We start from the raw sequence: 104,876 nt of genomic DNA, 5'->3' as shown, positions 1-104,876 counted from the left end.
GGCTGAAATTCTGCTCGGTTCTTTCTGGCTAATATCGTAACTTTAATCAACTATAATCCAATCATGCGTAACATCAGATAATAAGTTGTTGCTTTGAAGCCCCTACTGATTTTCTAATGCCCACCTCTTCTGCCCGCTTCATGGATAAAGCGCTAGTAAGATTAATAAAGTTGAAGCATGAAATGATAAGTACAAATATGGTTACCAGCGATATGATATATATATGTTGTATACTTCCGCTTACCGAACTGCCTGATCGTGACCCACGTGAGTGCGCATATAAATAAATGCTTTCCAATGGCTCTAAAATCATTTCAAATTTCCCCTGACTCTGATCTTTATGCTGCTGAATAAATTCTGTGAGCTGCATGTTTAAGTCGGATGTATTTACTTCCTCAGGTAAAAGCAGATAGGTATAGAAAAAGAAGCGCTTCCAGTTATTCATCCAACCATCTCCCAGGGTTTCCATAGAGACTAACATGTTTACGCTGAAATGAGAATTGACAGGCATATCTTTCATGACTCCCGTCACCATGGCGGGATTATTTGTATTACCATTAATAAACAGGGTTTTACCCACTGGATTTTCTTTTCCAAAGTATTTGAAAGCTAATGACTCAGTAAGTACTAATGTGTTTGGAGCATTTAATACAGATCTATAATCACCGCGGAGCAATGGAAAGCTGAAAACAGAAAAAAAGGATGAATCCACATAAGCAATTTTTTCCTCGCTAAAAATATCCTGATTCTTCTGCACAATCAGATAATCCAGAAAAATGCGTGTCATATTTTCTACCTCAGGAAAAGCATCTTGAACAGCAGGTCCCATAGCTCCTACACTACTTTCATAGCTTGTACCCGTAGTACTTTCCACATTGGTCACCAGACGATAAATACGGTCTGACTTTTCATGAAAGGAATCGTAGCTCAATTCAAAACGCACGTACAGCAAAGCAAAAAAACATACAGACAAGCCAATCCCGAGACTTATCAGGTTGATAACTGAAGCGGTTTTATGATTCCACAAATATCTACAGGAAGTCTTCCAGTAGTTGTTAAACATATTGATTCATGATTATTGATCAATGATGGATGATGAATTTTTATAATCTATCATTTTCATCACTCACTATTCATCAGTCATTTTTCATTATTTATTAATCACTCATTATTCATATCGTAAGCTGTCTACCGGATTCTGTCGGGCTGCTTTGAGCGTTTGACTGCCGATGGCCAGAAGCGCAATCAGTAGAATGGCCACAGCGGGCAAAGCATAGAGCCACCAGACTATCGGAATGCGATGGGCAAAACCCGACAGCCACTCATCCAGAAAATAATTGGCGACCGGAATAGCAATGAGCAATGCAAGCAAAATCAATTTCAGGTATTGTTGGGTAAGAATGATGAATATGCTTTGCACGGTAGCTCCCAACACTTTCCGCACGCCAATTTCTTTGGTTCTTTGCTGCAAGCTAAAGGTAGTCAGACCTACCAGACCCAGGCAGGCGATCAGCATGGCGAGCAGCGCAAAGGTGTTAAAACCTTTCAGTACCAGTTTTTCCATCTGATAATGGTTTTTTAATGCTTCATCCAGAAAATGGTACTGATAAATACCTTGTGGAAATTCGGCTTCCCAACTGTCTTTGAGTTGTGCCAGAGAAGCCTGCATATTGGGCTGTGCTCTCACTTTTACGGCGGCTTCAAAGATGCCATACTTCCAGTTGATCAGTACACAAGGACTGATGTCTTCCTGCAAAGAATTATTGTAGTAATCTTTGACCACTCCCACAATAGCGGCTTTTCCCTCATTGATTTGCAGTTCCTGTCCTAGTGCTTCTTCAGGGGTCATGCCCAGTGCTTTCACCAGCTTTTCATTGACAATAAATTCATCAAACTGCTCTGAAGTACGAGTAAAATTCCTTCCGGCAATGAGCTGGAGTTGGTAGAAATCCAGATAGTCAAGGTCTATGCTCTTCATTTCGGCTTCCTGACCTTCTGTTTCAGATTGATGAGGCAGACGGAAACTGGTGCCATTCCAAACACCCACAGAAGTTGGTGCTCCGGTGGCCATCGTCACCGCTTCTATGCCCGGCTGGCTTAGTAAATTTTGTCGCAGTGCTTCTGCTTTCTGTTCATTAGGAACGGGTGTAGTCACCACAGCTTCCTTAACAAAACCCAGGTCAAGATTTTGGAAAAAATGTAATTGCTGGTACACCACCAAAGCGCCTATGCCCAACATCAGTACGATAGCAAACTGCAGCACGATCAGTGACTTACGTAAGCCAAAACCCCGGCTGTGGGCAGTCTTAATTTTGTTTTTAAGTGCTTTTACCGGCTCAAAGGCGGAGAGCACCAAAGCGGGATAAATAGTAGCCAGTGCACTCACCAGTAATGCAATCAAAATTGCAAAACCTATCATATCTCTACTCAGCGAAAGTTGCAGGTGGAAGAAAGCGAACAAGTCATTGAGCTGACCCAGGCAAAGGTGCGTAAGGAAAAGTGACAGCAGGACGGCGATGAGAATAATGAGGCTGTTTTCACCCAGATATTGGACAAAGAGCTGGAATCGGCTGCCTCCCAGTACTTTCCTTACCCCTACCTCTTTGGCCTGCCCGGCAGCCTGAGCGGTAGCCAGATTGACGAAGTTGATGCAGGCGATCAGCAGGATGAATATACCAATCCAGATCGCAGCCTGTATGGTTTTGAGAGGCATGGTATAGCTTTGGATGCTGGTGCTGTACAGGGTCTCGGTATGTATTTCCGAAAGCGGCTGCAGCGCATAGCTGATGATCTGATTGTCATGCTCATTCAGATACTTACTTTTCCAGGTATTGATCTGCTGCTCCAGTGCCTGGATATTTTCATTGTGCTGAGGAATAATATAGGTGGTTCCCTGATAATTTCCCGACCAGTTTTCAGCAAAATAAGGGTTATGCATTTTGTAAAATGCATAAGGAACAAGTATACGATACAGAATAGAAGAATTGGCAGCCGGGTCCTCCACCACTCCGGTGATTTGCAAAGCATCTTTGCTGTTCAGTTGAATGATTTTTCCCATCACTTCAAGGCTTTCCCATTTTTCGCCAAACAGTTTGACAGCCAGGCTTCGGGTGAGCAAAGCTGAGTTGGGATTGGGAAAGGCGGCATCAGGATTTCCCTGCAGCCATTGGACATCAAAAACCTGCCAGAAATAAGGGTCAGTAAAGAGCACCTGATCTTCTTCAAATTTACTTAATTCACTATCCGTATCGCGGATGCTGAAGCTTCTGCTGACTGGTCCTGCCGTTTGAGTGACGAGTGTTAAATCGGAAAAATCATTTCGCAGGGCTTCTGCCAGCGGATAAGCAGTAGAACTCCAATGATATGTCTCCTCCGCAAACCTGGTATGCTGCACCACACGGTAAATCTGATCTGCTTTCTGATGAAAACTGTCAAAGCTGAGTTCATACTTCACAAAGACATACATCACCATACAACAGGTCATGCCAATGCTCAGTCCGAGAATTTTAATCAGCGCCAGCCGCTTGTCTCTGAGCAATTTGCGCAAGGCTGTTTTCCAATAGTTTCTAAACATATTGTTTAATGATTATTGATCAATGATGAATTTTTATTATAAGTCATTATTCATTACTCATCCTTCAGTGATTCTACCGGATTGGCAGAAGCAGCTCTCAGACTTTGTCCACTCACTGCTAGTAATGCGATTAACAGCACCAGCACACCAGGCACCACATACATCCACCAGATCATAGGAATATGATAGGCAAAGCCTTGCAGCCATTCTCTCAAAAAATAATTCGCGATCGGTGCAGCTACCGCAAAAGCTATCACAACTAACCTGATATAGTCTTTGGAAAGTAGCAAAAGTATGCTTGTCAGAGAAGCACCTAAAACTTTTCTTATACCGATCTCTTTGGAGCGCTGCGAGACTGTATATGCCGTAAGACCAAATAATCCCAGACAGGCGATGATGATAGCAAGTACAGAAAACATGAGCAGCATCTTTTTAATATTGTTTTCTGCCAGATACATTTCCTGCATCTCTTGATCTACAAAACTATACAGCATTTGCGTGCCGGGTAGCATAATATTGAGCTTATCTTCAATCTGGGCAACGGTTTGCTGAGGATCACTAACTTCCATTTTGATCAGCATCGTACCCACCCGTGTGGGGCGGTATTCAATAAACATAGGGTCAACGTCATAATGCAGTGAGGCATAATTGAAATTCTTCACCACTCCGATGATTTCCCCTTTGTCACCATTTGAGGAATTTTCAGCCATTTTTCCGACCGGATCTTTTATATTAAGCGCATCCGCTGCCTTTTCATTTATGATAAAAACTACCGAGGTATCTGCTTTGGGCTGGAAGTTTCTTCCCTGCAACAGTTGTAGTTCTAATGTGGGTATCAGGCCTTCATCTGCCCGTATGCAACGCATAGAGTACTCATGACCTTCATCCATTTCTTCTACCAATCGTATGCCTTCCACACTGAGTCCATTTCCCAAAAACCCTGAAGTATTGGCGATACTGACGACACCCGGAATCCTGCTCAGTTCATTTCTGAAAATTTCCCGCTGATTTACGGCTTCGTCCCAAAGTGGACCATACAATCGGACAGAGATGAGTTGCTCTTTGTCAAAGCCTAACTCTTTATTTTGTAGATATTCCATTTGCCCATTAATGACCAATGCGCTGATGACAATAAAAATGGAGATAGCAAACTGAAAGACCACCAGTTTTTTTCTGGATTTCATCAGCCAGGAGGAGGGTAGCTGATTTCCCTTGATCACCTTCATCACCAAGAATCCTGAAATGGCAAAAGAAGGCGCACCACTGGATATCAACACAATGACTATTACGATAGCAAAAAGTAAGATCAGATTATCCAGGCGCAATAGATCAAGTGGATGTATGGAAAGCTCGGCAAGATCATTATAAACGGGTACGAGCAGCATACAAAGTAGTAAGGAGAACAAAGCAGCAAGTAAAGTGAGAACCATTCCTTCGCCAAGAAACTGCCAGAAAATATGCGCTCTGCGTGCGCCTATTACCTTTCTAATTCCTATCTCTTTGCTACGTTTAAGCATCTGTGTGGAAAACAGGTTGACAAAGTTCACACTGGCGATTAGTATTATCAGTAGGGCCAGTGCACTGAAGATATAGATATACACCTTATCACTGTTTTTGCCCATTTCCTGCTCGCGGTTGCCATCCAGATGAATATTGGAGATTGGATGTAGTTCGTAGAATGATTGCCTCCGCTCAATTTCTTCCCTGGTAGCTCCCCATTCTTCAAAAAACTGATAAGAAAAGTCTTCCATTCTATTACTGGCTTCTTCCATAGCTTGCGCATCTCTGAAAAGCACATAGGTGTAGACTGACATCCAGCCCCGTGATTCTTCAGAATCTTCATCCAGCCAATTATACTGGGTAGGCATGGATATCAGATACTCAAAATTGAGATGAGTGTTGACAGGTAAATCATCAATGACACCGGTTACTTCCAGATCATCTATTCCGCCGAAATGCACAGTTTTACCAACCGGATTCACTTCACCAAAAAGTTTATTCGCAATACTTTTTGTAAATACTATGGTATAAGGTCGCCTGAGAGCATCTTCTTTTGATCCATTTAAAAAATTTAGGTCAAACAAAGTGATTACCTCCTGATCAGCCATATAACCTTTGCCTACCGGTGTATGCGTATCCTCATACATGGCTACATCAAAAGTTCTGTGCTGTCCGAGGCGGGCTGTCTGCTCAATAGTAGGAAAACTTTTCTCCAGTTCTGCTGCCAGCGGCAAGGAGGATTTGGCCCATTCATGCAAGGAAACACGGCTGATTCGCTCATGCTTAGGAAAGCTTTTTTCAAAAGAGAGTTTCTGCTGGATATACATCAGCATCAGCAGGCTTGCGGAAATACCTATTGCTAACCCAAGCAGGTTTATCAAGGTATAAATTCTGTTGCGCAGCAAATTCCGCAGCGCAATGTACAGATAGTTTTTAATCATTATTAATTTTGTTTAATGAGGGATGAAGAATCCTCATTTGTCATCAATCCATTTTAATTATTAATTCATCATCATTCATCCCTCAGACTGTCCACCGGGTTTTTCAGTGCTGCCTTCAGGCCCTGACTACTGATGGTAAACCCAATCAGTAAAAGCATGGCTACGGCAGGTAAGGCGAAGAGCCACCATTGTACTGGTATGCGGTAGGCAAAATGACTGAGCCATTCATGCAAAAAGTAGTTGGCCAAAGGTATGGCTATGACAATTGCCAATACGATAAGCCTGAGGTAAGTCCGGAAGAAAAGCAATAGGATGCTTACTACCGAAGCGCCCAGGACTTTGCGAATGCCTACTTCTTTACTTCTTTGTTCGGCTGAAAAGGTAACCATACCCAGCAAACCCATGCAGGATATGATGATGGCCAGTACAGTAAAGATCATGGATGCTTTTTCTACTTTAGCTTCAAAGGCATATTGCTGCGTGTAGCTTTCGTCCAAAAACTGATAGTTAAAGGGATAGCCAGTGCTGTATTGCGCATAAGCTTCCTGTATAGCCTTTAGTGCTTCCTGGGTTTGCCCAGCTTTGATTTTCACATATACCTGTTCGGTATTTTCTGGCCAAAGCATCAAGATCAGAGGGCCTATCGGCTGGTGTAGCGAGCGATAATGGAAATCTTCTACCACACCTACTATGTTTCCTTTTCCTTTCCAGAAAGCCAGTTCATGCCCGATAGGATCTTCAAGTCCCATCAGGGCTACGGCCTCTTCATTGACGATATAGTTGACAGAATCTGCACTTACTTCACGGGAGAAACTCCTGCCTGCTTTGATTTTTACTCCCAGGGTTTCGGGATATTCATAATCTACCATGGCCAGGTTAAATTCCCGGTTATCATCTGCTGCCTTGCCCGGCCACCAGGGATCATCACTGGAATTTTGTGTCTGCAAAGGATTTTCTGAAGTGCGGGTAAGGGAAACAATAGCAGGCTGATGCAGCAGGTTCAGTCGGAAAGCATCATAATGATGACTCAGTTCAGGTGTATTGGGTAAGCTCACCACATGTTCTTTATCCAGTCCGAGGTTTTTTTCCTGCAAATAGCGCAATTGCTGATTGACCGCCAGGGCTCCGATGATCAGCACCATGGAAATGACAAACTGTGTAGTCACCAGTCCTTTTTTGAGCCACCCATCCTGCTCTCCGCCGCTCATCTTGCCCTTCAGGCTGCTGAGGGTTTTCATGGCTGCCATGACAAAAGCTGGATAGCTGCCGGAAAGTAAAGTAGTGAGCAGTGCAAGACATAATAAAGCAGTAAACATATGCCATGTCTCCTCCTGAAGCGACAAGCTGATTCCAAAATTTTGGTTGAATACCGGCAACAGCAGGTATATCATGCCCATAGCCAAAACCGATGCCAGTATCGTACTGAGCAAAGCCTCTCCCATAAATTGGAAGAAAAGCAAACGTTTGCACGCGCCCATCACTTTACGTACGCCTATTTCACGCGCTCTTTTGCCCGCCTGCGCCACCGAAAGATTAACAAAGTTGAAACAGGCGAGTACCAATACAATCAGTGCAACCAGCGAAAAGAGATACACATAACGGATATCGTTGCGCAGCAACACGGTGGTGAAGGAAGCATGCAGATGCACATCCTGAAAAGGAAACAAGCGGATGACATAATTAAGATCAGGATAATTTTTCTGAGGAATGTCTCTGATTTTATCATTCAATGCTGCCACTGCTATATCAGTCTGCACTTCTACCAGGGTGGTTATGGACGTACTTCCCCATTTTTTGAGCCAGTCATTCCGGTTTTCAAGATCCTGGTAGGGGATGATAAAATCAAACGTAAGCGAGGAATGTACAGGAATATTTTTTAGCAACCCACTCACCTGGTAAGTTCTCGCACCTTGCAAGTCCTTGAGTACAACCATTTTACCTACCGCTTCCTGCTCAGGAAAAAGCTGCATTGCCAGTTGCTCCGTAAGTACGATGCTTTGTAAATCGTCCAAAGCAGTGGCAGAATTACCCTGAAGCAGAGGGAAGGAAAACATGTCCAGAAAAGTGGCATCCGCATATATTCCGACCGGCTGACTGCTTTTCTCTTCATATTCCAGATTTACCTGGTAGGCCTGGTCATACCATATCCGGCTTATGTTGACAATATCTGGATAGTCTTGTTTTAGAACAGGTGCAAGATTGGCCGGTGTATTGGATCGTTGTTCGGTAGAGCCATCGGAGTAGGTCCAATCAGACACCACGATAAACAGCTTCTCTTTCTTTTCATGAAACTGATCAAACTTCAGTTGATATTGAACCCAAAGGTAAATCATCAGACTGCCTGCCAGACCCAGGGCCAGGCCCAACACATTGATGGTGCTGAAACCACGATGTTTCCAGAAGTTACGAAAAGCAACGATTAGGTAGTTCTGAAGCATAATAATAAATTATGAGGAATGATAAAGGCTTCATACATTTTACTCCTCATTATTCACTAATCATCATTCATTATCAAACTTTTTGCAGTCAAAGGGTCATTTTGTGCAGGGAAATGAAATAACTGCCATCTCCATACACTTTTTATATTGCAGGGATAAACAGTATATTATGGCATTTATGTGAACGGACGTACACTTAAACAACAACCACTTATGAAAAATTGCAATTTATATTTTTGCAGTCTGTGCCTAATCGTCAGTATCGCGGCCTGCTCTTCTGCGACTTCCAATGAGCAGCAGGAAAGCGCACAGCTAGAAGAAAGTCCCAGCCAGGACCAGCCAAAAGTGTTGGTATTCACAAAAACCAATGGCTTTCGTCATAAATCAATAGAACCTGGTATTGAGGCGATTCAGATGTTGGGACAGGAAAACAATTTTGCGGTAGATGCCAGCGAAGATTCTACTGACTTCACCTCTGACAATCTGCAAAATTACGCGGCTATAATTTTCCTCAATACTACCGGGGATATTTTGAACGAAGATCAGCAGCGTGCGATGGAACAGTATATTCAGTCAGGAGGAGGCTATGTGGGCATACACTCAGCTACCGATACCGAGTATGAATGGCCGTGGTACGGTAATCTGGCTGGTGCTTATTTTGATGGTCACCCTGGCAACCCTAATGTGCGTGAAGCTACACTGCACGTGGTAGACTCCGACCATCCTTCTACTAAACCTCTGCCGGCTGACTGGACAAGATCAGATGAATGGTATAACTACAAATCCATCTATGAAGGTAATAATGATCTTATCATGCTAGATGAAACTACTTATGAAGGAGGAACCAACGGAGAATACCATCCTATTGCCTGGTACAAAGCATATGATGGAGGACGTGCTTTCTACACCGGCTCAGGTCACACCAATGAGTCTTTTTCTGACGCTTTGTTTCTTGAGCATCTTCTGGGCGGCATACGTTATGCAATGGAAGATAGTGAGCTATAGCATCTAAATATTATTTTTAAGAAGACTGTCTTATGGTAAAGGTGGCAGTCTTTTTTTATCATAAAGCATGATAAGAAAAGCTCATTTTGTATAAATTTTATCTTGTTTTATTCAACATATCTGAAGCAGATATAGTTGTACAAAAAATTAAAAGCAACTTACTATGAGCAATATTAATGAAGGAAGTAAAGTAAAGTGGAAGTGGGGCGATAACTGGGCAGAGGGTAAAGTAAAAAGTATTTTTACCGAAAAGACCACCCGCAAGATTAAAGGTAACGAAATCACCCGTAATGGTTCTCAGGATAATCCTGCACTCTACATAGAGCAAAGTGACGGTGACCATGTGTTGAAACTACAAAGTGAGGTACAAAAAGAGTAAGACCTATGAAGGATCAGGAAAAAGAAGAGATATACCAGGAGTTTAAGGATAGGGTAAATATGACACCTTCCGAACTGGAAGACTGGCTGGATAAGGATGAATCAAAATCTGTTGGGGCTGATAGCGGAGATGGCGAAGCTGTAGGCCATAAATCCGGTAAGAAGATCATTGACATCAAGAATACTAAAAAGGCGGAGCTTACAGATGATCAGTACAAACATATGCAGAAAGTAGTAGGCTACGTAAATCGTCACCTTGCCCAAAAACCCAAAAGTAAGGTTGAAGACAGTAAATGGCGTTACAGCCTGATGAACTGGGGGCATGATCCCCTGAAATAAAGATAAGTAATACCATTCTTTACCCCCTATTAATGGTGCTTAAGGAAAAGGTTCAGGTTGACTTCAATTCATTTATTTCAATACGCTCCAGGTACTTGTCCACGTTTTTGGTATGAGTAAAAGCAACAATATTATGTATGCTTTGCCGGGCTACGTTCACACTGATTTCTACAAAGTACCCGGTATCTAGCCAGTACAGATGATAACAAAAGATATCATTGATCACCCCTATGAGCCAGTATCCTGAGCGATTCACATATTCTAGCTGATATTCGGGAGACAACTGGACAAAATCTTTGATCAACATAAGCTTTTTAGGAAAGATCAAATTTTTGGACCAGCTATACCTGCCAAAATATGAGCGCTTATTACTGATGTAGTATTCTTTCAGAAAAATTAAGAGTCCAGGCTTTTGTCCTCAGCTATCCGTAAGTTAATATGATTGGCAAGGAAGTCCACTTTGCACTTGTTACAATTGTGCTCTCAGATGTAAGTAGGGTAGTCCCCTGAGATAAGCTATACTTTCGCTGGCCCACTTATATTCTTTAGCAATGGTCTGGGTTAACTCATTTTCAGGTGGAGTCCACAGCTCCAGGATGGCACTTTTACATCTTTGGTAACCGCTGAGTTTGTGTAGTATTTCCTCAATAGGCAGCATGCCCAGACCTGCCGGTTTACCTTCAATGGTAAAGCCCATCATATGATAAACTCGTTCTACAATAAAATCTTTGATATGCAGGTTGACGGTCAGTGGTCCCAGTACATCCACCACTGTCTCTATGCCTTCACCCGCTCCCATAGAATTTACTGAGTCCAGGCAAATGCCTACCCACTCACTGCCAACCCCATCTACAATTTCAGCAAACTCACGAGCCTTAAAGCGATCGTGATTTTCAATGGCGAGAATGATATTTCTTTTCTTTAGCTCAGGAATAAAATCTTTTATAGTAGCAATTATTTCACCCTTATCAGGCTGATAATCCGGAGCATCCACTACCGCTCTCAGTATAGGAGACTTTAGCTTTTCAGCAATGTCCAGATAAGTATTAATGTTTTCAACGCTTAGCCCTCTCATCCCTACCTCTATCGCTACACCCGTACGGGAAGCATGCAATGCCAATTCATCCAACTGGTCAGTGCTAAGTGTATGAAGCGTTAAGTTATCGGCAATCTGCACACAGGAGACATTCAGTGCTACTGCCTTATTGATCAATCCTACAGCATCCAGCTTTTGCTCAGGCTGATTCCCGGGCACACCTACTGCCCAGGTAAAGGTATATGAGCTGATTCCGAGTCGCATAGTATAATTGATTTTCTTTCATTGATACTTCGCTCAATATAAGCTTCCTTCTTTTCAATTCATTATCTCCAGCATTATTAATGCGGTCATCATTTACAGAGCTATGTAAATAGATGAGATGCCTTCCTCACGCTCCTCTTTTCAATAAAAGAAGAGACTAACCATCTTCAATGGTCTATATTATTTCCAGCTGTACTAAGAGAGCAGGTAGCTTTTTACTAAGCAAATATCCTCAAACTAATGGGCTTCATAAAAAAGTTTAAACCCAAATTAAATTATGCAGTTGTAGGATGAAACTATTTATTTTTTTGAAACAATGATTGTATCACGCAATTTAAAATGGAAGCATATTTTCCATTATACCTGGAAAAGTATGCTTTATTTTTTAATACTTTCAGTATCCATCTATTTGCTGCACAAAGTATTTGATGTCAGAAAACTTTCCATACCTTTCAATGCCGTAGCTACCATAAGTACAGCCCTTGCTATTTACCTGGGTTTTAAAAATAACAACGCTTATGATCGCTGGTGGGAAGCCCGTAAAATCTGGGGCTTACTGGTAAACTACAGTCGCGCCTGGGGACGTGAGGTCCTTACCCTGACTTTGTCTAAGGAATTGGTAGATGTGGAGCTGCACGAATGGCAGGAAAGAGTGATTTACCGACACATAGCCTTTGTACATGATCTGAGGGTTTTCCTGCGAAAAAAACATAATTACAATGAAAATGGTGTGGTGGAATTGATTGAGGAAAACAACCGATATGAAGACCTCAAAGACTTTCTCTCACAGGAAGAATATCAGCAAACACTAAGCAAAAAGAATCCTCCCAACTACCTCCTGCAGTTACAGGGAGAAGATATCAAAACGGCTTACAGAAAGGGCTGGCTTTCAGACTATCGTTATGTTCGTCTGGATGAAACACTGACCGAGTTTAATAACCATCAGGGGATGTGTGAACGCATTAAGAATACTCCTCTCCCCCGCCCTTACAGTTTTTACTCCCGACTATTTGTATATCTGCACGGCACACTGGTTCCTTTGGCTTTTGTAGAAGACTTAGGGTGGTTCAATATTCCACTTTCTCTGGTCATCAATTTCATCTTCCTGGCGCTTGATCAGATTGGAGAAAGAACTGAAGATCCCTTTGAAAACCGTATGGATGATACACCCATGACCTCCATCAGTGTAACGATAGAAGAAAACTTAAAGGAGATGTTTGGAGAACTGGAACTCCCGCAAAAACCTCCAACCATTGAAGGAGTAGTTTTCTGATACAGCGCTTGGGTGTTTAAATTTCAGCATTCAGGTCTAAAAAATTAAGAAGAGACTGAATCGTATGATCAAAATCCATATACCATCGGCTATAGGAAAGCGGAAAAGAGGTAATATTTATTCTTTGCAATATTTTGAGTTTACCGAGGGGTAAAGCCTGTTCCATATCTCCCGGATAACCGACTAGATCAATGCAATAAGTTTTCCCTTTGTTCACAATTACCAAATCAATTTCAACTCCGGCTATGGCATACTGTTGATGAATTTCATCAAGCTTATACTGATTCAAATGGTTTAATACTGTTTCCAGAAATTCATCTTTATAATGAGGTAATTCTGCTTTTAGGCTTGGTACTTGATATTGCTCAATATAGGTAAGATACCTTTCAAGTAATGATGCTGATACATACCCGGTAGGTTTGTTTAAAGATGTAACGACCCATTGCTGTACTCTAGCTCTCGTAATACTTACATTAAATACATCTTCCCTGGCAAGATGCTGAAATGTTGAGGGGTGAGAATCATTGTCTACTACCAGGGAAATAAACATGACATCTCTTTCTTCTCCTTGAAAAGTATAGGGAGTTCCTATTAATAATTGATGTCTCTGCAAAACACTTGTATCTACGGTTTTTAATATATCTTTTTGAATAGATAAAGTTTGCTGACGAAAAGGAGATACAATACCAATCGTCTGACACATAGTATCCGGCAAATGTGCCTCATCTTGAGCAATCTTATTAATTTCCTGAAGTATAAATTTTGCTTCAGACTGATTGTAACCACTTTCATTTTTGCTACCTGGCACCCTGACTACATGTATATGTTTCAGTCTTTCGTTAGCAGGCTGTGCAGTCATTATTCTAAGTTTATCTTCATAAAAGTGTTGATTACTAAACTTTATGATTGAAGGCTGACTACGAAAATGCTCATTGAGAAATACTAATGCTTTTTGTGAACTTAAATTGTTATTAATAATATCCAGCAAGCTGTAATTTCTATAATTGTACCTCTCTACAATTTCAGGAGGTAAGCCATAAGTTTCAGCAATTTGGTGTTGTCTATTTCCTGAAAGGAACGATACATGCTTTAGCTGTTTTGGGTCTCCAGCCACTACCACCTGTTTTGCTCGCTGTAAGACTGGCAATACTGATGCAATATCACACTGGGTGGCTTCATCAATAATTACAAGATCAAACAGTTCTCTTTCTAAAGGTAAAATATGACTTACTTCAGCAATTGATACCAACCAAACGGGTAAAGCATTACTGACAATGTCAAAATTAATACGATCAAAGGCATGCTCCTTTTTGCTGCTTGTTCGCGCCTTTAAAGCCGACAAAAAATGTTGAAGTTCTTTCCTATGCTGAGTTAATGTTTGATAAAGTTGATAATGAAAAGAATGATGCAATAATTTCTTAACTTTTGAATGCTTTCTGGATAGTAAATGCTGATAGGTGAAGACCACATTGTCAATAGATTTTTCATGTTGCATACGTAATTTAAAAAAGTATTTCCAAAACCGTTGCCACCAGCTATTACGATAATCTGCCAGAAATATACCTTCAAGTATTGCCCTCGCTTCTTTCTTTTGATACTTTCTTTCAAGAATAGCCAGTTTTTTGTTCAAAAGTTCTATTTCTGCTTTTAAGCTTTTAATCTTGTCTGCATCAGGTTTTTCTACACCAATTCCATTTAACCAATTTTCCAATCTTTCTTTTAGGGAAGACTTATAATCTCTACTTGCTCCTCCTCTTACTGTAACATGCTCCAACTGGAATTCAGAATTGATTTTTTGAGATATCACATCTACTGCCTGGTCATTAGAGGATACTATAAGTACGGATTTTCCTTTACTCATACAATCAATGGCTATTGCAGAAATCAAAAATGACTTTCCTGTACCGGGAGGACCTGTAATTTGTACAGTGGGTTCGCTGCAAACCGCTTCAAACGCACGTAATTGCGCTTTGCTTAGTATTGCTGGTACTATTGGTACCTTAAGAGTAGATTTGCCGGGCTGATCATGTTGTCCAAAAAACGAATTTAGGGCAGTTGAGTAATCATCAATTTCACTAAGGAATTCCAGTTCACTCAATACGCCTAATGTAGTGTTTGACTTACGAAGTACACCCATACCAGCGGCAGGTATTATATGGGTACCTGATTGTTTGGCTACTCTTTTAATACTTTTATCATCAAAAAGTGTAGGGTACATAAGCAATTCATCGGCCTCTAATGCTGGATAAGCCTGAATTAAAAGTTTTCTTAAGCTTCCTAGAGCGCTGAATAAATACGATCCGTTATTCACCCAATCGTTAAGCTCAGAATAAATATCAACCTCATTTTGGTTAAGACTGGATAATAAGTTCAAGGCTGACGGATTCACACTAGCCTGATCATGAGCTAACTTCACATAATAGTCTTCATCACGTTTTTCCAGTGAGGTAGGTATCAAAAATAATGGACAAACTACTTTTGATGTTTTATTTCCAACTCGTACCTCTCCTGTCAAAAAAAGGTAAGAAACCGTAAGTTCTTTTTCTTTTTTATAAACAGAAAGCGTTTTTTCAACCATCGCTCCCCAGGCTGGGTCCACCGGATAGATGGGATAATTACCAGTAAAAATTGAGGACTCTGTAATTAAAGATCTATGCTCAACTTTTTTACTATAAAAATCAAAAAGCCCCTGCTCTCTATTATCTGACTGATAACATTTTTTTAAGTATGCAATTATCTGTTGGTGCTCAGGCTTCATTCATTCAGATTGTATAACTACGCTTTGCCTGCAAATTATAGTGATTAAGCATCTGAAAAATATATTTATTTAACTTAAAGGCACATCATGTATTGAATAAGTGCATTACTAAAATAACCTTCCTCTCAACTATCATACTACATTAATACCATCCGCTTCACATATACCAAAGGTGCAGTCACCACCTTACTTCATTTACTTACCGTTTTACTTTTCACACTTCATTGCAGTAGAGACTTGTACATCCTCTGCTTTTTTTCTAGCTTTTAGCGCTAAACCTAAACTTCAATAGCCATCCTGTATTATGAGAAGATTTGCCTTCATCCTCAGCCTAGGTATGCTCTACTGTAGCTTCAGCACTCAGGCACAACGCAACAAAAAAGAAGATACAGCCGAAAAAACGCCCCTAGAGCAAGTTGATATCTCCGGCCTAAAATTCAGAAATGTAGGTCCTGCCATCACTTCCGGTCGTATTGCCGATTTTGCCGTTGACCCTGATAATCCCAAAGTATATTATGTGGCAACCGCCTCCGGCGGCGTATGGAAAACAGTCAACGGTGGCATTACCTATGAGCCAGTCTTTGACAGCCAGGGCAGTTACTCTATTGGCTGCATCAGCATGGATCCTAATAACCCCAATGTAATCTGGGTGGGCACTGGCGAGAATAACAACCAGCGGAGTGTCTCTTATGGGGATGGAGTATATAAATCGGTAGATGGCGGTAAAAGCTGGGAGCATATGGGCCTTAAATCATCTGAGCACAACGGCCAGATACTGATTGACCCTCGCAACAGTGATGTGGTCTATGTCGCGGCCATCGGTCCCCTATGGCAGGAAGGCGGAGAACGTGGGCTCTATAAAACCACCGACGGAGGCAAAAGCTGGGAAGCCATCCTCAGCATAGACGAGCATACGGGTATCAACCAACTGCTGATGGACCCTCGCAATCCTGACGTATTGTATGCGGCAGCCCATCAGCGTCGTCGCCATGTGTTTACCTACATAGGCGGTGGGCCCGGCTCAGGCATCTACAAAAGTACCGATGCGGGAGCTAACTGGGAGAAGATCAATAAAGGCTTACCGGAAACCGATCTCGGTAGAACTGGGCTTAGCATGTCACCTGCCAACCCTGAGATCATTTACGCTATCGTGGAAGCCGCACGTGGTAAAGGAGGATTCTACCGTACTACCAACCGGGGAGCTTCCTGGGAGAAAATGAGTGATTATGTTACCAGCGGCAACTACTACCAGGAGATAGTCGCCGATCCGCTTGACCCTGATAAAATTTATGCAATGGATACCTGGATGCACATCAGTACCGATGGGGGTAAAACATTCAAGGTACTGGGAGAAGATACCAAGCACGTAGATAACCACTGTATGTGGATTGACCCTGCTGATACTGATCATTTTCTGGTGGGCTGTGATGGCGGCATCTACGAAACATTTGACGCTGCCAAAACCTGGCTCTTTAAACCCAATCTTCCGGTTACCCAATTCTATAAAGTCGCTCTGGACAGCGCCAGACCTTTCTACAACATCTACGGAGGTACGCAGGACAATTTCAGCATGGGTGGCCCATCCCGAACTTTGAGCAATAATGGGATTGCCAATAGCGACTGGTTTATGACCCACGGTGGCGATGGCTTTGAGTCTCAGGTTGACCCCGATGATCCCAATATCATATATGCCCAGTCTCAGTACGGTTTTCTGGTGCGATACGATAAGCTCAATGGAGAGGAAGTGGGTATACAACCTAAGGAACGCAAAGGGGAAGACGCTTACCGCTGGAACTGGGATGCTCCCCTGTCAGTCAGCACCCACCAGCCTGGGCGCATCTACTTTGCCGCCAATAAACTCTTCCGCTCTGATGACCGGGGAAACAGTTGGGAGGTGATCAGTGATGACCTCACCCGGCAGGTGAACCGCAACAAACTGGAAGTAATGGACAGAGTATGGAGTATGGATGCGGTAGAGAAAAACGGCAGCACCTCTCCTTATGGCACCATCGTTTCCTTTGCCGAATCTCCCCTCAACGCAAACCTGCTGTATGTAGGTACGGACGACGGCCTGATACAGATTACTGAAAATGGGGGCACCAACTGGCGAAGTATAGGCAGCTTTCCTGATGTGCCAGAAAGAACTTATGTCAATGCCCTCTGGGCTTCACAGCATGATGAAAATGTAGTCTATGCTGCCTTCAACCACCATAAGTATGGCGACTTCAGTCCTTATCTGTACAAAAGTGATGACAAAGGCAGAAGCTGGAGCAAGATCACCGCTAACCTTCCCGAAAGAGGTTCTGTCTATGCCATCGCGGAAGACCATGTAGATGCAGACCTGCTCTTTGCAGGTACTGAGTTTGGTGCTTTTTTTAGCAATAATGGAGGACAGGAATGGAAGCAGCTTAATGCAGGATTACCTACCATCGCCATACGAGATATGGCTATTCACAAAGGGGAGAACGATCTGGTACTGGCAAGCTTTGGACGAGGCTTTTTTGTATTGGACGATTACTCAGTGCTCAGAAATGTAGATAATGAGCTGCTCGCCCAGGAGGCCGCCCTTTTTGAAGTCAGAGATGCCCTTTTATATGAATCCCGATATCCTTTGGGCTTACCGGGCAAAAGCTTTCAGGGTGATTCCTATTATCAGGGAGAAAACCTGCCCTCAGTCGCTATGTTCACTTATTATCTCAAAGAGGATATCAAGACACTGGCAGAGCAAAGAGAGGAAAAAGAAAAAGTACAGTTGGAGAATCAGGAAGACGCTGCTTACCCCAGCTATGAGCAGTTACAGCAGGAACAGGCTGAGGAGGCTCCTTATCTGCTTTTCACCATCAAAGATGATGAGGGTAAGCTGGTACGTAAACTGAATGCACCTGCCAAAAAAGGTCTACAAAGAATAAACTGGGATTTGCGTTTTGCTTCGGTGAATCCGATTACCCTAAGCACTCCTTCTTTTTATAATCCTTTTGCCGGAAAAGATGAAGGTACATTAGTGGCTCCCGGTGAATATACCGTTACTTTGTCCAAAAGTGTGAATGGAGAAATCACTCCATTGGCTGAAGCAGTTACCTTTACCGTTAAGCCGCTTGAAGATCGCTCAATACCTTTAGGTGATCCTCAAGTCAAAATAGCTTTCCAGCAGGATGTAAATGAGCTTTATCGTAAAGTACAGGCATCACAGCAGATATTAGGAGAAATAAATTCGCAACTCAAACACATGGAAGCGGCTGCTAAAAAAGCTTCACTTCCTCAGGAGCAGATCTCTGACAAAATGATGCGTATCAAAGAGAAAATGAGAGAAATAGAGGTGGCACTTAATACTGATCTGGCAGCTTCCAAACTGGATATGGACAAGCCTCCCACAGTGGGCAACAGAGTAGGCATGCTGGTGTATGAGCAGTTTTATTCTACCTCACCTCCTACCCAAACCCATCAGGATTCTTATAAGATTGCTAAAGAGGAATTTACGCCAGTCTTGGCTCAGATCAAAGAAGTGGCGCAGCAAGATGTACCTGAGCTACAACAAATGCTGGAAGAGGCAGGTGCACCTTACACGCCTTATGCTATTCCAGTGCTGGTTGAGGAGTAAAATTGTGAAAGGCCCTCTTAGGGGCCTTTTTTTTATTCTTTCTTCTGCTCAGTAGCTTTGTCTTTTTCATTCACTTTGAGTTTGAGCGGATTGATTTCATCACCCCAGTAGATAGTACGATGAGGGAAAGGAATCTCAATGCGTTCACGGTCAAATGCTTTCTTGAGTCGTCCTTTAAATTCTCTTCCTACCGGCCACTGCTTTCCCGGCTTGGTCTTGAAGCGGGCTTTGATCACCACCGCGCTATCACCCCAGGCATCTACTCCAAAGATCTCTAAGGGTTCATTGATAAATTCTTTAAATTCAATATCCTGCATCATTTCTTCCCCTACCTTTTTCATTACTTCCTTCACCCTGTCAGTATCTTCTTTGTAAGCTACTCCAACATCAAATACAGAAGCTGACCATTCTTTGGTCATATTGGCCAGGGTATTAATTTTACCATTCTGGAAGATATGCACTACTCCCGAAAAGTCTCTAAGTGTAATAGTTCTTAAGGCAATTTCTTCTACCAGACCACCTTGTCCATTGATCACCGCTACATCACCGGCTCGTACCTGATTTTCCAGTAATATGAAAAAGCCGGAGATGAAGTCCCTTACCAGTTCCTGTGCACCAAAACCCACTGCCAGACCTACAATACCGGCACTGGCCAGAATAGGTCCAATATCCAGATCAACTTCTCTAAGTAGTATCAGAATAAATATGATCCAGATCACTATACCTCCTGCCTGTCGCAGGATGTTGATCAGTGTGTTAACTCTTTTTTCTTTTTCTTCTTTACTCTCGTTGTGGCTTGCCTGAGTACGCTTTAGGATTACATTTTTAATTTTACTTACTAGAAAACGATACAATGCCAGTGAGATAAATAGCAAAACGAAAATTAGAAGAAGAGCAGGTACTGTTTCAATTACCCAGGTACTACTTCTTTCATAAACCTTTTGCCAGAACTCATCGGTAAAAAATTGCTCCATGATATAAAAAATTACATATTGTTTAAGATGGTCAAAAAAATTTGGGTAAAACCTCTAAGCCGCTAACATAAAAAGTTTGTAGCTTCTTATGCAAGTTCATTTTAATAAAAACAGTTGTAATACTGCTACAATAGGTATTTTGTTTTAAGAGAAGGCAGAAGAACTATATTGTGCTAATCCCCTTTTTTTGATGTGATGGTATTTAGCATATTTATTACCAACTTCCCCTCTTCAGCAGTACATGGGTTTTCTGCTTCTCCCCTGAAGTACTGATTGACCTTTACAATCATGGGTAGTTGTATATTCTCTGGATTCTTGAAGGTAAATGTTTTTTTATCTTCTTTGATCAGATGAACTTCTTCGCCATAAAAGGAGAAGGAAATACTGCCCTCAGCCCCTATAATTTCACAACCTTCCCTGCTAGCAGATTCAGGGGCCGTAAAGCACCATAGCCCTTTAAAAATGATATCTTCGGGAAAAAGCATTTCTGCCGATACAATATCATCTGCCGGATACATGCCCGCCTGATTGGTGGCATTACCGCTGATTTTCTCTGGCTTTCCAAAATAATAATACATAAGATCCATCTGGTGAGGAGCAATGTCATGAAACAGACCTCCACCGGATATCTCTGGCTGCACTCGCCAGTTGGTTTCTGTCTGAGCGATAATTTTATTTTTAGCCGGCTGAAAAATCTGTATCTGTGCAAAACGTACTTTACCGATCGCTCCTGCATCCAGTAGTTCTTTAACCTTTACAAAAGCTGGTAAGGCGCGTCTGTAATGAGCAATACTTAGCTTTTGTCCACTTTTCTTCGCCGCTACAATGATGCTGTCACAAGCCTCCAGGCTGGGAGCCATAGGTTTTTCCAGATAAACATCTTTACCGGCACGCAGTGCTTCTATGGCATACTCCTCATGTGATGAAGGTGGTGTAGCTACATAAATAGCATTGATCTCAGGATTGGCAATGAGTTCATCAGCATCCTCATACCAGTTCGGCACCCGATGGCGTTCGGCAAAGTCTTTGGCTTTTGCGCCATTTCTGCGCATTACTGCCAGTAAATTTGAACCTTCAGCCTTCTGAAATGCCGGTCCGCTCTTGACTTCCGCTACATCCCCCACCCCTATGATTCCCCAGTTGATTTGTTTCAAGGTGTATTGTTTTATGGTTCTAAGTGTTATGGTGTTATAGTTGATTATTACAAGTTAAAACGATAACACTTAGAACCATAACACTTTAACATTATCTGCTGGGAATTTCAGATTGATATTGTTCCCAATTGCTTGTTAGCTCATTGACTACTGTACTGCCAACTCTATAGGCTGCTTCCAAAGATGGAATGAAAGCCGTATAACCTTTGCCTTTCAACTTTTCACCACTCAGGCTTTCAGCAGCAGTAATCCCTTCATACTGCATAGTATAATTGCTGGCTGTTCTCAAAACCATTACACGATCAAGATCTACTTTATCAGCCTGTGAAAGAAAACTTAGTGCCTGCAATGTCCCAGTATCTTCCATAGCAGAGGTCACAAAATTACCCTCTCCTTCAGTCCAGTATGCTGTCCAATCGTTGGCCCAATCGTTCATGAGTTCACCATGCCAGTAAGTCATGGCAGCCAACTGATCACCTTTAAGTACAAAAGGTGGTTTTTGCGCATTGGGATAACCCTTATATAGCGCTCGCAGATTCGCCACATCTTCATTATCTACCAGTTTTGTATCTTTGGTCAGTTGATAAGCCCATTCTACCAATCCGGGATTGAGTTGATATACTGCTCCCTCATTATCTTCCGGTAATGGCTGCTCATAAGGCGTGGCGGAACGTAAGGGCACATAACCTGTCTCCCATTCACCGGGAATTTCACGGGCGTCAATTTCATGCGATAGATCGCCATCTACTACCCACTCCGCCCAGGCAGCTGAACCCGCAGAAGCATCTTTTGGATCTACTCCCGCGATACCAGCAACCAGCCAGTAGGCATTGCTAAGGTCAAAGCGATCATCTAACCCTAATGCCATAACGGAGGCTGCGGCTCTGGCAGTACCGATACCTGTTACCATACCCAACACACCTTTTTCAGCGTTGTAGCGAAGGTCACGAAAGCCTTGAGGAAAAGCAATCACACTATCCAATGGCAGGCGCTCAGCCCAGTACTGAAACTCTCCCGGACGATCTCCGGTAGCTTCGCCCAGTTCAAACATCGCCAGTACCACCACTTTAACAGGAATCTTTCCGGGCTCAGGTTTTTGTAGGGTTTCCGGAGTATTGCAGCTCCAGATCAAAGTCAGTAGAAATAATGCAATATATCTTTTCATCATAAATGTAATAATTGCTCTGCGTTACACAGAGCAGGTTTTTTCAAATATTAGTTGACATCTTACTGCAGAAAATCGTCTGCGTAGTTTATAAATTCATTCCATTGTTCCTCCCAATGCTCCAGCGACTTGTCTTTCTCTTCATCGGGAAGACTACTATAAATAAGCGAGTTCATGGCCAGCTTTTTGATCGCCTGCAAATCCAGTTGCCAGGCCAGCAGGATAGACCAGTAATCGTAGGATAATCCGTTGTAGCCAAAAATAGCCGGATCATCAGTGCTGATGGTGCATTGCACTCCACGGCGCAGCAGATAGTTAGCCGGATGCACTCTAAGGTCGCCTACATAGCCCAAGATCTGATTACTTAGGGGACAGACTTCCAGGCAAATATCTTTGCTTTTGATCTGTTCTTGCAGGATTGGAAAATGGTTGAGGTTAAACCCATGTCCGATCCTTTCACTGTTTAGCAACACTGCATCATAGAGATTTTTAATAGTATGCCAGTCACTTTCTCCATCGTGCAGGTAAAGCGGCATGTCTATGCCATACACTTTTTCAAGAGAATCCATTTTCAGCCAGTTATCCAGAAAAAAGAGCGTGCTGTGACCATCATCTTCATTGGCCACCAGATCAAACCCACGCACTATCTCGGGATAACGCTGTCGGTACTTGTAGGCATCTTCAAGATGTTGCATAACGACTTCTTCCGGGAAAAAGCGTAACGAGGTATAAATCAACTTCAGACTAAACGCAGGATGCTCCTCCTGCATTTCAGCTTCCACCTCTTTGAGGTATTGAATAGCGGTATCAGGAGGATAATAGCCTGAGTTCGGGGCATGCTCCAGATCATATATTCCACCGGGAAAATTTCTGAGTTCTACGTGCTGGATACCATCGGCAACTAAAGAATCAAACATTACCTTATGATATTGAGCATAGATGGGTTGGTAATTGAAAAAGCCTCCTATTCTTTGAAAAATCAGCTCAAACTCTTCCCAGATATCAAAAGAGTCCTGCAAAACTTCCTGATCAAGCAGCAGCAGCTCATGCATATCCTGTTCAAAATTATCTACTTCCTGCGTAGGGTAAAAACCATCAGGAGCATTGCTTTCTTTATAAAAATGAAGCTGTCCTTTGGTATACGTTTCATTGTCTTCTTCCCAATACACATAGCAGTTGGGCATTTCCGCGGCTTTATTGATCAGCCACCTAAAATCTATACCGGCGGAGCCATGCAGGTGCATCATCCCACCTTTGGGCATGCGCTGAATAAGCTGGTAAAGTTCCGTATTTTCTATGTGCGCTTTGGATTTGAGAAAATGATGCGCCGGAGGAAAAAAATTAGCTTCCTTATAGCCTCTGATCATCTGATCGCGTAAGGCAACCAGCTTTTGATTTACCCTCAACTCCTGAGGAGACAGTTTCAGATCGGCATCAAAAGCCATCATACTGTCCTGCGCAATGAGGGCTGCTCTGTCCTCCAGATATTTGTTTTGCTGAGTATAGCTTTGCTTCAGCGCAACATTCTGACTTTTACAGCCCCACAAAAAAACCAGGGCATATGCTCCTAAAAAAATGAACTTCAGTGCTTTCATAAATTGCTTCTCAATCAATTCTGAAATATCAGGTTAAGATAAACTTTAGCATAAACAGTAGTGAAATGATCACAATGACCGGGTTGAGACGCTTAAAATCTCCTTTTGCTACTTTGATGATGGTGTAGATCACCAGTCCGCCACCAATTCCATTGGCAATGCTGTAGGTAAAAGGCATCAGCACGATGACCAGGAAAGCAGGCACGGCATCTTCCAGATCGTTGAAGTTGATCTTCTTTACCGAGCCCAGCATAAGCACTCCTACCATGATCAGTGCCGGAGAAGTTGCTGATGCCGGAATCAGACCTGCCAGGGGAGAGAGAAAAATACAGAGTAAAAACAGCACAGCCACCACGACTGCCGTCAATCCGGTACGCCCTCCGGCCGCTATACCAGTGCCGCTTTCTATATACGTAGTAGTAGTAGAAGTGCCCAGCAGCGAACCGAAAGTTGTGGCAATGGCATCGGCCATCAGTGCTTTGTTCATGCGCGGTAGTTTACCCTCTTTATCCAGAAAGCCTCCTTTCTCGGCAGTTCCATAGAGTGTGCCTAAAGTATCAAAGAGGTCTACCATAGTAAAGGCAACCAGTATGATCAGTAAGTCCATAAGACGACTGAAAAGCGGAGTATCGCTGCTGCCAAAGAGTTCTCCGAAATTCAGCTTCAGAAAAGTTGGACTCAGGTCCAGATTCAGTGCCATAGGACTGTCCGGCCATTGGGAAACACCCATCATCAGGCTGATAAGGGTAATCAATGCGATACTAATCAATATTGCACCTTTCAATCCATTGATCATCAGTATTGACATAAGGATGAAGCCCACTACCGCTAAGATCACCGCCGGGCTGCGCAGGTCACCAAACTGTAAGATTTGCGGTGGAGCCTGATTAACCTGTTCTATAAGAGCATCTTTACTATCCAGACTACTTCCCAAAATAATATCTATGATGGGCCCCTGGTTAATATCAATGATCTGAGCATTATTTAAGCCGATGAGGGTAATGAACAGCCCTATACCCGCGGGAATGGCGTGCAAAATACAAGCTGGCAAAGCATGAGCAATGGTTGACCTTAATCCCGTGACCGTGAGAAGGATAAAAACTATTCCGGAGATAAATACGATACCTAACGCCCCCTGCCAGCTATAACCTGACTGAAAAACTACGGTATACACAAAAAAAGCATTAAGCCCCATGCCAGGAGCCTGCGCAAAAGGATAATTGGAAAGCAAACCGGTCAGCAGAGAGCCCATTGCGCCAGCCAGACAGGTGGCAATCATTACGCTTTGAAAATCCATCCCTGCCTCAGCAAGTATAGCCGGATTCACAAATATGATGTAAGCCATAGTAGAGAAGGTAGTCAGGCCGGCGACTATTTCCTGTCTGAAATTAGTTTGGTTTTCACGCAAACGGAAAAAGCTCATGCTAAATGCTCAAGGTTAGGTGCTGAACAGTATAGGATTTCAGCAATTGGTTGTGTTCTTATGACTTAAAGAGGTCGCAAGTTAATACAATTATCGGTTTTCATTAAGCTGAACCATCTAAAAAAAACCTGGGCTGAAACTGCCTGGAAAGTCATTCAACAACTAGCGCTTAATATTTTTCAAATTTGTATTTTAGCAATCAAAATTACCAGTGACAATGCTATATTTTTAAGGAATTATTCTGATAAATAAGACTATTGTAAAAAGATATTCTGAGCTTTGTTATCTGTGGATTTACCTTTTATTTAGCCATTTGTTACAGATAAATCTAACATTCTTAGGCATCCCGATTTGGACGGACTACCCTCAATAAAACGGTCATTATTTTGACTATTATTCACTACATAACTCATTTCCTTATGCGTAAAACTTTACTGTTTTTATGTCTTCTGGCTATATGCAGCTTTGGATTCTACTTCCAAGCGTATGCCCAGGGGACCACTACTTCGCGTATGACAGGACTGGTAACTTCTTCAGATGAACCTCTTCCCGGGGCTACTGTGGTTGCGGTTCATACGCCTACCGGAGCTGAATATGGTACAGTTACCAATACCGAAGGTCGCTTTACCCTTAACAATCTGAACGTAGGTGGCCCCTATACGGTCACTACCAATTATGTAGGTTATCAGTCTACGGTTACTGATAATATATATATGACGCTGGGGCAAACCCTTAACCTGGAAATAGAGCTGGAGGAATCCTCTACTGAATTGGAGGAAGTAGTAGTAAATGCCAACGGTGTCTTTGACGGTAACCGTACCGGTAGCGAAACTAATATTGACGAAGAGGCTATTTCCAACATGCCCACCGTAGAGCGCGGCTTGAATGACTATACGCGTTTGACTCCCCAGGCTTTGGTAGGTAATTCAGCTGCTACCAATAGCGGAGGGATTTCCTTTGCCGGAATTAATAACCGTTTCAATGCAATTTTCATAGATGGTGCAGTTAATAATGACGTATTTGGTTTGGCTAACTCAGGTACCAATGGTGGGCAGGCAGGTATCTCTCCCATCAGCCCGGATGCTTTGGAACAGATACAGGTAGTGCTGGCGCCTTATGATGTGACACTAGGTGGATTTGCCGGAGGCGGTATCAATGCCGTTACCCGCAGCGGAACCAATGAATTTGAAGGATCAGCTTATTACTTTCTGAGAAATGAAAATCTGACAGGAAAAACGCCAACTGACAATCCTGAAATTGAAAGAGTAAAACTAGCTCCCTTTAGCGTACAGACCTATGGTGCCCGACTAGGTGGACCTATCATTAAAAATAAACTTTTCTTCTTTGCCAATGTGGAAATAGAGAGAAGAGAGGAGCCTCGCCCTTTTATTCCTGAAGACTATTTGGGAAATGCAACCATAGCTGATCTTGAAGCAATACAGAACAGATTAATTAATACCTTTGGCTATGATCCGGGTGGATTTTTGAATAATGCGCAAACGACAGATGGAGAAAAAGTATTGGTGAAACTTGACTGGAATGTCAATCGTGACCATAAACTTTCGGTTCGCCACTCCTATGTAAAAGGGGTTACCAACATTTTTCCCCGCCCCAGCAATGTAAGAGTACCTTTCGCCAATCGTGGCTATATTTTCCCCTCTACTACTAACTCTTTTGCTGCCGAACTGAAAAGTAATTTTGGCCAGTCTGCTTCCAATAATTTGATCTTTGGATATACCCGAGTAAGAGATGACCGGGACATTGCGGGAGCTCCTTTCCCCAGCATCATCATGCAGGATGCTAACGCTCAGATTGAAGTAGGAACGGATAATTTTTCTTACTCCAACATAGTGTTCCAGGATGTATTCACCTTGACTGACAATTTCAATCTCTACAAAGGGAAGCATACTTTAACCTTCGGAACACACAATGAATTTTTCAAGGTTCAGAATCTATTCTCTATTTTCTCTACGCCACAGTATTCTTACTTTTTTAATGGTGTGAATAGGTTTCTGGCAGGAGAAAACCCTGACCTTGTACTTTTCGGCCATGAACAGCTTGCTGATGGTCAGTCGGAAATCCGCCTGGGTGATGAGGCTACAAACTTAGGCCCTACCTTTAACGCTTTACAAATGGCTTTTTATGTACAGGATGAATACCAGGCCAATCGCAATCTGAAGCTGACCGTAGGGATAAGAGCCGATATTCCAATCTTCCTGGAAGATCCTCCACTTGAAAACACCGACTTCAATGATAATACTGTGGATTTAATTGAAGCGGAAGGTTATGACCTTCAAGGTGCTCGGGCCAGCAATACACCTAATACACAATTGCTATGGAGTCCCAGGTTAGGTTTTAACTGGGATGTCAATGGTAATAAAAGTACTCAGTTAAGGGGTGGCATTGGCGTTTTTACCAGTAGAGTACCTTGGGTATGGCCGGGAGGTATGTATATCCGAAATGGATTGAACAGCAGCTTGTTTGTAGGGGGAGGACTCCCTATCTATGGCAACTCTAACGAATGGCGCACTGAATTATTTGAAGAAGAAAGCCCTTCCGGTGATGTGGATCTTTTTGTAGAAGATTTCAAATATCCGCAGGTATTCCGTACCAGTATGGCAGTTGATCAGCAATTGCCCTGGGGATTGACAGGTACGCTGGAGTTTTTATATACCAAAACGCTCAACAACTATAATGTCACCAGCCTAAATTTAAGACCTTCTACAGCAAATCTGGTGGGTGCAGATGACCGTCCTATTTTTAATAAGGGTAATCCTATTGACACCACCTATACTAATATTTCTCTGGTAGATAATACCGATCAGGGTTATAGCTGGAATATCACCGGACAATTGAATAAAAGGTTCAGCAATGGTTTTAGTGGAGGTATCGCATATTCCTATACCAAAGCGGAATCTATCCAGGATGGCTCTGGCTTCATTAACTACAACAACTGGGATAATATCATCAGTGTAGAAGGTAAGAACAACCCACCTTTATCTATTTCTTCTTACAGTGCCGGCTCAAGGATTACCACCTTCCTAAATTACCGCAAAGAGTACTTTGACCATTTTGCTACTTCAATTTCACTGTTTTACAGCGGTCAGTCAGGTCAGCCATTCACCTATGTGTACAACGATAATGATAACCTGACTTCACAGTCCACTAACAGTACCAGTAACATTCCTATCTATGTACCTGCTGATCAGAGTGAAATACTGCTGGCCAATCAGGTTGATGCAAACGGAAATATTGTGAAATCAGCTGCTGAGCAATGGGCAGAACTGGATGCATTTATTGAAAATGATGAATACCTGAGTTCCCGCCGTGGACAGTATGTAGAGAGAAATGCTTCCCGTACACCTTTTGAGAATATTCTTGATCTCAAAATAGCGCAGGAATTTTTCATCAATACTTCCAGCGGACAAAGACATACACTTCAGGTGTCACTGGATATTTTCAATTTTACAAATATGCTCAATAAAGACTGGGGCCGCCGCTACTTTGTAGGAGACGCTGCCTTCCCAATTATTGAACATGTAGGATTTCTGGTTGACAATGGTAATGTTACCAACCGTCCGGTCTTCATTTTTGATGATCCGGGAGAACCCTACAGTGTGGTGCAGTCAGGCATTTACAGTGCACGGTGGAGTGCACAACTCGGATTAAGGTACACTTTCTAAAACTACTCATGTACCAGAAGGCTATGCACCAGTAGATGCATAGCCTTTCTTCTTAGATAAGGTCAGATAAAACGAGATTTATATTTTCTAAAGGTTATCTCTCCAATCTTCTTAATTACTCTAGCAATCCTTAAACCCCAATCTTCAAAGTATAATCAACCGAATGTTTTCCTGAACCATATACCAGGAAGAATACGGATACCAATAAGGCTGCGGAAGCCTGTAGTAGGTTGATGACAACCATATCACCAACAAAATTGAGTAAAACCGCAGAAATCAATATTGGCAATTGAAAAATAATACTTGCTCTGGTTAAGAGGCCAATGATGATCAGTAGGCCCCCAAAGAGGTGAGTCATACTGATGTAGTGCACAATGATCATGGTCCAGCCAAAAGTATCTACCGGATTCAATACATCAATCAGCATCTCGGTATGCGTCATAAAGTGAATCCCTTTGTAGATCAGAAATGCGCCCAGAAGTACACGAAGTGTGTCAAAACCAATGTTGGTATGGGCATTGGCCCATTTGTTGAGTCTTACGATCGCTCCCATTGTTTTAGGTGGTTGTTGTTAGTAAAATTTAACACATTATGCTTTCATTGTCAAGCATTTAACCTTAAGCATAATGCACCATACCTGTCGCTTAGCCCACAAGCCTAAGTTTTAAACTCACTGCCAATTTGCATATCCTTACTTTTATGCCAGAATTTCTTTACTTTTCAAGCATCGATTACACAGCCCCTATATTATGAGAAACATCGCTTTACTTTGTTCCCTGTTAATATGCCTTTTCCTATCTTTTGAAGGCTTTGCACAAAAAAAGAAAAAACAGAATGATACCGAGAAACATCCCGACCCTGAACTTTATCAGGGACTCAAATTTCGCAATATTGGTCCCTTCAGAGGTGGGCGCTCAGTAGCTGTAAGTGGGGTCATTCAACAGCCACTGGTGTATTATATGGGAAGCACCGGAGGTGGAATATGGAAAACTGAAGACGCTGGACTTAATTGGAAAAATATATCCGATGGACAAATTAAAACCGGCTCTGTCGGCGCTATTGCGGTAGCAGAGTCCGATCCCAATGTAATTTATGCGGGCATGGGTGAACATGCTATTCGCGGCGTCATGACCACTCATGGTGATGGTGTTTACAAATCAACCGATGCGGGTAAAACATGGAAGCATATTGGCCTGGACAAAACTCGTCATATCTCCGATGTCATCATTCACCCTGAAAATCCGGATGTCGTGTATGTGTCTGCTCAGGGCGCCGCCCACGGACCTACAGAGGAAAGAGGCATCTACAAAACTACAAATGGTGGCGAAAGCTGGGAAAAAGTGCTGTATGTTGACGAAAAGAGTGGAGCTTCTGGCCTTACGATGGACATGACCAACCCTCGCATACTCTATGCTGCCTTCTGGGAACATCAGCGTTACCCTTGGAAAGTTAAATCAGGAGGTGAAGGCTCAGGCATTTACAAATCTACTGATGCGGGAGAAAGCTGGGAAGAACTGACCGAAGGGCTACCTGAACTTATGGGTAAAATAGGCATCTCAGTTTCTAGAGCTAACCCCAATCGCATCTGGGCAAATATTGAAGCTGAAGAAGGTGGCGTCTACCGTTCCCATGATGGTGGAGAAAACTGGACTTTGGTGAGCAGTGACCGTGTCACGCAGGCTCGCTCCTGGTATTATATGGAAGTATTTGCTGATCCTCAGGATGAAGAAACAGTTTACGTACTCAACGCACCCATGCTCAAATCCATTGATGGAGGAAAAACTTTTAAGCCGGTACCCACACCGCATGGTGATAACCACGACCTGTGGGTTCATCCTGAAAATAATCAGCAAATGATTAATGCCAATGATGGAGGAGCGAATGTATCTTTCAACGGAGGCAGTAGCTGGTCTACGCAGGAAAACCAGCCTACAGTACAATTTTACCGAGTCATTACCGATAATCGTTTTCCCTATTACGTGTACGGTGGTCAGCAGGACAATTCTACGGTAGCCATTGCCAGCCGCAATGCGGACGCAGGTATCAGCTGGAAAGACTGGTATGCCGTTTCCGGGGGAGAAAGCGCCTTCCTTGCGTTTGACGAAGACGATCCGCAAATGGTGTACGGAGGAAGCTATCAGGGGAACATTTCTGTCTATAATCATGCTACCGGCAGAACCAAAGACATTATGGCTTATCCCGTGGTTGGATTAGGTTCCATTCCCAAAGAGATGAAGTACCGCTTTAACTGGAACGCACCTATTATCATGTCTCAGCACGACAAAAAAACCATTTATCACGCTGCCAATGTAGTCCTTAAAAGTACAGATGGAGGAATGAGTTGGGAGGAAATCAGTCCCGATCTTACCCGAAATGACACGACCAAACAAGGTCTTGGCGGCGGACCTATCACCAATGAAGGTGCTGGTGGTGAAAACTACAATACATTAGCTTATCTGCTTGAATCTCCACATCAGTCAGGCGTTCTCTGGGCCGGTAGCGATTGCGGACTCGTACATGTTACTACAGACGGAGGACAGAACTGGCAAAATGTAACGCCTGCCGAAGCAGAAGAAGGTATCATCAATTCTATAGAAGTTTCGCCTCATGATCCATCTACAGCGTATATCACACTTCTCAGGTACAAGATGAACGATTTTGCACCCTATGTTTATAAAACAACTGACAATGGGCAAAGCTGGACAGAGATCAATGAAGGATTTGAGGAAGAGGATTTTGTAAGGGTAGTGAGAGAAGATCCAAAAAAGAAAGATCTGCTCTATGCAGGAACTGAGGGCGGCATGTACATTTCCTACAATGGAGGAGCAAACTGGTATCCATTCCAACTCAATCTGCCTGTCTGCCCGATCAATGACTTGACTTTCAGAGATAATGACCTGGTGGTGGCTACCTCCGGTCGTGGCTTCTGGATACTGGATGATGTTGGAGCTTTGCAGCAAAGTGATGGCATACTTGCTGATGTTAACATGCAAGTGTTTGAGCCTAAACCCACCGTAAAATTCAACGCTTCCGTTCCTGATGAGCCTCAGCCCGGACTGGGACAAAATCCTATGAATGGTGTGATCATTGACTATTATCTGCAGGAAGAAGTGCCTGATAGTGTCATGCTTAGCCTGGAAATATTGGATGAAAGCGGAAAAGTTATCCGTACCATGGACAACCAAAAGCAGGAAGATTTTCAGCCTTATCCCGGTGGACCAGGGCCTAAGAAACTGCTTCCTGCCAAAGCGGGGGTCAACCGTTTCGCCTGGGATTTTCGTACCGATGGTATTCCCAATGTGCCCCAAGTATTTGTGATGGGTGATTATCGTGGGCACTTGGTAGCTCCGGGCGAATACCAAATCAGACTTACGCTGGGAGAAGAACAACAGACCGTCAACTGTACTATTCTTCCTGATCCAAGACTGAATGCTACCGCAGCGGATTATGCGAAGCAACAGCAAATCTTAAATGACATAGAAGAAAGTGTGGTCAGCATTCACAAATCAGTAAACGCCATGCGCAAGGCTAAAGAACAGGTCAAAAGCCTAACTGAACTGCTAAAAGAGCAGGAAAATAGAGAAGCGCTGCTGGATAGTGGGAAAGCACTGATCACCAAGATTGAAAATTGGGAAGAAAACCTCATTCAACCTAAACAAAAGACATTTCAGGATGTCATCAACTTCCCCAATCAACTGAATGCCGAACTGCTTGACCTCAAAAGTCGGGTAGATGAGCATGACCCCAAAGTGACCGAAGGTGCAGCGCAAAGGCTCAACGACCTGAAAGCTGAATGGAGCCAGCATCAAGAAGCATTAGAGCAAATTATTCAGTTTGATCTGGCTAATTTTAATAAAATGTATCGCCAGCAAAATATTCCGGCAGTCATACTGGAGATGCCTCAAAGTAATCCAACAAGGGGGAATTAATCCCCCTTGCTTCTTTTCACCAGGAAATAATTATTTCTTTTTAGATTTCTTTTTCTTTGGTTTCTGTGCTTTTCTAACTACCCCTCCATCAAGCTTCTTCTCAAATTGCATCATTATTCTTGATGGCTTTTGTGCTGTAATTTGAAAAAACACCGGTTGAAGAAAATCACTCTTGAGTTTATCAGGGCTAAAGCCTTTATCCGTACATTCAACTACATTGCCCTGAGTAGGTAAAGATCGGCCTGCCTTCTTGTTGATGACAATTTCCCCTTTGCCTCCCAGAGAGCTCGTAAATGTATAATTACCACTGGCTATTGGATGCACAATAAAAGTATCACCCGCCTGTAACTGCCGACTATCAAATACTTTCGCTTCTTTTTCTCTTTCGTACTGATAGGCTACTACCACATATTTTTGTGTGCCACCCGAAGAATAAAAAACAACCGGCTTGTTCGGATTTCCTAAGTGTGCAATCTGATTGGCTTTGGAAAACTTTTCTTTAGACACAGCTTCCAAATTGATATTTAGTTGTTCATTAGGCGCATTTTCATCCATCTGCAGATCAATCACGCCTACCCTGTCCAGTTTTTCTCCTGCTAAGACCATCAGTTTGTATTGACCTGGCACACTAAATTTATGTACGACTGAAGCTAAAGGACTAATCGCAGCGCTGTCCCACTTTTGTTGTGTAAGTAACGAACGGTTTATTCTGAGATTCATAGCTTTATTCTTTTATGTCAAGGGTAAGAATCATTTCATCAGCATTTACCTCTGCTCCTAAATACTCAATAGGAATGGCTACCTGAGTCAATGAGGGAGGACCACTTTCGGCTGGCATGATCACCAAAGGATCGGGAAGTTTTAATAGTGGCGTCTTGTTAGAAAGATTACTTCCAATTAAGTCACTAATGCCCGCACTGATACCAAATGTGTTGAAGATCAGGTCAGAAATCCATTCTCCCACATCGTCTCCAACATCCAGCAGGGTACGGATAACATCCGCAAATACACCGAGTACATCTTCTACGATATCGGGTAGATTAAGTGCATCCACCACAGCTTCTATGGCATTATCCAGTAGATCTCCTACTGTATCCGATACGTCTATGATATCCACATCTATAGGTCCAGTATCCAGGTATACCAGCCATTGGGTAACCGGAGCAGTGCCGTAGTAGACTTTCGGACTTGCTGTGATGCTCACTTCAGAAGTAAAGATGGTAGGAATATTCAGCGGAATCTCAAAGTCCGAGTCGCTTTCAAAAATACACCATTGAGGGGTACAGATATCCGTAAAGGGGATACAAACTTTGGGAGTACATATCTCACGAATGTCAAACTTAAACTTTACACTCAGCTTATCCCATTTGATATCCAGTTCGTCAATATTGATGGTGTTGTTGCTGGCAAAATCCACTGAGCCATTATTCAGATGGAACCTGACATCAAACTCAGCGACTACTTTTCCTAAGCCTCCGTCTGCGATGGTACGCTCACCCGTAATCTGAAAAGTAGTATTGTCCTGAATCGTTCTGAAAATTCGGCTAAACAAATCTTCGGAAAGCGCCGCGGTGATGTGAGCAGGTCCGGTCCTAACCCTGTTTCTGGTAGTCCTTGTGATGTCAGGTGCCTCGCTGTCATCATCAGTCACCACTATCGGAGGGATATCCAAATTGATGGTATCCACATCCATAAATAGATTGAGCTGATTTTCTTCTATGGCCGGATTGTTGGCTACCGCAGGTGCAGAAAAAGAGAGAGAACCCAGCTCACCTAATTCAAAAACACCAAACAGCATGGAAGATACCGCTTCGTTGACCTGAGGAAAGATGACATTATTGGCTACCAGAAGGAAATAACATTCCAGGCTGTTTTCTAAACCTTCCGGTTCCAGGTCTACTATTTCCAGTCCATCCAGCGTCAGGCTAAACTGCTCGCTAGCAGCATTGATAGTGCTTTGTCCTTTGGCAAATAATTCCAGGCAAAAACAAGAAATTTTCTGTGTGGGGAATACGGTTACCGGACGTTCAGGGGGAGCCAGTACCCCTCCAATATCGGGTCGTACTGTGTCTGTGAAACGTGGGCTTGCAGCTGTAAAGTTTGCTATGTTCCTATTCTCATTTGCCAAAGCGGAATTCGCTGCTAAAATTCTAGTTTCAACATCTCGTGAAAAATTAGGTCTAAAGCTTAGTTTATTCTCAAATTTAGTTTGCCTGATAAGAAAGTCTATGAGAGGTCGGTTTTCACGAGAAGGGCATCCTATGCCACCACATAGCTTGGCCCGGAAAGCAAATCTTTGCCCCGGCAATGGCGGATTCAATTGAGGTGGAAGGTTAATGACATTGCCAGGATGAAATTCAATTTCAAAGGCAGTAAACTGGAAGCAATAGTTTAAAGCTAGCTGTTCTGCACCAAACAGTGGTAAAGGCGGTTGAACAGTAATCAATGTACTTACACCCGGAGCACTTTCAATGCGTTCGCATAGAAGTTCTGGATTAGCCTGAATCAATGCAGTTCCGTAATTAAACAAGGAAGGGCGCTGTCGTCTGATGTGCTTCACTACTCGGTTTATCCCTTCTTCATGAAGCGCACCGTAAAGGTCTGAATTATCGGTGAAAGCCATAACATTATAGGTTGTTTGTTAGTACGATGCTATCCAATAAATTCGTAGTGCAGAACGGAAAAATTCAAAAAACAGAGTTTTGGGAATATATGTGACTGCTAATGTTTATATGAATCTAAGAAAAAAAAATATGGATTAGGTATGGTAAAGACAGAATTATTTTTGGGTGATGTAGGGTTTACTCACCCTTAAAAAGAACCGAATTTGATGGCTTTTAAGTTGCTGGAGAATGAATATGGGGTAGCTTTAAACCTTCTCTTTGATCAAACCACTGGCGTAGGCCTGAAGTAAATCCTGCAAATCGTTAATTTTCTCCTGTATCTTTTCCCCATCTTCTGTGTCTTTTACCTTCTGCTTGTGAGGAGACTGGTTGAGAATGGTTTCGCTGTAGGCGATATCCAGTTCTTCCACTATGGCTTTCTTTTTAGACTCAAAAGGTTGCTGGGCGATCAACTGCCTTCCGTAAGCATTGTGCACCAGCGTATAACCCGCAATACCCGTCTGCTGCTGATACGCTTTGGCAAATCCACCATCAATGACCACTAATCTGCCTTCTGCTTTTACCGGACTCTCCCCTTTTCTTACAGAAACTGGGACATGACCATTCAAAATCACTGCTTCTTTTCTACTCAATCCAAATTCCTGAAGAATCATTTCGCAGCTTTGCGGACTATCCCGGTAAGTATAATAATGGTCTTTCACCTCCTTTTGAACAGCAGTATCATCCAGAAAGTAGCGTTCAAAGGTGGCCATTTTGTCTTTTCCAAACAGAGGAGACAAAGGTCCAGCCCACAAATACCAGGTTAGGTCTACCGCATAATTTTTAGCCTCTGTATGGCGCTTACCACTGCGGGCAACCGTCATTTCCTGATCAAAAAAATCCATAAGTGCTTTACCACTTTTTTTACCTTTGCCCAAATCTACTTCTTTAAACTGCCCATGCTCCGTAAGTGGAATACAGCCATGGTAGAGCAAATTCTGATTGGTTACTTTGTACATGCTCCCTTTTTCAAACAAAAGCTGAGCATGCTGCTGAAGTCGCTTACTTTTCAGAAATGAACTCATCAGTCGCTTCACCAATTCCTTTTCTTCCCTGCTCAGCTCATAAGGGTCAGTTGGGTCAATAGTAGGTAGGAATCTATCCTTCAGCGGATGTTCGTTCTCACCTAAATGGATGCTACCTTTTTCAAAATCAATTTTATCCAGTAGCAGCCTGTCGTTCATTCCAAATTCCGGGCGCCTTTGGATAAGTTGGCCTTCCAGTTTAAACTGAATGATAGAGATCGCTTTGTGCATCAGGCGATTGAGCCACTGCTCCGACTCATTGAGCATATCATCGGGAGAAACTTTGGGATCAAACACTATGCTTCGGTCCGTTTTGTAATGCTCAATCGCAAAAGAAGCCAGCGGCATCAGATGAATACCGTAACCTTTCTCCAGAGTATCGGTATTTCCGTACCGTAAAGAAAGCCTCAACACATTGGCCATACAGGCTTCGGAACCGCAGGCAGCACCCATCCAGACGATATCGTGATTGCCCCACTGAAAATCTACCGAATGCAGCCGTTGCAATTCATCCATGATAATTTCAGCACCGGGACCACGATCATACACATCACCGATAATATGCACTTTATGGACTGACAGAATCTGGATAAAACGGGAAAACTCTTCTATCAGTTTATCTGCCTGATCCAGTCTGATAATACTGTCCAGCAGATGGTTATAGTAATTATTCTTCTCTCCTACTTCTCTTTCGGCTACCAGTTCCAGAATGATATCGCTAAAACCGGCCGGTAGTAATTTTCTAAGCTTTCGGTTAGAGTAGATGGAAGCAAAATCTCTGGTGATCTGGATCAGATAATTCAGTGTCCACTTATAAAATGAAGCAATATCTGCATGTTGCTGCTTGATCAGTTCAATTTTCTCACTGGAATAGTAGATGACAGAAGACAGCAGATTGACGTCCTGTTCTGACAAGGCATCAGCATAAAGCTCTTTGATTTTCTGCTTGATAATCCCCGAACCATTGCGCATCAGGTGTTGAAATGCCTCAAACTCCCCGTGTACATCGCTCAGAAAAATCTCAGCGCCTTTGGTAAGGTTCAGTATTGAACTCAACATGACAATCTCCTTGGCAGTCTCTACCCTGTTTGGATAATGCTTGGCTAATAGTTTCAGGTATTTGAGTTGGTAGTTATTCATTTTATTGATGCTAATTCTTCGCAGACAGAGCATGGATCAAAAAAGTGATCCATTCCTCTAATTTTTTTAATCAGATTCAACTCCAATTTAAATGCTTCCTGATCACTTTCAAACAGGAATAATATACATTCTTACTATTTGCTACTTCTACTTCATACAAATAATCTTTTGTTCCCCATCCTTTATTCCTTAAGTATTTACCTTCATTTTTTCAGTATACGCTTCAGTGGAACCCATTTAAGGACATCAAAGCTTTATAGTCAGCTTTGTTGACGACCCGAGGCATTCATATATAAGATGAAGTAAAAAAGTAAAATTTATTATTAAAATATTTATTGTACTTTATTTTTACATTTTTTATTACTTTTATTGTACTAATAACCTAAATATTTAATTTTATGCCTAATTATAGGAGTATAAATCTATATCAACCTGTAAAAGTTAAAAACATAACATGTACTTTTTATTGCTAAATTTTAAATAATGACAAAAAATTTACTGAATTGTTTTGCCGGGCTATCTATTCTTTTAATTAGCTTATCCCTCCCTTCTTATGCTCAAAAGATCCAAATCAATCCTAAAAAACTTCATATTAAATTAGACGATTCTCTTGCGATTCAATTAAGTGTTTTTTCTCAAAGTATCTTAAGTACAAGTTATCCTAGCCTGGCTCAACTCAACCAATCTTTTGAGGTAAAAGAAATGAAAAGAGTTTTCCCTTACGCCGGAAAATATGAATATGCCCATCGCAGTTATGAGCTTCATCAATGGTATGAAATAGAGTTTCAGGACACACTCCGTCAGGAGGTAAAGGAAGTGATACAGCATTATATGCAGAATAGCGCAGTTCAATGGGCTGAACCGGTTTATGAGATGAGCCTGGATGTTACGGACTCATCTTTGATAAGTATGAATGACCCACGCCTTAAGGATCAATGGCACTACCAAAATACCGGACAAAGCGGAGGCACTGTAGGAGCTGACATACAACTACCTGATGCCTGGAACATAGAAACGGGTGATAGTAGCGTTATCGTAGCCATCATTGATGGAGGTATGGATATCAATCATGAAGATCTAAAAGAAGCAATGTGGGTAAATCAGGCAGAACTGAACGGCACAAAAGGCTTAGATGATGACAATAACGGCTATGTAGATGATGTCAACGGGTATGGTTTTGGTGACCGAAGAGGAGAGTTCCTACCCCATCGCCATGGAATACATGTAGGGGGTACGGTAGGCGCAATCAATAATAATGACAAGGGAGTTGCCGGAATTGCTGGCGGTTCCGGTACAGCTGATGGTGTACGACTTATGTCCTGTGCCGTATTTGGAAGCTACAGTCAGGGCGGATTTCCTGAATCATTTGTATATGCTGCCGATAATGGTGCAGTAATCGCTCAGAACAGCTGGGGCGGAGGGGCTCAAAGCCAGGTTCTGGAAGATGCTATTGATTATTTTATTGCAAGAGCCGGATATGATAACTCAGAAGAAAACTATGATAAGAACCTGCAAACTGGGCCTATGGCCGGGGGAATTGTTTTCTTTGCTGCAGGCAATAATAATTCTTCTTATCCAGGCGCCGGTTATCCCGGCTCTTATGAATCCTGCTTTTCCGTAGCTTCTACCGACCACAATGACCACAAATCTAGCTTTTCTAATTATGGTGACTGGGTGGAAATTTCTGCACCGGGAACAGATGTGTTGAGTACGTATACTGGAAATGGGTATGGTTATCTTTCTGGTACTTCTATGGCATGTCCGCATGTTTCCGGCGTGGCTGCATTGATTGTTTCCAAGTACGGTAAAGAAGGTTTTAAACCAGATCAGGTAAAGCATTTGTTGCTTAGCTCAGCAGAAAATATAGATCCGCTCAACCCCTACTACAAAGGAAAACTAGGAGCAGGGCGACTCAACGCCTACCAGGCTTTGTTTTCAGATGATGATCAGGTTGCACCTGCTCCTATTGCCGATCTTAAAATTGATTCGGTATCTTTTGGAAGTATGGTGTTGAGCTGGACAGCCAGCGGTGCCGACAGTCTAAGGGGTATTGCATCAAAATATGATATCAGGTATGCTCAGCAACCTATTACCGCAGCCAATTTTGATCAGGCTACAGTCGTAAATCAATCCATAGCGCCCAAAGCTCCGGGACAGAAGGAAAATACAATAGTTGATGGACTACCTGCAGAAACCAAGCTTTATCTTGTCATAAAAGCAATTGACTTGAATGGGCTAGGCTCAGAAATCTCCAATGTAGTAGATACAACTACTACTGGTGCTCCATTTATAGAAGTAAATCCTGACTCATTATCTGCCGAGCTTTCTAATGGGGATAGCTTAAGCCTGGAGCTGCGTATTGATAACAGCCAGGGTAAAAGTACACTCACCTATCAGCTCAGCTCAATTGAATCAGCACAAAATGCCATAAATACAAGTGAGAATGAATCTTCTCGTGTACTGGTAGTGCAAAGTTATGCTGATTGGGGTTTCTACATGCAAGATTTTCTGAAAAAAGAATTTGATATAAGTCCGGATGTAATCATCCACAATCAGATGGATGAAAAAGATTTTTCAGAGTATCAGCTGATTATTGTTACCGGGGGACAAAACTACAGCCATACCAGACTTATCAATGCCCAAGTAGACAAATTTGAAGCATATGTCAGACAAGGAGGTGTAGTGCTGTACCTGATCGCAGGATATAATGATGTAAATGCGCCTGCCGGAGCATTTATCAACAATGGCTATAACAACACTCAGAATCAAAAAAGCATACCTCATCTGATTAACCGCAATATTCCCGAAAGCATCAATAGCAGTTTTGCCAGTAGCGGAAGAATTCAAAACCTGCCGGAAAAAAGTCTGATACTTACAACCTACGAAAATGGTCAATATCCTACCACTGCTCTTTTTCCGCTGGATAAAGGAGAAGTTATTTTGAGCTGTATGTATTGGGAAAAGTTCTATAAAGATCAGGAAAAGGGTATTCAAAATTTTCTAAAAAATGCTACTGAGTATGCGCTTTATTCCTCCAAGTCTCATCAATGGCTGGAATATCCGGAAAGTGGACAAGTAGCTGCCGGTCTATCACAAGATTTATCGGTAAGTTTTTTAGCCAGAGGACTTGCTTCGGGTACCTATCAACAACAGTTAGTGGTTTCTTCTAACGATCCTCTGAGGAAAGAAGTAAAGATTCCGGTCACTTTAAAAGTTAATTCAGCACCGGTTCTTGTTACCTCCACCGACTCCTTACATTTTGACAATCTGTTTGTAGGGCAAAGTATGACTGATACGCTCACTATCTCTAACCTCGGGCCAGATACGCTTAGCATTTCTTCCATAGAAATTACCTCCTCTGCCTATAATGCTGATGTCTCTGAGCTCATCCTTTCTCCCTACGCAGATCAGCAAATTGAACTAACTTTTGCACCTGAGCGGGCAGGAGAACAGCACGCCATACTGACGTTCAAAAGCAAGCTGCCTGATTACCAGGTCAAACTATCGGGACGTGCTTTAGAACCACCAATTATTGCAACGAACACCGATACTATAAAAGTCAATCTTTACAAAGGGCACGAAACCAATAAAACCATTTCCATTCAAAATCAGGGGGGCAGTGCCCTGAACTGGAACTTGAACATAGCCTATACCCACTACGAGCCGGAAAATACAACCGTAGATGACAACTATTCATTAGGGAAAGAAGAAAACTTTAAAACCAAGGCTTTTCCTTTTGGCTTTAACTACAGTGCCTCAACTTTGACTGCCGCAGTTGGCTACCCTTTTATTTTCACAAAACAATATTACAGCAGTAGTTTTTACAAGTATGATGTAAAAAATGGAAGATGGGAGCAGGTAGCTAACATGCCTAACGCTAATTTTGTAGATCATACCAATGGAGCCTCTCTCAAGGACAAGATTTATTATATCACCAGTGAAAAAACAAACTTTCTGTTCAGTTATGATATTAATGAAGATAAGTGGACTCGCTTAAGTGCACCTGAAATGGCTTCAAATCCCGTTTTCATTACTTCTGATGATACCCATCTGTATATATTATTTGCAAACGGAGCGCTTAAGCAATATGATCCCGAGCATGCCAAATGGAAAAGTCTTGCTACCCAAAAGCAAAATACTTACAGAGGTATGGCTCACTATGGTGGTCGTTTGTATGTGCATACTTCTCATGAGCTATATAGCTACGATATAAAAAGTAATATTTGGGAGAAGCTGAAGGATACTCCCAATATTTTGAATAATGGAAGTGCTGTTGAACCTTATGAGCAATTTTTATATACTGCATCAGGTTCAACCTGGAATATTTATGATATCAGGAAAAATAAATGGTATATAGCGTACAATCCTTTAGGAGGAAGTAACACCCGTACTCAGTTTACTTATTTAGGTTTGGATGACTATAGTGGCGTTTATTTCTTTAGGGGAAGTACATTTGGTCAATATGTCACCAGACCATATGTGCAATGGATACAACCTGAACAAATAAAGGGAAGTATCGCAAAATCAGATAGTATTGACATCGTTTTTAATATCAAGACTGATGAATTGACCAATGGGGAATATGCTGCCCTGCTGAATTTCAATTCAAATGATCCGCACAAACCCAATACCAAGATTACTGTTATCTTGAGTGTGTATGGGGATACGATGGAGTACAATGCCGCACCGGTAGTCACTGACTCTCTGCACCGTCAGGCACTGAGGTGGGGTGAAGAAGTTTACCGCTTTAATCTTGCAAAACATTTTGCTGATCCCGAAGGGTATCCGCTGAAGTTTTCTGCACGTAGCCGCAATCCGAATATCGTTTTAGGTAATGTTGAAGGCAGTTTATTGGAGGTAAAGCCCCTAGATACAGGTAGTACAGTATTAGACCTTATCATAGAAGATATCAAGGGAAAAGGAATTAACTTTAGTTTTGGAGTCAGCATCACACATGCTGACACTGTAGCAGGAAATGATAATGAGCAGGAAAGTCCTGAGCCAGAACAGGAAAATCAAGCGCCACATGCCAATCAGTCTGAGCTGCATTATATACTAGAGTTAAACCAACCTATAAGTGTCAGGCTGGATTCACTTTTTACTGACCCCGATAATGATAGTCTTTGGTATGTTAGCATAGGTGCAGTTGAAGAAGCCACTCAATTTTTCCTGAGCACTGATTCACTTTACATCAAACCTTTTAAGCCGGGAAGCTCTAGCATTACCCTGGCAGCTTATGATCCGGATGGCGCGAGCGTCTTACTTACACTGAATACCAGCGTCAATACATCACTACAGAAAAATGAAGCGTTAGCTGACATTGCATTAGAGAAAGGTAAGCAGCATATCATTTCGCTCAGAGATGTGGTAGAAAATTTGCTAGACCAGAAGGTGTTTTTCAATAGCACAGTGGAAGACACTTCCATTGTCAGCACTTTAATTATAGAAGATGAACTACACATTGAAGCACTGGAAATTGGGCAAACTTCCGTGCAGGTAGAAGTTAGTGACGAATACGGAATATCTTTGCCCTTCAGTTTTGATGTTTCTGTAAATGCTCTATTGAGTGTAGATGGCCCACTTTTTCAGCAAACTAAACTTAAATGTTATCCTAACCCTAGCTCAGAAGGTACATATATTCAATTCTGGTTAAAAAATAGTGAGCAGGTATGGCTGGGGGTTTATTCTGCAGAGGGAAAACTTGTTAGCATTCTCGTTGATGAAAAGCTGTCTGCAGGTAATCAATCCATCTACTGGGATACTCAGGGGATCGTTCATGGAAGTTACGTGATTCGCCTGATCAGTAATAACAAGGTAGAAAATAATAAACTGCTTGTACTACCTATAAATTAGTAAGCTTTCCTTAGGCGAAAGTTTCTTTAGAAATCATTAACAGCTGACATGATCTTCATAACCCTCTATATAAGAGGGTTATATCACTGCACGTGCATTTTGTTGTTTAGCAAATGCGTAAATATCATCTAAAGACATTCGGTCGCTAAGCCCTTGAGAATAATGTAGCTTTCTTATTATCAGATTTTCGTCCAGCAAAAATTCAGCAGGCATCGTACGGATGGATTCTCCATCGGCCATCATATGCATAGGTAATCCCTTCATTTTGGCCTGTATTGCAGATTTTACAAAAGATCTGATATGTCCAATCGCCGCTTTTTGTGCAGAATTTTCAAGGCCGTAGGCATTATAATAAGTCTTCTCCGGATCAGAAATTAAGGGTATGGGTGAAACTTCTTGGTGAAAGGTACTCCTGAGCAATACAGATTTACTTGATTCAAAAAAGAAAATCATTTCAAGGCCCAGAGCCTTAAGTTCTTCATGGGCTTTAGTTAAGGTATGTACTCTTAAATTGCAAAAAGGACAACCTGCATGCCTAAAAAAACCTATAAACACTTTTTTTCCTTTATAAGTGTTTAGATCTATTTTCCTTCCAAAGATATCTTCAGATTGAATTAAAGGTGCACTAACGTTAACATCTAGATTCATAAAATTATATTTAATATATAATAGTTTACATACGAATCTTATATGAATGCAGATTTATAACATTATTTTTCTGTTGAATTTAAAGAGAAACTTATCAAAGACTTTATCATCTGAGAATATTGGCTTTATTGCCTCGCATGACCCGAATTACATCATCCAAATAGACCGGACAAATATCTCCTTCCAGCGTATGTTTCAAGGCACAGGTGGCTGCACCAAATCGTAATGCTTCTAAATGATCATCGTAATGGAGCAGCCCATAAATGAGGCCAGCAGCAAAAGCATCTCCTGAACCGATTCTTTCAACCACCTGGGGAATATCAATGACTTCGGTACTGATCATATTATTTCCATCCCACATTACACCTTCAATAGTATAATGAGAGGCATGTTTAGTCTCCCTAATTTTATCAGCAACTAATTCAATATTGGGATATTTATCTTTTACAATTTTTGCCGCCTCTTCAAAATTCATTTCAGCAAGCTCATCCATGGCCAGGGCTTTGGCAAAATCAAAAGAACTTCCCATTAGCACCTGCACATGACTTAGCAAATCAGGCAACACCTCATGAGGCTGACGCCCATCTTTCCAAAGTTGAGCCCTGTAGGTCAGATCGCATGATACTTTGGTTTTTAGTTTACTGGCTTGAATCAAGGCTTGTTTAAGTGATTCTGCAGGTCCTTTGGCTATTGCGGGCGTAATCGCTGTCCAGTGTAGCCAGTCTGTTTGTGTAAGAATTTCCTGCCACTCAAATGTATCTGCGTTAATATGCGTAAAAGCTGTAGCTTCTCTGTCGTAAACCACTCTACTGGGGCGGTGAACTGCTCCTTTTTCTACAAAATAGAGGGCCATTCTGCCGTTTACATACGCAATACCATCAGTTTTTAGCCAGTGATGGCGAAGAAACTGGGTAGCCGACTTGCCAAGATAGTTATCTGGAAAGGCAGTAAGATGCGTAGCTTCATCTCCCAGATAGGCCAGAGTGATGCCTACATTAGCTTCTCCCCCACCAAACTCCATGCTCAGCGATTTCGTCTGTGCAAAAGTAGCATAGTTATCAGGTGTCAGTCTCATCAATACTTCTCCAAAGGTGACAATTTTCTTTTTCATTGAATTCTGTGTTCTAATGTGCCCTACTATCCCATTTTTGGATAAAAAAATTATTTATGATCAATCTTCTGTAGCAAGTATCTGCTGAAAAAGCACAATGTAGTATTTTCCTGGCTTATCATATGCTCGTAATACAGGCAGTTATTAATTTCATTGAACCTAATTGATTCACTGATGCCAGATTGCACAATTATCAAGTACAAAACTATCAATATCGTTTATACCGATGTTTCTTCCTGCTCAGGAGATATGGCTATTCCTTGTTTTGAGAAAGTACAACAAATTGCCAGTACACTTCCTGACAAAAGTATGTTTTCCTTAGTCAATGCCAGAGATACCAGGTTCAATTCAAAACTATTATCGGTAATCAAAGAAACCGTAAAAAAGAACAATCCTAAAGTGAGGGCTACTGCTGTGTGTGGCTTAAGTCAGCTCAGTGCCCTGATGGTAAACTCTATTATTTCAATTACAGGCAGAAAAATGAAACTACTGGATACCCTTGAGGAGGCCAAAGAGTGGCTCTACCAGGAAAACCTGAAGGAGGCTCAGCATTTAGAATAGTTTCTCTGTTGATGATAATAAGTAAGATTTTTTATTCGATAAAAAAATTGTATGCCTGAAATATACAAGCTTCTAAAAACTGCAAATGTCAGAAACCTAAGAATAATTTAAAGCACCTGGCTGAAATCTTTGGCAAGCGCGTTTAGTTGAGTTTCAGTCAGGCTCTCGCCAGAAGAAACAACCATGCGGTAGCGGAAGGTTATTTCCTCATTAGGATTCAAACTCAAGTTAAGTGATTCTTTTCCATCAGAAAATACTGCTTGTCCCAGAGGATTAGCAGCGAACAATCCATAAGTTCTCGCATGCCAGTAAGTAGGATATCCGGGATTCTGCGGATGATCAATAATAGCTATTGCTACCTGCTCGCCATCAACCTCCCCGTAAAGCTTCATCCATTCAGCTCTTTTTCCCCATACCTCTTCTCCACTGACGCCTTCACTGCTCAGATAGTTGCCATTTACGCCTTCATTGTCGAGAACAGCTTCTTCCATTGGCTTTCCCTGTCCATCAGTAAGTTTCAATGGTTTTTCAGAAGGAAACTCCAGTGCACGGGTAACACGTATGGCGATCATCCCTTCTTTATTGTCATTGAAGTTTACTTTTTCACCCTGAGCTTTCAATACGACTACCCGGTCAATGATACGCTGGTCATCTTCCTCTCTGAAATAGAAAGTGGTCTGTTCATCCAGTAATTGATTACCCTGGGGTGTCATCCAATCGGCACTTACCTGAAGTATTCCTTCTTCACCACTCTTTGTACTAATAACGTTCTGATGACGAATACTACCATAATCCTCTTTTTTATCCTCAGGTATATTGTAGGAATTGTTCCAGAAATCCAAACCATTGACATCTCCATAATTCATCCAGATACCTACATGATGAGGGTGATCTACTCTCTCACCTGCTTTGGCCTCCAAAGGAAATCCCCTGGTGAGTGTGATGTTTCCGGGCGCTACGACAGGATATAGCACTGGCTTTTCAAGGTCATCAGGATAGATATAGGAAGTAAATAGTTCTCCATCCATCATGATCGTTACCTTTTTCTCATCCTCGTGATGTACAACACTTACTTTTTCCTTCACTTCAACGGGAATATTTTGAGGAGTTGATTCATTAGGCAGTTTTATCCCATGTTTAAAAAAGGCATAGGCCATAACCACTAAAAAAAATGTTAATGAGATTTTCATGGTATTCTGCATAGGTTTGTTTGCGTGTTAAAACGTGCTTTAGCTTCAATTGGTATATTTCCGTAATTTCATAACTGATAGAATCTCTGATCAACTTTGCACGATCAGCTGACTTTTGTTATCAAAAGTAACCCGCTTACCGGTATGCAGGGCTGTAGTGGTCATAATATTCGCTACTGCGTGATTATAGCCCACCTGAACAGGAGCGTTGGTCTTTACATTGCTATCGCGCACACATTCCATCCAGTTGCGCATATGAGCAGAGGTCATATTATCTACCCCGGTGTTGGCTGAAGTTTCAACTTTCACTGCATCAGCCAATGACATTTCAGGAAGCAAATTAGCCTGCATACCCATATCTCTGGCATGTCTTTCACTCAGGCCTCCTTCAGGCGAGATGGTGTTGTTTTCAAGATTCAAAGTTCCTGCATTAGAGAAGTAAATTTCCTTAACGCCTCCTGCGGAATTGTGCATGCGGGAAGAATATACTACCTGGAATCCTTTGGAAAGATCATCTTCAGGCCCATATTCAAAAACGGCTGTCATGGTATCAGCGTTTTTGCGACCATCCTGCCATACGTAAACACCACCATTGGCAGAAACACTGCGAGGATGCTCTAAGCCACTGAACCAGTGTACCGTATCAATCTGATGTGACATCCACTGTCCGGGAATCCCGGAAGAATAAGGCCAGAATAGGCGATACTCCAGATATTTGCGAGGGTCCCAGGCTTCTTTGGGACGGTTCATCAGGAATCGGTCCCAATCAGTATCTTCTTTGCGAATGCTGGCGACCAGGTCAGGACGACGCCACCTACCCGGCTGGTTGACATTCCATGTCATTTCTACCATTGTAATATCCCCAAACTTACCGTCTTTGATAAACTTTTCAGCTGCATGATAATTAGGTCCACTGCGACGCTGTGAGCCAATCTGCACCACTTTACCAGAGCGTTCACAGGCTTCCAATCCTGCCTTAATATCCTCCATAGACTCGCCAAATGGTTTCTCACAGTACACATCACAACCGGCCTCTACGGCTTCCTTGGCATGTAAAGCGTGTTGAAAGTCAGCGGTACTGATGATGACTGCATCTACCGTTTTGCTATCATAAAGTTCTTCATTATTGCGATAAGCTTTTACACTATCCCAGCCTTTTTCTTTGAAAAACGCCTGGCATTCGTCGCGACGGCGATTCCATATGTCAGATACACCAACGAACTTAAAATTAAGCTCATCAGCATGATTCATAAAAGCAGGAATGAGAGAACCTTTGGCGCGGTTAGAAAAGCCCACAATACCCACATTTACCCTGTCGTTAGCGCCTAAAATATTGGCATAAGAACGGGCTGAAAAAGAAGTGGCAAGGCCAGCGCCTACGGAAGCTAATGCGCTATTTTTAATAAACTGTCTGCGAGAAGCGTTAGACTTATTCATGCTAAAATCAGGTTGCTGTAGTAAATAAATAAGCTTGAATATACACAGAAATTGAAGTTAATCACCAGAAAAGATGACAAAAAAAACACAGATAAGTAAACTAGTCTCTGCAAGTGTGGTGTCAACTTCATTGATAAGTCAATACCCCTAATTCTATTGTTTTAGTAGAATATTTTGTAATTTTAGTTAGTGCTGTACTTTTTTCTACAGAGTTTGATAGGATATCCTCATTTTCAAACAATTACATACAACCAACCAAACTTTCAATTATGGCAAAAAACAAGTTTTTATTCGGAAACAATTTAGGCAATGCACCCGGTACTGATATCGGTCTGCTTATTCTAAGGGTATTTGCCGGACTAGCTCTGGCGTTCGGTCATGGATTAGGGAAAGTCCCTCCCTCGGAAGGTTTTATGGGCATGGTGAGTAACCTGGGCTTACCTCCTTTCTTCGCCTGGGGTTCAACCCTGGCTGAGTTTGGAGGCGGTATACTACTGGCTATTGGTTTACTTACCCGTCCTGCTGCTTTACTTATTGTCCTCAACATGGCAACGGCAGTATTTTTGGCCCATGCCGACCAAGGTTTTGGAGAGAGAGAAAAAGCCTTGTTATTTGCTTTTATCGCTATTCAGTTTCTCTTTTCCGGAGCAGGAAAATATTCCATAGACGCCCGCATAGGCAAAAGCTCTACTGTCTGAATAGACAACTTTTCAAAAATAAAATAAGCTTTCAGTCAAAAAGGTAAAACGATGCAAATCACCCTGAGACTGAAAGCTTTTTACTTTATATCACTGTATTTCTGCGCCACCCAGTTACATCAACCTGCTTATTGATCCAGCAATGAGGCTGCCTTTACCAACTGGACAAACTCGCGTTTCTCTTCATCTTTTGAATGCATTGTACCTTCTACCATTTGTATCACTTCATCATAAGTGAGGCTCCCCTTGTACTGAGAATCACGGAGCAGCATGCCGAAACCAGCTACTGCATTAGCAAAACGAAAATTATAGCTAGGCACTCCAGGATACTGTTCCTGTATCACCAACTGAGTGATCAATTGACTTTTGTCACTATCAATAGGCTTGTAGCGCAGTTTGAAAGACAATAACTCTTTAGAATTGGCTAAGGTGGTGGTCTGGCTTTGCTGATATCTCAGGGAGGCATCTACTGTAGCTTTTTCATCCAGGCTGGCTGGTACAATTTCATAAAGTGCGGTGACAGTATGCCCTGCTCCCAATTCTCCAGCATCTTTCAAATCATTATCAAAATCCTCCCTCGCCAGACTCCGGTTTTCATAACCGATCAGACGATAAGCTTTTACCTGAGTGGGATTAAACTCCAGCTGAATTTTTACGTCTTTGGCAATGGTAAAGAGATTAGCCCTCATTTCACGAACAAAAACTTTCTGGGCTTCCTTTATATTATCAATGTAGAAGTAATTGCCATTTCCAGCATTACTGATTTGCTCCATGCGTCCATCCTTATAATTACCCATCCCAAATCCACAGATGGTAAGGTAGATACCCGATTTACGTTTTTTCTCTATCATCCTTACCAGTTCGGAGGTGGATGATGTCCCTACATTAAAATCACCATCGGTTGCGAGAATTACCCGGTTATTTCCTTTCGGAATCAGATTTTTCTCGGCAATGTGATAAGCCAAAGCAATGCCCTCACCCCCAGCAGTTGAGCCTCCGGCTTCAAGATGATCAATGGCCTTCAGGATTTTATCTTTTTGATAGGCTGGGGTAGCGGGAAGTACCAGGCCAGAGGCTCCGGCATACACTACAATGGATATCTTATCCTGCACTCCTAATGCATCAAGCAGAAGGTGAAGGGAGCGCTTGACCAAGGGCAGTTTATTGGGTTCATCCATAGAGCCAGATACATCCAGGAGCAAGACCAGATTGCTGGGCTTAAGGTTTTCATAATCCAGCGTCTTTCCCTGAATCCCAATATGTAGCAACTGGTTTTCAACATTCCATGGACAAGAACCCAGCTCAGTATAAATTGAAAAAGGATGCTCTCCCTCAGGCTGAGGATAATCATACTGAAAATAGTTAATCATTTCTTCAATGCGCACCACATCTTTAGGCGGCAGCTGATGGAATTGGGTAATGAAACGACGGGTATTGCTGTAAGAAGCCTGATCTACATCAATGGAAAAAGTAGAGATAGGCTGCTGCCATACCTGCTGAAATTCGTTTTCATAAATACGATCGTATTCTTCGGTATTAAACTCCTGTATTTTAGTTTCAGGTTCAACATGAAGGAAAATATGCTCTTCCTGAGGCGCTCCCTCAAAGACCATTTCTTCAATTTGTGTTTCCTCTTCAATCTCAATGTCCATTTCAAAATCAAGATCTGCCGGAGGCTCATTAGGGTCAGTATAATCTTCCTGCTGAGTAGAAGGTGCAGGTACAACCTCAAAATCTTCATCATTTTCAATAGGTCCTTTCTGTGCATGCTGCTGGGTAGGCTGGCAGGCCACGATTAGCAGTAAAAGCAGTATAAATATGACAACACTGCTGCTCATCCAAACTAAAAATCGTATTATCACTTTCAGGGAATTTTCTTTGACTTTAGACATAGCTTTAGGAATTTGGTAATGTACTGAACTTAAAAATTGCTATGCTCTGTAAGAAAAAAGGAAGCGGTAAAGTCTTTGTAAATTATTTTACAAGCAGAATAAGCATTTTACAAAGGCCTAAATCGCCCATTATGGTTATTATTTACAGCGTATATGTCTGAAACCGAACTCACATATTTCCAACTGCTGAAGCGAGAGATCGCTGAGCAACTGCGGACTGCCTTTCCGGAGGTGGATAAGGAAATTGAGGAATGGAAAGGGAAGGAAATCCGCTATCTGCAGGAAGACCTGATCCGCAGTGTCAATGGGCGAGTCAGTGAAAAGTGGTTTTATACCCATATCAAATCCGAACATGAGCACTTACCCAGAATTGATATGCTGGATCTGCTGTGTCAGTACGTAGGCTTCAGGAACTGGGAGCATTTTAAAACTGAAAAGAAATCCTTTTCCCTGCCAGGCAGTATCCCGAAAAAGTTGAGCATTCGTCCGCTCTGGATTGGGATCACCCTGGCAATTGTTTTGATGGGAGTATTTTATCTCAATGCCAGACAGCCCGAACATTATCAATTTTGCTTTGTCAATGCCTACAATCAGCAGCCAATACTGGATGCCAGCCTGAATATCATCATTCTGCATAACAACGAATCGCCCTACAGAATGCTGGCTGGAGATGAGGGCTGTATTCAATTCAGCAGTGATCAGGAAGAAGTGCAGTTTATCGTCAAAGGACCTTACTACCACACCGACACTATTGTACGAAAACTCAATAAACAGCAGGCGCATGAATTGATTCCGCTCAAGACCAACGATTATGCCTGGATGATCAGGGTGTTTTCAAATGCAAATGTGGAGGACTGGAAACTACGCAGGGCTCAGCTGGACAGCATGATTAGTGAAGAGGCACGTATCTACCAGATTTTTGATCATGAACAGCTGGGCATGGAGATGTATAATAAGTGGGACTTTATCAACAAGCTTACGATGCCGGTACAAAGCCTGAGCAATATTGAGATACTGGATATGCAGTATGTAGGAGATAAGATCAAAACCCTGAGGTTTAAGCAAATTCAAGCCAAGAATCATGAATAAATCAAAATATAAAAGACGGAATGTAAGGGCATGTTTCCCCTTGCTGTTGATGGCTTTGCTGTTTTTCTTTGCTGCTTGTGCCAGCACCCATCGTGAAAAAATGCTGGAAGAAAGCCTGGAAGCTGAAGAAAATGGATTGCTCTATGAAGAACTGCAAGCCCGATTTATGGCTGAACAGCCTACCGCTGAAGAACTGAAGGCCTTTGAGGTGAGAGCTATACAGAAACTTAAGGACTTTTACGACTACCTCAATCTGTTGCATCAGCCATCGCTGGACAGCGTCTTTCAGCAACATGCAGAGCGTCAACTAAAAAGTCTGTTCGTAGACAGCACAGTTAGCATCACTGTTGGTGAGCAGGACAGTCAGAGACTACAGGACTTATTAAATGAACTTAAGGAAGGCGTTCCCACTACTGAAATATACAGCCTTCAAAATGTTGAAGTAGCAGAAGCTCTTCATGCGTTTGAAGCAAATCAGTATATTGGCACCTTATCCTTTGAGCAGATTATTGATCATGAGAATACTACCTCCCAGGCTAGGCAGGCTCACTTTGTAGTCAAAAAAGTACCCAAACAGTTTGGGCAAGAGCAGGAATGGATTTGGGAAGTACTCCTGAGTGGAATAGAATAGTAAAGTTTGAAATACCTTATGAAAGGTTGAAGTAATACTGCATATTGATTTTTCTAAATTGAAGGCATTATTATCAACATTGACTTTCTATTCACAATCTAAGTCTTTTCAAACATGGATATTCAAAAGTTAAAAGCTATTCAGCAACCATTAAAGGAGAAGTACAAAGCTTCGCCCGAAGCAGCGCTGATTACCCTGAAAGCTAAAGCCAGACTAGGGGAAGGAATTAGCTGCAAAGTTGAAACCGGTAAAGCAATGGTGGAAGCAGGCTTGCACCCTGCCACCGGAGGGGATGGCTTGTCAGCCTGTTCCGGTGATATGCTGCTGGAAGCTCTGGCTGCCTGTGCGGGAGTTACACTCAAAGCGGTGGCTACTGCCATTAACTTTGACCTGCAAGATGCTAGCGTGTTTGCCGAAGGTACGCTGGACTTTAGAGGAACTCTCTCGGTGGATAAAGAAGCTCCGGTTGGATTTAAAAATATAACGCTGAGGTTTGAGCTTATTACCGATGAAACTGACGAAAAAATTCAAACTTTACTCAAGCTTACTGAGCGTTACTGTGTGATCTATCAAACCCTAGCCCAGGGTACAGATCTAAAAGTAGAGCTTGTTCAGTAATTTTATTGGTTGTTCTACTACTACTTTAGTAAAAGAGGATAAACAACTGAAAAACAGCATTTTGAATGTCAGTAGCTAAGTAATACTTGAAGTAAAGTTTTGGAACATATAATTAAGTAGTCATTCAAGACAAATTACAATTTCTGTTGCGCATTCGTAACACTTTGCAAACGCGTTCCTGATTTATTGATTATTGTAATTTAATTTGGTCGGGTATTTAAGTTCAATCCAGCAAAAATTGTCATACATAAAGCACCTATGTTAAGTACTGGTTCTTCAATCTAAATTCCGCTAAATTGCTATCCATAAGCTTTGATTGAATAATATGCCTGAACCTTTTCTAGACTGGCTTGGAGTGATTAACCTTTTGGGTGTAGTACAGGGACTGTTCCTTTCTGTCATTTTCTTTACGCTTAAAAAAGGCAATCAGCGGGCAAATCGTCAGCTGGGTATCAACCTCTTTATTCTGGCATTCATTGTCTTAGAAATTTTCCTGAGCTACAGTGGATACATTCAGTATTTTCCTTTTCTGATCAATCTGGAAGAGCCTGCCGTCTTCCTCCTGGGACCGCTCACCTACTTCTACACCCTCAGCCTGCTCAGACCTGACTTCAGGTTCAGCATAAAAAAACATAGCATTCACTTACTTCCTGCCCTGGCTCAGTTTATTGGGCGTATCCCATTTTACCTTCAGTCAAATGCTTACAAAATTCAGGACACTGCCGGGGCTTATCACAAACCCATAGCAGAATGGATACCTGCGGAGAAGATCTGGTATTTTCCCGAGTACGAATTTCTGGTAAGTTTCTGGCTGGATGTAGTTACCCTCAGCTTCATGTTCCCTTATTTACTGTATAGCATATGGCTGATTTATCGTTATGCCAGAAAGCAGGATGAATCCTTGTGGAATTTATCTGATCAATCGTTACGCTGGCTAACCCGTATACTGGCTTCATTTACTCTATTAATGCTGCTCGTAGCTGTGTTCTCATTCACTTCTGAAGATGATCTGGGTGATATCTATATTTCCCTGAGTTGCTCCTGTATTTTTTACGGGCTTAGCTTTTACCTCATTAGTCATTTGCAGGAGTTCGGGACGGAAAAGCAGTCCGGGAAAAAGTATGAGAGATCTGTGCTGGATAGGGAGATGACAGAAGATATTGTCCATAAACTGGAAAAAGCCATAAAGCATGATAAAGTGTATCTTAACAGTGAGCTTACTTTGCCAGTACTGGCAGATCAGTTGAAAGTTTCTCATCACCACCTCTCACAGGTAATTAATGAACAGTTTGACCTTAACTTTTCAGATTTCGTCAATAAGCACCGGGTAGAGGAGATGAAAAACCGCCTGACTGAGCCTGCTTACCAGCACTACAAAATAGAGCAGATTGCCTTTGATACCGGCTTCAATTCCAAATCCACATTTCAATCTGCGTTTAAAAAGTTTACCGGCCTCACCCCTTCTCAGTACCGCAAAAATATGCTCAATCAGGCCTGACAGGTTCAAAATTATAATTTTGGACGTCCATATTATAGGAAAGGACCATCTATGGTTTGGTAACCTTTACTTTAGCCTGCACAACCCAAATACATTGAAACATGAAAAAAGGACTATTACTATGGATTTGCTTCGTCGCAGTTCTATTGCCTAAGCTACAGGCTCAGCAAAATAAGCAGGGATATCATGATTGGCCTGCTTATGGAAATGACCCGGGCGGCATGCGCCATGCTGCGTCTACGCAAATTACACCTGAAAATGTACAGCAACTCAAGGTGGCCTGGTCTTACCGCACCGGAGAGCTTGAGCAATACAAAAATAATCATGCCGCTGAAAAAGCCGCCTTTGAAGCCACGCCTATTATGATTGATGGCACCCTTTATCTGAGTACACCCAGCAATATAGTGATCGCCATTGATGCCGTAACAGGAACTGAGAAATGGGTGTATGACCCTAAAGTAAATCTGAAAGATGACTTTTCAGAAATCACTTCCCGTGGCGTTTCTACCTGGCCCGGTCCAGGCGTTAATTCTGATGGTTTAGAAAGAAAAATATATGTCGCCACTATTGATGGCCGACTGATTGCTCTTTCTGCCGATATCGGAAAACCTGTCAAGGACTTTGGTAACAAAGGTACAGTTGACCTGAGAGCAGGCATTGGTGAAATCAGTGTCACTTCTCCCCCCGCCATCATCGGAAATACCCTAGTCATCGGCTCTTCTATGGGCGATAATCAGCGCCTGGACTATGAAAGAGGCGTAGTCCGTGCCTATGATGTACTGACTGGCAATCTGCTCTGGAGCTGGGACCCTATTCCACGAAAAGAAAGTGATCCGGGCTATGAGACCTGGGAGGGAGAAAAATCGGCTCAGGCCGGTGCCGCTAATGCTTGGTCTATCCTTTCTGCAGATCCTGAGAGAAATCTGGTCTTCATTCCTACCACCAGCCCCAGTCCTGACTATTACGGTGGTGAGCGCAAAGGGCAGAATTTACACGCCAATTCTATCGTTGCCCTCAATGCTTCCAGTGGAGAAATCGTTTGGAGCTTTCAAACCGTACACCACGATGTGTGGGACTATGATAATGCCGCCCAGCCTGCCCTGATTACAGTTGAACGAGATGGCCAAGAGGTTCCGGCAGTAGCGGTAGGCACCAAAATGGGACACATTTTTCTACTCCACAGAGAAACTGGCGAACCTCTCTTTCCGGTAGAAGAACGTGCAGTACCTCAATCGGATATACCGGGAGAAGAAACTTATCCTACGCAGCCTTTTCCGGTGCTGCCCTTACCCATCGGCCCGCAAAAAGCAAGTGTAGAAGATGCCTGGGGACTTACAGCAGAAGATAAAGAAATAGCCAGACAGCGCATAGCTTCCTTGCGCAATGAAGGCACCTTTACCCCGCCCAGCTTTCAGGGTACTATGGTGGCTCCTTCTAATGCCGGAGGTGTGCATTGGGGAGGCGTTTCTTACGATCCACAGCGGCACCTACTCATCACCAATATAAACCGACTCATCGCCATCATTAGGCTGATTCCGAGAGAGAGGCTGGCTGAACTGGAAAGCCAGAATGAAGCCTTACTAAGAGCCGAAACCGGCCGCCAGGAAGGTACTCCATACGTTTTGAAAAGAGAATACCTTTTTAGTAGGGATGAAACAGGGATTAAGATGCAAAGCAAGCCTCCCTGGGGAACGCTGCTGGCAATTGATATGCAAAGCGGAGAACTCAAATGGGAAGTACCTCTGGGCGTAATGTACGATCCGCAAAAGTATCCTGATGCGGTAAATTGGGGGGCGATCAATTTCGGAGGAGCTTTGACAACTGCCAGCGGCTTAACTTTTGTGGCCGCTACCGTAGATGGTTTTTTTAGAGCCTTTGATACGGAAAACGGCAAATTGCTGTGGCAAGACCAACTTCCTGCCGGAGGACAGGCCACACCGATGTCGTATGAAATCAATGGCAAGCAATATGTTGTGATTTCTGCGGGAGGGCATGGCAAACTGGGCACTACCCTTGGTGATTATGTAATTGCCTATAGTCTGGAGTAGATTTCAGCGTTTATTTTAATTTTCTTTTAAGGAAACAAGAAGAACATATAGCCCATTATTAATTGTCATTTCGGAGTGCATCCCTCGTGGAACGACCATCGTGGAGCGACCATCGTGGAGCGACGGAGAAATCCTTACTATTCCCCAACTCTATGACTTTCGTAATGGTTAAGATCCTTCCGTTGCTCCACGATGGTTGCACTCCGGGATGACTCATTCAATTTCTGTTACTTCTTCTTCAAAAATTTCTTTTCTACCGGTTTGGAAACTTTAAGCGGTGCTTTGGTGCCAAACAGAGGGTCAGGGTTATACAATGCCTGAAACCAGCTCAGTGAACTGGCAAAGCCCGTCCAGAGGGTCAGTGGGATATAAGAAATAGCAAGGTCTTTATCTGTACTCTTAGCTGCCAGTTGCAGGCTGCGAGCAGCAATAATTGCATCTCCTTTAGTCCAAAGCAAAGCCAGAATAGGACTTTTCAATCGGAAATACACGATGCCAAAAGTCAGATAATCTATCCAATGCATGGCCTGCAAATTCAGAAGCTCCTGCCGATAAGGGAAGTGTTTACGGGTATTGAGCAGGCGTCGTCCTGCCCAGACCAAACAAATGCTATTGATGAGCCAGGCAGGTCCAAAAACCCAGGCGGGAGGAGACCATTGGGGCTTAACTTCATCTTTATAAAATTCTTCGGTATCATCATCAGAAGGTTTACTGGAAAGCCTGCCCAAAACGGAGACAGCAATCAGAAACAAGCCAGCCTGCCACCATTTGATTCTGGAAGGACCATGACTGGTTTTTTGCTTGATAAAATTGAGGATGAGCTTACTCTTTTTCATGTTGAATGTGCTTAGTTTAAAAAATCTAAGTGTGGATATGTACAAGGGTAAACTACCCAAACCTATGGTTTTGTTTTGGGAAAATGCAGGATAAAGCATATTATGAAAATGACTGCTTATTTTCTACCATTGAGTGTTGCTTCATACAACGCAAAAGAAAAAAATCATCTTTATAGCAGATCATACATTGCCACCATTTTGAGGGGTAGAATGTACAGGCCACTAATAATACTGTTATTATGGCTTTACAAAGGTTTTTGAAAAGTGAGCACAATGGAAAAATCTTCCGCGAAAGTTGCAAGACACTGGGAGGCAAGGGGAAATGTCTTGTAAAAATGATAACTTATATGGAAAGGCTTACCCAGTTCTTTGGCAAAGTTACAAGATACTGAGCAGCGCTTCTCAATCTTTTGGAAAAGTTACGGAACACTGAGAAAGACTTCTCAGCCTCTTGTAAAAGTTACAAGACACTGAGCAGTGCTTCTCAATGTCTTGGAAAAGCTACAAGCCATTGCGCTCAGTTTCTCAGCCTTCTGGAAAATTTTCCATTCATTTTCTTATCCATTCCGGCTTAATCTGTGCGAACTTCTTTGTAAATTATATCTATCATAAGCTTCCCCAAGCTTCATAAAGACTTTCCCTAAGTGAAGCAGATAAGCAAAAAAGTCCATGACTAAACCATAACCTAAGTGATGAAAAGAAGAGCTTTTACCAAACTGGCCACATTAAGTGCGGTAGCGGTCAGCACCAGTGGTTTCCTCCGTTTTAATGGAAAAACCTTTGAGGGCGATTGTGAAACCACTACTGACATACTTGGTCCATTTTACCGTCCCGACAGTCCGGTGCGTAACAATCTGGTCATAGAAAGTGAGCCGGGAGACTTGGTTGAGTTATCAGGGGTGGTGAGACATAAGGATTGCAGCACCCTTTATCAGGGAGCCAAAGTAGAGTTATGGCATTGCTCATCTGATGAAGTGTACGATAATGATTCGGACGAATTCCGCTACCGGGGGACTACTTTCTGCGATGCAGAGGGTCGCTATAGCTTTACTACCCAAATGCCGGTGCCCTATGATGCCGGAGGGGGAAGGTACAGACCCGCGCATTTTCATTTGCTCATTTCTGCACCCAACTACCAGAGCCTGATCACCCAGATCTACTTTACAGGTGATCCCTATCTGGAAAAGGACAGTTCTTCAGCTTCTCCCAAGGCTAGCGGTAGAATACTCAAAGTACAAGAGAGTGAGGGCATGAAAAAAGTAGTATTTGACATCAATATGAATGATAAGTTAATGGCTTCAACTGCCGCCATTGCCAAAATTGTGGGTAGGTATGTACAAAAGCCGGGTGGAGGTCAGACCTTCGTCTTTTTTGAGAAAAACAGAGCGTTGTGGATGGAAAATGAAGTATACGGTTTAAAGTTTGACTATATCGGAAACAACACCTTTAGCGTACCGGGCTTACCTACCGGCTCATCTGTTTTGTTTCACTTTGATTTGAAAAAAGAGGGGGAAATACAATTAACCTTAAATCAGACCATGGAGGATGGCGTAAAACATAAAAGTGTGTTTATCAAAATTGCTTAGTAAAATTCTGCCTAAGCAGTATTTACTTGATCACTCCTCTTAAGTGTAACATTTTCTTCCACAGTTGTACTTAATAGCAAATTTAAACTTTCTAAATTTGGTTTATCACTTATCTATATATCATGTTATAATTAAGACGCGATTACTTAACAATATTCACGATTTTTGCTTTTTGTCATCAAGTTCTTCTTAATAATTTTTTAACCTCCAACAGTGCCTGTCCTTACTTCTCCAGCTCGTTCATAATGGGCAAGAATTACTCCGGTAGATGTAAGCGTACTTTCTATTAAAGTAAATGCTGCTGGCATTGTCTTATCGTCAAACATTTTTTTTCCTTTACCCAGCGTCAAGGGGTGAATTTTGAGCCTGAGTTCGTCTACAAGCTCATGCTTAAATAGCAATTGAATGAGTTCACTACTACCCCACACCTGAATGTCTGAACCTTTTGTATCTTTGAGCTTTCTGATATCCGCTACGCTGTTGATTAATACAGTATTTTTCCAATCCGACTCTTTCCTGGTATTAGACAGCACGTATTTTGTTCCCTCATTGATTCCCGGCCAAAAGTTTGCATGATGGGGCCAGTAGTTTTCCCATATCTCAAATGTTTTTCTGCCCAAAAGATAATCTGCGGGTTGCAGTTCGTTTTGCACTGCCCTATCGTAAATTTCGTCACCATAAGGTGCTGTCCAACCACCATATCTGAAACCGCCTGATGTATCTTCTTTCGGCCCACCCGGTGCCTGCATTACTCCATCCAGGCTAATCATAGATAGAACAATTATCTTTCTCATACGATTGTCGTTTTGCTTACAAGACAAATTTCACCAACAATTTCAATGTCATAGCAGTGTGAATGCGACAATATCAGTGGCTGATCACGACAAGTATAGGTCATCCTATCTTGACAGTTGAAGTTATCAATCTTAATGTGTTCAGCATACCTTTTATCATCCACTATTAAGCACCTCCTTGCTGGGCACTTCCGTGCTGGGCATCTCCCCCAACGGAATTTGCGTGCTGGGCAATCTCTTCCATTGTTCTGCCGCTGCTGGCACTACGGGTTTCGGTTTTGACGGGATCGTAATCTGGATTGGCGTACTCGTCTTTCATTTTGGTGAGCAGCCAGTTGCCGGCCATTCGCCCGTTTTTCATTTTGATCATCGCAAAGCCTCCATGTAGCTTTGTGCCTTCCAGAAAGACTTCTACCGTTCCCTGCGCATAACTTTCTTCCAGCGATAGCGGATTGCCTTCTTTATCGGTTTTGAGATTGTTGAAACTTCCATTGTCCCAGATCATGACTGTGCCTCCACCATAATGTCCCTTAGGAATGGTGCCCTCAAACCAGGCATAATCCATGGGATGATCTTCGGTAGGAATGGCCATCCGCTTGACAGATGGGTCATTGCTGGGACCTTTGGGCACCGCCCAGGATTTGAGTGTTCCTCCTATCTCTAATCTGAAATCATAATGCAAAGTAGAAGCAGCATGTTTCTGAATGACAAAGATAGGCAGCTCCCCTTCTTTTTTCAGCGTGTTTCCCTGGGGTTCTTTAGTATGTTCAAAATCCCGCTTGGCAAGGTATTCATTGTGGTCCATAACAGATAAATAATATTAGGAATACTTTGTTTTCTGCAGCGCTTCTGCTAGTCGTATCCCTTTCGTTGCGCAACGAATATACCTACTACAAGGTAGATGATTACTCTCTTATCGGTATTTATCCCTGGCAGCAGACCAAATACTTTTGTAAAGAAATTTTATTTACGCTTTGCCCACAGATGATGTATTTCAGTCTGATGATGCAAAGGATAAAACCTCAGCTTAGAGGCTTATGCGTTCCAAATTGTTTTTATTTCATTAACCCAACCTAGACATCATGAACCAGCAAGTGTGCAAGGGCGAATCTGCTTTATCGCCATCAACATTTTTTTTGAAAAAGGAAGACCAAACCAATTTCATCTCTCTGATCCATTGGATAAGAGATGGCAAATACCTGCATAAGCTTTATCTGCTTGTTTTTATGGCTTTGTCAGTTATTTTAGGTAGCTGCGAAGAAGATGAGGAAGTTGCCCCTCAGCAGCCCGAACCACAGCCGACAGAACCAGTAGAAGCAAAGTTCAGCGGTACAATAAAAGCTGCTCCCGGTCAGACTGTGGCAGGCACCTATGTGTTAGCTTGTTTCAATAACGATTGTGAGGACGATAAAAGTAAGTTTGTACAGATAGAAGAGGGACAGGGCAACGCTACTTTTGAGATTAAAGATTTGGCCAGTGGCAAATACAGTTTACTCGCCTGGAAAGATAACAATGCCAATATGGACCTGGATGCTGGCGATGCTGTAGGCATACTGTCTAGCGACGGTGAGGAAGCAGACTTAGTCGCTCCTCCTAAAGCAGATATTATCCTTGAGATTGATGTGCTCACTGATTCCGACGGAAATCCAGTAGATGAAGGTAGCATTAGCGGCACCATCACTGCTCCTTTGCAATATGATGTATCGGGCGCGGTAGTGATTGCCTGTCAATGGGATGGTGAAGCGTGCATGGAATCGACTTCTCAGGTGGTGGAAGTAAGCGCTCAGGGCACTTATCAGTTTTCTGATTTGGCCCCGGAACAGTACTTTATCATTGCCTGGAAGGATGAGAATGGCAACGGGCAAGTAGATGAAGGAGATCTTTATGGCATGCATAGCAGTAATGGAAGTACTGCTTCAGTATTACCTCCTTCAGACAATATTAATGTTGCCATGGCTGTGGTAGGATCGCAAAATGGACCTGTAGGAAGTGTTCCTGGCGAACTCAGTGGCGAATGGATCAATGGATCGGCCAGTGCAGTAGACTACTACAACCCCAGTACAGGAGGTTGGGCGCCGCCTAGTGGAAGCGGTATGTATCTCAAGTTATACGAAGACGGAAGCTTTGACCTCAGCACAATGTTGCAGGTCACGAACTATAATTGCACCAGCCAGGTCACCACTTTTTATAAGGGTACGGCGGTGTTTGATGAAAATGATGTTACCTTGGAACCTTCCTATACCCGACAGAGATACAACAGCAATTGCTATTCACATCTCAACTACGATAAAGAAGTTCCCAATTCACCTTTTCCTTTTAAGTGGAGATTAGAAGATAATGAAGGTCAACCTGCATTAGTTTTGGTATGGCCTGATGGGTCAGAAAGTTACTTTTCTCGCCCTTGAAGTTTCAAAGAAAAGCCCGGTTGACTACTCATCGGGCTTTTTAATGAAGAACAGTAGAGTTTCTTCTGTAAGTCTATTCTCCCTTCTTTACCCAATCAGCATCCACGCTCACGTATTTGATGGTTTTAGCTTCTTCTTCCTGATCACGATGGTGGAAGCTGTAGATGATGTGGATGCGTCCGTCTTTGCCCTGTATGATGGCTGGATAATGGCTTTGGGTAGCCTGATCTCCTCGTGTATCATTTTCCAGATGCCGTACATACGGCCAACTTTTTCCTTCATCTTCCGAGAGCGCCAGTGCCAGGCTGTGCCGACCATCTTCAGTGTCATTGTACACCATCAGCCAGTCTCCGTTCTGTAAAGTTACTCCATCAAAACCTGCTCCCGGATTAGGCAATTTTGCATCTCGGGGAATAGACCAGCTTTCGGCACTGTCGGTAGAAACTGTGTATTGCATGCGATAAGGCTCCGGCCCATTGTCGCGCAGATAAGCAACCAGCGTACCATCTTTTTTCTTCAAAATGGTGGGCTGAATCCCAATACCTCCTACTACCGGATTACTGGAATGCCAGTGCTCACCCTGATCGTCACTGTAGGCAAAAATGGAACATTCCAGTCCATCAGAATACAAAGGAACGATGATTCTTTCTCCCATCAGCAAAGGCTTGTTCTTGGTCTGCCAGCCAAGACGGCGGGAGAGCGGATATCCCAGATCCGCAGATGTATATTCCTCCCCTTCATAAATTCTTCCCCCTCTCACCATATTTCTACCTCTTGCCAGACTATCCCGCATCACTTTAAGCGCTTCCCAGGCAAGAAGCTGTTCTTCTGCTTTTTCCTGTGGCAATTGCGTTAAGATAGAATCCTTGAAGTACTGCTCATACTCTTCTGTCTGCGCATGCACCGCAGCCACAAAGCGATCGTTAGGCTGTATACCTCTCTCGGTTTTATCCCCAGGTTTCATCAGGAGATCGTCCTGCCAGTTCCACTCAGGCGCAGCATCGCCTTCCGGATTTTCACTGATCCGGTATTTGAGCAAGGATGTTTCCCACTGGTTGGCCAACACAGTATACCACATGAGCCAGAGGCGGTTCTGCTGATCTATAAATATCATGGGATTGATGTCCGGAAATTCGGGTACATCGGCCATCACAAAAGTCTCTGACCACTCCTCCGCTCCTACTTTCAGACGGGCACCCATGATGCGCACATCATCGGCCCAACGCTCGCCTGAACCCTGAAACCAGGCAGCCAGCAGATCGCCATTAGGAAGTTCTACGATTGTAGGCCCGTGTACATGCTGGGGTTGATTAGGGAAAATGATAGATTCGGTTTTAGCTGTGTTTTCTACCTTAGAAGAAGTTTGCGGGTTTTCATGTTCACAACCTAAACAAAAGAATGTCAGCAGAATGATGGAAAAATTTAGTTTTGTCTTCATGAAAAAAGATTTTTTCCTCAGAGTTCTCTGTGAGTAACTCTGAGTAGGATGAACGCCCCTCGCTGGGCGTTTCCGTTGCACTCAATCGTGCGCAAGTCAGAGTACTAGAAAAATGCACGTACTCCAAACAAGGCATTCACTTTGTACTCTGACGCGTGCAAGTCGATTAATTTGAAATTTTCAATCTTAAATCACCTTATAGTAACGTGCCATCCAGTAAGGCAGAAGGTACTCCGCACCGGTCAATTCACGCTTTCCATCACTCCCTCCATCCATTTTGAAAGGATTGGCATTATAGCGCATAATAGGTCTTTCCGCAGCAGGCAACAGCTCTTTAGTAGCCTGCTCTCTGAAATTAGGCTCCAGAAAAGTAAGGTCCTTACGATGCGAATTTTTTACAGTATACCGAATCAGATCCATAGGGAAATCTTTCAAAGCCCAAAGGGTAGATGCTTCATCAAATGAGCCTTCGGTACCCAATGTCACCAGATTCCAGACAGGATTACGTTCGGGTTTCTCAATCGCCCAGTGATTGCGTATGGCTTCTTCATAATCCTGCTGTAGCGAATCATTGAAAGCATGCCGATGAATCACCCAGTAGGTCAGAAAAGCCATTTCGTCATCAGAATGATTCCAGCCACCTTCCCCCATATTATTACCCTCATAGACATATCCGGGAGTAGATTTGATCTCCTCCATAGGAATCATAATATTCTCCAGGTATCCATGCTCCTGCATCATCTTATAAGCCTCATCTTTGTAAATTTCTTTTCCCGTGAGGTCATAGCCTAATTGCAGACCGGCAATGAGATGCAGACTTCCCAGGCGGCGATCGCCTATCGTTCTGGGGTACCAGTTGATGTATTCGGGATTCCAGCGGCCCCACAAAGTAGGTTTGCCATCTATGTCCACGAAGTAGTAGTCGTTTTCAATCATATGGGTAAGAATGGCATCCATAAAATCAGCAACTCTCTTTTTTTCTCCTTCGGTTTCCGCCAGGAATTCATCCATAACGGAAGCGACATAGATATAAGCCACAAATTCATCGCTGCTGGTATGGCCTTTCCACTCCCACTCAGGATCGGGAGAATCTCGCCAGCGGTCGGCATCAGAAACCTTATAGCCTTTGCGTTCAAATGTTCTGGAGGGAAAGCCTTCCAGTTGGTTGATGGACAGCAACCTTTCAAAGGCCTCAAAACACTCCCAGGCATTGTGTTTTGCTTTTGCCTCTCCTGTCACCGCATAGCGAAATGCCTGACTGCCCAGGTAAAAAGATGACCACAAACCATCGTTATCGGTATCAATCATTTCTGCTGTGGTAATGTCGGCAGGTTCAGCCATATTCATCTCAGCGATAAAGCCATAGCGGATGTGTCTCTTTCTGATTTTCTCTTCAAAATACGCAGCTTTTTCCGCTAAAGTTTGCGACTTGAATTTCACTTCATTCAAACCAGTGGGGGTAAGCAGGTACATATTTCCCTTGCTGTCAGTGGCCATATCTATAACATTATCCTGATCCAACCAGCGCCGGGATGCGTAATACCTGAAGCTTCCATCTGCTTGGCGCATGTAAGCGCCCTGAGCGGTAGCTGCCCAAAGCCCTTTATCAGTGCTGGCAATTTTACTTATCTCAGGTACCGGGACTTTGTTAATGATGCCGAAGGTTCTGCTCCCGTTCAGACAGGAAATTCCGTAGTAGCCATTGGATGTCCCCAGAATAATTTCATCTTCTCTGAACGTCATACTATTTACATCCTCCACCTGATGCAAAGCATTTAGCTTTTCTGCTTCCAGACGATACAGTTGCTCATCGGTCAGCACATAAAATTCCCCGCGATGTATCTGCATTTCCTGAATATCTTCACCCGGATGCTTTAGCTTTTTCAGTTTACCCTGCTCATATAAAGCCAGTGACTTAGGGCCAGCCAAGAGCACTGCACCATTACGGTTGACTGTCAAACGGTCGTAGGTAGATGCAGGAATATTACCATAGGGCATACCTGCGTGGGCATTGGTTAGCCACTTATCGGCATACAGGTAATAGAGATAGCCGCTTTCTTCCTGAATAGCAATATCAATGGGCTGCTTATCGGCCAGCGGCATGTAGCTTAAGTCTTTTACCAGCATATCGTCCACCACTCTCAATAAACCCTGATCGGAAAGCACGTAGACTATATCATCATAGTTCACCACTACCTTTTGCAAGTTTGCGCCTTCAGCTTCTTCACCCAGGGTGTATTTTACGGATACAGCTTGCTCAAAGGGTAAGTCAGGCTCGGTAGCATAAGTAGCTGTTGCAATAAAAAATAGTGATATGCTAAAGAACAAATATTTTCTGAATTTCGGTTTGTGAGACACAAACCCAGGTATTAGGGTATTGATTTTCGGTTTGTGCGAACCGTTCCACATCGGCACAAACCGAGGCCATAAAAAAAGGCAAAGATTTTTCATTGGACTAGCTTTGTTTGGGGTTGATCAATTTGGTTTTACTTATCAAGGCGGTCTCGTCTTGCTTTAAGTTCCCGCCAGGTGGTCATTTGAATATTATTGTCTTTGAGGTATTGCTTTAGACGTGGGTCCATCATGGCCAGCAGATCTCCTTTGCGGGACAAGCCTGAACCTGATATTTTTGGGAAAACTTCAGTAGGGTCGGTACAATGCACAATCACCATAGTCACTCCTGGCTGCATGTTTTCAAACAGCTCTTTGAACTTCTGTACTTTCAGTTCATGAATATTTTGCTCGTTTCTTTCAACGCCTTCTGCTAAGGACCAGTCTCCGCTAATGGTATGCAGATCATCCAGCACCGGCAGGCCTGCTTTCCAGACCATTTCTCCTACCTCTCCTGCTTTGCTTACCGCTTCGGGTAGAGGAACTTCCATCCCTTCTTCGTATTTGCCAGCTTCCTTGAGCCTGCGAATTCCTTGCTCGCGGTAGCCCTGCATAAGTAAGGTATTATGTCCGCCGGGAAGCATAACCGGAATATCATATTCTACTCCTACTTTGATGTATCTTTGAATGAACTCATCCGTGGCGAAAAGCGTACCCATGTGCGAATCCAGATGGGTGGGTTGATATCCCAGTCGCAAAGTCCGCTCTACCTGTTGGCGAATTTCCTGCTCCACTTCATCAGGACTGGCATGTGTAGCTACCTGCTCCACCGTATGCCACATGGCTCCTTCTTCATCTACCAGACCGGGGACTGTAGGAATACCGCTCAGGGGGTGCCAGCGATAGTCTTTCCACTCCGAGGTCAGTGTAAGGTGCAAGCCAGCATCAGTTTCAGGATTTTCTTTTACATATTTCACAAAGCTGGCTGCCCAGGGACAGGGCATCATGATGCTTACCGAATTGGCAATCCCATTTTCCATAGCCTGTATTGCTCCCTGATTAGAATCATACGACATGCCCGCATCATCCACATGCATGATGAGCAGCTTCTGCCCTGCTTTCCAACCCAGTTTTTCAGCGTAGGTCTGCGCTTCTGCTTTCATAGAAGAGGCCAAAAGAATGAAAGTAATGAATATTGAAAACTTCATATTGAACGAGATTAAAGACTAAGAAGAACTTACAGATTCCTCCTTAGGATCAAGGAGTAGCTTTTCTAAAGCAGAAATTTGTGCATAGTCAGGAATAATGATATGTGCTCCGGCGCGGATTAGTCTTTCCCGCTTGTGCTGGTTGAGACCATAGCGCCTCAGTTCATCGGAAGCGATACCTACACATAAGGCCCCAACTTTTCTACCTTCCCGGATCTCAGATGGACCATCTCCCATGACAATGATTTCCTCACCTTCGGCCTTTAACTCTTCTCTGAGGTATTTAAGTACCTTACGTTTGGCACTTTCTCCATCGGGCTTGGCACCGTATATACCTCCATCAAAATCAGCAGCATAGCCCAGGGCAGTCGCCTCTTTGATCACATATTCTTCATCGGTACCGCTGGCCAGGTAAAGCTTTATCCCTTTTTCTTTCAAGAGCTGAATAAAATGAATTACACCCTTGATGGTGAAATTCTGAATATGCAATTCTCCTTTCTGAAAACGTAAAATTCTTTCTTCCACGTGCTGGTTCAGATGATCAACATACCGGGCTTTGTACTGCTCGGCACTTAGAATTTCCTGAGCAGGCATATGTCCTTCGCGATTTACCAAATCCACCAGACCTTCCATCTGTACAATAGTAGGAGCACCAGTAGTCTGGCTGATAAGCTGATTTACTTTTGCAGAAAGCGCAGTCTTTTCTTCATGACTCATGGAAGAAAGTTTGTTACCGGCTATGCAATCCAGCATCATATCGTGCATCAAAATTTCCCAGCCTTCTCTCAGTACTGAGATGGTTCCATCATGATCCATGACTACATAGCGAGGCTTTTTATTCCGCCCAAATTCTTCTACAATTTCTATATCCGAATCATCATAAAAACGAGCTTTGGCAGGATGAGCAGCCAGGAAATTATGGTACACGTAAGTACATTTTTTTTCTAGTTCCACAATTTCTTCAGGTGAAGCACTACCTGTCTGTTGTAGCTTTCCCACTGTGATGGCTGAGGCCAGGTTTGCAATTTTAAGGCTTTCGTCAACATTCACTTTGGCGGCTAGGCAGGCACCAAAAGTGCTGATGGCAGTATCGCCAGCACCCACCGGATCGGTTTCTCCATCATGCCACACCCCAGGAATGCTGTGGTTCGTTTTTCCATCGTTATACATCATCCCATTTTCACCTCTGGTAAGCAGTACCGGAGCCTTAAGTTGATGGCTCAATGCAGCAGCCTTTTCTTTACAAGTTTCATCATCACGCTCGTCAAAAGGCAGGATGTCCAGCAGACGTGCGGTTTCTTTAGTATTGGCCTTAAGCAATATTCCGCGTAGACCCGAAGCTACATTGCGCATGTCGGCTACAAATAGACAATTGGAAAATCGCTTCGCCAGATTATTGAGTTTTTGCACCATTTTTTCATCCAGCAGGGGTTTAACGAACTGCTGATTGATAATCAGTAAATCCAGATGGGGCAGTTGAGCTTCTAAATGCTTCAGTACTTTCTCCTGCATCTCGGGATCTGGCTCGTTGTATGAACCAAAATCTAAACGGTTATCTTCTTCTTTACCCATCAAGGGCTTCACATAGGCAAAGCTGCTCCAGTTTTCAGACTGAATCAGCATACCGCTGGTGTCTACTTTGCGGGAGTGGAGCAGATACAGAAGCTCACGTCCCCAGAGATCAGCAGCCAGCAAGCCAAAAGTTTTGATATCAGCTACTCCCAGCTCACTCAGGTTTTTGACAATATTGCCAGCAGCTCCCAGATAGGTTCTGCACTCACCGGCACGATATACTTCCTTGGTAGTTTCCAAAGAAATTTCTCCCGTTTCTTTATCAATTGGATAGTAAACATCTACCGCAAAGTCCCCAATGACACCTACTTTGAGTTTACGTATGGATTTGAAGACAGAGTCGTAAGTTTGATCTTTCATAGGTTTAAGTTTTGTAAAGTTGGAAGTCAGTAGAGCGAAGTCAGAAGTTGTATTAGCTTCGGTCTTCCGACTCCGGTCTTCAGTCTCTTTCCTTCATCTGTTGTATTGTCTTAGTAGTAGAGTAGCCGTCAACAAAATCAATCAGGACTACTTCCTGCGCAAATTCTCGGCCTATCACATCTTCCAGCTTGTAGTCTCCTCCCTTGACCAGAATATCCGGTTTGATCTGTGAGAGCAGTTTATGCGGGGTATCTTCTCCGAATTTGACCACATAATTGACACATTCCAGGCTTTCCAGAATATATGCACGGTCATCTTCATCATTGATCGGCCGGCTTTCACCCTTCAGCCTTTTTACCGAAGCATCAGAGTTCAAACCAATGATCAACAAATCTCCCAGCGAACGGGCTTTCCGCAGATAGGTCGCATGCCCACGGTGTAGAATGTCAAAGCAGCCGTTGGTGAATACGATTTTTTTACCTGCCGCACGATCTTTATCCAGCTTTTTCAGCAGATCAGGCAGGGCATATAATTTACTTTCTTCCATGGTAATAATTTATAATGCTACTTCAAATTTTTTCAAAAACTGCCGCATTGCTTCTTTTTCAAGATGATCCAAAGGTGCCAGCGGCAAGGCCACATGTTCCTGGCAGATGCCCATCTCAGACAAGGCAAACTTAATTCCCTGAATGACTGTCTTTCCTCCCTGATAAAGCGTATGGCTGATGCGCATTACCTGCGCCTGTAAAGCTTTTACTTTCCGGATATCTCCGGCTGCTGCTGCTTCGTACAAGCTGACGTACAAACTTGGAAAAGCATTGGCACCACCATTGACTCCGCCATCAGCTCCCATCAGCACCGATTCACCCAGCAACTCTTCCGGCCCAAGCAGATAAGTTTTATCAAAATCCTCACCCAGCTTATGCTTCATCTGATGAAAAGCCATCATGCTGCAGGTGCTATCTTTGTATCCTGCAATCTGCGGCAGCTTTAATAACCTCCCCACAGTTTCCTGTGAAAAAGCATGCGGGCTATGACTGGGTATATTGTAAATGTAGGTGGGAATTTTGATCGCATCAGACAATCGCACCACATAATCGTAAAGTGCTTCCTGGGAACAGGGAAAATAATAGGGAGGAGCCACTACTACCCCGTTTGCACCTGCTTTTTCTGCCTTTTGAGAAAACTGAATTGCTTCTTCCAAACTGGTATCACTTACCCCTACCAGCACTGGCAGTTGACCACTTACTTCCTGTATGCTTTGTTTCAACATTTCATAGCGCAAGCGATAACTCAAACTTACAGCCTCTCCGGTAGTGCCCAGAATAAAAAGTCCGTGTACTCCTCCATCTACAATATGTTTGAGCAATTTAACTACCCCCATCTTATCCAATGTGTGTTGATCCAGAAGTGGAGTGGCTACCGGAGGAATAATTCCTTTTAATTTATGTGTGTTATTTTTCTGCATTTGATCTAACTTACTTTGATATCTTTTGCTTTCAGCGTGGTCCAAACCGTTAAGCCGTCTATTTCTTTCTTATTTTTGATAAAGAAACTAAAAATATAGGCCAGCGCAATAAAAAGCAGGTTGACGATCACTCCTACCCAATAAGCCTGAATATTTACACTGACCACTTCGGGAAGTATACCGGTGAGGCTTATACCCAGATAAAGGTTAACCGTTACCGATATCACCAAAGCCAAAAGTACGGCCCGATAGCCTACTCTGGTTGTGAAAAAACCAATCATAAATAAGCCTACCAGACAGCCTCCAAAAACGGAGGAGACTATCCAACTGATATCATTGATACTTTCTTTTTCTATGACACTAAAGAAAAACGCACCTCCCATCATAAAGATAGAAACGCCTATGGCAATATATCTTGCTATGCGTAAGTAGGTAGTATCGCTTTGTCCTTTGAGCCAGTAGGGTTTGAGAATATCCACTACACTTACGGTAGCAATAGCATTAATGCTTGAATCCAGGGTAGACATTCCGGCGGCCAGCACTGCGGCAATGATCAGCCCGGCGACGCCAGCGGGGAGCTCATTCAGAATGAAATAGGGAAACACCTGATCGGCTTCCAACCTGTTAATAGTGATTTCAGGAAAGACAGTATAAAAAACGAAAAGCGTGGTACCGATAAAGAAGAACAAGGACCAGGTAGGTAGGGCTACTACCGAATAAATCAAAGTAGCTTTACGAGCTTCTCTTGTACTTTTGGATGCAACATACCTCTGAATCACGTTCTGATCACTGGAGTACATCGCTAGAAAATGGAAGATTCCCAGTAAGGCTACCGTCCAGAATGTTCGTTCGTTCAGGTTCCATTCCATACTCCCCGTACCAAACTTTCGGTGAGTTTCAGCGACTTCAAATACCTGAGTCAACCCACCAGGCAGCTTATCAATCATCAATACCAGGCAGACGATTCCTCCAATCCAGAGCACAATAGCCTGTATGACATCCGTCCAGATTACTGCTTCAATTCCACCAATCACAGTATAAAAGGCTATAAAAACACCTACCAGCATGATAGTGGTTACAATAGGAATGCCCGTAAAAAGATTGATGGGAATAGCTACCAGAAAGAGTATCTGCCCGATACGGATAATTTGAAGAATCAAGAAGCTAACGGTTCCATAAAGGCGTGCTACTGGCCCAAAACGATCTCCCAGGTACTCAAAAGCGGAGGTTAGTTTTCCTCTGCGGAAGAATGGAATAAATACCACTATCGCCAATACTGCTGCCAGGGGAAGCATCAGATTGGAAACCAATTGGCGCCAGTCCAACGTAAAAGCCGCTGCCGGAAATGCCAGAAAGGTAATGGAACTGATAGATGTACTGAGCATTGACAATCCAATCACCCAACCTTTAAAAGAACGGTTACCTACAAAATATTCTTCAGTACTATTATTCGTTCTTGAAAAATAATATCCTAAGCCAGCCATGGCTACCAGATAGATCAGCAATGTGACGATATCCAGTGTTCTAAACTCTATTCCCATATCACAAATCTGGTTTGTGCCCCTGGTAGGTCAGTATGTATATTGACCAGTATGAGACTCAGTACAAAAATCAACACGAAAACGCCACTCAGTAAGCGGAACCACAATGTAAAAGAAGGTTGATAAAGGGATTGGTCGGCTTCCATTTTGAAACTAAAGCTGATACCCAAGCCAATCAGAAGCAGATTCACCCAATACAAATATTCCTTCAGTTCTCCCCCATTAAGCCAGTTAGCGCCCATGACATTACTAAGTATGATGTACCAGCCAAGATATAGCAAGCACAGCAGTAAACCCTCCTGATTGCTCCAGGTTTTAATATTCGCAACCTGCTTTCGGTAATACCAAAAGATAAAGATGCCTAATACAATCAGGCTTCCCCATATCAGGCCGTACTGCAAATTGATCAAGGCAGCAGGATAACTAACTCCTAAATTCTCAGCTCTCCCTAATAGTTTTTCGTAACTAAACGCCTGAATAATGTTGGTGAGAGGTAAAAGAAAAATAAGGAATATCCATCCTATACGGTTAGCTATTTTATCGGGTAAAGGACTCTCCGGCCATTCTTCAGAAAATATACCATAGGCCATACCCAGTCCGCCAAAGAAACCAAGGGTATATTCCATCACATTCCACCAGTTGAACGCAATGTCAGTAGTAGAACCCAGTACCTGGAGAAAGTTTCCGAAAGCAAAACCAAATCCGGCACCTAAACCTGAAAACAGTGCTACTTTTAAACTACTATTATATTGCTTACGATAAGCATACCAGCCCAGCGCTAAGGCTGCGCCTAGACAGGCCGCCCAGAGTTCGGAGCGGGGTGGTGTCATTAGCCACTCAAACTGGTAAATGAGTATGCCCCAGATCAAATAGCCTCCAGCTACCATCTGGGTGATCAGTGAAGCCCATGATACTTTTTTTTCTTCGGTTGAAGCTAGTGATAGTCCGGTAAGTCCACCGCCAATGAAGCCGTAAAGCCCTCCAATAATAAATAAACCCAAAAGGCCATAACTTACATTCAGCATATCTACTCCCCTTCCATAACCTACGACCATACCGTAGCTCATCATACCTCCTACGCCCCAGCCTATTGCTCCTAATGCTACGATTGCTGGTAATCTCTTGTACCAATCCTGTCGTTTAGCCAACACCAGAATTGTCAGCACTCCTATACCTCCTGCCCAGGCAGCGCCATGCTCATGACCAAACTGACCACGGACTGCCCAGGCTGTACCCAATGCCATGGCAGCCAGCAGCAACTTGAATGTTAATCCAGATGCTTTCATGGTTTAGCGGGATTCTAATGCCAGTGGGCTGGAAGGTATTTCATCCAGGGTACCCATCCAGAAAGCAATTTTTTCTCTCTGCCAGGTATAAGTCACCGCTACCGTATCGCCAAAACTGATGATGGCCGGGTAGGAAAACTCATCCGCGCGGCGGTCCGCATCTTCTCCGCCCTCTTCAATATCCAGCATGCGTGGCCATGATTGTCCATTGTCAAATGAAAGTGCTATGGATAAGGGCGCTCTGGCTCCCCAGTTTTTATCATCACGATTGTAAGCCAAGGCCAGTGTACCATCATCCAGCCTGGTTAGATCTATCCCACTGTTGGGGTTAGGCAGCTCGGTTTCGTAGATAGGAGACCATGTTCTGCCATAATCCTCAGAATCACTTCTGCAAATCATTCCGGCGGAACTGCGAAGCAGCATATGTACTTTGCCAGGCTCTGATTCCCAGAGGGTTGGCTGAATCACTCCTTCCTCCACTATCTTTTCTCTATCCAATTCCAGAAACTCAGAAGCCTCCCAGGTTTTACCCTGATCGGTACTTATGTCTACAAAAGCATTCCAGACCTTATTTTTTTCATCTGATGCTCCGGCCAGCCAGTCGCCATTGGATAAAATGATAGGCTTGTTTCTCACCGGACCTCTTCCGCCTTTATCTCCGGGCACTAATTCCTCCGCTTCAGACCAGCTTTCTCCTCCATCGGTGGAAGTTTTCAGCCAGGTTTCCCAGTAATCTATTTCTTTACCTACTTTAAAAAATAATAACACCTCTCCATCCTCAGCCTGAAACAGAACTGGATTCCAATGCGGATCTTCACGGATTTTAGCCACTTCCTGAGGCTCACCCCAGTTGCCAGGACGTCCTTTGGAAAGCCAGATACCTACGTCGTCATTTTTCTCATGCTTACCTCCAAACCAGGCTACCAGAAACTGGCCATTATCTAGTCTTACTAAAGTAGAAGCATGACACTGAGGAAAAGGTTGGTCATCACCAAAGATGAAATCACTTATGGGTAAATTTTCTTGTGCGCTGGCTGTTGTCGTTTCTACATCCTCAGCACTTTGTTCTCCATCCTGCGAAGTAGGAGCACTACAGGCACTCAAAAAAAGACTGAATATTGTTAGTAATGTGAGCGTTGATTTCCATTGCATAGGTTTCAGGTAGTTTAATCGGTTATAGGTTGTCGGTTAATTCACTAAAAATAAGAAGGACAAGGATGCTTCCTGTCCTTCTCTGTCATGCTTTGTCATATGCCAATTTATTCAATTTTTTCAGGAGTGTCTGGAATTTTGTTGACCAGTTTATTGGGCTTTCCTTCTTGTTTCACTAATTGAAAAGCATCATACAACTTACCAGTAGCCGTAAAAGCCTGATACTGAAGTTCATTATCTTCTATCGTGATGATCTGAAACAATTGTGTATTGGCGGCTTTTCTTTCCATCCAGGGATCATTGGAGACATCATACATTTTGGGACCGGATACTGAAACCACATACATGGTTCCCGATGACTCTGACACTACCTGACTACCGGAAGGAACATTTTCTACCATTCCTCTGCCATAGGCATGGTCATGTCCCTGAAGCACAATATCCACATGATGTTTGTCAATGATAGGCTTGAAATGTTCTCTCAATTCTTCATTATCGCGGTTGGGCTTAGTGGAATAAAATGGATAGTGCAGGGTGATCGCTGTCCATTTTTTGGGATCATTGGTAAGCACAGAGTCCAGCCATAGCATTTGCGCTTTTCTAAAACTTTCTGACTCATCAATCTGCTCGGCGTCCAGGGAAATGACTTTGAGGTTAGGATAATTGATTTGATAGCAGGTTTCTTCCAGACCTTTGGGACCGTTGGAAGGAAGGTTAAACTGAGGCTTCCACTGTGGGGCCAGCACCACATCTTCATACTCATGGTTACCCGGCGTCATTACACTGGGTACAGTGGAATGAATGTAGGAACCCGCATGAAACCAGCCTCCCCATTCAATATCACGATTGTGCTCATTGATAAGGTCACCGGCATGCAGCATAAAATCTATCTCCGGCATGGTTCTGTAAGCTTCTCTTATCACCCGTGACCACATGGATTTGACATTGTTTTGTGCATCTCCAAAATAGAGCAGCGATAAGGGTTCATTATCCGGATCAGGCATGTCAAACTGAAACCATTCGCTCCAGTGATCTGAAGACCCTACGCGGTACACATACTTTTTACCCGCTTCCAAGCCATCAATTGTGGCTGAATGATAATGAGCTATTACTTCCGGTTCATTGGCAGGCTGTACACTCAACAACTCAGTTTCCGCATTAATCTGACGAGTATTTTGAGTGAACTGTGGACCATGAGTTGCTTCTGCGATCTCAACAAGAGCGGCTGCAATAGTAGTATCGGTACGAAAATTTACGCCCACTGAGGATAGCGGATTTTCAGTAAGATTGAGGATGATTCTGTCAGGTTCGGCAGATGGGAAAAGTATTTTGACATCCATGGCCAACCTGAGGGCCAGATCATGATTGTAGGTGGGTGAGTTTTTATCTATAAAAGGAGAACCGGGCTGCGCTTGCAGCTTATAAAAACAAGCAAAAATAAAAATGAAAAGTAATAGTGTGTAGGTCTTTTTGATAGTCATTACAGGGGATTAGTTTTTCCTCAATTTAATAAATGCAAAGCTCATTCAAAGCATGAGAAGCGAAACCTGATAGTTCCGCTTCTCAAATTGTATATTTAACTCCAAACTTATTTTACCAGGGCGCATTGGTTCCCTGAAGCAGCCACATTTTGGACCAGGGGCTATCTGCTCCTACTGAACCTGAATAGGGGGTAACTTCCAACCTTTCAATTGCAGAGTTGACATTAGTGGTATTATTATTCAGCTCATCATTGCCATAAGGATAGCGAAGCGCAACCACCGGCTGGTCAGAAGCAGGGCCTACCTGAAGTGCGGGATAGCCTGTTCTGCGGTAGTCAATCCAGGCTTCAGTAGCAGCAGTCCAGCTTGCTACCCATTTTTGGGTGATGAGTTGCTCCAACGTTCCGTCAAAAGCAACACCAGGCTGTGCAATGAAATCATCATACTCATCCCCTTTGCCCCATGTATCCAGCGAAAGCTGAATGGCGTTGTTATAATGTTCTTCGGCATTGCCCACATTCCATCCTTTCAGAGCAGCTTCAGCCAGAATAAAACTTACTTCTGCTGCTGAAATAATTCTTGCTTTCAGTATATCACCTGGAGAACCCGCTGTTGCATAGATGGGCGCCAACTGAGACACATGCTGATTACGAATGCCCTGACCGGGATCAGGGTTTCCATTGTAAGACTCTGGCAAGACTAATCCGGGAGGTAAGCCCACATATAGGCCGGTATCATAAGTAACTTCATTAGGGTTGAAGTGACGGGTAAATTTGGTATCCCTTCTGTCCATAAACTCCAGGTAAGTGTAAGTCACTGAACCGTCGGCAACAAAATCACCATCAGCTCTGATTACACTGTCTACTGCAATTGCGAGATCAGGGTCAGCCACCCATTGTACGGCTACCGGATCAAACCAAACAGAGATGCGGGGGTCATCCGTGCTTACCATCTGATCTACTAATGTCTGGCAGGCCTGCCATCTGGTAAAGGCATCCACATCGGTATATTGAGAAGGCCACACATCATCCGAACCTCCTGTATAGTCCAGCGTCACATCCTGATCAGCTGATTGTAAATACATACCGGTATTGTAGACCTCTTCTATTCCCTGTCGGGCCATTTCGGGCATCTTTGCGGAAACGCGCATGTAATACCTCAGTAGCAAAGAATTGGTGAAGCGCTGCCACATCTCGGCATCGCCACCAAAGTAAAGATCCTGCGAACCATTGACCACATCGGTCTCAGCAGTTTCAAAGATTTGAGCAGCAGTTTTCAGATCTGATATGATACCATTATAAATTGTTTCCTGACTGTCAAAAACTGGATACTCATTTTCTCCGCCTCCTTCATCTCCTTTTACCGCATTGGTGTAAGGCGCATCTCCCCAGATGTCGGTGATATTACCGTATATAAAAGATTTCATGGTGAGCGCTACCCCTTCAAAAAAAGGATACTCTAATTCAACAGCACGTTCTTCCATGAGGTCATTGGTTCTCAACATACCATACCACCCATTCCAGTCAGAGGCACTCCAGTCGTAGTGATTATGTGCCGAGTACCAACCATCTTTCTGCGTATGCTGTACCGCCCCTGCCATATTCTCAAAACCTAACTGCAGATAATCCTGAGCTGCGGGAGCCAATACAGCAGGCATTAATAAGTTAGGATTGGCTGATGAGGGATCAATCCCATTGGGGTTAACATTTATTTCGGTCAGCGTATCATCGCATGCTGAGATGACGAAGATTGCCAGCAGTGCGATTATTGTCTTTTTGATATCTAATATATTCTTCATCACTAAAGATTTAAAGTTCATGTTAGAAGTTGAAGTTTAACTTAAAACCAATCGGCATGCTCCAGGGCATCACATTTTGTCTTTCCATACCCTGCCTGAACTGGCTCTGAGTATCCCCTTGTGTTCCATTATGAGCCTGAAACGCTCTTTCAGGATCAATGCCAATATCAGCGGCTGTCCAGAGCATGATATTTCTGCTATAGATCGCGATGGATGCATTGCTGATTCTACCTAAATCCGGTAGCTGATAGGCTAAGGATAACTCTCTCAGCTTGATGAAAGAAGCGTCAAAGGTCACCTGCTCATTGTAATCCCAGGGATAGGTATTGGTAATAGGGTATACATTGGTACCGGGACCGCCCAGGTGTTCAGTATATTCGTCATCGCTAAAGTCGTCAGGGGTATCCGCACCGGAAGTTTGAATCACACCGGGAGCGAAGGCACCATCTGTACCGTCAGCGTCAATAGGGAAACCACCGGTTTCAGCAGTATGCCCCCCTACTCTCGGATAGTTTCCTGCTTCCGGAATAATGTATTTTTCAGGATTAGACTTCAGTAGGGCAATCAGCTCATCAGCAGTATATAAACCACCAGGTATCAGGTTGTCTAACTGACGCTGCGACTTCCAGTCAGATTCTCCGTAGCGGTAAGTGAAGGACATAAATTCGCCTCCCTTACGCCAATCCAGACTGGCACTAAGTGTGAACCTTTTGAAGCTCACGGAAGTCTGCATACCCATTAGAAAATCGGGGTTGAAGTTACCTACGTGGCGCATATTTTCTCTTCCGGAAAGCTCTATCCACTCACCATTCTCACTCAGTATGGGCCAGCGGTAGTAAGGTGAGTTTTCATCCTTCACATAAGCATAGCCTGCACTGAACATATCTCCTATTTCCTGTCCTACTCCGGTTATGGCGCCTCCACCGTTTTCACCCCATAAGGTGATGAATTCCAGGTTTTCACTAAGCTCCTCTACAGTGGTGGTATTTTTACTCCAATTTAAATCTATGTTCCATACCCATCCATCCCTTTCAATAGGCGTTGATCCTAATGTGAATTCCCAACCTTTACTACGGATCAGTCCGGCATTAATAAACTTACTACTATAGCCAGAAGACTGAGGCAGGTTGATCGCAAAGATCTGGTTCTCATTATCAATGGTATAATAAGTACCACTGAACCTGACCTTATTGTTAAGTAGGTTCAGGTCAATACCTGCTTCCATAGAAGTTGCCTGTTCAGGCTTCAAGTCTGGATTTAGCAGACCTGATGGGACACTCACCGTTGTCACCGTATTATAGTTGCCGGTGCTCAAAGAAGGTTCAAGACGATACGGATCTGTATCATTACCAACCTGCGCCCAACCTGCTCTCACTTTCAGCATGGAGACAGCTTCCGGCATGTCAAAAGTATAATTCGCCAACCAGCTTACTGAAGCAGAGGGGTAAAAGTAAGAACGGTTACTTTCCGGCAAAGTACTTGACCAGTCGTTTCTCCCTGTTAAATCCAGATAAAGTTGATCCTGAAAGCCAATAGAGGCTAAAGCATACAAGCTATATATAGATTTTTCTCCTATGTTGCTGCCAACGCTTATATTATCCAGAGGAATATTTCCTACGTTGTAAACACCAGGAATGACAAGCCCATTATTTCTGTTCCCTCCAGACCCCACATTTGAGCTGAAGTAATAACGGTTCATGATGTTCCCTCCAAATGAGAAGTTGACGTCAAACGGCCCAGCATCAGTATTATAGGTTGCCAGAAAATCCGTATTGGATTCCTGCGAGGTAATATCGGTTAAGAAATATCCTCCTCTGGCTCCGCGGCTGTAGCTGAAAGGTATTTTGGTTTCTCTGTTTTCGTTTACACGATCCAAAGAATAACGTGCCTGCAATGATAGTTTATCAGTAAACTGGTAATTCAGTGATAGATTTCCATAAATCCTATCTCTTACAAAGGCATTTTCAATGCCATACGCAATGAAGTAGGGATTATCTCCGGCATCGGTTCTGATCTGCTGTATCTCTTCCTGACCATCTACCCATATGTCTTTCATCTCATCATAGTTTACATAAGATGAAGCGTAAACTGCTTCCAGTGGATTCGCTCTGCGGTCACCAGTACTGGGACGGTCATTAGAATGGGTACGACCAATATTTACATTAGACCGGAAAGTTAGCTTATCCGTAATGCTGTAATCCACATCAGTGGAAAGGTTGTTCCTGTACAGGTCAGAATTGGGAATCATACCTTTGTGCAACATATTGGAATAAGATACCCTGAAACTTCCTTTTTCATTACCTCCGCTGAGCGCGACGTTGTTATTTGAAGTTATACCAGTTTGCATAAAATCTTTCATGGCATTTGGATAGGACCTCAGCTCGGTAGGGATAGGCACGCCGTTTTCATCTACCGGACTGTTCCATTGCACTGCAGTAATACCTTCGTCAAGATTTGGTCCTCCCCAGTAAGCTGAGCCTTCATTGAAAACTCCATTGCGCTGTCCGTTAGCGTATTTGTAGTGAAAATCCAATAAACGGGTTGGTCGTTCAAAGACATTAGAAGTAGAAAATGAAACACCCAGTTTTTGGTTTTTAGCGCCGGATTTGGTAGTGATAATGATAACGCCATTACCTGCCCTTGTACCATACAAAGCTGCTGCACTTGGACCTTTCAGTACGTTGATGCTTTCTATGTCATCCGGGTTAATATCAGAGATTGCGTTACCATAATCTACCTGATTTCCATCTCCATTTTGTGAGATGTTATTCAGGCTGTTGGACATTGGCACACCGTCTACCACAAAGAGAGGTTGGTTGTCAGTAGTAAGAGAGGTAGCTCCACGAATGATCACACTCATGGAGGAACCTGGTCCGCTTGTTTGGTTGATAGTGACCCCGGGTACGCGCCCAGCCAGTGAGCTGAGTACATTTTCCTGCGACACCTGTCTAAGTTCTTCTCCTTCTACATTGGCTACGTCATAGCCCAGTGAACGCTCTTCACGCTCAATACCCAAGGCTGTAACGACCACCTCAGATAATTCTCTTGTATCTGCTTGTAAACTAATGTCAAACGTCTGCCGATCTCCAACCACCACTTCCTGTGTTTGATAACCAATAGAACTAAATACTAATACAGAAGCTGCACCTTCAACACTAAGAGAAAAGTTTCCTTCTATGTCAGTAATGGTACCATTGCTGGTTCCTTTTTCCAATACGTTGATACCTGGTAGGCCTTCTCCTTCATCACCAGTCACTTTACCCTGCACGTTAATACGTATTGCCCGGTTGATAGTAGGTAAAAGTGTTTGGCCACCCAGATCAACTAAAAAGTCTCTGGGTTTTACGGCCTCTTCTTTTACTGGTGTACTGATAGGCCGGATAACGTAGTCTATCTTGCCAATTTTTTTGTACTCCAGCCCTGAACCGGATAGCACATTTTTCAAGGCATCCTCGGGGTTCTTAAAGTCCTCCAGGCTCAACTCAGAGGAAACTTTGTGCTGCGTAATTTCCTGTTCGCTGTAATTAAGACTTACCTGGTATTGATTGGCAATTTTGTTAAGCGCCTTTTTGAGTGTCACTTTTTTGGATACTCCATCCTGTGGCAGGCTTGCATCGGCAGTCAGACCCAGGCTGTTAAGGTTCTGCGCATACAGATGCATCGGCAGGCTAAGAGCGGCTAGCAATAGGAGCCTTCTGATGTAAATAGATAGATAGAATAGTTTCATACTCACATTTGTTTAGGGTTGATATCAGGTTTGGTGGATAGTGTGTTAAGGCTGCTCATGTTGTTGTATTATAATTTGTTGATGGTTAAGATTCGCTTCAAATTCAAAGCTCTCAGAGAGGGCCATCATAAGAATTGAAATATCATCTGCCGGACACGATCCCGTAAATTTTAGATCAAGCCATTCCTCATTCGTTACTTTTACCTCGTAGCCATAGGTATCTCTCAGACGCTGCATGATATTCCTGATACTTTCGTTTTCAAAGACGAGGCGATTTTCCTTCCAGGAAGAGTATATTTTTGGGTCAACGTGTTTTTTAACCAGCTTATCCTGACTCAGGGTAGCCATCTCTCCTGGTTCAAGGAACATTGCTTCTGCATTGGTCAGCAGCTTAGGTTGGTTTAGTTTTACCTTTCCGGTACTTAATACTACCTGTGTTTCACCATGACGGGCTTGTACATTGAATGTGGTACCTAATACTTCTACATCCAACTTCTCAGTATGCACAATAAAACGGCCATCAGCAGCCACTGGCATTTTGACTACATCAAAGAAAGCTTCACCGACTAACCATACTTCTCTCAACTGATTATCATTCCAATCCTTATTAACCCTAAGGCTGGAATTCGCATTTAATTTTACAACTGTGCTGTCCGGTAAAACAATCTGCTGCTGTTCACCAAATTCTGTAGCATACTCATGATAAGGAGTAGTGAATGCAAAGCGCCACAATAAATATCCGGCAAGTAGTAAAAAAGTCAAGGCGGCAGCTACAGAGAAATAATGATTTAAATAGCTTCTACTTCCCCCGCTTTGCCTTTCAGAATTGATCAGCTTCATCACCTTCTTTTTTACCTCCTGTTGCTCCTCTTCAGTAGGTGATTCGGCATAAAAATTAAGAAATGCTACGATACTTTTAGCCTGGGCTATGGTTTCTGACTTTTCTGGATGTTTTGCCACAAAATGCTCCCAGAAAAGAGTGGACTCTTCATCAGCTTGTTTTACCCAGCGAATGAAAAAAGGATCAGCAGCAAAGTCGTCCACATCATATTGTAAGTAGTCCATAAGGCTAAGTGTATAGTAGTGCTTCTACTATAAGGAGACATAGACAAATCAGATGCCCTCAAAAAAAATCAACTATTTTTCAGAAAGTTATTTGAGGCTTTCAGGATAGCGGAAAAGAAGTAGTAAAGGAAATGCAGAATACAGGGTGAGGCTGCCATCAAGGTCTTTTATACAATCTTTAAGCACAGCGATTGCGCGGTATACCAGGGTGCGCGCAGACTTTACCTTTTTCATTTTCATGATCTCAGCTATTTCGTCGTAGCTCATGTTTTCGTAAAAGCGCAGAAAAATAGCTTCTTTCTGTCGGCTGCTTAATTTGTTGAATGCGTTTAAAAGTCGTCGCTGCCGGATGTCATCCAGTTGCTCGTTAATCAAGGCATGCTCATGAGAAAAGGTAACTTCAAAGTGATAATTGTTGCTTATTGGTTCAAGTAATAGTTGTTTACCACATGCTTTTCGGATGATACGATGACGAAATGAGACGTACAGATAATTTTTTACCTGTTGTACTTCACTGAGATTAGCACGTCGTACATATAAGTCTACAAAAAAATCCTGAAGACAATCTTTAACTATCGCTCGTTCAGGACAAAATTGTAAACCATAACGGAAAAGTAAAGGAAAGTATTTATCATATAATTGCTCATAAGCCTGATCAGACCCAGTTTTCATCTGACTCCAAATCTGTGCATCAGATAAACCGTTGTTTGAGACTTTAAGCATAATATGAAAGGTATTCTAATTTTACTTAATTCAATGACCTTTTAAAATTACATAAGTACAATGGAAAATAAGGACTTAAAGTGTTACTAAAATATTAAGCTTTAGTGTACTACTTTCCACTAGAATCTAGTTATATTTTTTCTTTTTACAAAGTAATAAGCCACAAAGGAGTAATTTAAACCCTGTTTTAATACAAAGGGGCAAGAGAATAGTCCTGAAGCTCTTAGCTCTTTGCTTAACAAAAAAACCCGGCCTGAACCGGGTTTACGCATTTTCAGCAAAAATTTAATCTATTTACGTCTGGTTTGTATGTTAAAACGAAGCTTAACCGGGCTCTCTTTGGGAATGGGCTGGCGGTTACGGGTATAAGTCAGGTTATAGACATTGGCAATACCGCTGGAAAAGTTTTCAAAAACTCTCTCCAGTTCATTCACAGAATTGGGAAAAGTAGCAACGCCACCATTAAGTGTTAGCGCATTAAGAACTTCTCTGTCCACCCCACCTTTGCCTTCCAAACCAATAGTAAAGCTGATAATTTTTGAATTGCCTTCGCTCTCCTTGATCTTGTTACTCAAAAATTGCGGACTGTATTCAGGATTGGAATTGTTGTCAGTACCATCGGTAAAAATGATAACTGCTTTAGCTTCAGCATCCACTTCACTAAGGGATTTGACACCCATATTCACCGCTTCATAAAGTGTAGTAAACCTTCCCTGTTCCAAATTGGTGATATAATCATTGACAACAGAGGCATTGGATGTAAGAGGAAGCATATTTACATCATCAGCAAAATCCACAACTCCGACCTGCAACTGATCTGTTTCAGCAAATATCTGAGTCACAAAATTAGAAGCATATTGTTTCACATTCTCAAAGTCTTCACCCAATGACTCACTTCTATCCAGCACAAGTACTACTGACAGGTCCTCAATGGTCTCATACTCCATCCTGAACTCTACGTCTTCCTTCCAGTCATTAAGTTCGTCTCGGTGTTCATAAGCCCTGATATCTGTAATCTCGTAATTGTAATTGCTGTTATCAATAATCCTGAAATTATCAATAACTACTTCAGTAAAGGTATTTCCTACTGCTGAGCCACCAAAATTTTTATCAAAATCAATCCTTATGGCATTTGAAGTGTTTTTTTCATCAAAACTTATCTCAGGATGACTTCCATCAGGATTCCAAAAATCAATGTAAAGTTGGAAATCACTACTGAGATCGCTGGGATCATCACTCTTATCGCATGATGCAAGTAAGAGCATCACCAGCATGACTAGCAAGTTTGGATACTTTTTCATAGAAAGTTCAGTTTTTATTTTACACCTGTTTTTTTGTAGCGCAATCGCTAACGTATTTCCCCAAAGAACGAATCACTTTTATGAATTAGTATAAGGTTGTATTTTCCACTTCTGAACTTCTATTGATACTCAACCTGCAGGCTTATTTAGAAAAGTATTGGATTGCTTATGTGAGGTCCAGGAAGACTTGTAAGGGTTATTTTTTTATTGATGTATAACATAATCTAGCTTTTTACTTAAGTAATTTTAAATAAATATTTTTATGAATAAAGATTAAATATTACAGCGTCAGATAGATAATGCAATAAAAATTAGCTAAGTATATATCGCATATATTACCTAATATTTATAAATATAAGGGGATCAAACTTCATTATACTATTAAGTAAAGTTTTCCTGTGAATCTCCTTATTCCTGAAAGAAACATTTTATTACATCCACTTACCATAACATCTCCCTTCAAAATAACCAACGATGAATCAAGCTTGCTTCTTTTATGTATTTTTGATTATCAGACAGGATAGTATGGATGGGGATATTGTACAAATATTAAAATAAGCATACAATAGATAGCGCTTGTTTGCTAACATTATTCAAGCTTACCCAAATGCAATGTAAATTCTTATACCGTATTTGCTTCAGGCTTAGTATCTCACTCGTATTGATATTTTGCTTATATGAAGAGCTGAAAGCTCAATCTACACCAATTGATATACTAAGGCAAAAGATCTCTGCTACGGAAAGTGATACTGCCAAAATTTATCTATGGTATGATCTGGCTAATAAGCTTATTTACACCCAGCCTGATTCTTCTGTATTTTATGCATCAAAAATTGAAAGCCTCTCACAACAAATTAATTTTAACAAAGGGCATGTGCTTGCACTGAATAGTTTGGGAAATGCTTATTGGGCGAAAGGCAACCTTAAAGATGGGCTATCATATTATATTCAATCTAAAGAGGCTGCGCTTGAAATAAAAGATGATAACTTAATTGCAAAGAATATTGGTAGCATGGGACTTATTTACCGAGCAGCGGGTAATCACAAAGCGGCACTCTCCTACTATCGCCAGGCTTTACCCATTTTCATCGCTTTACACAATGGAGAAAGATTAGCCGTCACTTATAACAACATGGGTAAATGTTTTCTGGAAATGGCTGAGTATGATTCAGCCACGCATTACTTTAATCTGGCTTACCCTTTAGCCCGGGAACACAGGCCCAGTATGCTCTCTATTTTAACATTCAATCATTCTGATGTTTTCTTTAGAAAAAAAGACTTTACACAGGCTGAAAAATACCTTAAAACCAGCCTTCAAACTTCCCATTCCTTCAAAGATGAGCGAATGATTATCAGAAGCAACCAGATGCTTGCAGAAATCAAGCTTTTTCAGGACAGTATAAAATATGCTAAATCATTGGCACTGGATGCGGTGAAAAAAGCAGAAACTACTACTGTAAAAGAACTCATGTACCTCTGCTATGAAACACTTTCTCATGTCTATGCTGAAAATCACAACTATGATAGTGCTTATCATTTTCTGAATTTATTTAACCTATACAAAGACAGTATTCATAATGAAGATATACAGGAGAAAATAAATTTCCTTGACTTTGAGCAACAGCAAAAGGAAATCATGATGCTTACCAAAGAAAAAGAAATTGAGCAGGAAATGCGCAAAAAACAAAGAGCTTCTATCTATACACTATCAATACTATTGATAATAATTGCAGTGCTAGCCATCATTCTTTATCGGAGTAAACATCAGAAAACTACAGATAACAAATTATTACAATTCAAGAATGATGAGATTAATCGGCAGAAAGAAGAGATGGCTGCTCAGGCTGACAAACTTCAAAATCTCAATCAGCTAAAAAATAAGCTTTTCTCCATCATTTCTCATGACCTAAAGAGCCCCCTTAATTCTCTTTCCGGTAGTCTGGAGTTGGTACAAAGAGGCCTGATTGACAGTGAAGAATTTAAAGCTTTTCTGCCTGAACTTATCAAGAACGTTAGCTATACCAATACTTTATTGGATAATCTATTGCATTGGGCAAAAAATCAACTTGAAGGACCGGAGATCAATCCAGAAAATATTAACCTGAAGAAAATTGCCAGCTTAAAAATTGAATTGCTTAAACATCAGGCAGATCATAAGAAAGTAAAACTGAATAACGAAATAAAGGAAGATGCAATTGTCTTTGCGGATGAAATCATGATTCAGATCGTCCTTCAAAATTTGCTTTCCAATGCCATCAAGTTTTGTCGTCCGGGTGATGAAATTTTCATCCGTCTCAATTATCAAGGTGAATATGTCGTTACCTGTATTCAGGATACCGGAACGGGAATTGATGAACAAAATCTGCACAAAATCTTCGGTGAAACTTCTTTCAGTACTCGGGGAACAGCCAATGAAAAAGGAACAGGCTTAGGGTTGATGCTTTGTAAAGATTTTGTAGAAAAGAATGGAGGAAAAATCTGGGTAGAAAGTAAAGTTGGGTACGGAAGCACCTTCTACTTTACTCTTAAGTTACATACTCATAAATTTAATGAGCAATTTAGCATTGAGGCTTTGAAAAAATAGAGTACTTCTACAGAAAGAGAGGGTCTATTCATTAGTAAGCATCTCTTTTATAAGTTTTTTACATAGTATTATTACTATTAGCACAAGGACCCCTAAAATTAGTACATTAATTTTCCAATCTGTCTGTGCATAGACTTTAACTTTTGTATAGTCCGTACTCAATACAGCTATCAGTTGAATGATCATAAAAGTATAGGTAATGATCAGAAGAAATAGTTTTGTCATATCTAACCAGAATCATTGATTAATCAGGCTAGATAAATGTAAAATCTTGTATAAACTGCTCTGCTTCTTTAGCTTACTTACTTCGGTAATATTTGGGATCAATATTAGCAATTCACATTTATTCCTCACCTTGTACAAGATATTTCTCCAATCCTATTTTTCAACCATCAGTACTTTCAACTAAAAAAAAGCATCTAGTGTAATCGTATAATACTTGGTGGCGGATTGTAGTAGATTTATCAACCGCACTCAGCTGACAGTCGCTTTATTAGCAGGAAAGAACTTAGAGAATTAACTTTCTCTTTCTCAAACCAAGGTCGTTGCAGAACCACGGAAAGCGTATATAGAATTTCTGTTGAAAATTGCTTCGGAAGTGGAAAGCCTTATATTGTTATGAAGCAAGCTCAATAGACAAGCACCCAAAATCTTACAATTTTATGAATGAATAAAGCATCCAAAGCATTAACAGAAGTCATCAGGGTGAAAAAAAACAAAGCGCGTTGAGTAGCGCGCTTTGTAAATGTATTTATGCGATGTTAGTATACACTGCCTGTACATCATCATCATCTTCCAGCTTATCAATAAGCTTTTCTATCTCTAACATATCTTCTTCACTGAATTCCACCTCTGTATTCGGAAATCTCTTGAGAGAAGCATTGTTTACCTGAATATCCTTTTCTTCAAATGCATGAGACAATGCACCGAAATTGGTATAGTCAGCATATGCATAATATGTACCCTCCTCGCCCTCTTCTATTTCTTCCAGCCCGGCATCAATCAGTTCTAGCTCAAGTTCTTCCACATCCACACCTTCAGGTTTTTCAAATTCAAAAACTGCTTTACGATTGAACATAAACTCCAGTGAGCCGGTAGGCACCAAGGATCCACCAGACTTATTGAAGTAAGACTTTACATTAGCCACTGTACGCGTGGTATTGTCGGTGGCGCACTCTACAAAGACCAAAACTCCATGGGGTCCTTTGCCTTCATAGTTTACCTCTGCATAGTCTTCAGCATCTTTGCCCAAAGCTCTTTTGATTGCCGCTTCAATATTGTCTTTGGGCATGTTTTGTCCTTTTGCATTCTGAATTGCCGTACGAAGCTTGGCATTCATATCAGGATCAGGACCACCTTCTTTTGCAGCTACTGTAATGGCTTTGGCCAGCTTAGGAAACACTTTTGACATTTTGTCCCACCGTTTCTCTTTAGCTGCTCTGCGATATTCAAATGCTCTTCCCATGATTCTTAAATTTTATGGCTTCTTTATAGTCTCAAGCCAGTTTTTGAACGTGCAAAAATACCAAACTCGTATCAAACTGATGCTGAATTAAGTGAATTTTTCTTACGCTTTTTTTCATCATTGTGCTACTCGTGCTTGTACACCTTACCATCTTTCATCACGAAAGTGATATTCTCCAGAACGCTAATATCTTCCAAAGGATCTCCATCCACAGCTACAATATCTGCTAACTTATTTGCCTCAATAGCCCCCAGTTGATCCTTCATTCCTAATACTTCAGCAGCAGTAACTGTGGCAGATTGTATGGCTTCTATGGCAGGCATTCCTGCTTCTACCATGTAGCCAAACTCTTTGGCATTTTTACCATGGTCAAATACTCCTGCATCTGTTCCAAATGCAATTTTAACTCCCCTCTGATAAGCTTTAGAAAAAGTATCCTGAATTTTAGGTCCTATCTCCAAGGCTTTAGGAACAATGATTGAAGGGTAATACCCTCTGATTTTGGCTGAGTCGGCCACTGAACGGCCGGCTGTAATGGTAGGGACATAGTAAGTACCTTTTTCAATCATCAGGTCCATAATTTCTTCGTTCATCATGGTACCGTGTTCTATGGTGGTAATACCCGCCTGTACGGCTCTTTTCATTCCTTCCACGCCATGTGCATGCGCAGCGGTATGCATGCCATAATCATTGGCTGTCTCTACGATAGCAATGAGTTCTTCATCATTAAACTGCGGGCCAGAGCCATCTTTGGCATAACTTAAAACCCCTCCCGTAGCGGTTATTTTGATCATATCTGAGCCTTCTTTGTAGCGCTGTCTTACCGCTTTACGTGCTTCATCAGGCCCGTTGATCACACCTTCTTTGGGTCCAGGATCGCCCATAAGATCTTTTCTAAGACCATTAGTGGGATCAGCATGTCCTCCAGTAGTTGCAATTGACTTACCGGCGGTAATTATGCGTGGGCCTGTAATGTATCCTCGGTTAATGGCATTTCTCAGAGAGATATTGATTCCATCTCCCCCCAAATCTCTAACAGTAGTAAAGCCTGACATCAAGGTAATACTAGCATATTGTGTAGCTTCCAGCGCTACATCTGCGTCGTTCAGGCGGAAGCCTTTGGAGTAATTATCACGACTACTTTGGTTTTGAATGTGCACGTGAAGGTCAATAAAGCCAGGCAACACCGTTTTATTTTTTAAATCAATGAGTTTTGTACTTGCTTCTGGCTCCAGGTAACCTTCTTCCACAGCAGTAATGATATTATTTTCAACGATTAAAGTTACTTCGGTCCGTGGAGTTTGTGCAATTCCATCAATCAGATTACCACAATGAATATAGGTCTGCTGAGCAGCCACTACTAAAGGAAATGCACACAGTAAGAGTATGCACAGTAAGCATTTTCTCATAATCACATGTAGGTTTTAGCCAGCAATATATATTTATATTTCAATCTCTCCAATGTAATACTAGCCCCAATATATGTGTAAGTCCTGGTTGATGTGGCTCAATGCAAGCTTTTAATAACTGCAGTCCAATTGGTTAAGTCCTATTCACCTAATAAGCTCTCACTGCTTCGTAAGATTTATATAACTTTTTTTATTATTATTTTCATTATTTAATAATATATGTAATATTTGTGTAAATATTAAGTTTTTAATTTATAAAAATGAAGACAATACTTAATTTGCTACTAATCGTTTTTTTACTATTTCCATTGTTGGTATCGGGTCAAGATCAGGATATTAAATTTGGAAAAGTCAGTGAAGAGGAACTCAAAATGGATGTATACCCCCAGGATAGCAGCGCATCAGCAGTAGTATTAAGTGATATTGGTTACACCAGGTTTATCTATAATCAGGCTGGTGGGATAAAACTTGAGTTTACCCGGCATACGCGTATCAAAATCCTTACATCTGATGGTTATGATTACGCAAATATAGAAATACCTCTTTATCGTGATGGAAGTGAGAAAGAAGGCATTACTGGAATAAAAGGCTATACCTACAACTTGATTGATGGTAACCAGAGAAAAGAAAAACTTAAAAACAGCAGTGAATTTACTGAAAAGTATAGTGAAAATTACGACATCGTTAAATTCACCATGCCTGCTGTTCAAGTAGGTTCTGTGCTGGAATATGAGTATACCATTACTTCTGATTTCTTATTTAACCTACAGGACTGGGAGTTTCAACAGGAGATTCCAGTAGTTTGGAGCGAGTATAAGGTAGCTATTCCCGAATACTTCCACTACAAACAGTTTCAGAGAGGGTATTATGCTTTAGCCATACACGAAACTGGTAATGAATCAGGTACGTTTAACTTTTCTTCCAAAAGCAGAAGTGGAGGAAATGGGTTTCGCAGTGGGCAGGTACATACTCAATATAGTAATCACGCATTAAATTTTACTGTACATACCCAAAGGTGGGTGGCTATCGATGTCCCGGCTTTATACGAAGAACCATACATTACTACCATGAATGACTATGTGATGAAGGTTTCGTTTGAACTTTCCAGCATCCAGTTTCCGGGTGAAACCATGAAAGTATATACCCGAAGCTGGGAAGATATTGATGGGGAATTGTTAGATGCAGAGCAATTTGGTGGTATTCTAGATAAAAAAGGTACGCTCAAAAAAACAGCTGAAGACCTCACTACTGGAGAAACTGAGAATCTAAAAAAACTGGCTTTGCTTTATTCTTATATGCGCGACCAGGTGCGCTGGAATGGTGAACAAAGTCTGTTTGCAAATCAGAGTAGCAAAAAAACCCTTGAAGAACAATCTGGCAATTCTGCTGACATCAACCTCACTTTGATAGCCATGTTGAGAACTGTAGGCATAGCCGCCAATCCGGTAGCTCTGAGTACCCGTACCCATGGTATGATGATCACCTCATACCCCATGCTCAAACAGTATAATTATGTGGTTGCCCAGGTAAATATTGAAGGACAATCCCTATTATTAGATGCTACTGAGCAAAACTGTCCATACAACTTACTCCCTATCCGCTGCCTGAATGGAATGGGTAGAATCATTACTGAAGAACATGGAGAAAAATGGGTAAAGCTTGATGAATCTCAAAGCGCAGATTCCAAGATGATGATGGTAGCCAATGTATCTTTTAATCAAGAGAAGCAGCTGGAGGCCAAAATCAAGTTCTCAGCAAGTGACTATCAGGCGCTCAAACTTAGACAGAAGTATTACCAGAAAGAAGATGAAAGAAAAGAAGATCTTGAGGAAGAAAACTCTGGTTGGGACATTAGTCATTATGAGTCCAAAAAATGGGATGAGGTGTATGAACCCCTTGAAGAAGATATAGAAGTTACTTCCACCGATGGGGTACTTCAGGCCGGAAACCTCCTTTACCTCAATCCAGTACTCATTGACCAGGTTAAGGAAAATCCTTTCAAACTAAAAAACAGACTTTATCCGGTTGATTATGCACATACCAATAAACGGATGTATATGATGAACCTAACGCTTCCAGAAAACTATGAGGTAGAAGAAGTACCGGAAGATCTGATCATTGCCTTACCTGATAACAGTGCTCGCTTTATTTACCAGACCAAGCAAATTGGCAATATCATACAAGTAGTCAATAAACTGGAAATTAATAAGAGCAGGTTTTATGCACAGGAATATCCTAACCTGAGAGAGTTTTATAATTTGATTGTCGCCAAACAAGCAGAACAAGTTGTTTTACGTAAACTACAAAAAACTGAATAATGAGAACTTATATTCTGTCAATAGCAATACTATTTGTGAATACTTTTGTTCACGCTAATAGTATCCCAAAATACAGCCTTGACGCACTAGACGAAAAGCTGAAAGTCAATGCAGATGCTGTAACTCGTCTGGAAGAAGAAATATTTACAGTCAAAGCGATTGATGAAGCAACATTAGAAGTACATAAAGTAATTACAATACTAAATCAGCACGGTGACAATTTTGCGCCTTTGTACATATCTTATGACCCTCAACGTAAAGTAAAAAATATCTCCTGCACTATTTACGATGCCAATGGAGAAGAGATAAAAAAAGTCAAAAAAAGCGAGATGGAAGATTTTAGTGCAAACTCTTCTTATTCTCTTTATGATGACAACCGCATGGTTTATTACATGTACAACAGTCATCAGTATCCTTTTACTGTTGAGTATAGCTACGAGATGGAATTTGATGGATTATTTTATTATCCTGGCTGGGAGCCGGTGAGCGCAGATAAGCATGCAGTAGAAAGCTCTAGCTTTAGCATTATCACACCTAATGACCTAGACTTCCGTTTCAAAGCTATCAATATAGATGAGGCTCCAGTCAGCAGCCAGTCCATAGGGTCAAAAACTACGACATGGAAGCTTCAAAACTTTGCTGCAATTGAAAAAGAACCTTTGAGTCCAAACTTTTCTCAACTCGTACCCTCCTTGTACCTTGCACCTAATGATTTTGAGTTTGAAGATTATGCTGGTAACATGGAAAGCTGGCAAAACTTTGGGCTGTGGGTCAAAAAACTAAATGACGGAAGGGATGTACTTCCTCCAACTACCGAAACAATAGTGCGCGAGCTTATCAGGAATGTAGATGACAAGCGTGAACAGATTAAGTTGATCTATGAATACATGCAGTCTAAGACGCGCTACGTGAGTATACAGTTGGGGATTGGTGGCTATCAGCCATTTGATGCTGCTACGGTAGATAAAGTAGGTTATGGTGACTGCAAAGCATTAACAAATTATACCAAAGCGCTACTTAAAACTGCCGGAATTGAAAGTTACTATACCCTGATCAGAGCGGGGGTGGATGCTTCCCCTATCTTCAAAGATTTTCCCAGCACACAGTTCAATCATGCCATTCTCTGTGTACCTATTGAAAACGATACCATCTGGCTGGAATGTACCGATCAGAATAACCCATTTGGTTACCTGGGCTATTTTACCAGTGACAGAGATGTACTAATAATTGATGAAGAAGGAGGCAAAATCGGTAGAACAAAAAATTACCATAGAGATGAAAATCTTCAAATCAGAAAAGCAGTAGTTGCTCTAGCAGAAGAAGGAAACGGTAAAGCAGAAGTACTGACCACTTATCAGGGATTGCAGTACGACCATATCAGTTCTATTCTTGAAATACCAGCTAATGAGCAGGAAATGATCATTTATCAGAAAACTGCTATCCCTAACTTTACGCTCAATGAATACAGATATACTAAAAGTGATGAAGGAAAGGCTAGCATCAGGGAGAAACTAGAAATCAGCATGGATAAGTATGCACAAAGTAGTAGCTCACGACTATTTTTTACACCAAATCTGCTTAATCAGTTGGATGGAACACCCCCTGAACTGGAAGATAGAATCTATGATGTGGTAATGACTAAATCTTTTGTGGATACAGACACCATTACTTATTTGATTCCAGAAAATATGCATCCCGAGTATATTCCTGAGTCATCTAGTATCATCTCAGACTTTGGGGAATATTCTATTACTTTTCAGCAGGAACAGGGAAAAATTGTGTATATACGAACTTTTAAAACAAATAAAGGCAACTTTCCCTCTTCTGACTATTCTAAACTTGTAGAATTTTATGAGGAAGTTGCTCAAAAAGACGCTCAAAAAATAGTGCTTAAAAAATCAACTTAGCGCTAACGTAAATAAAAAATTAGCCCTTGACAAAAACTATGTCAAGGGCTTTTTATTTAGCGTCAGTGTTTTCTTACAAATCCCATTATCAGTGAGATTACAAATAATACTAAGAAGATAAAGAATAAAATCTTAGCAATTGAAGCTGCACCTGCTGCGATGCCTCCAAATCCAAATACGGCTGCAATCAAAGCAATGATCAAAAATATTACTGTCCATTTAAGCATAACAAAAGCTTTTTGGTTAAAAAATGTAATATATAGAAGCCAAATATAAGCCCATTTTATATAACTACCTGATATTCAAATAAAAGCAATTATTACTTAATTTTTTTTTGGGGAGTGCAATTAACAATTCTCATCCCATTCTGTAGAATATTCTCCTCAATTTCTTATAAATACTTTATCATATATGATAAAGAACTCCTTATTCATGCTTCCAAAGACCAGTAATGGAAAATTTTGATATTTTTGGCAGAATCAAACTAATAATCAATTTGTCTGCATGGATATTTTTACAATTATTACGCTATTGGTTGTTATTTCATCAATATTTGGCTACATCAATATCCGATTTTTAAAACTGCCCACCACTATCGGCCTTATGATGATGGCTATTGTACTTACCCTACTCATCCTGATCAGTGGTCTTTTTAATGATAGCATTATCAGTATTGCAGAGAACACAATCAATCAGATTGATTTCAGTGATTTGATTCTGGATGTTCTATTAAGCTTTTTATTATTTGCCGGCGCACTGCACACTGACTGGGAGAGATTAAAAGAACAGGGGGTTCCTATTCTAATACTCGCAACAGTGGGTGTCTTAACTTCTACCTTCCTGGTAGGCACAGTATTTTTCTATCTGGTGAATAACTTACTGGGAATTGGTGTAAGCTATATTCACTGCTTGCTTTTCGGAGCGCTTATCTCTCCTACTGATCCCATTGCAGTTTTAGGTATTTTAAAACAAATAGGCGTACCTAAACAATTGGAAATCAAGTTTGTAGGTGAATCACTTTTCAATGATGGTGTTGGTGTGGTAATTTTTCTTACGTTATTCAATATCGCCAGCAAAGGAATAGAAAATGTAACTGCTTCTGAAGTAGCCATTTTATTTGCAGAAGAAGTATTAGGAGGAATTGGACTTGGCCTGGCATTAGGATATTTGACTTTTCAACTTACCCGAACCATTGATCATTACGAAACTGAAGTGATGATCACACTTGCAATTGTGATGGGGGGTTACTTATTAGCCAGTAAGCTACATTTTTCTGGCCCTTTAGCGGTAGTAGCAGCTGGATTATTTGTAGGAAACAGCGCCCGTGAAACTGCAATGTCTGAAACAACTCGCCTATATCTTGACCGGTTTTGGGAATTGGTAGATGTCTTTCTTAATGCAGTATTGTTTGTCCTGATTGGCCTAGAATTACTCATCATCTCTTATGAGGGTTCATATTTGATTGCAGGCATCATGGCAATAGCAATTGTATTGATCTCCCGCTACCTCGTACTCAAAGTACCCATTGCGATGTTCCGCAAGAAGCTGAACTTTGTCCCTCATACAGATCTCATCATGACTTGGGGTGGTTTAAGAGGCGGTATTTCCATCGCACTTGCACTCTCTCTTTCCGAAGATATGAACAGAGAGTTTTTTCTGACAGTCACCTATGTGGTTGTAGTATTCTCCATCATCGTGCAGGGCCTAACCCTTGAGACCTTGATAAAAAAACTTGGCATCACTTTAGAAGCAAAAAAAGGAGGGCATTAGTAACAGCCCTCCTTATTGAAAAATTTCCTGGATTTACTGCTTAATCAGACGGTAATATGTTGTACGATCACCTTTCTGTACACTTAGAAGATAGACTCCGGGCGCATGGGTTGTCAAATCAATTTCTGTGGGTGAAGCTTCTTCCTCTGAATGATAAATCAATCTACCCTCAGAAGTATGCACTTTCAGAATTCTTTGCTTTTTTGAAGATCCATAATCCAATTTAAATAGCCCTAGGCTCGGATTAGGGAAAATGCTGACCTCTACTTCCTCAATCTCATCAATAGAAGTTACCTTATCAGCACTTATAATCAGGCTTACTGGCTCGGCAGCAAGATAATTTTCATTACCTGCCTGGCTGGCTATCACTTCTAAATCCTGATCTCCAGTGATGAATAATGTATCAGCAATTATTTCCCCTTCTCCTTTTATTATTTCGTAAGAAATGGGTAAGCCTGCATCAGATTGTGCTTTCAAGAAATACTTGGCTGGACCAGTCGCTTCTATTTCAAATTCAATGTTCTGGGAAGCTTTCTTAATACTGAAGTTTAAGAAAATAGTGTCACTAGGCGCATATGTGTCATTTCCTGACTGATAAACTTTAATACTTACTTCCCCAGCACCTTCAATGCTCACTTCCTGTCCATCCACAGAGACCGGTCCACTGACTTCAATCACAATCGGCAAATCGGAAGTTGAAGTGATGTTCAGTGGAAATGATGCTTCTCCAAATGTTTTATCAGAAATATCATCATATGAAAGTGTTTGCGTTTGTCTTTCCTCGGCATATACGTTAAATGAAAAGCGTATAGCTTCGGCAGCTTGGTACAATTCATTTCCATCCTGATAAGCTTCAATAACAACTTCTCCACTTTCTTCAAGTGTTAGTACATTGCCGTTCAAACTAACCTTTCCGGATATGATGCTAAACCCCACCGGCAAACCGCTATTACTAGAAGCTACCAAGCTAAGCTGTCCACTGTTCAGTGCAATATCACCAGGATTACTAACGCTAATACTTTGATTTGCTTTAGTTACCACAAATGTATGTTCCACCGGTAATGCAGCATTAAACTCTTCATTCCCATTTTGCTCAAACTTAATTTTTACGACTCCTACAGAGGAAAAAGAAATTTCATCATTGAGCAGGGTGGCAGGACCGTCAACAGAGATTTTAGCTTCTAATCCACTACTAACTGTCCAATTCATAGTTACTCTATCAATTACGCTTACAGTGTCGGGTAATGCCTTCAGCGCTATCGTTTGGGTATCTTTGGCAGATGAATGTACAAAAAAGCTTTGCTGTTTGGGCTCAGCTTCATTGTAATTAGTATTACCTGGCTGAAAAGCTTCTACAATGATGTTTCCTGTATTTTTGACTGTCAAGATATTATTCTCAGAAATTTCAGCATCGCCTTCAATGAGTCTAAAACTAACCTCCAGACCTTCAACGCTGCTATATGCCTCAAGTTCTAATGGAGGGTCCGCCAGATCTCTATCATATATTTCATCAAAAAATATTTCCTGATCAGCCTTGGCCACTTCAAAGCTACGTTCAAGTGGGGAAGCCGAAAGGTAATTTTCATTACCGACCTGAGAGGCACGCAAAGTCACTCTTCCTGCACTTAGAAGTACTAACTGCCCCCCACTCCATTGCACATTTCCTTCCAGAACATTAATGTTCACTGGAAGCTCAGAACTAGCAGTGGGATTTAATGACAGAGGGCCATCTCCATATACTTTGTCATCTATTTCAGGAAAACTAATGCTCTGTGGAGCCTTAGCAATACTGAAGCGAATTGTCTTTTGGGCGGCAGCCTGATAATTTTCACTACCACTTTGGCTGGCAATGATGATAACATCACCTGTCCCATTGATACTTATTTCAGTGTTATTCAATGCTACATTTCCACTTTCAACCCTCAGTGCTACCGGCAAACCGCTACTTGCACTTACTGCAAGGTTGAAATTATCATCACCGTATGTTTTTTGTGGGATGCTTACCTCATTGATGGTTTGGCTGGCTTTAGCAATATTAAAGGTGACTATCTGCTCCGTTTCATGATAAGTATTGTTTCCATCCTGTCTCACCAGAATTTTGGCCTCGCCTGCTCCTTTGATACTTACTTTGCTTCCGTTTATTTCTATTGGTCCACTAATTCTGCTGTAAGTTAGTCCTAAACCTGCACTGGAAGATGCGTTAATGTCAAATTCATCGTCTCCAAAGGTTTTTGGTGAAATTGGGCTAACCGAAATGACCTGTACTTCTTTTTGTTTTAGTTTCAAATCAATGCCGCCAATGACCAATGTCAAACCACTCAGTTGCGTATTAGTAACTTTACAAATGTACTTACCAGCCTTTTCACTATTGAAACTTGTGATTTCCAGGCTCTTTCCATTGGCGTTACTGATACTTTCTCCGTTCAAAAACCATTGGTAGCGATTTGAAGACTGCCCTTCATCTTCGGCAAATGAAATATTCCTGGAAGCCCCTTGATTCAAAGTTTCATTAATACCTACCTGGATAGTATCCTGAGGGCTGTAACGCTGAGAAGCATTATTCCCCGACAAGTAAGCTATGTTGGGAATCAAATCTTCAAAGGTAAGAGAATTGGACTGGCACCATAAAATCAAATTAGACTGATTCTGTCCAATATCCTGGAGCTTTTCTAATGCAGTAAAATTATTAGATGCAATGCTTATATACGTATCAACTTTAAGTGCAGGGAGTTTGCCCTCAAGTTGGTTCACTGCAAGATCAAACCTGGAAAAATTTATTTTACTGAGGTTTTCACTTACTATACCTTTAATCTGATTTTCGCTTAGATCAACACTAATCAGGCTGGTAGAAGTACGGTTAACTGACTTGGGCAATTCTCCACTGATTAAATTGTTACTTAGATTGACTGATGTAAGTGAGTTAGAACTAAATAAATTTGCGGGTAGAGCACTTAAGCCATTTTCTTCTAGAGATAAAGTTTGCAAAACTGGAAGAGCAACCAACTCAGCAGGCAGTGTTCCGGTAAATTGATTTTTATCGGCACTAAAAAACTGCAACTCTCTTAAGCCCACTACACTGCTTGGTAAAGTACCAGAAAGTTTATTTCCGGTAAGAATTAAATTTTTCAACCTGGCAAGATTTCCAATGGTAGAAGGCAAACTACCGCTGAGCGATGCATTCTGAATTTCAAGATGCTCCAGTATACTTAACTGATCTATATTTTGCGGTAAGGAGCCATTCAGGGTGATTTCCTGAAGTTTCAGACTTTTCAACTGCTTCAAAGAAGAAAGTACTGATAGAAAAGAGCCACTTAGATTTCTCTCTCTTACCAACACCTCTTCTAATTTGGTAAATTGCCCAAATCTGCTATCTAATGTACCGCTAACCGCATTGTCTGCAAAGGTGAGGAAACGTAACTCTCTCAAGTTATAAAATGCATCGGGCAGATTTCCTCTGAGTCCGGCATTATAAAAATCCAGTCTGGTTACTCTTCCATTGGTCACAGTTACTCCTTCCCAACTGCTAACGGGAGCGCTCAGCCATCTGCCTTTTTTACTCCAGCTGTTTCCACCCATCTGATTGTACATGGCTACTAGCGCAAGCGAGTCCTGAACATTTACTCTTCCTTCTATCGCAATAGAGAAACTAAAAGGCTGATTGTTACCAGATACATTGTTCCAACGAATAAGAATTTTTTCTCCTTTGGCCAAATACTTAATATTCATGGGTACGTGCTCAGTACCATTATTGGGGGAGGATGCTGCTACCAGAGGCGTATTGGCATTGCAACTGGCAAAAACTTCGGCTGAGGTAGGACGACCTGCCTGCTCAGTAGAGATACGGAGGCTGCCCGCCTGTGGCATACTAAATTCAAACCAGGAGTTGGTTTTACTCACTTCATTTTCTCCAAGAAAAGCTACTAATGGATTTTGACAATTTGCACCGCTGTTTGAAAATAGTCGGGTATGCAAAAAGCTAATTGTTCCATTTTCAGCTTCTTCAATTTCTTCTATGCTAATGCCTGTTTCAGTACTGTTGTTTGATCTGGCATAAGTTTCAGAAGTAGGGTTAGTAAATACATTAAAAGCTTTTTGCTCAGAACTTCCCGGAAACAAATCCCCTGCATCGGAACGATTTACAGAGCCATCCAGATCAGCATTTCCATCTGCCTCCTCAAGGTCTACTCCCTTGAGGTTTTCATCACCATTCACTGAATTACTGGAGGGATATAAACTGGTTTTGTCGGTATTAATATGCCAAATGGCCATCCCACTCCCTCTCTGGTATTGATCAAAGCCTGTCTGCTGCCGGTTTTCAAGCAGAAAATATTCATTGCTATGTTCTGTGTCAATACGATAGACCTTAGCTGACTGGCTAGCAGCATTAAGCGAATACCTTCCTAAGTCCTCGGTAATGTTTTCCACCTCTACCCATCCCAAACTTTCTTTACTCCAGGCAGTCATCGCTGAGGGATAATCTTCATTACCCAACCACTGCCCCAGTCCCATCAAGCCCCAGTTACCAATTCCATTGCTTTGACCATTATTTAAATCAACATCATATAGATCTGGTAATCCCAGCAAATGCCCAAACTCATGACAAAAGATTCCTATGCCTACCGAATAATCGTATACAGCTCCACTTCTCGTTTCGGGCTGTATCATGTAGTCAAAGATGAACTTGTTATCGTAATACTCAAATGGAATAGACCAACGATGTGACCAAATATATTCTCTTCTGGAACCTTCCTCTGCTCCAGGCCCTGAATGAATGATAATGACTCCATCCACATCTCCATCGTTGTCATTGTCATATTGTGAATAATCCACTCCTTGTAACTCACCAGCTTTTATTGCTTCTTTAACTAATTCTCTGGAGCGTGCTTTTCCCTGGTCATCACCATAGTAGCTATAGTTATTCGCTGCCTGAACCCACCCTACTACATCTACAGAAAGATCCAGTTTACCGTAGCTGTTTTCTAAAAAATAGTCTCTCAAAGATGGATTACCATCAACACCTTCATTAAGTAAATTATAAAAGTAATCTACATTCTCACTATGAGGCAGGTCTGGATACTCAATACAAATTGCCAGCAGATTGACTTTACCTTCATGAGGAACTGCCCCCTCTATTTCAGCCGAACTACTTAACGGGATGATTTCCTGCTTTCTTCTGAGCAACACATCCGTATTGGCCTGATTCAAATGCTTGGCAATGGTAAGAATTTGTCTTGCTTCCAGCATTGTTCTGTCTTGAGGGTCTGAAGCAATAATACCGCTGGCAATTAATTTCCCATTTTGCTGTCTTGCGTACTCATAATAGCCCTGCTCACTTTTAACTACAGTATAGCCATCAGTAGTTTCTGCCCAGTGTACGTCATCATTTCCTCTTCCTATGATATGAAGCGTTTGTCCGTTGGGCATGGTAACTTCAATAGGATACGGAGAAGGTGGTGAAAAATGCGGAGCAGTTTGTGATTGTACCCTGTATGATAACATCAGCAATACTACTACTAACCCCTCCCTAATAAAATATCTCATACAAATGCATTAAGCACATGGTAATATTTTTTAAATCTATAACAATTCTGGACAAAAATATGATAATAATAACAGAATAATGTAGCTTCATTCTACATGCATCCAAAAGGTAAAGGCCGAAAAAATTTGAATTATACTAATATCAATGACCTCAGAAAAACAACTTTTACATTTTCAATATCGTAGGTCTGTCATTAACATAGATTGAATAATTAATTGAACTTTATTAATATTTCATATCTGTCACGCCAAGAAATTAGTAGGATTACACTGATTTATGAACATATATCATGAACGAAATTTGTGTAAAATCCCTTCTAAAATGTTCCAAAATTAAATAAAACTTACATAAATATTAGTTCATGAATCAAAAATAAATTTGATAGCGCAGCCTCTTTTGAGCAGATATACTTACTGATAGATTAGTACTTTATTACTGCATTCCTTACATGCTTTTCTTATTTTTCTATTGTGTGCAAGTAACACAAAATGGTAATATTCACTTCCACGAATGTCAGACTGCTAACTATTTTAAGCTTTTGCTTATATAGTTTTGAGCACAACTTTTTATGAATACTTATGTTTGTTAATAAAGAAACTAAGACAATTAAATATTATGAAATATCTATCAATACTATTTACAGCTATATTAATGGTGGCCTGTGTGAGCAATCAAAAGGCTCAAGGCGAGCTGCAATCTTCAAGTTATACCGTTGAGCCTGCTTCCTTTTCTGAGCAACAAAAGGATGACTTAAGTATAGCAACGTTTGCGGGCGGATGCTTCTGGTGTACTGAAGCAGTATTTGAACAGGTGAAAGGTGTTAAAAGTGTTGTATCAGGATATGCAGGTGGTGAAAAGCCTGATCCCACATATCAGGAAGTAGCTGCTGGTCAGACCAATTATGCCGAAAGCATTCAAATATATTATGATCCGGAGGTGGTAACCTATGAAGAATTGCTGGAAGTATTTTTTGGAACCCATGATCCTACACAGCTCAACCGTCAAGGTCCTGACATCGGGAAGCAGTACCGCTCAGAAGTTTTTTACCATGATGAACAACAGCAAGAGGCAGCAAGAGCCTATATGGAAAAACTATCACAATCTGGTAAATATGATGAACCTATTGTTACTAAACTTAGTGCATTAGAAAAGTTTTATGAAGCGGAGGATTATCATCAGAACTATTATGAACACAATCCGGATAATCCGTACATCATCAATGTAGCTCGTCCGAAGATTGAAAAATTTAAAAAGAACTATTCAAGCATGTTAAAAGAAGGCATAAGTTAATATAGATTGCACCTGTCTTAAATTAAACAGGCAGGTGCTTTTTCTATCTACTCTATATCAAGGTTCTTATTACTTCTTCTTACTGCTTCTCTAATTTTCGCTTCACTATCCAGCTTACGGGGAGCAGTATGCATAAGGTCTTTTCTGATGAAAACGCTTAGTTCGCTTAGTTCTTCTAGAAGTTCATCAATATCATCATCATCAATTCCATCCTTGAGTGCCAGCCTCGCAAAGCATCGGGAAAAACTATTAAAAGCGATCAATACTTCTTCACTACCGATAAAAGTAAGCTTCTGATTGAGCAAACGTATTTCAATCATATCTTCTTCCAGTACATTCTTTTTGGAGATAATATCCTGAAGCTGTTCAATGAGTTCGGTATAGGTTTTCATTTTTAAGTCAAGAAACATCACGTTCTCTTCCTTTCTCAACTCCGCTCCAGTCTGCCTCTTGAGTAAAATACTTGTGAGTAGTACAGTAATGGAAACGCCGATAAGGGCAGCAAAAAGCTCAAATGTAACTGGATGATCGCTTTGTTCCAGTACGGTTCGGAAAAGTAAATAAGCAAAGCATGAAGCAAATCCGATAGCAATGATAAGGGGAATAGTACTCTTTCGCATATATGCAGGCTGTCATGAGTATATGCTTCTAGATAGCATATTCATGAATTAAGTTTAAAAATATAATGCCAAAAAAATTAATAGTATTTGTTAACATTGACCTAACTACCTTTAGGAGTCTAATGTTAATATTAAATATTTCTTTGATTTAGGCGAAAATTAAGTTTAAGCCAACGCTTTTGCAAGTATATCCACATCCTCTTCAGTGTTATAAAAATGCAAGCCTGCTCTTATGCCTTTTCCACGGATGGTAGTAGCAATGTTTTGGTGTGTAAGTTTTTCATATAAAGCCTGGTCACCTTTTAGCACTATTATACTTGACCTATTTTCCTGAGGATAAAAAGTGATAATTTTATCTTCCAAAGTTTGATACACATAAGTCATCAGTTTCTGATTTCGGGCATAAATTTGCTCAAGCCCGATAGCCATTATCTCTTTCAGAGCATTGCCCATGTTCAGAAAACTAGCAAAGGCAAAATGACCTACTTCAAAACTCCTCATGTTAAAAGAAAGCTCGCTGCTATTTTTAAAATCAGGAAAACCATCCAGACTATTGTTACCCACCACAGGTTGTTGAAAACGATCAAGGAGCTCTTTTCTGAGGTAAAGCACTGCATTTCCAAAACCGGAAGTCATCCATTTATACCCGCTGGCAATCAGTATATCTACCTGCATCGCTCGTACATCTATTTGTATTCTGACTAACGTCAAATTTGGTGCTTATTATCAAGTAGTTGCAAAGCCCACATCTTCAGGCTTTAGCTCCAATT

General features: G+C 42.0%; 67 protein-coding genes. 22 read left to right on the top strand and 45 right to left on the bottom strand.

Going from position 1 to position 104,876, the window contains the following annotated elements:
- Positions 1-73: 73 nt before the first annotated feature.
- From WJR50_RS22730 to WJR50_RS22715, 4 genes are all read right to left on the bottom strand, one after another.
- On the bottom strand, positions 74-1,063 hold the full coding sequence (locus tag WJR50_RS22730; RefSeq protein WP_341295629.1) for an ABC transporter permease: 990 nt from the start codon (positions 1,061-1,063) through the stop codon (positions 74-76).
- A 105-nt stretch (positions 1,064-1,168) separates the two neighbouring features.
- Positions 1,169-3,574 carry an ABC transporter permease gene (locus WJR50_RS22725; protein ID WP_341295628.1) on the bottom strand — a complete coding sequence of 802 codons (2,406 nt, stop codon included), beginning with the start codon at positions 3,572-3,574 and terminating at the stop codon, positions 1,169-1,171.
- 53 nt (positions 3,575-3,627) lie between these two features.
- The gene (locus WJR50_RS22720; RefSeq protein ID WP_341295627.1) at positions 3,628-6,015 is read right to left on the bottom strand and encodes an ABC transporter permease; all 2,388 of its coding nucleotides are present in this window, start codon (positions 6,013-6,015) and stop codon (positions 3,628-3,630) included.
- Between the two features lie 71 nt (positions 6,016-6,086).
- The gene (locus tag WJR50_RS22715; protein WP_341295626.1) at positions 6,087-8,453 is read right to left on the bottom strand and encodes an ABC transporter permease; all 2,367 of its coding nucleotides are present in this window, start codon (positions 8,451-8,453) and stop codon (positions 6,087-6,089) included.
- Positions 8,454-8,666: 213 nt separating this feature from the next.
- Here WJR50_RS22715 and WJR50_RS22710 point away from each other — a divergent pair, with 213 nt between their 5' ends.
- From WJR50_RS22710 to WJR50_RS22700, 3 genes are all read left to right on the top strand, one after another.
- Positions 8,667-9,458 carry a ThuA domain-containing protein gene (locus WJR50_RS22710; protein WP_341295625.1) on the top strand — a complete coding sequence of 264 codons (792 nt, stop codon included), beginning with the start codon at positions 8,667-8,669 and terminating at the stop codon, positions 9,456-9,458.
- A 163-nt stretch (positions 9,459-9,621) separates the two neighbouring features.
- A complete protein-coding gene (locus tag WJR50_RS22705) occupies positions 9,622-9,837 on the top strand; it encodes a hypervirulence associated TUDOR domain-containing protein (protein ID WP_341295624.1) in 216 nt (71 codons plus the stop codon).
- A gap of 5 nt (positions 9,838-9,842) precedes the next feature.
- Positions 9,843-10,175: a DUF3140 domain-containing protein gene (locus WJR50_RS22700; protein WP_341295623.1), complete on the top strand. Its 333-nt coding sequence runs from the start codon at positions 9,843-9,845 to the stop codon at positions 10,173-10,175.
- Between the two features lie 52 nt (positions 10,176-10,227).
- Here the strand turns inward: WJR50_RS22700 and WJR50_RS22695 are convergent, their stop codons facing one another.
- Complete coding sequence (locus WJR50_RS22695) at positions 10,228-10,482, bottom strand: hypothetical protein (protein WP_341295622.1); 255 nt, start codon at positions 10,480-10,482, stop codon at positions 10,228-10,230.
- Between the two features lie 162 nt (positions 10,483-10,644).
- Positions 10,645-11,475 carry a sugar phosphate isomerase/epimerase family protein gene (locus WJR50_RS22690; RefSeq protein WP_341295621.1) on the bottom strand — a complete coding sequence of 277 codons (831 nt, stop codon included), beginning with the start codon at positions 11,473-11,475 and terminating at the stop codon, positions 10,645-10,647.
- A 316-nt stretch (positions 11,476-11,791) separates the two neighbouring features.
- On the opposite strand from WJR50_RS22690, the gene WJR50_RS22685 reads away from it, so the two are divergent.
- On the top strand, positions 11,792-12,748 hold the full coding sequence (locus WJR50_RS22685; protein WP_341295620.1) for a bestrophin family protein: 957 nt from the start codon (positions 11,792-11,794) through the stop codon (positions 12,746-12,748).
- A gap of 16 nt (positions 12,749-12,764) precedes the next feature.
- Here the strand turns inward: WJR50_RS22685 and WJR50_RS22680 are convergent, their stop codons facing one another.
- Complete coding sequence (locus WJR50_RS22680) at positions 12,765-15,506, bottom strand: DEAD/DEAH box helicase (protein WP_341295619.1); 2,742 nt, start codon at positions 15,504-15,506, stop codon at positions 12,765-12,767.
- Between the two features lie 304 nt (positions 15,507-15,810).
- Between WJR50_RS22680 and WJR50_RS22675 the strand changes: the two genes are divergently transcribed.
- Positions 15,811-19,104, top strand: a complete 3,294-nt coding sequence (locus WJR50_RS22675) for a VPS10 domain-containing protein (RefSeq protein ID WP_341295618.1) — start codon at positions 15,811-15,813, stop codon at positions 19,102-19,104.
- A 32-nt stretch (positions 19,105-19,136) separates the two neighbouring features.
- Here the strand turns inward: WJR50_RS22675 and WJR50_RS22670 are convergent, their stop codons facing one another.
- The 5 genes from WJR50_RS22670 to WJR50_RS22650 all read right to left on the bottom strand — a co-directional run bounded on the left by WJR50_RS22670 (position 19,137) and on the right by WJR50_RS22650 (position 25,415).
- Positions 19,137-20,078, bottom strand: coding sequence for a mechanosensitive ion channel family protein (locus WJR50_RS22670; protein ID WP_341295617.1), 942 nt, complete (start codon positions 20,076-20,078; stop codon positions 19,137-19,139).
- Between the two features lie 173 nt (positions 20,079-20,251).
- The gene (locus WJR50_RS22665; protein WP_341295616.1) at positions 20,252-21,232 is read right to left on the bottom strand and encodes a Gfo/Idh/MocA family protein; all 981 of its coding nucleotides are present in this window, start codon (positions 21,230-21,232) and stop codon (positions 20,252-20,254) included.
- A gap of 91 nt (positions 21,233-21,323) precedes the next feature.
- The gene (locus WJR50_RS22660; RefSeq protein ID WP_341295615.1) at positions 21,324-22,400 is read right to left on the bottom strand and encodes a purine nucleoside permease; all 1,077 of its coding nucleotides are present in this window, start codon (positions 22,398-22,400) and stop codon (positions 21,324-21,326) included.
- Between the two features lie 59 nt (positions 22,401-22,459).
- A complete protein-coding gene (locus WJR50_RS22655; RefSeq protein WP_341295614.1) occupies positions 22,460-23,992 on the bottom strand; it encodes an adenosine deaminase-related protein in 1,533 nt (510 codons plus the stop codon).
- Positions 23,993-24,020: 28 nt separating this feature from the next.
- Positions 24,021-25,415: an NCS2 family permease gene (locus tag WJR50_RS22650; RefSeq protein ID WP_341295613.1), complete on the bottom strand. Its 1,395-nt coding sequence runs from the start codon at positions 25,413-25,415 to the stop codon at positions 24,021-24,023.
- Positions 25,416-25,834: 419 nt separating this feature from the next.
- On the opposite strand from WJR50_RS22650, the gene WJR50_RS22645 reads away from it, so the two are divergent.
- On the top strand, positions 25,835-29,098 hold the full coding sequence (locus WJR50_RS22645) for a TonB-dependent receptor (protein ID WP_341295612.1): 3,264 nt from the start codon (positions 25,835-25,837) through the stop codon (positions 29,096-29,098).
- Positions 29,099-29,228: 130 nt separating this feature from the next.
- Here WJR50_RS22645 and WJR50_RS22640 read toward each other — a convergent pair whose 3' ends face one another.
- Positions 29,229-29,651 (bottom strand): DoxX family membrane protein, encoded by a 423-nt coding sequence (locus WJR50_RS22640; protein WP_341295611.1) that lies wholly within the window; start codon positions 29,649-29,651, stop codon positions 29,229-29,231.
- A gap of 196 nt (positions 29,652-29,847) precedes the next feature.
- Between WJR50_RS22640 and WJR50_RS22635 the strand changes: the two genes are divergently transcribed.
- Positions 29,848-33,027 carry a VPS10 domain-containing protein gene (locus WJR50_RS22635; protein ID WP_341295610.1) on the top strand — a complete coding sequence of 1,060 codons (3,180 nt, stop codon included), beginning with the start codon at positions 29,848-29,850 and terminating at the stop codon, positions 33,025-33,027.
- Between the two features lie 30 nt (positions 33,028-33,057).
- Here the strand turns inward: WJR50_RS22635 and WJR50_RS22630 are convergent, their stop codons facing one another.
- The 3 genes from WJR50_RS22630 to WJR50_RS22620 form a co-directional block, all read right to left on the bottom strand.
- Positions 33,058-33,747 (bottom strand): hypothetical protein, encoded by a 690-nt coding sequence (locus WJR50_RS22630; RefSeq protein ID WP_341295609.1) that lies wholly within the window; start codon positions 33,745-33,747, stop codon positions 33,058-33,060.
- A 4-nt stretch (positions 33,748-33,751) separates the two neighbouring features.
- A complete protein-coding gene (locus WJR50_RS22625) occupies positions 33,752-35,650 on the bottom strand; it encodes a hypothetical protein (protein ID WP_341295608.1) in 1,899 nt (632 codons plus the stop codon).
- 246 nt (positions 35,651-35,896) lie between these two features.
- On the bottom strand, positions 35,897-37,855 hold the full coding sequence (locus WJR50_RS22620; RefSeq protein ID WP_341295607.1) for a fructose-1,6-bisphosphatase: 1,959 nt from the start codon (positions 37,853-37,855) through the stop codon (positions 35,897-35,899).
- Between the two features lie 483 nt (positions 37,856-38,338).
- Here WJR50_RS22620 and WJR50_RS22615 point away from each other — a divergent pair, with 483 nt between their 5' ends.
- A complete protein-coding gene (locus tag WJR50_RS22615) occupies positions 38,339-43,708 on the top strand; it encodes a S8 family serine peptidase (protein WP_341295606.1) in 5,370 nt (1,789 codons plus the stop codon).
- A 78-nt stretch (positions 43,709-43,786) separates the two neighbouring features.
- Here the strand turns inward: WJR50_RS22615 and WJR50_RS22610 are convergent, their stop codons facing one another.
- The gene (locus WJR50_RS22610; protein ID WP_341295605.1) at positions 43,787-44,356 is read right to left on the bottom strand and encodes a redoxin domain-containing protein; all 570 of its coding nucleotides are present in this window, start codon (positions 44,354-44,356) and stop codon (positions 43,787-43,789) included.
- Between the two features lie 106 nt (positions 44,357-44,462).
- On the bottom strand, positions 44,463-45,467 hold the full coding sequence (locus WJR50_RS22605) for a PfkB family carbohydrate kinase (protein ID WP_341295604.1): 1,005 nt from the start codon (positions 45,465-45,467) through the stop codon (positions 44,463-44,465).
- A gap of 174 nt (positions 45,468-45,641) precedes the next feature.
- Here WJR50_RS22605 and WJR50_RS22600 point away from each other — a divergent pair, with 174 nt between their 5' ends.
- Entirely contained in the window at positions 45,642-46,028 is a 387-nt protein-coding gene (locus tag WJR50_RS22600) for a hypothetical protein (RefSeq protein ID WP_341295603.1), read from the top strand.
- Positions 46,029-46,135: 107 nt separating this feature from the next.
- Here the strand turns inward: WJR50_RS22600 and WJR50_RS22595 are convergent, their stop codons facing one another.
- Positions 46,136-47,218, bottom strand: coding sequence for a DUF6807 domain-containing protein (locus tag WJR50_RS22595; RefSeq protein WP_341295602.1), 1,083 nt, complete (start codon positions 47,216-47,218; stop codon positions 46,136-46,138).
- Between the two features lie 90 nt (positions 47,219-47,308).
- Positions 47,309-48,655, bottom strand: coding sequence for a Gfo/Idh/MocA family protein (locus WJR50_RS22590; protein ID WP_341295601.1), 1,347 nt, complete (start codon positions 48,653-48,655; stop codon positions 47,309-47,311).
- A gap of 269 nt (positions 48,656-48,924) precedes the next feature.
- Between WJR50_RS22590 and WJR50_RS22585 the strand changes: the two genes are divergently transcribed.
- Positions 48,925-49,353, top strand: coding sequence for a DoxX family protein (locus WJR50_RS22585; RefSeq protein ID WP_341295600.1), 429 nt, complete (start codon positions 48,925-48,927; stop codon positions 49,351-49,353).
- Between the two features lie 128 nt (positions 49,354-49,481).
- On the opposite strand, the gene WJR50_RS22580 is transcribed toward WJR50_RS22585, so the two are convergent.
- Positions 49,482-51,245, bottom strand: coding sequence for a vWA domain-containing protein (locus WJR50_RS22580; protein ID WP_341295599.1), 1,764 nt, complete (start codon positions 51,243-51,245; stop codon positions 49,482-49,484).
- Positions 51,246-51,398: 153 nt separating this feature from the next.
- Between WJR50_RS22580 and WJR50_RS22575 the strand changes: the two genes are divergently transcribed.
- The 5 genes from WJR50_RS22575 to WJR50_RS22555 all read left to right on the top strand — a co-directional run bounded on the left by WJR50_RS22575 (position 51,399) and on the right by WJR50_RS22555 (position 57,129).
- Positions 51,399-52,334, top strand: coding sequence for a hypothetical protein (locus WJR50_RS22575; RefSeq protein WP_341295598.1), 936 nt, complete (start codon positions 51,399-51,401; stop codon positions 52,332-52,334).
- Positions 52,327-52,965 carry a hypothetical protein gene (locus WJR50_RS22570; RefSeq protein ID WP_341295597.1) on the top strand — a complete coding sequence of 213 codons (639 nt, stop codon included), beginning with the start codon at positions 52,327-52,329 and terminating at the stop codon, positions 52,963-52,965. The genes WJR50_RS22575 and WJR50_RS22570 overlap by 8 nt, the downstream gene beginning before the upstream one ends.
- A 114-nt stretch (positions 52,966-53,079) precedes the next feature.
- Positions 53,080-53,583, top strand: a complete 504-nt coding sequence (locus WJR50_RS22565; RefSeq protein ID WP_341295596.1) for an OsmC family protein — start codon at positions 53,080-53,082, stop codon at positions 53,581-53,583.
- A 325-nt stretch (positions 53,584-53,908) separates the two neighbouring features.
- Positions 53,909-55,081, top strand: a complete 1,173-nt coding sequence (locus WJR50_RS22560) for a helix-turn-helix domain-containing protein (protein ID WP_341295595.1) — start codon at positions 53,909-53,911, stop codon at positions 55,079-55,081.
- Positions 55,082-55,182: 101 nt separating this feature from the next.
- Positions 55,183-57,129 carry a pyrroloquinoline quinone-dependent dehydrogenase gene (locus tag WJR50_RS22555; protein ID WP_341295594.1) on the top strand — a complete coding sequence of 649 codons (1,947 nt, stop codon included), beginning with the start codon at positions 55,183-55,185 and terminating at the stop codon, positions 57,127-57,129.
- 227 nt (positions 57,130-57,356) lie between these two features.
- Here the strand turns inward: WJR50_RS22555 and WJR50_RS22550 are convergent, their stop codons facing one another.
- A complete protein-coding gene (locus WJR50_RS22550; RefSeq protein ID WP_341295593.1) occupies positions 57,357-57,965 on the bottom strand; it encodes a TspO/MBR family protein in 609 nt (202 codons plus the stop codon).
- Between the two features lie 692 nt (positions 57,966-58,657).
- On the opposite strand from WJR50_RS22550, the gene WJR50_RS22545 reads away from it, so the two are divergent.
- The gene (locus WJR50_RS22545) at positions 58,658-59,551 is read left to right on the top strand and encodes a dioxygenase family protein (protein WP_341295592.1); all 894 of its coding nucleotides are present in this window, start codon (positions 58,658-58,660) and stop codon (positions 59,549-59,551) included.
- Between the two features lie 200 nt (positions 59,552-59,751).
- On the opposite strand, the gene WJR50_RS22540 is transcribed toward WJR50_RS22545, so the two are convergent.
- Both WJR50_RS22540 and WJR50_RS22535 read right to left on the bottom strand, forming a co-directional pair.
- Positions 59,752-60,345: a dihydrofolate reductase family protein gene (locus WJR50_RS22540; RefSeq protein WP_341295591.1), complete on the bottom strand. Its 594-nt coding sequence runs from the start codon at positions 60,343-60,345 to the stop codon at positions 59,752-59,754.
- Positions 60,346-60,511: 166 nt separating this feature from the next.
- Positions 60,512-61,150, bottom strand: a complete 639-nt coding sequence (locus WJR50_RS22535) for a DNA polymerase ligase N-terminal domain-containing protein (RefSeq protein WP_341295590.1) — start codon at positions 61,148-61,150, stop codon at positions 60,512-60,514.
- 277 nt (positions 61,151-61,427) lie between these two features.
- On the opposite strand from WJR50_RS22535, the gene WJR50_RS22530 reads away from it, so the two are divergent.
- Positions 61,428-62,750 (top strand): hypothetical protein, encoded by a 1,323-nt coding sequence (locus WJR50_RS22530; RefSeq protein ID WP_341295589.1) that lies wholly within the window; start codon positions 61,428-61,430, stop codon positions 62,748-62,750.
- A gap of 73 nt (positions 62,751-62,823) precedes the next feature.
- Here WJR50_RS22530 and WJR50_RS22525 read toward each other — a convergent pair whose 3' ends face one another.
- From WJR50_RS22525 to WJR50_RS22455, 15 genes are all read right to left on the bottom strand, one after another.
- Positions 62,824-64,188 (bottom strand): sialidase family protein, encoded by a 1,365-nt coding sequence (locus tag WJR50_RS22525; RefSeq protein ID WP_341295588.1) that lies wholly within the window; start codon positions 64,186-64,188, stop codon positions 62,824-62,826.
- Positions 64,189-64,374: 186 nt separating this feature from the next.
- Complete coding sequence (locus WJR50_RS22520; RefSeq protein ID WP_341295587.1) at positions 64,375-66,639, bottom strand: hypothetical protein; 2,265 nt, start codon at positions 66,637-66,639, stop codon at positions 64,375-64,377.
- A 35-nt stretch (positions 66,640-66,674) separates the two neighbouring features.
- Positions 66,675-67,727, bottom strand: coding sequence for a polysaccharide deacetylase family protein (locus WJR50_RS22515; protein WP_341295586.1), 1,053 nt, complete (start codon positions 67,725-67,727; stop codon positions 66,675-66,677).
- A gap of 18 nt (positions 67,728-67,745) precedes the next feature.
- Positions 67,746-69,659 carry a PfkB family carbohydrate kinase gene (locus WJR50_RS22510; RefSeq protein WP_341295585.1) on the bottom strand — a complete coding sequence of 638 codons (1,914 nt, stop codon included), beginning with the start codon at positions 69,657-69,659 and terminating at the stop codon, positions 67,746-67,748.
- A gap of 79 nt (positions 69,660-69,738) precedes the next feature.
- Positions 69,739-70,206: a D-glycero-beta-D-manno-heptose 1-phosphate adenylyltransferase gene (gene rfaE2, locus WJR50_RS22505; RefSeq protein WP_341295584.1), complete on the bottom strand. Its 468-nt coding sequence runs from the start codon at positions 70,204-70,206 to the stop codon at positions 69,739-69,741.
- A 9-nt stretch (positions 70,207-70,215) separates the two neighbouring features.
- Positions 70,216-71,127: a dihydrodipicolinate synthase family protein gene (locus WJR50_RS22500; protein WP_341295583.1), complete on the bottom strand. Its 912-nt coding sequence runs from the start codon at positions 71,125-71,127 to the stop codon at positions 70,216-70,218.
- Positions 71,128-71,132: 5 nt separating this feature from the next.
- Positions 71,133-72,668, bottom strand: coding sequence for a sodium:solute symporter family protein (locus WJR50_RS22495; RefSeq protein ID WP_341295582.1), 1,536 nt, complete (start codon positions 72,666-72,668; stop codon positions 71,133-71,135).
- Positions 72,659-73,954 (bottom strand): hypothetical protein, encoded by a 1,296-nt coding sequence (locus WJR50_RS22490; RefSeq protein ID WP_341295581.1) that lies wholly within the window; start codon positions 73,952-73,954, stop codon positions 72,659-72,661. The genes WJR50_RS22495 and WJR50_RS22490 overlap by 10 nt, the downstream gene beginning before the upstream one ends.
- Positions 73,955-73,957: 3 nt before the next feature.
- Entirely contained in the window at positions 73,958-75,106 is a 1,149-nt protein-coding gene (locus WJR50_RS22485) for a sialidase family protein (protein WP_341295580.1), read from the bottom strand.
- Between the two features lie 107 nt (positions 75,107-75,213).
- Positions 75,214-76,587, bottom strand: a complete 1,374-nt coding sequence (locus tag WJR50_RS22480) for a purple acid phosphatase family protein (RefSeq protein ID WP_341295579.1) — start codon at positions 76,585-76,587, stop codon at positions 75,214-75,216.
- Positions 76,588-76,699: 112 nt separating this feature from the next.
- The gene (locus tag WJR50_RS22475; protein ID WP_341295578.1) at positions 76,700-78,385 is read right to left on the bottom strand and encodes a SusD/RagB family nutrient-binding outer membrane lipoprotein; all 1,686 of its coding nucleotides are present in this window, start codon (positions 78,383-78,385) and stop codon (positions 76,700-76,702) included.
- A 22-nt stretch (positions 78,386-78,407) separates the two neighbouring features.
- Positions 78,408-82,112 (bottom strand): SusC/RagA family TonB-linked outer membrane protein, encoded by a 3,705-nt coding sequence (locus WJR50_RS22470; RefSeq protein ID WP_341295577.1) that lies wholly within the window; start codon positions 82,110-82,112, stop codon positions 78,408-78,410.
- A 45-nt stretch (positions 82,113-82,157) separates the two neighbouring features.
- Positions 82,158-83,177, bottom strand: a complete 1,020-nt coding sequence (locus tag WJR50_RS22465; protein WP_341295576.1) for a FecR family protein — start codon at positions 83,175-83,177, stop codon at positions 82,158-82,160.
- Positions 83,178-83,264: 87 nt separating this feature from the next.
- Positions 83,265-83,900 carry an RNA polymerase sigma factor gene (locus tag WJR50_RS22460; RefSeq protein ID WP_341295575.1) on the bottom strand — a complete coding sequence of 212 codons (636 nt, stop codon included), beginning with the start codon at positions 83,898-83,900 and terminating at the stop codon, positions 83,265-83,267.
- A gap of 290 nt (positions 83,901-84,190) precedes the next feature.
- Positions 84,191-85,201 (bottom strand): vWA domain-containing protein, encoded by a 1,011-nt coding sequence (locus tag WJR50_RS22455; RefSeq protein WP_341295574.1) that lies wholly within the window; start codon positions 85,199-85,201, stop codon positions 84,191-84,193.
- A 607-nt stretch (positions 85,202-85,808) separates the two neighbouring features.
- Here WJR50_RS22455 and WJR50_RS22450 point away from each other — a divergent pair.
- The gene (locus WJR50_RS22450; protein ID WP_341295573.1) at positions 85,809-87,785 is read left to right on the top strand and encodes a tetratricopeptide repeat-containing sensor histidine kinase; all 1,977 of its coding nucleotides are present in this window, start codon (positions 85,809-85,811) and stop codon (positions 87,783-87,785) included.
- 751 nt (positions 87,786-88,536) lie between these two features.
- On the opposite strand, the gene WJR50_RS22445 is transcribed toward WJR50_RS22450, so the two are convergent.
- On the bottom strand, positions 88,537-89,250 hold the full coding sequence (locus WJR50_RS22445) for a YebC/PmpR family DNA-binding transcriptional regulator (protein ID WP_341295572.1): 714 nt from the start codon (positions 89,248-89,250) through the stop codon (positions 88,537-88,539).
- A 125-nt stretch (positions 89,251-89,375) separates the two neighbouring features.
- A complete protein-coding gene (locus tag WJR50_RS22440) occupies positions 89,376-90,659 on the bottom strand; it encodes a metal-dependent hydrolase family protein (RefSeq protein WP_341295571.1) in 1,284 nt (427 codons plus the stop codon).
- A gap of 260 nt (positions 90,660-90,919) precedes the next feature.
- Here WJR50_RS22440 and WJR50_RS22435 point away from each other — a divergent pair, with 260 nt between their 5' ends.
- Together WJR50_RS22435 and WJR50_RS22430 are read left to right on the top strand one after the other, a co-directional pair.
- Positions 90,920-92,977 (top strand): DUF3857 domain-containing transglutaminase family protein, encoded by a 2,058-nt coding sequence (locus WJR50_RS22435; RefSeq protein WP_341295570.1) that lies wholly within the window; start codon positions 90,920-90,922, stop codon positions 92,975-92,977.
- Positions 92,977-94,884, top strand: a complete 1,908-nt coding sequence (locus WJR50_RS22430) for a DUF3858 domain-containing protein (protein ID WP_341295569.1) — start codon at positions 92,977-92,979, stop codon at positions 94,882-94,884. Before WJR50_RS22435 ends, WJR50_RS22430 begins: the two co-directional genes overlap by 1 nt.
- Before the next feature lie 62 nt (positions 94,885-94,946).
- Here the strand turns inward: WJR50_RS22430 and WJR50_RS22425 are convergent, their stop codons facing one another.
- Entirely contained in the window at positions 94,947-95,111 is a 165-nt protein-coding gene (locus WJR50_RS22425; protein ID WP_341295568.1) for a DUF1328 domain-containing protein, read from the bottom strand.
- Positions 95,112-95,388: 277 nt separating this feature from the next.
- Between WJR50_RS22425 and WJR50_RS22420 the strand changes: the two genes are divergently transcribed.
- A complete protein-coding gene (locus WJR50_RS22420; RefSeq protein WP_341295567.1) occupies positions 95,389-96,654 on the top strand; it encodes a cation:proton antiporter in 1,266 nt (421 codons plus the stop codon).
- Positions 96,655-96,687: 33 nt separating this feature from the next.
- Here WJR50_RS22420 and WJR50_RS22415 read toward each other — a convergent pair whose 3' ends face one another.
- The gene (locus WJR50_RS22415) at positions 96,688-102,195 is read right to left on the bottom strand and encodes a M6 family metalloprotease domain-containing protein (RefSeq protein ID WP_341295566.1); all 5,508 of its coding nucleotides are present in this window, start codon (positions 102,193-102,195) and stop codon (positions 96,688-96,690) included.
- Positions 102,196-102,811: 616 nt separating this feature from the next.
- Here WJR50_RS22415 and msrA point away from each other — a divergent pair.
- The gene (gene msrA, locus WJR50_RS22410; protein WP_341295565.1) at positions 102,812-103,486 is read left to right on the top strand and encodes a peptide-methionine (S)-S-oxide reductase MsrA; all 675 of its coding nucleotides are present in this window, start codon (positions 102,812-102,814) and stop codon (positions 103,484-103,486) included.
- 47 nt (positions 103,487-103,533) lie between these two features.
- Here the strand turns inward: msrA and WJR50_RS22405 are convergent, their stop codons facing one another.
- Complete coding sequence (locus tag WJR50_RS22405; RefSeq protein ID WP_341295564.1) at positions 103,534-104,106, bottom strand: hypothetical protein; 573 nt, start codon at positions 104,104-104,106, stop codon at positions 103,534-103,536.
- Positions 104,107-104,271: 165 nt separating this feature from the next.
- Positions 104,272-104,817, bottom strand: coding sequence for an aminotransferase class V-fold PLP-dependent enzyme (locus tag WJR50_RS22400; RefSeq protein ID WP_341295563.1), 546 nt, complete (start codon positions 104,815-104,817; stop codon positions 104,272-104,274).
- Between the last annotated feature and the right edge of the window lie 59 nt (positions 104,818-104,876).

It is taken from the genome of Catalinimonas locisalis, assembly GCF_038039535.1.
GTDB lineage: Bacteria > Bacteroidota > Bacteroidia > Cytophagales > Cyclobacteriaceae > Catalinimonas.
The sequence above is the reverse complement of the archived record's forward strand: the minus strand, read 5'-3'. Positions and strand labels throughout refer to the sequence as shown.

What these genes read in the sequence shown, in the direction of transcription:
- WJR50_RS22660 (WP_341295615.1), bottom strand. Translation starts at nt 22,400, where the DNA reads ATGATGAAAAGATATATTGCATTATTTCTACTGACTTTGATCTGGAGC.
- WJR50_RS22720 (WP_341295627.1), bottom strand. Translation starts at nt 6,015, where the DNA reads ATGATTAAAAACTATCTGTACATTGCGCTGCGGAATTTGCTGCGCAAC.
- rfaE2 (WP_341295584.1), bottom strand. Translation starts at nt 70,206, where the DNA reads ATGGAAGAAAGTAAATTATATGCCCTGCCTGATCTGCTGAAAAAGCTG.
- WJR50_RS22540 (WP_341295591.1), bottom strand. Translation starts at nt 60,345, where the DNA reads ATGAGAAAGATAATTGTTCTATCTATGATTAGCCTGGATGGAGTAATG.
- WJR50_RS22525 (WP_341295588.1), bottom strand. Translation starts at nt 64,188, where the DNA reads ATGAAGACAAAACTAAATTTTTCCATCATTCTGCTGACATTCTTTTGT.
- WJR50_RS22480 (WP_341295579.1), bottom strand. Translation starts at nt 76,587, where the DNA reads ATGACTATCAAAAAGACCTACACACTATTACTTTTCATTTTTATTTTT.
- WJR50_RS22700 (WP_341295623.1), top strand. Translation starts at nt 9,843, where the DNA reads ATGAAGGATCAGGAAAAAGAAGAGATATACCAGGAGTTTAAGGATAGG.
- WJR50_RS22555 (WP_341295594.1), top strand. Translation starts at nt 55,183, where the DNA reads ATGAAAAAAGGACTATTACTATGGATTTGCTTCGTCGCAGTTCTATTG.
- WJR50_RS22705 (WP_341295624.1), top strand. Translation starts at nt 9,622, where the DNA reads ATGAGCAATATTAATGAAGGAAGTAAAGTAAAGTGGAAGTGGGGCGAT.
- WJR50_RS22620 (WP_341295607.1), bottom strand. Translation starts at nt 37,855, where the DNA reads ATGAATAACTACCAACTCAAATACCTGAAACTATTAGCCAAGCATTAT.
- WJR50_RS22530 (WP_341295589.1), top strand. Translation starts at nt 61,428, where the DNA reads ATGAACCAGCAAGTGTGCAAGGGCGAATCTGCTTTATCGCCATCAACA.
- WJR50_RS22535 (WP_341295590.1), bottom strand. Translation starts at nt 61,150, where the DNA reads ATGGACCACAATGAATACCTTGCCAAGCGGGATTTTGAACATACTAAA.
- WJR50_RS22475 (WP_341295578.1), bottom strand. Translation starts at nt 78,385, where the DNA reads ATGAAGAATATATTAGATATCAAAAAGACAATAATCGCACTGCTGGCA.
- WJR50_RS22585 (WP_341295600.1), top strand. Translation starts at nt 48,925, where the DNA reads ATGGCAAAAAACAAGTTTTTATTCGGAAACAATTTAGGCAATGCACCC.
- WJR50_RS22605 (WP_341295604.1), bottom strand. Translation starts at nt 45,467, where the DNA reads ATGAAAAAGAAAATTGTCACCTTTGGAGAAGTATTGATGAGACTGACA.
- WJR50_RS22600 (WP_341295603.1), top strand. Translation starts at nt 45,642, where the DNA reads ATGCCAGATTGCACAATTATCAAGTACAAAACTATCAATATCGTTTAT.
- WJR50_RS22725 (WP_341295628.1), bottom strand. Translation starts at nt 3,574, where the DNA reads ATGTTTAGAAACTATTGGAAAACAGCCTTGCGCAAATTGCTCAGAGAC.
- WJR50_RS22495 (WP_341295582.1), bottom strand. Translation starts at nt 72,668, where the DNA reads ATGGGAATAGAGTTTAGAACACTGGATATCGTCACATTGCTGATCTAT.
- WJR50_RS22465 (WP_341295576.1), bottom strand. Translation starts at nt 83,177, where the DNA reads ATGGACTACTTACAATATGATGTGGACGACTTTGCTGCTGATCCTTTT.
- WJR50_RS22730 (WP_341295629.1), bottom strand. Translation starts at nt 1,063, where the DNA reads ATGTTTAACAACTACTGGAAGACTTCCTGTAGATATTTGTGGAATCAT.
- WJR50_RS22565 (WP_341295596.1), top strand. Translation starts at nt 53,080, where the DNA reads ATGGATATTCAAAAGTTAAAAGCTATTCAGCAACCATTAAAGGAGAAG.
- WJR50_RS22500 (WP_341295583.1), bottom strand. Translation starts at nt 71,127, where the DNA reads ATGCAGAAAAATAACACACATAAATTAAAAGGAATTATTCCTCCGGTA.
- WJR50_RS22645 (WP_341295612.1), top strand. Translation starts at nt 25,835, where the DNA reads ATGCGTAAAACTTTACTGTTTTTATGTCTTCTGGCTATATGCAGCTTT.
- WJR50_RS22695 (WP_341295622.1), bottom strand. Translation starts at nt 10,482, where the DNA reads ATGTTGATCAAAGATTTTGTCCAGTTGTCTCCCGAATATCAGCTAGAA.
- msrA (WP_341295565.1), top strand. Translation starts at nt 102,812, where the DNA reads ATGAAATATCTATCAATACTATTTACAGCTATATTAATGGTGGCCTGT.
- WJR50_RS22445 (WP_341295572.1), bottom strand. Translation starts at nt 89,250, where the DNA reads ATGGGAAGAGCATTTGAATATCGCAGAGCAGCTAAAGAGAAACGGTGG.
- WJR50_RS22610 (WP_341295605.1), bottom strand. Translation starts at nt 44,356, where the DNA reads ATGAATCTAGATGTTAACGTTAGTGCACCTTTAATTCAATCTGAAGAT.
- WJR50_RS22710 (WP_341295625.1), top strand. Translation starts at nt 8,667, where the DNA reads ATGAAAAATTGCAATTTATATTTTTGCAGTCTGTGCCTAATCGTCAGT.
- WJR50_RS22420 (WP_341295567.1), top strand. Translation starts at nt 95,389, where the DNA reads ATGGATATTTTTACAATTATTACGCTATTGGTTGTTATTTCATCAATA.
- WJR50_RS22545 (WP_341295592.1), top strand. Translation starts at nt 58,658, where the DNA reads ATGAAAAGAAGAGCTTTTACCAAACTGGCCACATTAAGTGCGGTAGCG.
- WJR50_RS22690 (WP_341295621.1), bottom strand. Translation starts at nt 11,475, where the DNA reads ATGCGACTCGGAATCAGCTCATATACCTTTACCTGGGCAGTAGGTGTG.
- WJR50_RS22595 (WP_341295602.1), bottom strand. Translation starts at nt 47,218, where the DNA reads ATGAAAATCTCATTAACATTTTTTTTAGTGGTTATGGCCTATGCCTTT.
- WJR50_RS22715 (WP_341295626.1), bottom strand. Translation starts at nt 8,453, where the DNA reads ATGCTTCAGAACTACCTAATCGTTGCTTTTCGTAACTTCTGGAAACAT.
- WJR50_RS22490 (WP_341295581.1), bottom strand. Translation starts at nt 73,954, where the DNA reads ATGAAAGCATCTGGATTAACATTCAAGTTGCTGCTGGCTGCCATGGCA.
- WJR50_RS22510 (WP_341295585.1), bottom strand. Translation starts at nt 69,659, where the DNA reads ATGAAAGATCAAACTTACGACTCTGTCTTCAAATCCATACGTAAACTC.
- WJR50_RS22680 (WP_341295619.1), bottom strand. Translation starts at nt 15,506, where the DNA reads ATGAAGCCTGAGCACCAACAGATAATTGCATACTTAAAAAAATGTTAT.
- WJR50_RS22520 (WP_341295587.1), bottom strand. Translation starts at nt 66,639, where the DNA reads ATGAAAAATCTTTGCCTTTTTTTATGGCCTCGGTTTGTGCCGATGTGG.
- WJR50_RS22670 (WP_341295617.1), bottom strand. Translation starts at nt 20,078, where the DNA reads ATGGAGCAATTTTTTACCGATGAGTTCTGGCAAAAGGTTTATGAAAGA.
- WJR50_RS22615 (WP_341295606.1), top strand. Translation starts at nt 38,339, where the DNA reads ATGACAAAAAATTTACTGAATTGTTTTGCCGGGCTATCTATTCTTTTA.
- WJR50_RS22405 (WP_341295564.1), bottom strand. Translation starts at nt 104,106, where the DNA reads ATGCGAAAGAGTACTATTCCCCTTATCATTGCTATCGGATTTGCTTCA.
- WJR50_RS22435 (WP_341295570.1), top strand. Translation starts at nt 90,920, where the DNA reads ATGAAGACAATACTTAATTTGCTACTAATCGTTTTTTTACTATTTCCA.
- WJR50_RS22635 (WP_341295610.1), top strand. Translation starts at nt 29,848, where the DNA reads ATGAGAAACATCGCTTTACTTTGTTCCCTGTTAATATGCCTTTTCCTA.
- WJR50_RS22550 (WP_341295593.1), bottom strand. Translation starts at nt 57,965, where the DNA reads ATGAAAAAGAGTAAGCTCATCCTCAATTTTATCAAGCAAAAAACCAGT.
- WJR50_RS22625 (WP_341295608.1), bottom strand. Translation starts at nt 35,650, where the DNA reads ATGGCTTTCACCGATAATTCAGACCTTTACGGTGCGCTTCATGAAGAA.
- WJR50_RS22675 (WP_341295618.1), top strand. Translation starts at nt 15,811, where the DNA reads ATGAGAAGATTTGCCTTCATCCTCAGCCTAGGTATGCTCTACTGTAGC.
- WJR50_RS22590 (WP_341295601.1), bottom strand. Translation starts at nt 48,655, where the DNA reads ATGAATAAGTCTAACGCTTCTCGCAGACAGTTTATTAAAAATAGCGCA.
- WJR50_RS22470 (WP_341295577.1), bottom strand. Translation starts at nt 82,112, where the DNA reads ATGAAACTATTCTATCTATCTATTTACATCAGAAGGCTCCTATTGCTA.
- WJR50_RS22415 (WP_341295566.1), bottom strand. Translation starts at nt 102,195, where the DNA reads ATGAGATATTTTATTAGGGAGGGGTTAGTAGTAGTATTGCTGATGTTA.
- WJR50_RS22425 (WP_341295568.1), bottom strand. Translation starts at nt 95,111, where the DNA reads ATGCTTAAATGGACAGTAATATTTTTGATCATTGCTTTGATTGCAGCC.
- WJR50_RS22685 (WP_341295620.1), top strand. Translation starts at nt 11,792, where the DNA reads ATGATTGTATCACGCAATTTAAAATGGAAGCATATTTTCCATTATACC.
- WJR50_RS22560 (WP_341295595.1), top strand. Translation starts at nt 53,909, where the DNA reads ATGCCTGAACCTTTTCTAGACTGGCTTGGAGTGATTAACCTTTTGGGT.
- WJR50_RS22650 (WP_341295613.1), bottom strand. Translation starts at nt 25,415, where the DNA reads ATGAGCTTTTTCCGTTTGCGTGAAAACCAAACTAATTTCAGACAGGAA.
- WJR50_RS22460 (WP_341295575.1), bottom strand. Translation starts at nt 83,900, where the DNA reads ATGCTTAAAGTCTCAAACAACGGTTTATCTGATGCACAGATTTGGAGT.
- WJR50_RS22440 (WP_341295571.1), bottom strand. Translation starts at nt 90,659, where the DNA reads ATGAGAAAATGCTTACTGTGCATACTCTTACTGTGTGCATTTCCTTTA.
- WJR50_RS22575 (WP_341295598.1), top strand. Translation starts at nt 51,399, where the DNA reads ATGTCTGAAACCGAACTCACATATTTCCAACTGCTGAAGCGAGAGATC.
- WJR50_RS22570 (WP_341295597.1), top strand. Translation starts at nt 52,327, where the DNA reads ATGAATAAATCAAAATATAAAAGACGGAATGTAAGGGCATGTTTCCCC.
- WJR50_RS22630 (WP_341295609.1), bottom strand. Translation starts at nt 33,747, where the DNA reads ATGAATCTCAGAATAAACCGTTCGTTACTTACACAACAAAAGTGGGAC.
- WJR50_RS22580 (WP_341295599.1), bottom strand. Translation starts at nt 51,245, where the DNA reads ATGTCTAAAGTCAAAGAAAATTCCCTGAAAGTGATAATACGATTTTTA.
- WJR50_RS22485 (WP_341295580.1), bottom strand. Translation starts at nt 75,106, where the DNA reads ATGCAATGGAAATCAACGCTCACATTACTAACAATATTCAGTCTTTTT.
- WJR50_RS22450 (WP_341295573.1), top strand. Translation starts at nt 85,809, where the DNA reads ATGCAATGTAAATTCTTATACCGTATTTGCTTCAGGCTTAGTATCTCA.
- WJR50_RS22640 (WP_341295611.1), bottom strand. Translation starts at nt 29,651, where the DNA reads ATGGGAGCGATCGTAAGACTCAACAAATGGGCCAATGCCCATACCAAC.
- WJR50_RS22655 (WP_341295614.1), bottom strand. Translation starts at nt 23,992, where the DNA reads ATGAAAGCACTGAAGTTCATTTTTTTAGGAGCATATGCCCTGGTTTTT.
- WJR50_RS22455 (WP_341295574.1), bottom strand. Translation starts at nt 85,201, where the DNA reads ATGAAAAAGTATCCAAACTTGCTAGTCATGCTGGTGATGCTCTTACTT.
- WJR50_RS22430 (WP_341295569.1), top strand. Translation starts at nt 92,977, where the DNA reads ATGAGAACTTATATTCTGTCAATAGCAATACTATTTGTGAATACTTTT.
- WJR50_RS22515 (WP_341295586.1), bottom strand. Translation starts at nt 67,727, where the DNA reads ATGAAGTTTTCAATATTCATTACTTTCATTCTTTTGGCCTCTTCTATG.